The following is a 115343-nucleotide window of genomic DNA, read 5'->3' as shown; positions in this document are numbered from 1 at the left end:
TGACGGGCGTCCGCCCCGCCGACCACGAACTGGACACCGCCGAGGGGCCGGTGCCCTACGGCGAACTCGTCCTCGCCGCCGGCGCGGAACCCGTCCGGCTGCCGGGCGCGGAGGGCGTGCCCGGCGTGCATCTGCTGCGCACCCTGGACGACGCCGAGCGGCTGCGCCCGGTCCTGGCCCGGCAGCACGACATCGTGGTCGTCGGGGCCGGCTGGATCGGCGCGGAGTTCGCCACGGCGGCGCGCGAGGCGGGCTGCGCGGTGACGGTCGTGGAGGCCGCGGACCGGCCGCTCGCCGGCGCGCTGCCCGCCGAGGTGGCCGCCCCGATGGCCGGCTGGTACGCCGACCACGGGGTGACCCTGCGCACCCACGCGCGCGTGGCGCGCGTCGAGCCCGGCACGGTCGTCCTCGACGACGGCTCCCGGCTGCCGGCCGGCGCCGTCGTGGTCGGCATCGGAGCCCGGCCCGCCACCGGCTGGCTGGCCGGCTCCGGCATCGCCCTGGGCGCCCGCGGCGACGTCCTGGCCGACGACCACCTGCGCGCCTCCGCGCCGCACGTGTACGCGGTCGGCGACTGCGCCTCGTTCCCCTCCGCCAGATACGGCGAGCGGCTCCTGGTGCACCACTGGGACAACGCCCTCCAGGGCCCGCGCACGGTGGCCGCGAACATCATCGGCGAGACCCCGGCGGTCTACGACCCGGTGCCGTACTTCTGGTCCGAGCAGTTCGGCCGCTTCGTCCAGTACGTCGGCCACCACGCGTCCGCCGACACGACCCTGTGGCGCGGCGACCCGGCCGGCCTCGCCTGGTCGGTCTGCTGGCTGCGCGAGGGCCGACTGGAAGCCCTGCTGGCGGTCGGCCGCCCCCGGGACCTCGCCCAGGGGCGGCGCCTGATCGAGTCGGGCACGCCGATGGACCCCGCGCTGCTGGCCGACCCGGCCAGGCCCCTGAAGGCGGCCACGGCCTAGCGGGGACGGAGCGTCGGGACCTCGCGGGGTGACGCGAAGCACCAGGTGGCGGGGGTGTGAAGCCCCAGGTGGCGGGGGTCCGGCTTCCGACTGTCGGTGCGGGATGGCACGCTTGATCCCGTGACCGAGATTGACGCAAAGATCGATGCTCTCGTCCCTGCCTGGCTCACCCTCCCCGACATCGCAGAGATGCTCGATGTCGAGGTGACGCGTGCGCGCCAGCTGGTCAGGGACGGCCACCTCATCGCCGTACGACGTGGTGAGAACCGCGCGCTGCACGTCCCCGCCGCCTTCATCGACGGGGACAAGGTCGTCAAGGGCCTGGTCGGGACCCTGACCCTGCTGCGGGACGACGGCTTCTCCGACGCGGAGATGATCGAGTGGCTCTTCACCCCCGACCCGAGCCTGCCCGGCACCCCCGCGCAGGCTCTGAGTGAGAACCGCGGCACGGAGGTGAAGCGCCGGGCCCAGGCGCTCGCCGTCTGAACCGGCCGGCCGCACGACCCGCCCGGCGCACGGACCGCGACCGGCCACGGCCGGGCCCCGCACCCCGGCCACGGCCGGGGTGCGGGGCGTCCGCGCGCCCACGACCACGCACCGCCAACGGGGGGACCCACCCATGCCCGGCACCGCCACCGCACGCGCCCGCCTCGCCGACGCCCGCCTCTACCTCTGCACGGACGCCCGCCGGCGCCAGGGCGACCTCGCCGAGTTCCTGGACGCCGCCCTGGCCGGGGGAGTGGACATCGTGCAGCTGCGCGACAAGGGCATGGAGGCGGCCGAGGAGCTGGAGCACCTCCGGGTCCTCGCCGACGCGTGCACCCGCCACGGGAGGCTCCTCGCGGTCAACGACCGCGCGGACGTCGCGCACGCGGCCGGCGCCGACGTCCTCCATCTGGGCCAGGGCGACCTCCCGGTTCCCGCCGCCCGCGCGATCCTCGGCGACGACATCCTGATCGGCCGCTCCACGCACTCCGGCCCGGAGGCCGCCGCGGCCGCCGCCCAGGAGGGCGTGGACTACTTCTGCACCGGCCCCTGCTGGCCCACGCCCACCAAGCCCGGCCGCCCCGCGCCGGGCCTCGACCTGGTCCGCCGCACCGCGGCCCTCGGCACCGACCGCCCCTGGTTCGCCATCGGCGGTGTCGACCTCGGCAACCTCGACGAGGTGATCGAGGCGGGGGCCCGCCGGGTCGTGGTCGTGCGCGCGATCACCGAGGCCGACGACCCGGGCGCGGCGGCGGCCGGGTTCGCCGAGCGGCTCCGGCACGCCGGGTGATCGGTCCGGCTGTCCGAGGGGTGGACAACAAGTCGACAAAGCGGGCAAAATTCCGCCTTTCGGTGGGGCGATCGCCGCACCCTGGCTAACCTGCGGGTATGGCCCTCGGAACCGCATCCACCCGGACTGACCGCGCACGCACCGTGCGTGACATGCTCGCCGCCGGCAAGACGACGCTGTCGTTCGAGTTCTCGGCGCCGAAGACGCCCAAGGGTGAGCGCAACCTGTGGAGCGCGCTGCGGCGGGTCGAGGCGGTCGCCCCGGACTTCGTCTCCGTGACGTACGGCGCCGGCGGCTCCACCCGGGCGGGCACGGTCAAGGAGACCGAGCAGATCGTCGCCGACACCACCCTCACCCCGGTCGCCCACCTCACCGCGGTCAACCACTCCGTCGCCGAGCTGCGCAACATCATCGGCCAGTACGCCGACGCCGGGATCCGCAACATGCTGGCCGTGCGCGGCGACCCGCCCGGCGACCCGATGGCCGACTGGGTGGCGCATCCGCGGGGCCTGACCTACGCGGCCGAACTCGTCCGGCTCATCAAGGAGTCGGGGGACTTCTGCGTAGGCGTCGCCGCGTTCCCGGAGATGCATCCGCGCTCCGCCGACTGGGACACCGACGTGGCGCACTTCGTCGACAAGTGCCGGGCCGGCGCCGACTACGCCATCACCCAGATGTTCTTCCAGCCCGAGTCCTATCTGCGACTGCGTGACCGGGTCGCCGCGGCCGGCTGCGAGACCCCGGTCATCCCCGAGGTCATGCCGGTGACCAGCGTGCGGATGCTGGAGCGGCTCCCGCAGCTCAGCAACGCCGCCCTGCCCGCCGGGCTGGAGGAGCGGATCCTCACAGCAAAAGACGATCCGTCCGCTGTACGCTCCATTGGCATCGAATATGCCACGGAGTTCTGCGCTCGGCTGCTCGCCGAGGGAGTGCCCGGACTGCACTTCATCACGCTCAACAACTCCACGGCGACGCTTGAAATTCACGAGAACCTCGGCCTGCACCATCCCCCGCAGGCCTAGACCGGCCGCACCGGTGTGCGACACACTGCGTAACGGCCACTGGGAGAGGGGCGTACATGGGCTGGACGGTCCTCTACATCGCGTTCGGCATCGTCGCGCTGTGGCTGCTGGGTGAGGTGCTGCTGCAGTACAAGGCGCGTCTGCGCTGGCGACTGCTGGCGTTCGTGGGGTTCGTCGGCGTGGTGTTCGGCGTGCTCATCCCGTCCGTGATCGTCATCGGACTGGGCGCCGCCGCCTTCGCGGTCGGCCAGACCTACGTCACGCTGTCGTTCCGCCGCGGCTTCGCCTCGGGCTGGGCGGTCAGCCGCCCGGGCGCCGAGGCCGGCAGCAAGCGGCGCCGCGGCAAGGCCGAGCACCAGGACCCGAGCCTGGAGGTCTCCGGCCTGGAGGCCGGCGACGGCGCCTTCGGCGACCCGGACGGCACCTTCGGGCGCGCCGGCCGGAGCTACGGCTCCGACGACGAGTACGACCGCGACGACGTGTTCACCCCCGCGCGCTCAGCGGACCCCACCGCCGCCGCGACCACCTCGGTGTACGAACCGCAGCCCCTGCCCGACGACACCGGCTCCTACGGCGTGTACAGCGACGCCGCGTACGCCGCCGCGGCCGACCCGTCCCACGCGGCCACCGGCCAGTCCCAGGACCAGTACGCGGCGGCGGCCCAGGGCGCCGACCAGACGTACGCCTACGACGGTTACTCCGGCTACGACCAGCAGCAGTACGGATACGACGCGACCGGGCAGCAGCAGTACGCCGCCTACTCGGACCCGTACATCGGCACCCAGACCTACGGCGCCGGCTACGACACCTCCTACGGCGGCCAGCAGTACACCCAGCAGGGCTACGGCCAGGACCAGTACGCCGGCGGCGGCTACGGCGGCGACACACCGGCCGGCGGGGTGTGGGTGCCGCAGCAGCGCAACACCGACGACCCCTCCGGGGGTGAACTCCCGCCGGAGCAGCACTACGGCTACCAGGACAACGGGCAGAACCAGAACCAGGGGCACGGATTCGACGAGCAGTACCGCTTCTGAACCGCCCGCGCTCCTACCGCGCCCCTCCTGACCGGCGGGGGTCCGGCCGGGCCGTCCGGGGCCCGGCCTCACTGCGAGCCCCGGAAGTCCGGCCCCTCCACGATCAGACCCGCCACCAGCGCGCCCGACATGCCGGCGTGCGGCAGACCGCCGCCTGGGTGCCACCAGCCGCCGACCCGGTACAGACCCGGAAGTCGCGTGGTGTTGGCCGGGTGGAGGAAGCGGCCGCCGCCCGCGGCGAGTGCCGGCGCGCAGACGGCTCCCCCGGCGGCGCCGGTCTCCTCCGCGGTGTCGGCGGGCGTCCGGATCTCCCGCCACAGCAGCCGCTCGCGCAGCCCGGGAACGGCCGCCCCGGCCGCCTCGACGAGCAGGTCCGCGAACCGCTCCCCGGCGTCCCGCCGCGCCCACCGGCTGCCGGCCGGCACCGCGGCGGACAGGACCACGGACTCGTGCCCGGCGTCGGGCCGCAGGGCCGGGTCGTCCGGCCTGAGGACCGTCACCGTGGGCCGGGCGACGGCGTCCGGCGCGGAGCTCAGGAAGTCCAGCTCGGCGGTACGGTCGGGGGCGTGCACCACCGTGCGGTGCGCCGCGCCCGCCTCGCGCGGACCCCGCAGCGCCAGCAGCACCGTGAACCTGCCCGCCCGCGGGGCCTCCGGGTCCGACCGCAGGTCGGTGTCGTCGTCCAGCCGGTGCCCGGTCAGGGCGCGCAGGCGTACGGGGTCCACGCCGGCCACGACGTGGTCCGCCTCGCGCACCGAGCCGTCCGCGAGCTCGACCCCCGCCGCCCGGCCGTCCTTCTCCACGACGGCCGTGACCTCGGCACCGAAGTGGAACTCGACCTTCCTGGCCTCGCACCGCTCGTGCACGGCCCGCGCCAGCTCCCGCACACCGCCCCGCACGTACCAGGTGCCGAAGGCGTGCTCCATGTACGGCAGCACGGCCGCGCTCGCCGGGGTGCGGCGGGGATCGAGGCCGTGGGCCAGGGCGTGGCTCTCCAGGAGGGCGGCGAGCCGGGGATCGCGCAGCTCCCAGGCGCCGACCTCGGCGAGGGTCCCGGCCCGCCGGGTGCGCAGGCGCCTGCGGTGCGGCACCGCGGGATACGGCTCCTGGCCGGCCAGCACCCGCCAGTTCGGCCACAGGGGTTCTTCGAGCAGGGGCCGCCTGGTCCGGTCCCATGCCTCACGGGCCCGCACCAGGAAGTCGCCCCAGCGCTGCCCGGCCCCGTCGCCGAGCGCCTCGTCGAGAGCGGCGACGACACCCGCGCGTGAGGCGTTGGGAAGCGCCACCTCGGTGCCGTCGGCGAAGACGTGCCGCGCCGACGGGTCGACCTGGACCAGGTCGACGTGGTCCTCCAGGGGTTCCCTGCCGGTCTTCAGGAACAGGTCGCGGTAGACCGCGGGCAGGGGCAGCAGTCCGGGTCCCGTGTCGAAACGGAAGCCGTCGCGCTCGAAGCGCCGCACCGCACCGCCGTACGTCCCCGACCGTTCGTACACCACCACCCGGTGCCCCGCGACGGCCAGCCGGGCGGCGGCCGCCATGGCGCCCATCCCGGCGCCGATCACCACAATCCGTGCCATGGGCGCGACTTTATCCGCCGCCACGGACAGCCCGAGGAGAGGCCCGGACGCGACCCGGCGGGCGCCGCCCGGCGGAGGCCGGACCCGCATGGGTTCATCCCGGGCGGGGACCCGCCCCCACGGCGAGCCGTCTCTCCTCCCGGCGTCGGGCCCGGCGGCGCAGGAAGCGCCGGATGCGGGAGACCAGGAAGCAGAGCACCAGCAGCCCGGTGAGCAGCAGCGCACCGGCGATGACCGCGGCCGCCGTCGGATGGAACATCGCGAACGTCACGATCGCGCCGACCCCGAGATCCTCGGCCAGGCTCACGATGACGTTGGTGAACGGCTCCGGCGAGGCGTTGACCGCCATCCGCGTCCCGGCCTTGACCGTGTGACTGGCCAGCGCCGTCGAACCGCCGAGCAGACCCGCCGCCACGTCGGAGAGCGAGCCGCTGTGCCCGGCGAGCAGCGCGCCCACCCAGGCGCCGGCGGCCGGCCGGATCACGGTGTGCACGGAGTCCCACACCGAGTCGACGTACGGGATCTTGTCGGCCACGGCCTCGCACAGGAACAGGACGCCGGCCACGACCAGGACCTCGGGGCGCTGCAGGGTGGCGGGGACCTCGTCGCTCAGGCCGGTCGTGCCGAAGACGCCGAGGAGCAGCACCACCGCGTACGCGTTGATGCCGCTGGCCCAGCCGCTGGTGAAGACCAGGGGGAGTACGGACACGGAGGCGATCGTAGCCAGTCGGCGGCCGGGCGTCGTGGGGGTGAGTGCCCGGAGCTGAGTATCCGTACCTAGTACGGGAGATGAGTACGCGCGCGGATGGGGAACCACCCGCGCGGACGGGAGAGTGGAGGCACGGAGAGGGGCGCGGCTCCGGCACCGGCGACACGGGGCGCCGGAACGGAGCGGCCCCGTATCCGCTCCTTCCGCCGGCGGGTGCCGGCGGGAGCGAGGCACGGGGACCCGTCGGGGGAGCACGAGAAGGCGCCGGTTCGAGGTGGCCCGCGGGGGACGCGGCCACGGCGGACCGGCGCCTTCTCGTGCGGTGAGCCTGTTTCTAGCGGTTCCCGCTGACGCGCCCCTGCAACAGGCGGGACAGCGCCGCGTGCACGTCGTCCAGGGAGCGCTCCGGCTGGAAGGACTGCCAGTCCAGCGCGGCCACCAGGACCATGCCGACCAGCGCGGCCGCGGTCAGCGGGACGTCGATCTCGTCGCTGAACTCCCCGTTGGCCACACCGTCGCGCAGCACGTCCTCGATGGCCGCGACGACCTGGCGGCGTACCACCATCAGCGTGGACTGCCAGGCCCGGTTGGTGCGCCACAGCTCGGCCACGTACAGCTGGGTGAAGGCCGGGTAGCGGGCGATGAAGCCGAGCCCCGCGCGGATCATCGCGTCCAGCGCGTCGACCTTGCTGCCGCCGTCCCGGGCCGTCTGCTCGGCCGCCTCCTGGAGCGAGGCGGTGAGCAGGCCCACGCCGTGCCGCAGCAACTCCTCGAAGAGGACGGACTTGCTGGCGAAGTTGTAGTAGACGGTGCCCTTGGCGACGCCGGCCCGCTCGGCGATCTCGTCCACGGTGGTGGCGGAGAAGCCCTGCTCGGCGATGAGCGTGACGGCCGCCTCGTAGAGCTTCTGCCGGGTGGCCTCGCGGCGCGTACTGCCGCCCGACGCGGTGCTGCTGCGTTCCATGGCCCCGATTGTCACAGGAACATGTCCGGGCGACGGCACGGGAGCCGCTGCCGTGTTCACAGGCTCAGCTCCGGGTGCAGCCGGTCCAGGGTCCACACCTGCCGGCGGCGGGCCGACAGCGCGGTCAGCGCGAGGGCGCCCGCGGTGAAGGCCGTCAGCACGGCGCACGCCTGCCACACGGGCCCCAGACCGCCGCCCGTGATCAGCCTTCTGAGCGCCTCGACGACGTAACTCATCGGCAGGAAGGGATGGATCGCGTTGAAGAAGCCCGGGCTGGTCTGCACCGGGTAGGTGCCGCCCGCGGACGTCAGTTGCAGCATCAGCAGCGCCAGCACGAGAATCCGGCCCGCCGCCCCGAAGCGCGCGTTCAGCCACTGCACGAGCGCGGCGAAGCACGCCGTCACCAGGAACAGGAACCCGATCGTCCCCGCCGCGCGGGCCATCTCCAGGCCGATCGCCCAGTGCAGCACCGCCATCAGGGCCACCGTCTGGAGGACCCCGACCGCCACCACCGGCAGCCAGCCCGCCAGCGCGATCCGCCAGGCCGGGGCACCGGCGGAGAGGGCACGCCGGTTCATCGGCGCGATCAGCATGTACGCCACCATCGCGCCCACCCACAGGGACAGCGGGATGAAGTACGGCGCGAACCCGGTGCCGTAGTTGGGCGCCTTGTGCAGGTCGTGGGAGACGAGCTGGACCGGGTCGGCCATCACGCCGGTGCGGCGGTCGCGGTCCCTCTTGCCGTAGTCGGGGATCTTCGCCGCTCCGTCGTGCAGCCCGTCCGACAGCTTCTCGGAGCCGTCGGCGAGCTTGTACATCCCGCCGTTGAGGTCCTCGGCGCCCGTCTTGAGCTTGCCGACGCCCGCGTCGAGACCGGCCGCGCCGGTCTCGGCCGTACCGAGTCCCGAGTGCAGCGTCTTCGCGCCGGCGGCGACCTTCCCGGCACCCTCGTTCAGCTTGTTGATCCTGGCGACGGCGTCGTCGAGGTCCTCGGAGAGGTGGGGCGCGCGGTCGGCGAGAGCCTGCGCCTGCTTCTGCAGCGTGCCGAGGTTGCCGTCGAGCTTCTCCAGGTCGCCGTCCTGGTCGGCGACCAGCGCGCTGACGTCGTCGGCGACCTTCGCCACGTCGGCGGCCGCCTGCCGCGCCTTCTTCAGGTCGGCGCAGGCCGCGTCCGGCACCACGGGGTCCTCGCAGCGTGCCGCGTAGACGTCGTCCAGGGCGTCCGAGGCGGCGTGGGCACCCCTGGCGGCGGCCGGGGCGGTCTTCACCAGCGTGTCGAGGTTGTGGCGGATCGCCGCGGCCGAGTCGGCGACCAGGCGGGCCGTGTCGCCGATGGTCCGCTCGTTGTCCTTGAGGAAGGGGCCGACCTTGCCGGCCACACCGTTGACCTTGTCGGCGAGAGTCTGGGTGCCGCCGGCGACCTGCCGGGAGCCGTCCTCCAGGTCACCGGCCCCGCTGTGCAGCTTCGTCAGCCCGGTGGCCAGCCTGCCGCTGCCCTGCTTGGCGTCCGACAGCCCGTCGGCGAGGTCCTTGGAGCCCTTCTCCGCCTTCCCGATGCCCCCTTCGAGCCGGTCGGCCCCGCCGGCCGCCTTCACGGTCTGCCCGTGGATGTCGGAGAAGGAGATGAAGATCCGGTCCAGAAACGACCGTGACGTCTTGGTGGAGGCGGCCGTCCGCACCTCGCTGAACACCGTCCGGGAGATCTGGCCGACGATGTAGTTGTTCGCGTCGTTCGTCCGCACCTGGAGCGCGCCGGTCTCGGGGGAGTCACCGGAACTGGAGGCGATGCGCTGGCTGAAACCGGCCGGCATGGTCAGCGACAGGTAGTACGTGCCGCTCTCCACGCCCGCGCGCGCGTCGTCCGCGCTCACCTCGTGCCACTCGAAGGTGTCACTGTCCCGCAGACCTTTGGTGATGTCGTCGCCCGCCGTGATCCTCTTCCCGTCGGCGGTCGCCCCCTTGTCGTCGTTGACGAGAGCCACGGGGATGCGGTCGAGACGGCCGTACGGGTCCCAGAACGACCACAGGTACAGCGCGCCGTACAGCAGGGGCAGCACCAGCAGCGCGACCAGGGCGGCGCGTGGCAGCTTCCCCCGGCCGAAGCGCCTGAGCTCAAGAGCGGCCAGTTTCGGTGAGCGCATCGGCCTTCTCCTTGTCCGTTCCGGTCTCTTCGGCTTCTTCGTCGACTTCTTCTGCTGCGGTTTCCTCGGCCGCCTCGGGGGCGGTGTCGGCCCCCTCGCGGGCGGTGTCGGCCGCCTCGGGGGTCCCGGCGGCCCGGGTGGTCACCTTGACGGCGTCCTCCGGGGCCTCGGCGCACACCGCCACGACCGTCGTACCGGCCTCGGTGAGGGACCTCAACAGGGCCCACATCTGCGCCCGTTCGGCCTCCGAGAGCTTCAGGTCGGTGTCGTCGACGCCGAGCAGCCCCGGGCGGCCGATCAGCGCCAGGGCGACGGACAGACGCAGAGCCTCCAGCCGCTCCAGATCCCGTACGGCGGTACGGGAGCCCTTGGGGAGGGACTCCGGGGCGAGGCCGGCGGCCGCGAGCGCGGCGTCGACGCGCCGTGTCGCCTCGGCCCGGCGCTCGGCCCGGGGTCGCAGCAGTCCCCGCAGCGGGCCGCCGAAGCGGCGCTGGAGCAGGGCCCGTTCCGTCAGGTGCTCGCCGACGGTGAGGGCCGGATCGAGGTCGGTGACCCCCGCGACGTTGGCGACCGCGCTCACCCGGCGCAGGGCGGTCATCTGCCGGGGCAGTTTGAACTCCCCCACGACGGCCACCCCCTGAGTGGGCCTCATCCGCCCGGTGAGCGCGAGCAGCAGGCAGGTGCGGCCCGTGCCGGACGGCCCCTCGACCGCCACGAGAGAACCGGGCTCCGCGTCGACGTGGACCCCGCGGAAGGTCCAGCCGCGAGGCCCCCTGAGTCCGAAGTCGCGGGCCGTGACGCCGAGTCCGTGCGGACCGTCCACCGCTCCCACCCCCTGCACTTTTTGAACTGACTGGTCAGTGCAAAAACTAACGCGAACCTTCGATCGAAGCAAAAGGCCAGGTCAGAACGGATTGTCAGTGCCATACCTCACGATGGGCACATACGGCCACAGTGCCGTCACCCAGACGACAGGAGGTTCGTCATGGCCAACTACCACGCAGCCGCCGCCCGCCGGCGCCGCGCCACCGGCCCTGCCCCCTCACTGAGCGGCCCGGCAAGCGATGTGCACCCCGTGCTCCGTCGGACCACGGCACCGCCCGCCGCCCTCGACCTGCTCGCCCAGGCCCGCGCCGGCCTCGACGAGGCCACCGTCCTGGAAACACCCAACGAGCGCTACGCGACAGCCCACCTCGCCGCCCTGCGCACCGCCGCGGCCGTGCTCGCCGCGCGCGGGCGCCCGGAAACCACCCCCAGGCGCCGGGCGCGCATCAGGAGCGCCTGGGAAGTGCTCCCCGAGATAGCGCCCGAGCTCACCGAGTGGAGCGCGCTGTTCGCCTCCGGCGCCCGGCGCCGGGCGCGCGCCGAGGCCGGCATCCAGGGCGCCGTCGGCCGCCGGGACGCCGACGACCTGATACGCGACGTGGCGATGTTCCTCCGCCTGGTCGAACGGATGCTGGTGCTCCAGCCGGTCCTGCCCCAGCCCCGCCAGGACGCGGGCGAGCCGCAGAGCGCCGATCCCGCCGACCGCGACATGCCGGACGCGGGATGACGGCCCCCGGGCCCCGTCCCGGCAGCGGCGCGCCTGCCACCCCCGAGTGCCCGCGTGCGCGACGGGCCGCGGCGGCGACGGGGGAGGTGGAGGGGTGAGGTGAAGGGCACGTCGGTGCCGGTGGTGGGCTGTGTCGGCGGCGCGGTGTTCGCCTGGCGTGGTGCGGCGTGACACTCGCCTGGCGGGACGCTCGTCTGCGGGGCGGTGTTCGCTCCTCGCCGTGGTCAGGGGCCGTGGTCAGGGGCCGTGGCGCTCGCTGTGGTCCTTGCGCGCCACGGTGTTCAGTGGTGCGGGCGGGGTGCCGTGCGGCCGGAGTGGGCGCGCCACCGCGATGACCAGGTGCGGGGGAGGAGGCAATAGGGTGGGAGGCGCCTGAAGCCTTCCCTCCCGCTCCCCGGGCCGGGAGGCGCACCCTTCGCTCCGCCGTGCAAGAGGCGGTGCCGCGCCGAGGAGTCAACTGCCGTGTCGGACCCGATGCGCCCTCCCGTCTCCCCCCACCACCCGCAACCGGCGTCGCTGCGCTCCGACCCCTCTCGCCCCCGCGCCTCTCTGCGAACGGCCGTGGTCTGGGAGGTCCTCCAGGAGGCCCTGGACCGCCGGGTCAAGGCCGCCGGCCGGGAGTCGCTGGACGTCCTCGACACCGGGGGCGGCAGCGGCAACTTCGCCGTGCCCCTGGCCCGCCTCGGACACCGCGTGACCGTCGTCGACCCCAGCCCGAACGCGCTGTTCGCCCTGGAGCGCCGCGCCGTCGAGGCCGGGGTCGCCGAGCGGGTCCAGGGGGTTCAGGGCGACGTCCACGGCCTGTTCGACGTCGTCGAGCGCGGCGGCTACGACGCCGTGCTGTGCCACGGGGTCCTGGAGTACGTGGACGACCCGGCCGAGGGCGTCCGCAACGCCGTGGCCGCCCTGCGGTCCGGGGGCGTCCTGAGCCTGCTGGCCGCCGGGCTGGGCGGCGCCGTGCTCGCCCGGGCCCTGGCCGGCCACTTCACGGAGGCCAGGCAGGCGCTGGGCGACCCGGACGGCCGCTGGGGCACCGGTGACCCCGTGCCGCGCCGCTTCACCGCCGAGCAGCTCGCGGGACTGGTCGAGGGCGCGGGTCTCGCCGTGGGCGCGGTGCACGGCGTGCGCGTCTTCGCCGACCTCGTCCCCGGCGTGCTCGTGGACACCGAGCCCGGTGCGCTCGACGCACTGCTGAAGCTCGAGGCCGCGGCGGCGGAGCTGCCGGCCTTCCACTCGGTGGCCACGCAGCTTCACGTGCTCGGTGAGACGCGAGTGCCGGCGGAGGCGTGAGACGTCTCGCGTGCTCCCCGAGTGCCTTTGATGCGCGCGGGGCACGGCAAGGGACGCACCGCTGATCAGGGGCTCGGCTGCGCATGGAGTACGCCACAGGCCCCCCGATCGGCCGCCGTGCGCCGTATGATCGAGGGAGACCGCCCGGCATGACGGGTCGGCCGCTGGGGAATGGAATCTTCAGCGAGTCGGTGCGTCCATGTCGGATCCCGGTTGGCCAATTGGCGTAGAGGGGCGGGTTTCACGGGGGCGATTCCCTGCCTATCCTGAAGGGACCCCCCGGGTCGCCCCGGCGACTGCACGATGAGGAGGACTCCGTGCCGCTCTCGGAGCACGAGCAGCGCATGCTCGAGCAGATGGAGCGAGCGCTGTACGCCGAAGATCCCAAGTTCGCGTCGGCGCTCGAGGGAAGCGGGCTGCGTACGTACACCCGGCGTCGGGTCTACCAGGCGGTCGCGGGCTTCCTCGTGGGTATCGCGCTCCTTATGGCCGGTATGGTCGCCAAGCAGGTCTGGCTCAGCGTGGTGGGTTTCCTCGTCATGCTGGGCTGTGCGGTCCTCGCGGTGACCGGCTGGCGCAAGGCCCCCAAGCCGGGCGAACAGCCCGCCGGAGGTGCCGCGCCGGCTCAGGGCCGTCGTCAGGAACGGCAGCGGCGCTCGATGATGGACCGGATCGAACAGCGCTGGCAGCGGCGCCGCGACGAACAACAGGGCCACTAGCCCAGCCGGCTCGTCGAGCAGCCCTCGCAGATCTCCGTGAGGGGGTGCCCACCCACCGGGTGGGCACCCCCTCACGCATGCGGTCCGCTCGGCGCGGCGCCTGGCAGACGACGACGGTGCGCCCCCTGGGCGCCGTTCACGGCCGCGCGTGCGTAGCGGCTGGGGGCCGATGTTGCCGGAACGGCGCGGGGCCCCGGAGCGTCCGTGACGGGCCGGGCCGCGCTTCAGGGCGGGAGTGAAGGCCGGGTTCCAGAGCCGGCGTGACGGCCCGGAGCCCAGCAGGCGCGTTGGAGCCCGGGCGCGACGACGGCGGGCCCCGCAACGGCTGACAGCCGGGTTTCCGGCGAGGCAGCCGGAGGGTGTCACCCTGCCGCAGTGCCGCAGTGCCGCAGTGCCGCAGTGCCGCAGTGCCGCAGTGCCGCAGTGCCGCAGTGCCGCAGTGCGCCGGGGTGTCGCCGCCGACCGGCCCGGCCACCCTGCCGGGACTCAGGCCCGCCCGAGTCCCGGCGGAGTCAGTTCTGCTGGCCCGACGGTTTGCGGAAGGTGGGGCGGGCCGCCGAGGCGCGGGCCTTGGCGGCGGTCCACCCAGCCGACGCGGCCCAGACCACTCTGACGGCTGATCGGGGGGCGAGTAGCGCGCGCACCCGCGTCCGCCGGCTGGTCGTGGCCCGCAGGGCGCCGTGCACGCGGCGGACGTCGTCCGCGAGGCCCGCCGTCGGGCGGGGGCGCGGCGCGTAGAGGACCTGTTCCACCGCGTCCGCCACGCGGTGCACGGCCGCCCCGGTCACCGGGTCGAGATGCCCGAGCGTGACGATCCGGGCCGCCGCCGTGCGCGGGGTCTGCGACTCGTCCGGCGGGATGCCGAAGTCCCAGGCCGTGTCGGTGAGCTCCTGCCAGACCGTCAGGGTGTGGGGCACGACGTCCGCCTCGGTGCGGCCGTGCCCGCCCAGACGTACGGCTCTGGTGCGCAGCCGCCACAGCATCGGGGTCAGCGGCAGCAGCAGGAGGACGAGCCCGCCGAGGATCCAGGCCAGCCGCTGCGGCCACGTCGGACCGTCGCCGCCGCCGGCCGCCACCGCCTGCGCCGACTCGCTCGGGCACGCCTCCAGCTTCTTCAGCTGGGCGGAGCAGCTCTCGCTCGCCGAGGGCGCCGTGGACGGCGAGGCGGACGTCCCCGCCGAGGGCCGGGCCACGTCGGGGAGCGAGCTGCCCGAGGAGTCCGGCACGGTGTACGCAGGGACCGAGCCCCGGGTCGGGGTCGGCTCGAAGCGGGTCCAGCCGACACCCTCGAAGTACAGCTCGGGCCAGGCGTGCGCGTCCTTCAGTCCCACCGACACCGAGCGGTCGGCCTGCGGGGTGCCGGGTGCGAAGCCCACCGCCACCCGGGCCGGGATGCCGAGGGTGCGGGCCATCGCCGCCATCGCGAAGGAGAAGTGGACGCAGAAGCCCTGCTTGTCCTTCAGGAAGCGGGCGATCGCCTCGGAACCGCTGCCCGCCTGCACCTGGGTGTCGTACTCGAAGCCGCCGTTCACCGCGAAGTAGTCCTGGAGCGCGACCGCTTGCTCGTAGGGGTTCGTCGAGCCCGCCGTGACCTCGCGGGCGGTCCTCGCCACCACCGAGGGCAGGGAGTCCGGCAGCTTGGTGTAGTCGCGCTCGATGTTCGCGGGCGGCTTCGGGGCCGCGGCGAGCTGCTCCGCCGTCGGCTGCACGTCGAGGCTCTTCACCTCGTACGTGGCGCCGCGGGTGTTCTGGCCGTGGTCGCCGACCAGGGTCATGCCCACCGGCTCATAACGCCAGTTGCCCTTGATGTCCACACCGCTCGGCGGGTACGGCATCGGCAGCCAGTCCTGGGCGTACCAGTCCGCGGCGGCGACCGTGGTGTCGATCTCGGTGCGTTTGATGTCGGGGGCGAGACCGGTCGGCGTGGGGAACTCGTCGGGCACGCCGACGATGTGCCGCTTGGACGGCTTCCACGTGGTGCCGTCGAAGTCGTCGAGGGACACGATCCGCAGGTACATGCCCGAGAGGTCGGTGCTGGAGGTCTTCAGGGACAGGACCTGGCGGTCCTCGTCCACGTTGAGGCTGTCGCGCAGCGACACCAGCGGGTTCACCGCGGAGATCGTGCCGCCGCTCCCGGTGCCGTTGCCCACGCCCGCCCCGGTGCCGTCCAGGAGGCCGCCGCTCATCGCCGGCAGGGCGAGCGGCACCACGAGGGCGAGGCCCAGCGCGACGACGCCGATGCGCCGCCCGGTGCGGACCGGCGCCACGGCCGGGGCGGGCTCCCCGCCCGGAGTGCGTGGCGCCCCGCCGAAGACACGCCCCCACTGCGAGAGCCGGTCCCGGCCCTCGGCCAGGAGCATCAGCAGGTAGCCGGCGGCCGCGATCAGGAACCACACCCAGTCGCCGGAGCCCTCGGACAGCCCCGCGGCGACCGAGTAGAGCGCGAGCAGGGGCAGTCCGGCCGGGGCCGCGCTGCGGAAGGTCACCGCGAGGGCGTCCACCGCCAGCCCGATCACCAGGACGCCGCCGACGAGCATCAGCCGGATGCCGTCGGAGGACAGCGGGGCCGGGATCGCGTACCGGGCGATGTCGTCGCCGCCCTGCCGGAACAGGTCGGCGAAGTGCCGGAAGGCGTCGGGGCCGGGGATCAGCCCGGCGAGGGCCTGCTCGCGGGCGAAGCTCACCGTCAGCAGGATCAGGGTGACGAGGGCCTGGGCGGCGATCGTCAGCGGCCGGGCCAGCGGGACACGACGGGTCGCCGCGCCCACCATCGTCTGGATGCCGAGCAGGACGGCCGCCTGGAGGATCCACACGGCCGGGTCGACCAGGGGCAGCAGGGCGCACGCCGACATCAGCGTCGCCGCCCAGGCGAACAGCGCCAGTCGCGCCCGTCCGCTCATGACCACCCACCCCCCTCGTTCATCCGTCCCGCCGCGCCGATGCCCGTCCGCTCCTGCTCCGCCTGGCGCCACAGCTCGCCCAGCGATGCGCCCCGCGGTACGCGCACGGCGGTCCAGCCCGCCTCGCGCAGCATCCGCAGACGTTCCCCGCTCTCCTCCAACGGACCGGGCACGTCGGTCGGTTCCCGCACCCAGTCCTCGCTGTCCAGGAGGAAGGCGACGGCCCCTCCGCTGCGCCGGCGCATCTTCGCGACCACCGCGGCCTCCTCCTCGTCGAGGTCGCCGAAGAACGCGAGCAGCAGTCCCTCGTTGCCGCCGCGCAGCACGTCGTAGGCGCGGGAGAGGTTCGTGCCGTCCGAGTGGTCGACCACCGCGAGGGTGTCCATCATCAGTCCGGCCGCGTCCGCCGACTCCTGGCTGGTGCCGGCGAACCCGTCGGCGCCCTCGCCGGGCACGGCGGTCCCGGTGTCCGTCAGCAGCCGTACCGAGAAGCCGCGTTCGAGCATGTGGACCAGGGTGGAGGCGGCGCCGGACACGGCCCACTCGAAGGCCGAGTCGGGGCCCGCGCCGGCGAAGGCGACGCCCCGGGTGTCGAGGAGGACCGTGCAGCGGGCGCGCTGCGGCTGCTCCTCGCGGCGCACCATCAGCTCGCCGTAGCGGGCGGTGGAACGCCAGTGGACGCGGCGCAGGTCGTCGCCGTAGCGGTAGCCGCGCGGGATGACGTCGTCCTCGCCGGCCAGGGCGAGCGAGCGCTGGCGTCCGTCGCCGTACCCCTTGGCCTCGCCGCTGAGCCTCACCGGCGACAGGGGCTCCACGTGCGGGATCACCGTCAGGGTGTCGTACGTGGAGAAGGACCGGGTCAGTTCGCACATGCCGAACGGGTCGGTCAGCCGCAGCTGGAGCGGGCCCAGCGGATAGCGGCCGCGCAGGTCGGAGCGGACCCGGTAGGACACCTCGCGGCGGCCGCCCGGCTCCACCCGGTCGAGCACGAAGCGGGGGCGGGGGCCGAGGACGTAGGGCACCCGGTCCTGGAGCATCAGCAGGCCGGTGGCCAGCCGGGAGACGTTGTCCATGCGCAGGTGGACGCGGGCCTCGCTGCCCGCGGGCACGCGCGCGGGGGAGAGCCGGCGGCTGCCCGCCACCCGGTAGCGGGTGCGGTACAGCACGGCGGCGCAGACCAGGGGGAGGGCCGCCAGCAGCAGGCCCACCCGCAGCAGGTCGCTCTGTCCGAGGACGTAGGCGCAGACGGCCGCGGCGATGCCGGCGGCCAGGAACGAGCGGCCGCGGGTGGTGAGACCGGCCAGGGCCGTGCGTACGCCGCCCTTGTCGCCCCGGTCGGGCTCCGCGTGCCCGGCCCCGCCGCCGGACATCACAGCCTCCGCGGCTGCTGCCGGCCGTACGCCGGAGTGCCGCGGCCCGGTCCGAGGCCGCCCTGGTGCTGGGGCGCCGCGGGGACCGGGGTGCGCTGGAGGATCTCCTGCACGACCTGTTCCGCCGTACGCCGGTTCAGCTGGGCCTGGGCGGTCGGCAGCAGCCGGTGCGCGAGGACGGCCACGGCCAGGGCCTGCACGTCGTCCGGCAGGGCGTACTCCCGGCCGCCGAGGGCCGCGGTCGCCTTGGCCGCGCGCAGCAGGTGCAGCGTCGCGCGCGGGGAGGCGCCCAGCCTGAGGTCGGGGTGCGTGCGGGTGGCGGCCACCAGGTCCACCGCGTAGCGCCGGACGGCTTCGGCGACGTGGACACCGCGGACGGCGTCGATCAGCTTCAGGATCTCGTGCGCGTGCGCCACCGGCTGGAGGTCGTCCAGGGGGCTGGCCCCGCCGTGGATGTCGAGCATCTGCAGCTCGGCCTCCGCGCTGGGGTAGCCGATGGAGATGCGCGCCATGAAGCGGTCGCGCTGGGCCTCCGGCAGCGGGTACGTGCCCTCCATCTCGACCGGGTTCTGCGTGGCCACCACCATGAAGGGGCCGGGCAGCTCGTAGGTCTGCCCGTCGATGGTGACCTGGCGCTCCTCCATGGACTCCAGCAGCGCGGACTGGGTCTTGGGGGAGGCGCGGTTGATCTCGTCGCCGATCACGATCTGCGCGAAGATCGCTCCCGGCTTGAACTCGAAGTCCCGGCGCTGCTGGTCCCAGATGGACACCCCGGTGATGTCCGAGGGCAGCAGGTCGGGCGTGAACTGGATACGGCGCACCGAACAGTCGATGGACCGCGCCAGCGCCTTGGCCAGCATCGTCTTGCCGACGCCGGGGACATCCTCCAGCAGAAGATGTCCCTCGGCGAGGAGCACGGTCAGCGAGAGCCGTACGACCTCCGGCTTGCCCTCGATCACGCTCTCCACCGAACTGCGCACGCGTTCCACCACGGCGGTCAGATCAGTGAGGCTCGCTCGATCGTCATAGGTCGTCACCCGGCCCTCCTCGGCCCGTTCTTTCCGGGCCGACGCTGTGATGCGGACCGGCCCACCCCGAAGCACGGACACCACGCGGGGAAAAGCCCCGCGTGACGCCACACCCCGCATTCTTGCTGCCGTTACCGTTTCGTGTCACTCGACTGTGACAACTGCCCGCGTTATGTCGGGGCTTACGGCGTTTTCGGGCTCCTCACGGCGGGATCCCGGTGGGGAAGCACCGGTGGGCCGGTCCTCTCAGGCGGGGTCGATCTCGCGCAGCAGCCCTGTCTTCACGTCGAAGACGAAGCCGCGCACCTGGTCGGTGTGCAGCAGGAACGGCGAGGTGCGCACCCGCTGCATCGACTGCCGTACGTCCTGGTCGACGTCCCGGAAGGCCTCCACGGCCCAGGCGGGACGCTGACCGACCTCCATCTCCAGCTCGTGCCGGAACTCCTCGGTGAGGGATTCCAGGCCGCAGCCGGTGTGGTGGATGAGGACCACGCTACGCGTGCCGAGGGCGCGCTGGCTGATGGTGAGGGAGCGGATCACGTCGTCGGTGACGACGCCACCCGCGTTTCGGATGGTGTGACAGTCGCCGAGCTTCAGGCCGAGCGCGGCGTGCAGGTCGAGGCGGGCGTCCATGCAGGCCACCACGGCGACCTGGAGGACCGGGCGGGCGTCCATCCCGGGATCGGTGAAGACGGCGGCGTACTGACCGTTGGCCTCGACGAGACGGTCGGTCACGGTGCCGTCGGCGGATATGGCGGCTCCGGGCCCTGCGGGAACCGATGCAGAAGTCGTCATACCTATGACGGTACTGGTCACGTCCGGTCCGGGCCCGCTGTGGGAGGGGACAAAGAACATCAATGAGCCTTGTTGTGAGTTAACCCACAGGGCCGGTCGAGGTGTGCTCCAACGAGTGAATCACCCCGCTCCGCGGCTTCGCGCGCACCCGCTGCCGCGCCGCGCAGGCTGGTTGATTGACCGCGGGACACCGTGGACTAAAGTGACGCGAAGCGGGGGTCGGGTCTCCTGATCTCCCCGCTGGACTGCTGTCACCCGGAGAGCCCGGCGGTTCTCCGGAGTTCTCCCCATGTGCGCGGCGCGTACGCACGGCTCGGCCTCCTCCCGCCCCCGGTCGGCCGACGCCTCCCGGCGCCGGCAGGCCACCCTCCATGAGCGGGCGGGGACCCGGCGGTGCGTGCGGCCGCGCCGGATCTGAGAGGGCCCCTTGAGCCAGAGTCGACATGTCCCGGTGATGCTCCAGCGGTGCCTGGACCTGTTGGCACCCGCCCTGGAGCAGCCGGGAGCTGTGGTCGTCGACTGCACCCTCGGCCTGGGCGGGCACAGCGAGGCCCTGCTCACGCGGTTCCCCGAGGCACGGCTGGTCGCCCTCGACCGGGACAAGGAGGCCCTGCGCCTGTCCGGCGAGCGGCTCGCCCCCTTCGGCGAGCGGGCCACCCTGGTGCACGCCGTGTACGACGAACTGCCCGAGGTGCTGGCGCGGCTGGGCCTGCCGAAGGTGCGGGGCGTCCTCTTCGACCTCGGCGTCTCCTCCATGCAGCTCGACGAGGCCGACCGCGGCTTCGCCTACGCCCAGGACGCCCCGCTCGACATGCGCATGGACCAGACGACCGGCATCAGCGCGGCCGAGGTCCTCAACACCTACCCGCCCGGTGAACTCGTCCGCATCCTGCGCGCGTACGGCGAGGAGAAGCAGGCCAAGCGGATCGTCAGCGCGGTCGTGCGCGAGCGGGAGAAGGAGCCGTTCGACAACAGCGCGCGGCTCGTGGAGCTGATCCGCGACGCCCTGCCGCAGGCCGCCAAGCGCACCGGCGGCAACCCGGCCAAGCGCACCTTCCAGGCCCTGCGCATCGAGGTCAACGGCGAACTCTCCGTGCTGGAGCGGGCCGTCCCGGCCGCGGTGCGGGCGCTCGACGTGGGCGGGCGCATCGCCGTCCTGTCGTACCAGTCGCTGGAGGACCGGCTGGTGAAGCAGGTGCTCACGGCCGGCGCCGCCACCACCGCGCCGCCCGGGCTGCCGGTCGTGCCCGAGCGCTACCAGCCGCGGCTCAAGCTCCTCACGCGCGGTGCCGAACTTCCCACGGAGGAAGAGGTCGCCGAGAACCGGCGGGCGGCACCGGCGCGACTGCGCGGCGCCGAGCGCGTCAGGGAGGACGTCGAGTGAGGCAGCCGAAGGGGCGGGTGTGCGGGGCCGAGTCCCGGACCCAGGGGAGGGCGAGTGAGTAGGAAACCCGAGTTGAAGGGCAGGGCCGCCCGGCTCACGCGGCTCTTCCCGGCGGGGCCGGGGCAGGCCGCGCGCGCGCCCTTCGTGCTCCTGGTGGTGCTGCTGCTCGGCGGGGGTCTCATCGGCCTCCTGGTGCTGAACTCCGCGCTCAGCGAAGGCGCCTTCAGACTCGACGACCTGCAACGCGACACCAAGAGCCTCACCGACGAGGAACAGGCCCTCCAGCGGGACGTCGACGCCTACTCCGCCCCGGACGCCCTCCAGCGCCGGGCCGCCGAACTCGGCATGGTGCCAGGCGGCGACCCCGCCTTCCTGAACCCCGACGGCACCGTCCGGGGCGTCCCCAGCCCGGCACCGGCCGCCCTGCGCCAGGGCCCGGAGCAGTACCCCCTGGTCCTGGCACCCGAGGCCCTGACCACCGCACCGCCCGCCGCGGCCGCGACACCCACCGGCCCGGCCGCCGCGCCGCCCACGGCAGCCCCGGCCGGGCCCACCGCGTTCCCGCAGCAGTCAGTCCAGCCCACCACCACGATCCCCGGCAGGTGACGGAAGTGTCCGACAGGGAACCGCCGCGCCGCCGCGTGCCCGGCCCCGCACGGCCCGCCCGCCCCGCCGCCCGGCGGCAACCGGGTCCCGGAGCCCGCCCGGGCCGCCGCCCGCCGGCGCGTCGCCCCACGGCCCCCCGCGTCATCCGGCTGGGCAGCCCCCGCCCCCGGCTGCGCATGGTCAGCCTGGCGCTGACCCTCGTCCTGATCGCCTTCGTCGTACGGCTGCTCCAGGTGCAGGCCGTCGACGCGAGCACGTACGCGGCCAAGGCGGAACAGAACCGGTACGTCGGCCAGGTGCTGACCGCCGAGCGCGGCGGCATCACCGACCGCTCGGGCGTGGCGCTGGCGGCCAGCGAGGACGCCTACGACATCACGGCCGACCCGACGATGTTCACGCGCGCGCAGCTGAAGGTCGGTGACGGCCCCCAGCAGGCGGCGGCACTGCTCGCGCCGATCCTCGGCCAGGACCAGGACACGCTGGTCAGGAAGCTGGAGACGAACGGGCGCTACATCCGGCTCGCCGTCCGCCGGACCCCGCAGGTCTGGCAGCAGATCAAGGACCTGAAGAGCGCGCTGGCCACGAAGGCGGAGACCGACCCGTCCACCGTCAACGCCCTCGCCGGCGTCTTCTCGGTGCCCAGCAGCAAGCGGGTGTACCCCAACGGGGAGCTCGCGGCCGGGATACTGGGCTGGGTCAACGACGCGGGCAAGGGCGGCGGTGGCATCGAGCAGCAGCTCGACGGTGTGCTGGCCGGCAAGGACGGCAAGATCCGCTACGCCCAGTCCGGCGGCCGGCAGGTGCCCACGGCGGGCTCGACCGAGACGCCCGCCGTGCCGGGCAGCGACGTCGAGCTCACCATCGACCGGGACATCCAGTGGGCCGCCCAGAACGCCATCACCGAGCAGGTGGCGAAGTCCAGGGCGGACCGCGGCTACGTGATAGTGCAGGACACCCGGACCGGCGAGATCCTCGCGATGGCCAACTCGCCCGGCTTCGACCCGAACGACCTCTCGCGGGCCGCCCCGGCGGCGCTGGGCAACGCGGCCCTCCAGGACGCCTACGAGCCCGGTTCCACCGCCAAGATCATGTCGATGGCGGCCGTACTGCAGGAGAACGTCGCCACCCCGCTGACGCATGTCGTCGTGCCCAACCGGCTGCACCGCGGCGACCGGCTGTTCAAGGACGACATCGACCACGCGACCTGGAACCTGACCCTCAACGGGGTACTGGCCAAGTCCAGCAACATCGGCACCATCCTGGCGACCGGTCAGCTCGGCAAGACCCAGCAGCAGGCGAACCGGGTCCTGTACTCGTATCTGCGCAAGTTCGGCATCGGCAGCCCCAGCGGTCTCGGGTTCCCCGGCGAGACCGACGGCATCCTCGCCGCGCCCGACAAGTGGTCGACCTCGCAGCAGTACACGATTCCTTTCGGCCAGGGTGTGTCCCTCAACGCGATGCAGGCGGCGTCCGTCTACTCGACCATCGCCAACGGCGGCGTCCGGGTGGAACCCACGCTCGTACGCGGCACGAAGGGGCCCGACGGCCGCTTCACACCCGCTCCGAAGCCCAGGAAGACACGGGTGGTCAGCGCGAGGACGGCCAGGACCCTGGCACGGATGCTGGAGTCGGTCGTGGACGACGCGGAGGGCACCGGCACCAAGGCCCGTATCCCCGGTTACCGGGTGGCGGGAAAGACCGGTACCGCCAACCGTGTGGATCCGGCCACCGGCAAGTACCACGGCTACACCTCGTCGTTCGCCGGGTTCGCGCCCGCCGACCACCCCCGGATCACCGTCTACTGCGCGATCCAGAACGCCACTTCGGGCAGCTACTTCGGCGGCCAGATCTGCGGTCCCATCTACAAGCAGGTGATGGAGTTCGCTCTGAAGACCCTCCAGATCCCGCCCACCGGGGCCAAGCCCGCGAACCTGCCCGTCACGTTCGGCCCCTGACCGCCCTGACCGCCCTGACCGCCCTGACCGCCCTGACCGCCCTGACCGCCCTGACCGCCCTGACCGCCCTCGACCCCACCCCCCTCCGTCCCCGTCCCCGCTCCCGCTCCCGCTCCCTGACCGTCCCGCCCCTCCCTGACCGGCACCACCGTCAGCACCACGGGAAAGACCACCAGGAACCAGCTCGTGACAACGATCACCCCCGATCCCGACAACCGGATCCCGACCGCGCCCTCACTTCGCTCCGGAGCGGGTGCGCCCGGTACGCTCACCGCCGTGCCACACGCCGATCAGTCCCAAACCACCCAGAAGGGCGCACCCGTGACATATCCGGGACCGCCCAGGCCGGTTCAGGTCTCCGCCACACCCCTCGCGGAGCTCGCCGATCAACTGGGTGCCGCGCAGCCGGCCGGTCCCGGGGGCGCCGCGGAGGTCACGGGCATCACCCATGACTCGCGCGCCGTCCGCCCCGGAGACCTCTACGCCGCCCTCCCCGGCGCCCGCCTGCACGGCGCCGACTTCGTGACGCAGGCCGCCGGCCTCGGCGCGGTCGCCGTGCTCACCGACCCGACCGGCGCCGAACGCGCCGCCGCGACCGGGCTCCCGGTGCTGGTCGCCGCCGATCCCCGGGCGCGGATGGGCGAGCTGGCGGCCACGATCTACGGCCACCCCGGCCGCGATCTGCTCCAGATCGGCATCACCGGCACCTCCGGCAAGACCACCACCGCCTACCTGGTGGAGGGCGGGCTGCGGACGGTCCGGTCCACCGGACTGATCGGCACGGTCGAGACCCGCGTCGGCGACGACCGGATCAAGTCCGAGCGCACCACCCCCGAGGCCACCGACCTGCAGGCCCTGTTCGCCGTCATGCGCGAACGCGGTGTCGAGGCGGTCGCCATGGAGGTCTCCAGCCACGCCCTGGTCCTCGGCCGGGTCGACGCCTGCGTCTTCGACGTCGGCGTGTTCACCAACCTCAGCCCGGAACACATGGAGTTCCACTCCGGCATGGAGGACTACTTCCAGGCCAAGGCGCGGCTGTTCACCCCCGAACGCAGCCGGCTCGGCGTGGTCAACCTCGACGACGAGTACGGCCGCAGGCTGGTCCGGGAGGCGAGCGTCCCGGTCGTCACCTACTCCGCCGAGGGCCACCCCGACGCCGACTGGCGCGCCGAGGACGTCCGGATCGGCCCGCTGGGCTCGGAGTTCACGGTCGTCGGGCCCAAGGGCGAGCGGATCGGCGCCCGCTCGCCGCTGCCGGGCTCCTTCAACGTGGCGAACACCCTCGCCGCGATCGCCGCCCTCGCCGCCGCCGGCATCGACGCGCAGACCGCCGCCGACGGCGTCGCCGCCGTGCCGGGCGTGCCGGGCCGCCTGGAGCGGGTGGACGCCGGGCAGCCCTACCTCGCGGTCGTCGACTACGCCCACAAGACCGACGCCGTCGAGTCGGTCCTGCGCGCCCTGCGCAAGGTCACCGAGGGCAGGCTGCACGTGGTGCTCGGCTGCGGCGGCGACCGGGACACGACCAAGCGCGCCCCGATGGGTGCCGCCGTGGCCAGGCTCGCCGACACCGCCGTACTGACCTCCGACAATCCCCGCTCCGAGGACCCGCTCGCGATCCTCGCCACCATGCTCGGCGGCGCGGCCTCCGTGCCGGTGCACGAGCGCGGCGAGGTCCAGGTCTGCGAGGACCGGGCCGCCGCGATCGCCGCCGCCGTGGCCCGCGCGCGACCCGGCGACACCGTGCTCGTCGCGGGCAAGGGCCACGAGCAGGGCCAGGACATCGCCGGGGTGGTCCGACCCTTCGACGACCGCCAGGTGCTTCGCGAAGCCATCGAGCAGACCCAGGGATGAACTTGTGATCGCCCTCTCCCTCGCCGAGATCGCAGCAGTCGTCGGCGGGCAGACGCACGACATACCGGATCCTTCCGTCCGGGTCACCGGACCGGTCGTCCGGGACTCCCGGGAGGCCGGGCCCGGCAGCCTCTTCGTCGCCTTCGCCGGCGAGCGGGTGGACGGCCACGACTTCGCGAAAGCGGTCGTCGAGGCGGGCGCGGTCGCCGTACTGGCCACCCGGCCCGTGGGCGTCCCGGCGATCGTCGTCGACGACGTCCAGACGGCCATCGGAGCGCTCGCCCGCCATGTCGTACGACGGCTCGGCGCCACCCTCGTCGCCCTCACCGGCTCCGCCGGCAAGACCAGCACCAAGGACCTGATCGCCCAGGTGCTCCAGCGCCGGGCGCCCACCGTATGGACCCCGGGCTCGCTGAACAACGAGATCGGACTGCCCCTCACCGCGCTCAGCGCCACCGAGGAGACGCGGTTCCTCGTCCTGGAGATGGGCGCCCGCGGCATCGGTCACATCCGCTACCTCACCGGCCTGACCCCGCCGCGGATCGGTCTCGTCCTGAACGTCGGCAGCGCCCACATCGGCGAGTTCGGCGGACGCGAGCAGATCGCGCAGGCGAAGGGCGAACTCGTCGAAAGCCTCCCGTCGCCGGACGAGGGCGGTGTCGCGATCCTCAACGCGGACGATCCCCTCGTACGGGCCATGGCATCCCGTACGAAGGCGAAGGTGATCCTTTTCGGAGAGTCCGGCGAAGCGGACGTTCGGGCCGAGAACGTGCGACTCACGGACAGCGGACAGCCTGCCTTCAGCCTTCACACACCCTCCGGTGCAAGCGAAGTGACCATGCGCCTGTACGGTGAGCACCACGTGTCGAACGCGCTCGCCGCGGCCGCCGTCGCCCACGAACTGGGCATGTCCGCGGAAGAGATCGCCACCGCTCTCTCCGAGGCGGGCACCCTCTCCCGCTGGCGTATGGAGGTCACCGAGCGCCCGGACGGCGTGACGATCGTCAACGACGCCTACAACGCGAACCCCGAGTCCATGCGAGCCGCCCTGCGCGCGCTCGCGGCGATGGGCAGGGCCACACAGGCAGCGGGGGGCCGGACGTGGGCGGTGCTCGGCAAGATGGCCGAGCTCGGGGACGAGGCGCTCGCCGAGCACGACGCGGTCGGACGGCTCGCCGTCCGGCTCAACGTCAGCAAGCTCGTCGCGGTCGGGGGCAGGGAAGCGTCCTGGCTGCAACTGGGCGCATATAACGAGGGTTCGTGGGGTGAGGAGTCGGTGCACGTGTCCGACGCACAGGCGGCGGTCGACCTGTTGCGCAGCGAGCTGCGCCCGGGGGATGTCGTACTCGTGAAGGCGTCCCGGTCGGTCGGGCTCGAGAGCGTGGCGCAGGCGCTCGTCGAGACCGGTGCCGAGGGTGAGGTTTCCGCCCGATGATGAAGCAGATCCTGTTCGCAGGTGTCATTGGCCTCTTCCTGACCCTGGTCGGCACCCCGTTGCTGATCAAGCTGCTGGCCCGCAAGGGCTACGGTCAGTACATCCGCGACGACGGCCCGCGCACGCACGGCAGCAAGCGCGGTACGCCGACGATGGGCGGTATCGCCTTCATCTTCGCGACGGTCGTCGCGTACTTCGCGTCGAAGCTCATCACCGGCTACCCCCCGTCCTACTCCGGTCTGCTGGTGCTCGGCCTGATGGTCGGCATGGGGCTGGTCGGCTTCCTCGACGACTACATCAAGATCGTCAAGCGGCGTTCGCTGGGTCTGCGGGCCAAGGCGAAGATGGCCGGCCAGCTGATCGTCGGCATCAGCTTCGCGGTGCTCTCGCTCCAGTTCTCCGACGCCCGCGGCAACACCCCGGCCTCCACGAAGCTGTCGTTCATCACGGACTTCGGCTGGACGATCGGCCCGGTGCTGTTCGTCATCTGGGCGCTGTTCATGATCCTCGCGATGTCCAACGGCGTGAACCTGACCGACGGTCTGGACGGCCTCGCCACCGGCGCATCCGTGCTCGTCTTCGGCGCCTACACGTTCATCGGCGTCTGGCAGTTCCAGGAGTCCTGCGCCAACGGCGAGACGCTGACGAACCCCAACGCCTGCTACGAGGTGCGCGATCCGCTGGACCTCGCCGTCATCGCCTCGGCGCTGATGGGCGCCTGCCTCGGCTTCCTGTGGTGGAACACCTCGCCCGCGAAGATCTTCATGGGTGACACCGGGTCGCTCGCGCTCGGCGGTGTGCTCGCCGGCCTCGCGATCTGCTCCCGCACCGAGCTGCTGATCGCCCTGCTGGGCGGTCTGTTCGTCCTCATCACCATGTCGGTGGTCATCCAGGTCGGTTCGTTCCGGCTGACCGGCAAGCGCGTCTTCCGAATGGCGCCACTCCAGCACCACTTCGAACTCAAGGGGTGGTCCGAAGTCCTTGTCGTGGTCCGCTTCTGGATCATCCAGGGCATCTGTGTGATCGTCGGACTGGGTCTCTTCTACGCGGGATGGGCAGCAGACAAGTGACCGACTGGCAGGGGAAGCACGTCACCGTCGCCGGGCTCGGCGTCTCCGGCCTCCCGGCCGCCAGGGTCCTGCACGGACTCGGCGCCCGCGTCACCGTCGTCAACGACGGTGACGACGAGCGGGCCCGCGCCCAGGCCGCCGAACTGGAGGCCCTGGGCGTCACCGTGCGCCTCGGGGACGGCGACACCCTGCCCGACGGCACCGAACTCGTTGTCACCGCACCGGGGTGGAAGCCGGACAAGCCGCTGTTCACCGCCGCCGGGCAGGCCGGAGTCCCGGTATGGGGCGACGTCGAACTCGCCTGGCGGCTGCGCGGACCCGACGCGGCGCCCTGGCTGGCGGTCACCGGCACCAACGGCAAGACCACCACCGTCCGGATGCTCGCCGCCATCCTGGAGGCGGCGGGACTGCGCACGGCCGCCGTCGGCAACATCGGCGTCTCGCTCCTCGACGCGGTGCTCGGCGAAGAGCCCTACGACGTGCTCGCGGTGGAGCTGTCGAGCTACCAGCTCCACTGGGCGCCCTCCCTGCGCGCCCACTCCGCCGCCGTACTGAACCTGGCGCCCGACCACCTCGACTGGCACGGCTCCATGGAGGCGTACGCCGCCGACAAGGGCCGCGTGTACGAGGGCAATCGCGTCGCCTGTGTCTACAACGCGGCCGACAAGGCCACCGAGGACCTGGTCCGCGAGGCCGACGTCGAGGAGGGCTGCCGGGCCGTCGGGTTCACCCTCGGCGCCCCCGGCCCCTCCCAACTCGGCGTCGTGGACGGCATCCTGGTCGACCGCGCCTTCGTCGAGAACCGGCAGCGCAACGCCCAGGAACTCGCCGAGATCTCCGACGTGCACCCGCCGGCCCCGCACAACATCGCCAACGCCCTTGCCGCGGCGGCCCTCGCGCGCGCCTACGGGGTGCCCGCCGCCGCCGTACGGGACGGCCTGCGGGCCTTCACACCCGACGCCCACCGCATCGCGCACGTCGCCGACGTGGACGGGGTCGCCTACGTCGACGACTCCAAGGCCACCAACACCCACGCCGCGGAAGCCTCGTTGGCGGCGTACGAGTCGATCGTGTGGATCGCGGGCGGGCTGGCGAAGGGGGCGACCTTCGACGAGCTCGTCACCAGGTCGGCACAGCGGCTCCGGGGTGTGGTGCTGATCGGCGCGGACCGGGCGCTCATCCGTGAAGCCCTCGCGCGACACGCCCCGGAAGTACCCGTCGTCGACCTCGACCGGACCGACACTGGGGCGATGGCCGAGGCTGTCCAGGAGGCGCGGCGGCTCGCCGTCGCGGGCGACACGGTGCTGCTGGCGCCGGCCTGCGCGTCCATGGACATGTTCACCAACTACAACAAGCGCGGCGACGCGTTCGCGGAGGCGGTTCGCGGACTCGGCGCCTGACCCGGCCGGCCGCCTGCCGGGCGACCCTGGGGAGGACGCGTGGGACCGTCGAGGCCGACCTACAGCGGAGTTGACGATGCCCAGTAGCCGTACCGGACGTCCGCCCGTACAGCGGGCCGCCAGGCGTCCCGTCGTCGCCCGGCCCAGGCGCGAGAACCCGTTCCTGCGCCTCCACACGCGGGCGCGCAGGGCCTGGGACCGGCCGCTGACCGCGTACTACCTGATCCTCGGCGGCAGCGTCCTGATCACCGTGCTCGGGCTGGTGATGGTCTACTCGGCCTCCCAGGTCACCGCGCTGCAGATGTCGCTGCCGGGGTCCTACTTCTTCCGCAAGCAGATGCTGGCCGCCGTCATCGGCGGCGGTCTGCTGCTCGCCGCCTCCCGGATGCCGGTGAAGCTGCACCGGGCGCTGGCCTATCCGATCCTGGCCGGTGCCGTCTTCCTGATGGCCCTCGTGCAGGTGCCGGGGATAGGGCGGTCGGTCAACGGAAACCAGAACTGGATCTCCGTCGGCGGCCCCTTCCAGCTCCAGCCCAGCGAGTTCGGCAAGCTCGCCCTCGTGCTGTGGGGCGCCGACCTGCTGGCCCGCAAGCAGGAGAAGAAGCTGCTGACCCAGTGGAAACACATGCTGGTGCCGCTGGTGCCGGCCGCCTTCATGCTGCTGGGCCTGATCATGCTCGGCGGCGACATGGGTACGGCGATCATCCTCACGGCGATCCTGTTCGGCCTGCTGTGGCTGGCCGGCGCCCCGACGCGGCTGTTCGTCGGTGTGCTGGCGATCGCCGCGACCCTCGGCGTGATCCTCATCAAGACCAGCCCCAACCGTATGGCCCGGCTCGCCTGCATCGGAGCCACCGAGCCCCGGTCGGGCGCCGCCGACTGCTGGCAGGCCGTGCACGGCATCTACGCCCTGGCCTCCGGCGGACTCTTCGGCTCCGGGCTCGGCGCGAGTGTGGAGAAATGGGGCCAACTACCCGAAGCCCACACCGACTTCATCTTCGCCGTCACCGGTGAGGAACTGGGTCTGGCGGGGACGCTGTCGGTGCTCGCCCTCTTCGCGGCTCTAGGCTATGCGGGTATCCGCGTGGCCGGACGTACGGAGGACCCCTTCGTGAGGTATGCCGCGGGAGGCGTGACCACCTGGATCACCGCGCAGGCGGTGATCAACATCGGTGCGGTGCTCGGTCTGCTGCCGATCGCCGGTGTCCCGCTCCCGCTGTTCTCCTACGGAGGGTCCGCCCTGCTGCCGACCATGTTCGCCATCGGGTTGCTGATCGCCTTCGCGCGCGACGATCCCGCTGCGCGGGCGGCGCTGTCGATGCGGCAACCCCGCTTTGGTAGAAAGCGGGCTGGAGGCCCTGTGCTCGACCGGGGGCCTCGGAGATGGAACACGATGCGACGACGTGCCTCGGCGGCGCGTTCGTCCGGAGAGCGGTGAATTTCGGTGCATGTCGTACTCGCTGGTGGGGGGACCGCCGGCCACATCGAGCCCGCGCTCGCCCTCGCGGACGCCCTGCGCAGGCAGGACCCGACCGTGGGAATCACGGCCCTGGGCACAGAACGCGGCCTCGAGACCCGTCTCGTACCGGAGCGCGGTTACGACCTCGCGCTGATCCCCGCGGTGCCCCTGCCCCGCAGGCCCACCCCTGAGCTGATCACCGTGCCGGGCCGGCTGCGCGGCACGATCAAGGCGGCCGAGCAGATCCTGGAGCGCACCAAGGCCGACGTCGTCGTCGGCTTCGGCGGTTACGTGGCCCTGCCCGGCTACCTGGCCGCCAAGCGCCTCGGCGTGCCGATCGTCATCCACGAGGCCAACGCGCGCCCGGGCCTCGCCAACAAGATCGGCTCGCGGTACGCGGCCAGGGTCGCCGTGTCCACCCCGGACAGCAAGCTGCGTGACGCGCGTTACATCGGCATCCCGCTGCGCCGCTCCATCGCGACCCTCGACCGGGCCGCCGTGCGTCCGCAGGCCCGCGCCGCCTTCGGGCTCGACCCCAACCTGCCCACGCTGCTGGTCTCCGGCGGCTCGCAGGGCGCCCGCCGCCTCAACGAGGTGGTGCAGCAGGTGGCGCCGTGGCTCCAGCAGGCCGGCATCCAGATCCTGCACGCGGTCGGTCCGAAGAACGAACTGCCGCAGGTGCAGCAGATGCCGGGAATGCCCCCCTACATCCCGGTACCGTACGTGGACCGGATGGATCTCGCGTACGCGGCGGCCGACATGATGCTCTGCCGCGCGGGCGCGATGACCGTCGCCGAACTCTCCGCCGTCGGACTCCCGGCCGCCTACGTCCCGCTGCCCATCGGCAACGGCGAACAGCGGCTCAACGCCCAGCCGGTGGTCAAGGCCGGCGGCGGTCTCCTGGTCGACGACGCGGAACTGAGCCCCGAGTGGGTGCGGGAGAACGTCCTGCCCGTGCTCGCCGACCCCCACCGGCTGTACGAGATGTCCCGCGCCGCCGCCGAGTTCGGCCGCCGGGACGCCGACGACCTGCTCGTCGGCATGGTGTACGAGGCGATCGCCTCGCACCGCCGCCAGTAACGCGACGGCGAGTGCGCCGAAGGGGCGTGCCGGTGCCGGGAGGTCGAGCGCGCGGAGGCCCGCAGGGCTGAGCGCGACCGGCTCCCGGTAACCGGTTCACGCGCTCCGGAGGCGAACGAGCCCGGAAAGGGAGTACGCGTGGCCGGATCGACGACCGCCGAACGCGGTGAACGCCGGCAGAGGTCGTCCGGCCCGCCGCCCGTGCGCAGGCTGAGGCAACTCCGCCTTCGTACGATCGTCATCCTGGCGGTCGCCCTGGTGGTCGTGGGAGCCGCGACCGTCTGGGTGCTGTACGGGTCGAACTGGCTGCGCGTGGAACGTGTCTCGGTGTCGGGAACGCTCGTCCTGACGCCCGCGCAGGTGAGCGCGGCGGCCGACGTCCCGGTCGGGCAGCCGCTGGTCTCCGTCGACCCCGACGCGATCGAGGCACGGCTGCGCCGGAGGCTGCCGCGTATCGACACGGTGGAGGTGGTCCGTTCCTGGCCGCACGGAATCGGCCTGAAAGTGACCGAACGAACGCCGGTCCTCCTCATCGGAAAATCCGGGAAGTTCATCGAGGTGGACAAGAAGGGTGTCCGTTTCGCCACCGTTTCGCAGGCCCCGAAAAACGTGCCCGCACTGGAATTGTCGGTGTCCCGGACCGGCTCCCGGGCTGCGAGCCTGCGCCGCTTCGGCGAGGACAGGCTGGTGCGGGAGGCGGTGGCCGCCGCCGGCGCCCTCCCGGCCGCGGTCGCCGCGGACACCCGGACCGTCAAGGTGCGTTCCTACGACGACATCTCGCTGGAGTTGAGCGGCGGCAGGACCGTCGTGTGGGGCAGTGGCGAGAAGGGCGCCGCGAAGGCCCGTACACTCACCGCTCTCATGAAAGCGGCTCCCGGCGCACGGTACTTCGACGTCAGCGTTCCCACCGCCCCCGCGTCAGCCGGGAGTTGACGCGCATCGGCGCAGGCCAGCACCCTGGTTGGGCACCGCTATGGCTGATCACATAGGGTGAAAAGAAAAACGGGAGGTTCGGCGTGTTCGTTGAACGTGCGCCACTTGTCGACTTAGTGTCCTGTTCAGAAGACTCCGGAGAACAGACATACTGGTAACCCTAAACTTCAACGTTAGGGTTCGGGTCGGCGATACGGACCGTCCCAATCGGCATCAGTCGTCGGACCGCGGCAAGGCCGCGAAGCGGCGACACGTAACTCGAGGCGAGAGGCCTTCGACGTGGCAGCACCGCAGAACTACCTCGCAGTCATCAAAGTCATCGGTGTCGGCGGCGGTGGTGTCAATGCCATCAACCGGATGATCGAGGTCGGTCTCAAGGGCGTCGAGTTCATCGCCATCAACACCGACGCGCAGGCGCTGTTGATGAGCGACGCCGACGTCAAGCTCGACGTCGGCCGCGAACTCACCCGCGGACTCGGCGCCGGCGCCAACCCGGCCGTCGGCCGCAAGGCCGCCGAGGATCACCGCGAGGAGATCGAGGAGGTCCTCAAGGGGGCCGACATGGTCTTCGTGACGGCCGGCGAGGGCGGCGGCACCGGCACCGGCGGCGCGCCCGTCGTGGCCAACATCGCCCGCAACCTCGGCGCCCTCACCATCGGCGTGGTCACCCGCCCGTTCACCTTCGAGGGACGGCGGCGCGCGAACCAGGCCGAGGACGGCATCGCGGAGCTCCGCGAAGAGGTCGACACCCTCATCGTCATCCCCAACGACCGGCTGCTGTCCATCTCGGACCGCCAGGTCTCCGTCCTCGACGCCTTCAAGTCGGCGGACCAGGTCCTGCTGTCCGGTGTGCAGGGCATCACCGACCTCATCACCACGCCCGGCCTGATCAACCTCGACTTCGCCGACGTCAAGTCGGTCATGTCCGAGGCCGGTTCGGCGCTCATGGGCATCGGCTCGGCCCGCGGCGACGACCGCGCGGTGGCCGCGGCCGAGATGGCGATCTCCTCGCCGCTCCTGGAGGCGTCCATCGACGGCGCCCGGGGCGTGCTGCTGTCCATCTCCGGCGGCTCCGACCTCGGCCTGTTCGAGATCAACGAGGCCGCCCAGCTGGTCAGCGAGGCCGCCCACCCCGAGGCCAACATCATCTTCGGCGCGGTCATCGACGACGCCCTCGGCGACGAGGTCCGGGTCACCGTGATCGCGGCCGGCTTCGACGGCGGTCAGCCGCCGGCCCGCCGGGACACCGTCCTCGGCTCCTCCTCGGCCTCGTCCTCCGCCCGCCGCGAGGAACCCACTCCGGTACGGCAGCCGGAGGCCCGCCCGGCCTTCGGCTCGCTCGGCAGCGTCACGCCGAAGGAGGAGCCGGAGCCCGCCCCCGAGCCGGCCAACGAGATCCCGGTCGCCCCGCCGGTCCCGCCGTCGCGGACCTACTCGGACAGCGCGGCCGAGGAACTGGACGTGCCGGACTTCCTGAAGTGACCGCACAGCGCTCCGAGGTGAGCACCGCGGACGGCGCCCACTTCGCCTTCACCGACCGGTGGGGCGGAGTGAGCGCCGTTCCGTACGAGGAGCTCAACCTCGGCGGGGCGGTCGGCGACGACCCCGCCGCCGTACGCCACAACCGCGAGCTGGCCGCCAAGTCCCTCGGACTCGAAGCGGCCTCGGTGGTGTGGATGAACCAGGTGCACGGAGCGGACGTGGCCGTGGTGGACGGACCCTGGGGGTCCACCGCCGACATCCCCGCGGTGGACGCGCTCGTCACCGCCCGGCGCGGCCTCGCCCTCGCCGTCCTCACCGCCGACTGCGCACCGGTCCTGCTCGCCGACCCCGCCGCGGGAATCGCCGGAGCGGTGCACGCCGGCCGGCCCGGCATGCTCGCCGGCGTGGTCCCCGCCGCAGTGCGGGCCATGGTGGAACTCGGTGCCGAGCCGTCCCGGATCGTCGCCCGCACCGGACCCGCCGTGTGCGGCCGCTGCTACGAGGTGCCGGAGGCGATGCGCGCCGAGGTCGCGGCCGTCGAACCGGCGGCGCACGCCGAGACGAGCTGGGGCACCCCCGCCGTCGACGTGACCGCCGCGGTGCACGCCCAGCTCGACCGGCTCGGGGTGCGCGACCGGGAGCGGTCGTCGGTGTGCACGCTCGAGTCGGGCGACCACTTCTCCTACCGCCGCGACCGCACCACGGGCCGGCTCGCCGGCTATGTCTGGCTGGACTGACGGGACATGACCGACCGTAAGGAAGAACTCGCCGCGAACCTGGCGAAAGTGGAGGAGCGCATCGCCACCGCGTGCGCGGCGGCCGGGCGGGAGCGTGCGGAGGTGACCCTGATCGTGGTCACCAAGACCTATCCCGCGGGCGATGTGCGGATCCTCTCGGATCTCGGTGTCCGTCATGTCGCCGAGAACCGCGACCAGGACGCGGCACCGAAAGCGGCGGAATGCGCGGATCTGCCGCTTGTCTGGCACTTCGTCGGGCAGTTGCAGACCAACAAGGTGCGCTCCGTGCTCGGTTACGCGGATCTCGTGCAGTCCGTCGATCGTTCCCGGCTGGTGACGGCTCTGTCCAAGGAGGCCGTGCGGGTCGGGCGTGAGATCGGATGCCTCCTCCAGGTCGCGCTCGACGCCGGAGCCGGTGGCAGGGGGGAGCGCGGTGGTGTGGCGCCGGACGGCGTCGCGGAGTTGGCGGACCTGGTCGCCGGGGCCCCGGGGCTGCGACTCGACGGTCTGATGACGGTCGCCCCGCTCGCCGGGGAGTACGCGGGCCGCGAACAGGCCGCGTTCGCGCGGTTGATGGATTTGTCGACTGACCTGCGCCGAACCCATCCGGCTGCGAACATGGTGTCGGCAGGGATGAGTGCGGACCTCGAGCAGGCCGTGGCGGCCGGAGCGACACATGTGCGCGTCGGTACCTCGGTACTCGGTGTCCGCCCCAGGCTCGGGTAACGTCGCCAGGAAGTCGGACCACAGCAGAAAATATGGTCAATGCCGCCGCAGGGCGGGCGTAACGACCTCGTGGATCGCGGGCACTTGGCAGCAGTCAGCCGATCCACCACAGAGCGGAGGACTCAGAGCATGGCCGGCGCGATGCGCAAGATGGCGGTCTACCTCGGCCTCGTGGAGGACGATGGGTACGACGGCCGCGGTTTCGACCCCGACGACGACTTCGAACCCGAGCTGGACCCGGAGCCCGAGCGGGACCGCCGACGGCACGAGCCGTCACACCAGTCGCACGGCTCGCACCAGTCCCATCAGCTCGAAAGGGACGAATCGGTACGAGTAGTGCAGCCCCCGGCACCGCGGGACCCGGTGCCCCGATCCGCTTCGCTCGGCGCGGAATCCGGTCGCCCGGCGCGTATCGCGCCCGTGGCATCCATCACACAAGAACGCGCGAGCCTGGAGAAGAACGCACCGGTGATCATGCCCAAGGTCGTGTCGGAACGAGAGCCTTACCGGATCACCACACTCCACCCGCGGACCTACAACGAGGCCCGTACCATCGGGGAACACTTCCGTGAGGGCACCCCGGTGATCATGAATCTGACCGAGATGGACGACACGGACGCGAAGCGACTTGTCGACTTCGCGGCCGGTCTCGTGTTCGGTCTGCACGGCAGCATCGAGCGGGTGACGCAGAAGGTGTTCCTGTTGTCGCCTGCTAACGTCGATGTCACGGCGGAGGACAAGGCCCGTATCGCAGAGGGCGGGTTCTTCAACCAGAGCTGAGACGCACGACCGGTACAGCAGTACGGGGCAGCAGGGAAACAGGGGAGAGGGAAGCACAAGCAATGAGCGTGGTCCTGGATGTCGTCTACATCGCGCTGATGTGCTTCCTCATCGTGCTCATCTTCCGGTTGGTCATGGACTACGTCTTCCAGTTCGCCCGCTCGTGGCAACCCGGCAAGGCGATGGTGGTCGTTCTGGAGGCCACCTACACTGTCACTGATCCACCGCTCAAGCTTCTGCGGCGGTTCATTCCGCCGCTGCGTCTCGGGGGCGTGGCGCTCGACCTGTCCTTCTTCGTACTGATGATCATCGTCTACATCCTGATCTCCGTCGTGAGCCGGCTGTGAACGATACGGTCTTGCCGAATGCCGACGACTACGTTGAGGTGAAGAGATGCCGTTGACCCCCGAGGACGTGCGGAACAAGCAGTTCACGACCGTCCGCCTCCGAGAAGGCTATGACGAGGACGAGGTCGATGCCTTCCTCGATGAGGTCGAAGCCGAACTGACCCGTCTGCTCCGTGAGAACGAGGACCTGCGCGCCAAACTGGCCGCGGCGACGCGTGCTGCTGCCCAGAACCAGCAGAACATGCGCAAGCCTCCGGAGCAGCAGGACCAGCAGCACCAGCACCAGCAGCAGGGAATGCCCCAGCAGGGCATGCCCCAGCAAGGTATGCCGCAGCAGGGGATGCAGCAGGGCATGCCCCCGCAGGGCATGCGCGGTCCGGGCGCTCCCGTGCCGGCCGGCATATCGGGCCCGCCGCAGGGGATGGGCGGCCCCATGGGCGGCCCGCCCCAGCTGCCGAGCGGTGCGCCGCAGCTGCCCCCGGGCGGCCAGGGCGGCCCCCAGGGCCAGGGTCAGATGGGTCAGGGACCCATGGGTCAGGGTCAGATGGGCCAGGGTCAGATGGGTCAGGGACCCATGGGTCAGGGTCAGATGGGCCAGGGCCAGATGGGCCAGGGCCCCATGGGCCAGGGTCAGATGGGCGGACAGGCCCCCATGCAGCAGCAGATGGGTGGCCCGATGGGCGGCCCCATGGGCGGTCCTATGGGCGGCCCCGGTCAGGGCCCCGGTGGCGACAGCGCCGCTCGTGTCCTCTCGCTGGCCCAGCAGACCGCCGACCAGGCGATCGCCGAGGCCCGCTCCGAGGCCAACAAGATCGTCGGTGAGGCGCGCAGCCGTGCCGAGGGTCTCGAGCGTGACGCCCGTGCCAAGGCCGACGCCCTGGAGCGGGACGCGCAGGAGAAGCACCGCGTCGCGATGGGCTCCCTGGAGTCCGCCCGCGCCACGCTGGAGCGCAAGGTCGAGGACCTGCGCGGCTTCGAGCGCGAGTACCGCACGCGGCTGAAGTCCTACCTGGAGTCGCAGCTGCGTCAGCTGGAGACCCAGTCCGACGACTCGCTGGCTCCGCCGCGCACTCCGGCGACCGCGTCGCTGCCGCCGTCCCCGGCGCCTTCCATGGCTCCGGCCGGTGCGAGCGCCCCGTCGTACGGTGGCAACCAGGGCATGGGCGGTGGCCCGGCTCCGGCCGGGCCGTCCTACGGCGGCCAGCAGCAGATGTCGCCGGCGATGACCCAGCCCATGGCGCCGGTACGGCCTCAGGGTCCGTCGCCGATGGGTCAGGCTCCCTCGCCCATGCGCGGTTTCCTGATCGACGAGGACGACAACTGACGGCCTCTAGTACGCCTTAGGCGTCGGCAGCGTTCAGGGCGGGGCCCCGGAGAATTCCGGGGCCCCGCCCTTTTGCGTGACGTGATGTCGCTCGCAGCTCCGGGGGTGCGGCGCGCCGGTCCTCCGGTCCTCGACAGCGTGGTGGGGACTGCCGCGAGGTGGAGGCGGGTGACCGGGAGACGCCGAAGGCCCGGCCCGCGTGGTCGCGGTGCCGGGCCTTCGGCGTCTCCCGGGGTGACCTACGCCTTGCGCAGGCGGAACGTCAGGGAAAGGCCCTCGTCGGTGAACGGGGTGCCGTAGGAGTCGTCCGCCTCACCCTGGGCGAAGTCCGTGCCGAGGACCTCGTCCGCGATCAGCTCGGCGTGCTCGCTCAGGGCGGCGATGACCGCCGGGTCCGTCGAGGTCCAGCGCAGCGCGATGCGGTCGGCCACGTCGAGGCCGCTGTTCTTGCGGGCCTCCTGGATCAGCCGGATCGCGTCCCGGGCCAGGCCCGCCTGCCGGAGTTCCTCCGTGATCTCCAGGTCGAGCGCCACCGTCGCCCCCGAGTCGGAGGCGACCGACCAGCCCTCGCGCGGGGTCTCCGTGATGATGACCTCGTCGGGGGCGAGGGTGACCGTCTCGCCGTCGACCTCGACCGACGCCGTGCCCTCGCGCAGCGCCAGCGACAGCGCGGCCGCGTCCGCGTGGGCGACGGCCTTGGCCACGTCCTGGACGCGCTTGCCGAAGCGCTTGCCCAGGGCGCGGAAGTTGGCCTTCGCGGTGGTGTCGACGAGCGAGCCGCCGACCTCCGCGAGGGACGCGAGGGACTCGACGTTCAGCTCCTCCGTGATCTGCGCGTGCAGTTCACGGGCCAGGGACTCGAAGCCGGTCGCCGCCACGAGGGCGCGCCGGAGCGGCTGACGGGTCTTGACGCCCGACTCCGCGCGGGTGGCGCGGCCCAGCTCCACGAGCCGGCGCACCAGCACCATCTGCCGGGACAGTTCGGGGTCGATCGCGGACAGGTCCGCCTCCGGCCAGGACGCCAGGTGCACCGACTCCGGGGCGCCGGGGCTCACCGGGACGACCAGGTCCTGCCAGACCCGCTCGGTGATGAACGGGGTCAGCGGCGCCATCAGCTTCGTCACCGTCTCGACGACCTCGTGCAGGGTGCGCAGCGCCGCCTTGTCGCCCTGCCAGAAACGGCGGCGGGAACGGCGTACGTACCAGTTGGACAGGTCGTCGACGAACGCCGACAGCAGCTTGCCGGCGCGCTGGGTGTCGTAGGACTCCAGAGACTGCGTCACCTGGTCGGTGAGCGCGTGGAGTTCGGAGAGCAGCCAGCGGTCCAGGACGGGCCGGTCGGCGGGCGCCGGGTCCGCCTCGCTGGGCGCCCAGCCGGACGTGCGCGCGTACAGGGCCTGGAAGGCGACGGTGTTCCAGTAGGTGAGCAGGGTCTTGCGCACCACCTCCTGGATCGTGCTGTGACCCACCCGGCGGGCCGCCCAGGGCGAACCGCCGGCCGCCATGAACCAGCGGACGGCGTCGGCGCCGTGCTGGTCCATCAGCGGGATCGGCTGCAGGATGTTGCCCAGGTGCTTGGACATCTTGCGGCCGTCCTCGGCGAGGATGTGGCCCAGGCACACGACGTTCTCGTACGACGACCTGTCGAAGACCAGCGTGCCGACGGCCATCAGCGTGTAGAACCAGCCGCGGGTCTGGTCGATGGCCTCGGAGATGAACTGCGCCGGGTAGCGGGACTCGAAGAGTTCCTTGTTCTTGTACGGGTAGCCCCACTGCGCGAACGGCATGGAACCCGAGTCGTACCAGGCGTCGATGACCTCCGGCACGCGCGTGGCCGTCTCGCCGCAGCCGTCCTGCGGGCAGGCGAAGGTGACCGCGTCGATGTAGGGGCGGTGCGGGTCGAGCTGCGACTGGTCGGTGCCCGTCAGTCCGGTGAGCTCGGCGCGGGAGCCGACGACGGTGAGGTGGTCCTCCGCGCAGCGCCAGATCGGCAGCGGGGTGCCCCAGTAGCGGCTGCGGGACAGCGCCCAGTCGATGTTGTTGTTCAGCCAGTCCCCGAAGCGGCCGTGCTTGACGGTGTCAGGGAACCAGTTGGTCTTCTCGTTCTCCTGGAGGAGGCGGTCCTTGACGGCCGTGGTGCGGATGTACCAGGACGGCTGCGCGTAGTAGAGCAGCGCGGTGTGGCAGCGCCAGCAGTGCGGGTAGCTGTGCTCGTACGGGACGTGCTTGAAGAGGAGGCCGCGCTGCTGCAGGTCCGCGGTGAGTTGTTCGTCCGCCTTCTTGAAGAAGACACCGCCGACCAGCGGGACGTCCTCCTCGAAGGTGCCGTCCGGGCGGACCGGGTTGACGACCGGCAGGCCGTAGGCGCGGCACACCTTGAGGTCGTCCTCACCGAAGGCGGGGGACTGGTGGACCAGACCCGTGCCGTCCTCGGTGGTGACGTACTCGGCGTTGACCACGTAATGGGCCGGGGCCGGGAACTCCACGAGCTCGAACGGACGTTGATAGGTCCAGCGCTCCATCTCGGCGCCGGTGAAGGTCTCACCGGTGGTCTCCCAGCCCTCGCCGAGCGACTTCTCGACGAGCGGCTCGGCGACGACGAGCTTCTCCTCGCCGTTCGTCGCGACGACGTAGGTGACCCCGGGGTGCGCGGCGACGGCCGTGTTGGACACCAGCGTCCAGGGCGTCGTCGTCCATACCAGGAGCGCCGCTTCACCGGCGAGCGGACCGGAGGTGAGTGGGAAACGGACGTACACGGACGGGTCGACGACCGTCTCGTAGCCCTGCGCCAGCTCGTGGTCGGACAGGCCGGTGCCGCAGCGCGGGCACCAGGGGGCGACGCGGTGGTCCTGGGTCAGCAGGCCCTTGCCGAAGATCTCCTTGAGCGACCACCAGACGGACTCGATGTACTCGGGGTCCATGGTCCGGTAGGGGTTCTTCAGGTCCGCCCAGTAACCCATGCGGGTCGTGAGCTCCTCGAAGGCGTCGGTGTGCCGGGTCACGGACTCGCGGCACTTCGCGTTGAACTCGGCGATGCCGTACGCCTCGATGTCCTGCTTGCCGGAGAAGCCGAGCTCCTTCTCCACCGCCAGTTCCACCGGCAGGCCGTGGCAGTCCCAGCCGGCCTTGCGGGCCACGTGGTAGCCGCGCATGGTGCGGAAGCGGGGGAAGACGTCCTTGAAGACGCGTGCCTCGATGTGGTGGGCGCCGGGCATGCCGTTGGCGGTGGGCGGGCCCTCGTAGAAGACCCACTCGGGGCGGCCCTCGGACTGTTCCAGGCTCTTGGCGAAGATCTTCTGCTCGCGCCAGAAGTCGAGCACCGCGTGCTCGAGCGCGGGCAGGTCGACCTGTGCGGGCACCTGGCGGTACGTCGGCGTTGTCATCAGCGGGCTTCCTCCGGCGGACTTGCTGCCTTCCGTCCGGAGGGACGAGAGCTGTGCGTGCGCCGTCTGCGGCGCGCTCCCGCGGTACCACCCTCCTTGGCTCGCTGGTGTGCGGTGCACACCGGTGAGCCCCCTCATTGGGGTCGCGATACCGGTTCTACCGGCCGCGGCCCGGGGGCTGCGGCTTTCTTCCGGCGGCTCCGGGGTGATCTTCGCGTCGTGCACGCCCCCGGGCTTCCACCGTCCCCGGGTCGCTCTGGGCTGCGTACGCCGCTACTCGTCCCCATCCACGCTTTTCGCTCCGCCCAGTGTACGGCGCTCCCGGCGCGGCCATCGACCGGTTTGCCGGCCGCCGGGCCGGTGGCCCCGCCACGTCCCGGGCTGACCCGAATGCCGAGGTGCGGGTGTCCGGGTTCCGGTACGGCGGGCGTGGCGGATTACCCGGCGGGGAGCTGGGCACAACGGATGCAGGTTTGCCGCGCGGCTTCCGCGCGGCGGGCGAATCGGGCGGTGTGCCCCGTTGCCGCGGGACTCGAGTCGATTTATCGTCCCAGCACGATTCGCGAGCAAGATCACAATATGTGAAGGGGCCGCGGCCATGGTGGCGAAGAAGTCCGCCGTTCAGCAGTCGGCGTCCGGCAGGTCCACGAAGACCAGGGCCTCCGGTGGTGCGGCCAAGGACCTGGGCGGGAAGAAGAGCACGCAGGGGGCGCCCGCCGGGCGCGCGGGCCCTGCCCCGAGGGCGGTGGGCGCGGACGCGAAGGGGGCGACGAAGAAGGCGGTGAGCGCGAAGAGGGCCACTGCCGAGGCGGCGACCGCGAAAGCGGCCTCCACCGGGGCGCCCGGCCCGGAGGGCGGCGCCCGGAAGGCCGCCGTGCGCGAGCCCGCCGGCACGAGGAGGGCCGGCCGGGAGGCGGCCGGCGCGAAGGCCGCGGTCCCGGAGAGCGCAGTCGGGGCGGACGCGGCCGGCAGACCGCGGTCCCCGGAGGCGGAGGCGGGGTCGGAGCCGGGCAGCGGCAGAGGTACGACGGCGGCCGGCAGGGCCGGGGCGAAGCGGACGGAGTCGAAGCGGACGGAGTCGAGGCGGACGGAGCCGGGCAGGACCCGGCCGGAGAAGACGGAGCCGGGAAAGACGGCGCCGAAGAAGGCGGCCGCCCACAAGAGCACTGCCGCGAAGGGTGCCGCCGAAGCGGGCGGCCCCACCAAGAGCACCACGAAGAGTGCGGCCAAGAAGAGCAGGGCCAAGAAGGCGGGCGCGGCCGAGGCCGCGGAGCAGACGGGAGCCACGACAGTGGTTGCGAAGAAGACTCCTGGCACGGCCACGGCGGCGAAGACGGCGGTACCGAAGACGAGGGTGGCGGCCGCCGAGCCGGGCGACCTCGCGGTACGCCCGGGTGAGGACCCCTGGACCCCGGAGGAGGTGGCGGAGGCGCGCGCCGAGCTGCTGTCCGAGGAGCAGCGGCTGCGCGACGAGATCACCTCCTCCGAGCGGGCCGTCGCCGGCCTGATGCGGGACTCCGGGGACGGTGCGGGCGACGACCAGGCGGACACCGGCACGAAGAACATCACGCGCGAGCACGAGATGGCCCTGGCGGCCAACGCGCGCGAGATGCTGCTGCAGACCGGGCACGCGCTGGAACTGCTGGACGCGGGCACCTACGGCCTGTGCGAGAACTGCGGCAAACCCGTCGGCAAGGCCCGGATGCTGGCCTTCCCGCGGGCCACGCTGTGCGTCGAGTGCAAGCAGAAGCAGGAGCGCCGGTACTGAGCCGGGCCGATCGGCCGCCGTACGCCTCCTGAGCACGTGCGTCCCGGGAGGCGTGCCGTACTCTCGTCCTCAGTCAGGTACCTAGGTTGAGGGACTCACGTGGCAGAGGCGGAGCGCATCATCGGTACGCCGGACACTCCGGAGGCGGCGGCGTCCGGACCGGAGCAGGGCGAGGTCGAACGGCCCCGGGGCAGGCGCCGTATCGCCGTGCTCTTCGTGGTGGCCACCTTCGCGTACGTCCTCGACCTCGTCAGCAAGATGATGGTGGTGGCGAGGCTCGAACACCACGCGCCGATCGAGATCGCCGGGGACTGGCTGAGGTTCGAGGCGATCCGCAACGCGGGCGCGGCCTTCGGGTTCGGCGAGGCCTTCACGGTGATCTTCACGCTGATCGCGGCGGCCGTGATCGTGGTGATCGTCCGGCTGGCGCGCAAGCTGTACAGCCTGCCCTGGGCGATCGCGCTCGGCCTGCTCCTCGGCGGCGCGCTCGGCAACCTCACCGACCGGATCTTCCGTTCGCCCGGCGTCTTCGAGGGCGCGGTCGTCGACTTCATCGCGCCCAAGCACTTCGCCGTCTTCAACCTCGCCGACTCCGCGATCGTCTGCGGCGGCATCCTGATCGTGCTGCTCTCCTTCCGGGGCCTGGACCCCGACGGGACCGTGCACAAGGACTGAGCGCGCGGGCTGCCGTACGGCGGTGTCCGACCCGTCCGGCATACTCGACGGGTGAGCACCGTTCCCGATATCCGCACCCTGCCCGTGCCCGACGGCCTGGAGGGCGAGCGTGTCGACGCCGCCATCTCCCGCATGTTCGGCTTCTCCCGTACGAAGGCCGCCGAACTCGCCGCGGCGGGGAAGGTCTCGGTCGACGGCTCGGTGGTGGGCAAGTCGGAGCGGGTGCACGGCGGGGCCTGGCTCGAGGTGGAGATGCCGCAGGCGCCCGCGCCGGTGCGGGTCGTCGCGGAGCCGGTCGAGGGCATGGAGATCGTGTACGACGACGACGACGTGGTCGTGATCGTCAAGCCGGTCGGCGTGGCCGCGCACCCCAGCCCCGGCTGGAGCGGGCCCACCGTCATCGGCGGGCTCGCCGCCGCCGGGTACCGCGTCTCGACCTCGGGCGCCGCCGAGCGCCAGGGCATCGTGCACCGCCTCGACGTGGGCACCTCGGGCCTGATGACGGTCGCCAAGTCGGAGCGCGCGTACACCTCGCTCAAGCGCCAGTTCAAGGAGCGCACGGTCGACAAGCGGTACCACACGCTCGTCCAGGGCCACCCGGACCCGACCAGCGGCACCATCGACGCGCCGATCGGCCGCCACCCCCAGCACGACTACAAGTGGGCGGTCACGGCCGAGGGCAAGCCGTCGGTCACCCACTACGACCTCATCGAGGCGTTCCGTTCGGCGTCCCTGCTCGACGTGAAGCTGGAGACCGGCCGCACCCACCAGATCCGCGTCCACATGGCCGCCCACCGGCACCCGTGCGTCGGCGACCTGACCTACGGCGCCGACCCGACGCTCGCCAAGCGGCTGCACCTGACCCGCCAGTGGCTGCACGCCGTGCGGCTCGGCTTCGAGCACCCGGGGGACGGCGAGTGGGTCGAGTTCGAGAGCGGGTACCCCGCCGACCTGCAGAAGGCCCTCGACCGGGTCCGCGAGGAGACGTACGCGTGAGCCTTCCGTCGTTCTCGGTGCGCGTCGCCGAGGATCCCGCGGACCGGGAAGCGTGTTTCGCGGTGCGCAAGGAGGTCTTCGTCGCCGAACAGGGCGTCCCCGAGGACCTGGAGTACGACGCGTACGACGCCGGCGCCCTGCACGTGCTGGCGGTGCGGGAGGACGGCACGGCCCTCGGCACCGGCCGCCTCCTGCACGGGGAGGCGGCCGTGGCGAAGACCGGCGGCGACCCGGCCGTGGGGTCGCTGGGACGGCTCGCCGTGACCCGGGAGGCGCGCGGGCTGGGCGTCGGGGCCGCGCTGGTGCGGGCCGTCGAGGACGCGGCACGCGCGCTGGGCCTCACGGCGGTCGATCTGCACGCGCAGACCCACGCGCTGGGCTTCTACGAGCGGCTGGACTACGTCGCGTACGGGCCGGAGTTCCCGGACACGGGGATCCCGCACCGGGCGATGCGGCGCGTCCTGTAGCGAGGCGCCCGCAGGGGCCGGGCGGCGGGTCGCGGGGCCGGAGCGTGACGGGGACGCCACGGCGCGGAACCCGGCTCGGTCGTGGGGCCGGAGGGGCGCGGGGGCCGACCGCGCGGCGGCGTGGCAGGCTTGAAGTCCCCTGTGTGAACGTCGAGATCCCGCCGGAGCGCTGACCGTGGATCAGTTGGCCCTGTTGTTCGTGCTGTTGCTCGGGGCCGTGGTGAGCGTCCCCGTCGGAGACCGGGTCGGGCTGCCGTCGCCCGTGCTGATGACCCTCCTCGGGATCGTCCTCGCGCTGCTCGACTTCGTGCCGAACGTCGACATCCCGCCGGACCTGATCCTGCCCGCGCTGCTGCCGCCGCTGCTCTACGCGGCCGTACGGCGCACGTCGTGGCGGCAGTTCACGGCCAATCTGCGGCCGATCCTGCTGCTGGCCGTGGCGCTGGTGTTCGTGACCACCCTGTGCGTGGCCGTGGTGGCGCACGCGGTGGTGCCCGGGCTGCCGATCGCCGCCGCCGTGGCGCTCGGGGCGCTGGTCGCGCCGCCCGACCCGGTCGCGGCGACCGCCGTCGCCGGACAGCTCGGACTGCCGCGCCGGCTGGTGTCCATCCTGGAGGGCGAGGGGCTCTTCAACGACGTGACGGCCATCGTGCTGTACCACGTGGCGATCGCCGCGGCCGTCAGCGGCAGCTTCTCGCCCTGGCGGGCCGGACTCGACCTGGTGCTCTCCGGCGTGGTCGCGGTGGCGGTCGGGCTGGTGCTGGGCTGGGGCACCAACCGGCTGATGGACATCGTGGGGGACCCGACCCTGCAGATCGGCCTGACGCTGCTGGTGCCCTACGCCTCCTACGTGCTCGCGGAGGAGTTCCACGGCTCCGGGGTGCTCGCGGTGCTCACCACCGCGCTGTTCCTCGCCGAGTACGCCACCGACCCCGACGACGTGCTGACCCGGCTGGCCGGGCACACGTTCTGGGACATCGTCGACACCCTCGTCACCGGGGTCGCCTTCGGTCTCATCGGACTGGAACTGCACAACGCGATCCGGACGGCGTCCGGGCGGTGGGGCGAGATGCTCGGGTGGGCGGCGGCGATCGTGGGCGTGGTGGTGCTCGTACGGCTGATGTGGCTGCTGCCGGCGACCTGGCTGACCAAGCGGCTGCACGCGCGCCGGGACTACGACGAGGACATCCCGATGGGCTGGCGGGAGACCGTCGTCATGTGGTGGTCGGGGATGCGGGGGGTCGCCTCGGTGGCGCTGGCCCTCGCCGTCCCGCTGAGGACCGACGACGGGTCACCGTTCCCCGACCGCGACGAGATCGTGTTCATCGCGTTCGGGGTGATCATGGCGACGCTGGTGCTCCAGGGGCTGACCCTGCCGTGGCTGGTGAAGCGGCTCGGGGTGCGGGCCGACACCGAACGGGAGAAGGACTTCGAGCGGACCCTCGCCGTCCGGGCGGCGCAGGCCGCGAAGCGGCGGCTGCGGGAGATCGAGAAGGACGAGGACCTTCCCGAGGAACTGTCCGAGCAGATGGTGCGGCGGGCCTTCGACATCGGGCTGCGGATCAGCCCGGACATCGGGGAGGACGAGCGGCGCGAGGCGCACGAGCAACGGGCGCGCCGGCTCAAGCGGCTGCGGCGCATCCAGGGGGAGATGCTGAGCGCGGCACGGCACGAGGTGCTGGCGGCGCGCAGCGAACCCGGCGCCGATCCCGAGGTGGTGGACCGGGTCCTGCGCCACCTGGACGTCCGCAGCCTTCGCTGAGCGGCACCGGTCCGCTCCTGACGGCCGGAACTGTGGCCGTGGCGACCCGGCGGGCCCGGGAGGACCGCGCGGGTGCGCGGCCCTCCCGGCCTCGCGGGCTGAGGGGCTTGTGGGACTGCGGGGCTCGCGGGACTGCGGGTGCGTACGGCGTCGCCGGGGTCGGCTTGCCGGGGTCGCCGTCGGGTCGGCCCGCCACCGAGGTCAGCGGCGCGGCGGGCACCGATGTCGGCGGCGGCGCCGGGCGCGGCGGCTGAACCCGGGGTCGGGGTAGCGGAAGCGTTCAGGCTTTCCGCAGGGCTTGCGGGTTGTGGGCCGTGCGTGGCGTTTCCGTCGCCGGGCCGGTCCGCCGAGGCCGCTGCGGCGCCGGCCGGGCGCCGCCGGCGCCCGCCGGCCGACCCGGGGCACCGAAACCGTTCCGGTCCTCCGGCCCCCGGGGGAACGCCTCGCCGAGGTCGTTCAGCCGCGGCCCGCGCTCGGGGTCTCGTAGGCGCGGGGCGTGGGTACGCCGTCGTGGGCCGGGTGGCCGCCGCGGCCCGGAGGCACCGCCGCTTCCGCCGTGTTGACCCGCGGCAGGGCGTAGGGATGGTGGTCGGTCAGCCAGCGGAGCATCTGCTCGCGGACGGTGACCCGGGCCGTCCAGATGTCGTCCGAGTCCTTGGCGGTGACCAGGGCCCGCACCTGGAGGGTGTTCGGGGTGGTGTCGGTGACGTCCAGGCCGTAGGCGCGGCCGTCCCAGGCCGGGCACGCGCGCAGGATGTCGCGGAGCTTGTCCCGCATCAGGTCGATCGGGGCCGCGTGGTCGAGGTACCAGTAGACCGTGCCGGTCATCTCGGAACCGCCGCGCGACCAGTTCTCGAACGGCTTCGACGTGAAGTACGACACAGGCATCGTGATCCGGCGCTCGTCCCAGGTCCGTACGGTCAGGAACGTGAGCGTGATCTCCTCGACCGTGCCCCACTCGCCGTCCACCACGACGGTGTCGCCGATGCGCACCATGTCGCCGAAGGCGATCTGGAACCCGGCGAACATGTTGCCCAGCGTGGACTGGGCGGCGACACCGGCGACGATGCCGATGATGCCGGCCGAGGCCAGCAGCGAGGCGCCGGCCGCCCGCATCGCCGGGAACGTCAGCAGCATCGCCGCCGTGGCGACGACACCGACGATCGCGGAGACCACCCGCATGATCAGCGAGACCTGGGTGCGGACCCGCCGGACCCGGCCCACGTCGCGGTGGGCGCGGGCGTAACGGCTGTACGACGTCTCGACGATCGCGCCGGAGATCCGGATGACCAGCCAGGCGGCGGCCCCGATCAGCACCAGGGTCAGCGCACGGCCGATACCGGTCCGGTGCTGCTCCAGCAGGTTCGCCTCGTCGTAGGACCCTCTGAGCATGGCCGCGCACAGCACGAGCTGGTAGGGAATGCGGCCGCGCCGCAGCAGCTCCCACAGGGGAGTGCTCCGGTCGCGTGCGTCGGCCTTGCGCAGCAGGCGGTCGGTGGCCCAGCCGATGAGCAGCGTGAGCAGCACCGATCCGCCGACCACGATCAGGGGTCGAAGTACGTTCTCCATGCCCTCGAACGTAACCGGCCAGGGAGGGGACGAACCTGTGATCTCCGCCCGATTGTGGGTACGGGCGCGCGCCGCGGCTGTCGTACCCGGCTGGCACCATGGCCTCATGAACATCATGCTCTTTCACTCGACCCATGGCCTGCGGCCCGCGGTGCGCGCTGCGGCGGAGCGGCTGCGTGCCGCCGGGCACGAGGTGTGGACGCCGGACCTCTTCGAGGGACGCACGTTCGAGACGGTCGAGGAGGGCATGGCCTTCAACGAGGAGATCGGCAAGGACGAGCTGCTGAAGCGGTCCGTCCTGGCCGCCGCGCCCTACTCGGAACGAGGGCTCGTCTACGCCGGGTTCTCGCTCGGCGCGTCCATCGCGCAGACCCTCGCGCTCGGCGACGAGCGGGCCCGCGGGCTGCTGCTCCTGCACGGCACCTCGGACATCGCCGCCAACGCCACCGTGGACGAGCTGCCGGTGCAGCTGCACGTGGCCGAGCCGGACCCGTTCGAGACCGACGACTGGCTCACCGCCTGGTACCTGCAGATGGGCAGAGCCGGCGCCGACGTCGAGGTCTACCGGTACGCCGGGGCCGGCCACCTGTACACCGACCCCGACCTGCCGGACTACGACGCGGAGGCCGCCGAGGCCACCTGGCGGGTGGCCCTCGGCTTCCTCGACACGCTGGAGGGTCACACGGGGTCGTAGGTGCGCTCCACCTTCTGGGTGCCGCTGAGCGTGCGGTAGGAGCGCGACCAGGAGGAGGTCGCGGACGGCTTCGTGCGGTCGGACACCACGTAGTAGTCCATCTGCGCGCGGGTGGCGGTGACGTCGAGCACACCGTAGCCGTGGCGGTCGGTGTCGACCCAGTGCACATGCCGGTTGGCGGCCCGGATGACGGGCGCGGCGAGCGCGGACACCACGCCCTCGGGGACCTTCACCAGGTCGTCGAGGTTGTCGGAGGTGACCGAGGTGACGACGAACTCCGTGGCGGCCGAGTCGGACAGCGGATACGTACCGGCGTCCAGCGGCACGTCGTTGGCCCAGGCCATGTGGATGTCGCCGGTCAGGAAGACGGTGTTGCGGATCGCGTTGGCGCGCAGGTGGGCGAGCAGCTCCCGGCGGTCGTCGGTGTAGCCGTCCCACTGGTCGGTGTTGAGGGCGAGGCCCTCCTGCGGCAGGCCCAGCAGCTTGCTGAGCGGCTTCAGCAGGTCGGCGGAGAGCGAGCCGATCGCGAACGGCGAGATCATCACCGAGTTGCCGACCAGCCGCCAGGTGGTGTCGGACGCCTTCAGCCCGGTCTTGAGCCAGTCGAGCTGGGCGCGGCCGGTGATCGTACGGTCCGGGTCGTCGACCGAGCCCTTGCCGGTGGAGACCTGCTGCGAGCGGAAGGAACGCAGGTCGAGCAGCGACAGGTCGGCGAGCCTGCCGAAGCGCAGCCGCCGGTAGGTGGTGCCCGCGATGGCCGGGCGCACCGGCATCCACTCGAAGTAGGCCTGCTTGGCGGCGGCCTGACGTGCCGGCCAGGCGCCCTCGGTGCCCTCGGTGTGGTTCTCGGCGCCACCCGACCAGGTGTCGTTGGCGAACTCGTGGTCGTCCCAGATCGCGATGACCGGTGCCACGGCGTGCAGGGCCTGGAGATCGGGGTCGGTCTTGTAACGGCCGTGCCGGGTGCGGTAGTCGGCGAGGGTGAGGATCTCGTGGGCGGGCGCGTGCGGCCGTACGACGGTGCCGCGCGTGCCGTACTCGCCGGTGCCGTACTCGTAGATGTAGTCGCCGAGGTGCAGCCAGGCGTCCAGGTCGCCGCGGGCCGCGAGATGGCGGTACGAGGAGAAGTAGCCGGCCTCCCAGTTGGCGCAGGAGACCACGCCGAAGCGCAGCCCGGTGACTGCCGCGTCGGCGGCGGGCGCGGTGCGGGTGCGGGCGGCCGGGGAGACGGTGTCCCCGGCGGTGAAGCGGAACCAGTAGTCGGTGGCTGGGGCCAGGCCGCGGATGTCGGCCTTGACGGTGTGGTCGGAGGCGGCGGTCGCGGTGAGGGAGCCCTGGGCGACGACGGTGGTGAACGCCTTGTCCCTGGCGACCGTCCAGCCGACCTCCACGTCGGGGCCGAGGCCCGAGCCGGGGGTCGCCTCGGGGACGGGCGTCACCCGGGTCCACAGCAGGACGCCGTCGGGCAGCGGGTCGCCGGAGGCGACGCCGTGCAGGAAGGCGGGGGCGTCGGTGGCCGCGCGCGCGGGAAGGGCGGCGGCGAGCGGCCCGGCCAGCACCGCGGTGGCGGCCGCGGCCTTGACGACCGTACGGCGGCGCGGCGACAGCGAGTTGGCGCTCTCGGGCGCCTCGGGGGCGCTCTCGGATGATCTGTATCGACTGGTCACGACCGATCAGGTTACTGATCGGTATGCAGAAGAGCGGGCGAACTCGCAAAAGTTCGCCCGCTCTTCCCCCGCCGGTCCCTCCGGAGGTTCCCCGGGATCGGCGGTGCGGTCGGTCAGGCCTTGAGCGCCGCGTCGACCAGCGAGGTGAAGTCCGCCACCGTCATCGGCGGGTTGCCGCCGGAGGTCGAGATGACCTTGCCGTTCATGACGAAGCTCGGGGTGCCCGTCACGCCGTCCTTGTTGGTGTCGAACGTCTTGGACATCGCCAGCGCCCAGGCGTCGTACTTGCCGCTGGTGACGGCGTTCTGGAACGCCTTGTTGTTCTTCAGCGCGGTGACCGTGTCCGCGACCTTGATGAGGTAGTCGTCGCTCTTGAACTTGTCGTCCGTCTCCTCGGGGTGGTACTTCGCCGAGTAGAGGGCGGTCTTGTACTGGAGGAACGCCTCGGGGCTCACGTTCAGCGCGGCGCCCAGGGCGCTCATCGCGTTCTTCGAGCCCTCGCCGCGCGAACCGATCTGGCCCTTGCCGAGCGAGTCGCCGTCGAGGAAGGTGCCGCCGATGTACTGGATCTTGAACTTGCCGTCGTCGATGTCCTTCTGCACCGTCGAGCCGACGGTCTGCTCGAACTGGGCGCAGACCGGGCAGCGCGGGTCCTCGTACACCTTGAGGGTCTTCTTCGCGGTGCTCTTGCCGATGACCACCGTGGTGCCGTCGGCGCCGGTGGTGTTGGCCGGGGCGACGACCTTGTCGTCCTTCTGGGACTCCCAGTAGCTGGGCTTGTTGGCCTGGACGACGGCGTAACCTATGCCGCCGGCCAGCGCCAGGACGCCGACGACCGAACAGGCGACGAGGACCTGCCGCTTGACCTTGGAGCGCTTGGCCTGACGCTCGCGTTCCAGCCGCAGCCGCTCACGGGCCGCCGACTTCGACGCCTGGCTGTTCCGCTTGCTCATCTTGGTGATCTCCATGGGGGACACGCACACCTCGTGTGCGGGGATACGTATGGGGGGACTACAGGTGCTCAGGTGCTTTCAGAGAAAGGCGACCGAGCACGGTGGCCCACGGCGTCCCAGGGAGTGGACGAGGATCCGGTCACGGACGGCGGTCGTACGACGGCCGGGAAGCACGGGCCGGCGTACCGCGGGAGCCACCCGGACCGTCACGGCGGCGACCGCGAGCAGCAGCGGCCGGACGGTGGTCGCGGCCATCGCGCGCAGCACCTGGGCCAGCGCCCGCTCGCCGCGGCGCAGCCAGGCGGCGGCGAGCAGCCCCACGCACAGGTGCGCGCCCAGCAGCAGCCAGGCGGTGGCCGGGTCGGCGTGCGCCAGCACGCCCGCGAGCCGGTCGGTGTCGGTGCCGGTCACCCGGGCCAGCGGGCCGCCCACACCGGTGCCGCCGCCGCACAGCAGGTCGAAGCCGACGGAGCGCAGCGGTCCGGCGACCGGACCGCCCGCGCGGCCGTAGCAGACGTGCTGGCCGGTGGTGAAGACCGTGTCGGCGGCCAGCTCCAGCGGGATCAGCAGGGCGGCGATCCGCCCGAAGCCGCGCTCGCGGCCGGCGAGGGCGTACGAGACGGCGAACACGGTGGCGGCGATCGCCGCCACCGTGTTCAGCGGGAGCGGGGTCCGGGACAGCAGCACGTGCGACGCGGTGCTGAGGGTCACGACGCAGGCCGTGAACACCGCCGCGCGTACGGCTCTGAGGTGGGTCCCGGATATGTCCATAGCGGAGGAGAGTGTGTCACGAGCGGCTGTAGGAGACCCCTAAAGGGTCCCTGTGAGCGGCCTGCCCGTCACAGACCCGGAATCCGTCCGTTGCGGAAGAGGTCCACGAACACCTGGTGGTCGGCGCGGGCTCGGGCGCCGTAGCCGTGCGCGAAGTCCACCAGGAGGGCCGCCAGACCCTCCTCGTCGGCGGCGAGCGCCGCGTCGATGGCCCGCTCGGTGGAGAAGGGCACCAGCGACTCGCCCGACTGGTCGTCCGCCGCCGCGTGCATGGTGGCGGTGGCCCGGCCGAGGTCGGCGACGACCGCCGCGATCTCCTCCGGGTCGTCGATGTCGCCCCAGTCGAGGTCCACCGCGTACGGCGAGACCTCGGCGACGAGCTGGCCGGTGCCGCCCAGCTCGGTCCAGCCCAGCCACGGGTCGGCGTGCGCCTGCAGGGCGCGCTGCGAGATCACCGTGCGGTGGCCCTCGTGCTGGAAGTAGTCGCGGATCGCCGGGTCGGTGATGTGACGGGAGACGGCCGGGGTCTGGGCCTGCTTGATGTAGATCACCACGTCGTTCTCCAGGGCGTCGCTGTTGCCCTCCAGGAGGATGTTGTACGACGGCAGGCCGGCCGAGCCGATGCCGATGCCGCGGCGGCCGACGACGTCCTTGACGCGGTAGGAGTCCGGGCGGGTCAGCGAGGACTCCGGCAGGGTCTCCAGATAGCCGTCGAAGGCGGCCAGCACCTTGTAGCGGGTGGCCGCGTCCAGCTCGACGGAGCCGCCGCCCGGCGCGAAGCGGCGCTCGAAGTCGCGGATCTCGGTCATCGAGTCGAGCAGCCCGAAGCGGGTCAGCGAGCGGGCGTCACGCAGCGCGTCCAGCAGCGCGCCCTGCGCGGTGTCCAGGGTGAAGGGCGGGACCTCGTCGCTCTTGGCGCCGGTGGCCAGGGCGTGGATCCGCTCGCGGTACGCGCCCGCGTACACCTCGACCAGCTCGGTGATCTGGTCGTCGCCGAGCGCCTTCGCGTACCCGATGAGGGCGATCGAGGCGGAGAACCGCTTGAGGTCCCAGGTGAAGGGGCCGACGTAGGCCTCGTCGAAGTCGTTGACGTTGAAGATCAGCCGGCCGTTGGCGTCCATGTACGTGCCGAAGTTCTCCGCGTGCAGGTCACCGTGGATCCACACGCGCGAGGTGCGCTCGTCGAGGAACGGGCCGCCGCGCTTCTCGGCGTCGAGATCGTGGTAGAACAGCGCCGCCGTACCCCGGTAGAACGCGAACGCGGAGGCCGCCATCTTCCGGAACTTCACCCGGAACGCGGCCGGGTCGGCGGCCAGGAGCTCGCCGAAGGCGGTGTCGAAGACGGCGAGGATCTCCTCGCCGCGGTGCTCGTCGTTGAGCTGCGGGACCGACATCGCGGGGTGCCTCCTGGTGCATGACATGTACGACAGCGTTTCTGTCGTCTCCAACGGACGAAGGGACGCGGGAGTGCCCGTTTCCCTCCGGTGAAGGTACGCGGGGAAGCCCGCCGCGTGTCAGTGTCCGGGCATAGACTTCGACGCTGTCCACCAGACTGTCCGCACCCCGTGGGGCAGCAGTCGCCGTATGTCCCCTAGGAGGCCTCAGCCGTGTCAAAGCCGCCGTTCACGCACCTGCACGTCCACACCCAGTACTCGCTGCTGGACGGTGCCGCGCGGCTGAAGGACATGTTCGACGCGTGCAACGAGATGGGCATGACCCACATCGCCATGTCGGACCACGGCAACCTGCACGGGGCGTACGACTTCTTCCACACCGCGAAGAAGGCCGGCGTCACCCCGATCATCGGCATCGAGGCGTACGTGGCGCCCGAGTCCCGGCGCAACAAGCGCAAGATCCAGTGGGGCCAGCCGCACCAGAAGCGCGACGACGTCTCCGGTTCCGGCGGTTACACCCACAAGACGATCTGGGCGGCGAACCGCACGGGCCTGCACAACCTCTTCAAGCTCTCCTCCGACGCGTACGCCGAGGGCTGGCTGCAGAAGTGGCCCCGGATGGACAAGGAGACCATCTCCCAGTGGTCCGAGGGGCTCATCGCCTCCACCGGCTGCCCCTCCGGCGAGCTCCAGACCCGGCTGCGCCTCGGCCAGGAGAAGGAGGCACTCCAGGCGGCCTCGGACTACCAGGACATCTTCGGCAAGGACCGCTACTTCCTGGAGCTGATGGACCACGGCATCGAGATCGAGCGCCGGGTCCGTGACGGCCTCCTCGACATCGGCAAGAAGCTCGGCATCCCCCCGCTGGTCACCAACGACTCGCACTACACGTACGCGCACGAGGCGACCGCCCACGACGCCCTGCTGTGCATCCAGACCGGCAAGAACCTCTCCGACCCGGACCGCTTCCGGTTCGACGGCACCGGCTACTACCTGAAGTCCACGGACGAGATGTACGCCGTCGACTCCTCGGACGCCTGGCAGGAGGGCTGCGCCAACACCCTCCTGGTGGCCGAGCAGATCGACACCTCGGGCATGTTCGAGGCCAAGAACCTGATGCCGAAGTTCGACATCCCCGAGGGCTTCACCGAGATCACCTGGTTCCAGGAGGAGGTGCGCCGCGGCATGGAGCGCCGCTTCCCCGGCGGCGTCCCCGACGACCGCCAGAAGCAGGCCGAGTACGAGATGGACGTCATCATCCAGATGGGGTTCCCGGGCTACTTCCTGGTGGTCGCCGACTTCATCATGTGGGCCAAGAAGCAGGGCATCGCGGTCGGCCCGGGCCGTGGCTCCGCGGCCGGCTCGATCGTCGCGTACGCCATGGGCATCACCGACCTCGACCCGATCCCGCACGGTCTGATCTTCGAGCGGTTCCTCAACCCCGAGCGCGTCTCCATGCCCGACGTCGACATCGACTTCGACGAGCGCAGGCGCGTCGAGGTGATCCGGTACGTGACCGAGAAGTACGGCGCCGACAAGGTCGCCATGATCGGCACCTACGGCAAGATCAAGGCGAAGAACGCCATCAAGGACTCCGCGCGCGTGCTGGGCTACCCGTACGCGATGGGCGACCGCCTCACCAAGGCGATGCCCGCCGACGTCCTGGGCAAGGGCATCGACCTCAACGGCATCACCGACCCCTCGCACCCGCGCTACAGCGAGGCGGGCGAGATCCGCGCGATGTACGAGAACGAACCGGACGTGAAGAAGGTCATCGACACCGCCAAGGGCGTCGAGGGCCTGGTCCGGCAGATGGGTGTGCACGCGGCCGGCGTGATCATGTCCAGCGAGCCCATCGTCGACCACGCCCCGATCTGGGTGCGGCACACCGACGGCGTGACCATCACGCAGTGGGACTACCCGCAGTGCGAGTCGCTCGGCCTGCTGAAGATGGACTTCCTCGGCCTGCGCAACCTCACGATCATGGACGACGCCGTCAAGATGGTGAAGTCCAACAAGGGCGTCGACCTGGACCTGCTGAGCCTCCCGCTCGACGATCCGACGACCTTCGACCTGCTCCAGCGCGGCGACACCCTCGGCGTCTTCCAGTTCGACGGCGGCCCGATGCGTTCGCTGCTGCGGCTGATGAAGCCCGACAACTTCGAGGACATCTCCGCCGTCTCGGCGCTGTACCGGCCCGGCCCGATGGGCATGGACTCGCACACCAACTACGCCCTGCGCAAGAACAAGCTGCAGGAGATCACGCCGATCCACAAGGAGCTCGAAGAGCCCCTCGAAGAGGTCCTGGCGGTCACCTACGGCCTGATCGTGTACCAGGAGCAGGTGCAGAAGGCCGCCCAGATCATCGCCGGCTACTCGCTCGGCGAGGCCGACATCCTGCGCCGCGTGATGGGCAAGAAGAAGCCCGACGAACTGGCCAAGAACTTCACCATCTTCCAGGCCGGCGCCCAGAAGAACGGCTACAGCGACGAGGCGATCAAGGCCCTGTGGGACGTCCTGGTCCCGTTCGCCGGCTACGCCTTCAACAAGGCGCACTCCGCCGCGTACGGCCTGGTCTCGTACTGGACCGCCTATCTGAAGGCGAACTACCCGGCCGAGTACATGGCCGCGCTGCTCACCTCGGTCAAGGACGACAAGGACAAGTCCGCGATCTACCTCAACGAGTGCCGGCGCATGGGCATCAAGGTGCTCCCGCCGAACGTCAACGAGTCCGAGTCGAACTTCGCCGCGCAGGGCGACGACGTGATCCTCTTCGGCCTCTCCGCCGTCCGCAACGTCGGCACCAACGTCGTCGAGTCGATCATCAGGTCCCGCAAGGCCAAGGGGAAGTACGCCTCCTTCCCCGACTACCTCGACAAGGTCGAGGCGGTGGTCTGCAACAAGCGGACCACGGAGTCGCTGATCAAGGCGGGCGCCTTCGACTCGATGGGGCACACCCGCAAGGGCCTCACCGCGCAGTACGAGCCGATGATCGACAACGTGGTCGCGGTCAAGCGCAAGGAGGCCGAGGGGCAGTTCGACCTCTTCGGCGGGATGGGCGAGGAGGAGACCAGCGAGCCCGGGTTCGGCCTCGACGTCGAGTTCACCACCGACGAGTGGGAGAAGACGTATCTGCTCGCCCAGGAGCGGGAGATGCTCGGTCTCTACGTCTCCGACCACCCGCTCTTCGGCCTGGAGCACGTGCTGTCCGACAAGGCCGACGCGGGCATCGCCCAGCTCACCGGCGGCGAGCACGCGGACGGCGCCGTGGTCACCATCGGCGGCATCATCTCGGGCCTCCAGCGCAAGATGACCAAGCAGGGCAACGCCTGGGCGATCGCCACGGTCGAGGACCTCGCGGGTTCCATCGAGTGCATGTTCTTCCCCGCGACCTACCAGCTCGTGTCGACGCAACTCGTCGAGGACGCCGTCGTGTTCGTCAAGGGCCGCCTCGACAAGCGCGAGGACGTGCCGCGGCTGGTCGCGATGGAGCTCCAGGTCCCCGACCTGTCGAACGCGGGCACCAACGCGCCCGTCATCCTCACCATCCCGGCCACCCGGGTCACCCCGCCGATGGTCAGCCGCCTCGGCGAGATCCTCACCCACCACCGGGGCGAGAGCGAGGTGCGGATCAAGCTCCAGGGACCGACCAAAACGACCGTGCTGCGCCTTGACCGGCACCGGGTGAAGCCGGACCCGGCCCTCTTCGGCGACCTGAAGGTCCTGCTCGGTCCGTCCTGTCTGGCGGGCTGAGGCGGCCGGCCCGGCGGGCGGAAGGTCCGACACGCGTGAGGGGCGCATCCGGAACCGGGTGCGCCCCTCGGTGTGCCCGGGCTTCAACGCCCGTGATGTGCTTGTCAGTTGTGGCCGAAGCGCTTCTCCCGGCCCTTGCGGGCCATGTCGCCGGGGGTCACCTGCGGGGCGCGGTGCTCGGTGTGCGTGTTCAGTGAGGGCTGCTGGACCTCCTGCTGACCACGCGCGGACTGCGGCTGTTTGCGTTCGCGGTTCTTGTTCTTGGCCATGGGGATCTGCCTCCTGTCGGGGGTCTGGGTGCCAGGACCGCGACCAGATTCACATAGGCTGACAAGGAACGCATTTCGGATAATTACCCTGTGTGACACGGAAGGTCGGGGAACGATTCCCCGAAACGCCACGCCGAAGATCGAGTTCGAACCGTTAACCCCCGCGCTGTCGGGCAGACTCGAAACAAGCCCGAAGCAAACCTCCCGGAAAGAGGGTGGATCGCGTGGACCGCTGCATCGTCCTGGTGGACGCCGGGTATCTGCTGGGGGCCGCCGCCAGTCTCCTCGCCGGGGAGCCCTCCCGCTCCCGGATCACCGTCGACCACCCCGCCCTGATCCAGGGACTGCGCGAACGCGCCGAATCCGACACCGAACGGCCCCTGCTGCGCATCTACTGGTTCGACGGCGCCCCCGACCGCGTCCCCCAGCCCGAGCACCGCAGGCTGCGGGTGATGCCCCGGGTCACCGTCCGGCTCGGCGCGCTGACCCGCAGCGACGGCCGCTGGGCGCAGAAGGGAGTGGACGCCGCGATGCACGCCGAGCTGACCGAGCTGGCACGCAACCGGGCCTGCTCCGACATCGTTCTGGTGACCGGCGACGGGGACCTGCTGCCGGGCATGATGGCCGCCAAGGAACACGGCGTCGCCGTACACCTGTGGGCCGTGCAGGCGGCCGACGGGGACTACAACCAGTCCGAGGACCTGGTCGCCGAGGCCGACGAGCGGCGCGTCCTGGACCGGGTGTGGATCACCAGGGCCGTACGGGCCAAGGAACTCGGCGGGGTCTGCGCGCCGTCGCCCGTGCCGCGGCCCGAGATCGCCGCGATCCTGTCCGCGCCGCTGCCCGAGTCCGGGCTCGCCCCGGCGTCCGAGCGGCAGGCCGAGGAGGTCGAGCACCCGAGCGGCGGCACCGCCTCCGAGAACGGCGCGCAGGAGCGCCTCCCCGCGGCCAAGGGCGTCCCCACCCCGAAGGACCTGGCCGCGCTGCGCGCCCCCGGCGCCCCGTCCGCGCAGCCGCAGCCCGCCTCGGCCACCCTGCGCTGGTCCTCCGACAAGGGCTGGGTCGACCGCCCCGGCGCCGCCGACCCCGCCGAGGTCGCCTCCATGCCGACGCTCGCCCAGCTCACCACCGCCGAGCAGCGCTGGGCGGACCGCGAGGAGGACATCACCACCGTCGGCGGCGACCCCTTCGAGGTGGGGCAGGTCTTCGCCCGGCGCTGGATGGAGCGGCTGGGCGACCACAGCCAGCTGCAGAAACTCTCCGGGATGTACCCGCGGGTCCCGCACCGGATCGACGGCGAGCTGCTGCGCTACGCGGCCCGGTTCGGCCTGCTCGCGCACAAGGACGACCAGATCGACGAGCACGACCGGTACGCGATCCGGGCCGGCTTCTGGCGCCAGATCGACATGCCCACGACCGCGGAGCACGCCCCCGTCGGAGAGTGACATCCTTGCCGCCGGATCAACCCTCATGGACCGACCCGGGAGCGGGCGGGTGCGCGCGACCCCGTAGGCTCGGTGCTTGTGAGTACGCGCGCGGCACAGGCACTTCGGCACGGCGGCGATGTCGTGTGCGCCGTACGCGGACTGACCAAGACCTATCCGGCGGTGCGCGGCCGGCGCGGCACCCCCGCGACACCCGAGGTGCGGGCCACCGACGACGTACGCCTGGACATCCGCCGCGGTGAGATCTTCGGGCTGCTCGGGCCGAACGGCGCCGGCAAGTCCACTCTCGTACGGCAGCTGACCGGGCTCATGCGGCCCGACCGGGGCAGCGTCGAGATCCTCGGGCACGACATCGTGCGCCATCCGGAGCGCGCCGCCCGCATCCTCGCCTACCTCGGGCAGGAGTCCACCGCCCTGGACGAGCTGACGGTGTCGTTGGCGGCGGAGACGACCGGACGGCTGCGCGGCCTGGACGCGCGCACGGCACGGGCCGGGCGGGACGCCGTCCTCGACGAACTGGGTCTCACACCGATCGCGGGGCGGCCGCTGAACAAGCTGTCCGGCGGGCAGCGGCGCCTCGCGTGCCTGGCCGCCGCGCTCGTGGGGGAGCGGCCGCTGCTCGTCCTCGACGAGCCGACCACCGGCATGGATCCGGTGGCCCGGCGGGCGGTGTGGTCGGCTGTCGACCGGCGCCGGGCCGAGCACGGGACGACGGTGCTGCTGGTCACACACAACGTCATCGAGGCCGAGACCGTCCTGGACCGGGTCGCCGTCCTCGACCACGGGAGGGTCATCGCCTGCGACACACCCTCCGGGCTCAAGGAGCAGGTCGCCGGAGAGGTGCGGGTCGACCTGGTGTGGCGCGAGAGCGCCCCGCTGCACGTCCCCGAGGTCGCCGCGCTGCACGAGCGGGCCGTGGAGTCCGGCCGCCGCTGGACGCTCCGGCTCGCCCCGGAGGAGGCCCGCGCGGCCGTCGCCACCGTCACCGGCGGGGCCGCCTTCGCCGCGCTGGACGACTTCACGCTGGCCACGCCGAGCCTGGAGGACGTCTACCTGGCGCTCGGCGGGAACCCGCACGGGCTGGTGAAGGCATGAGCACGGGGGCCGTCGAATCCGTATGGGACAGGGCGAGCGCCAACGCGATGAGGAGCAGCGCGACGTGAGTGTCGTACCCGCTGAGGTTCTGCCGGGCGGTGCCCTGGCTGTGGAGGGGACCGCCGGACGCGCCGCGGCCGAGCTCGGGCCGCGCGCCCGGTTCTGGCCGTCGCTGGCGGCCGTGTACCGGGCGCAGCTGTCCCGCGCGCGCGTGGCGCGCATCCCGCTGCTGTTCGTGGCGACCTTCCAGTCGGTCGGGATCATGGTCCTGATGCGCGGGGTCGTGGACGGCGGCGGCGAGGCCGAGTCGGTGGTCGCGGGAGCGTCGGTCCTCGTCGTGGCCTTCGTCGCGCTGAACCTGCTCGCGCAGTACTTCGGCCAGCTGCGGGCCAACGGCGGGCTCGACCACTACGCGACGCTGCCGGTGCCGCCGGCCGCCGTCGTGCTGGGCGCGGCGGGCGCGTACGCGTCCTTCACCGTGCCGGGGACCGTGGTCACGGCGGTGTTCGGCTGCCTGCTGTTCGGCCTGCCGCTGACGCACCTGTGGGTGCTCCTGGCGGTGATCCCGCTGGCGGGCGCCGCCCTGTCCGGCCTCGGCGCCGCGCTCGGGCTGCTGGCCCCGCGCCCGGAACTGGCGACTCTGCTCGGCCAGCTGGGCATGTCGGCGGCGCTGCTGCTCGGGGTGCTGCCGGCCGACCGGATGCCGGAGGCGGTGCGGCTGGCCCGGGACCTGCTGCCCTCCACCTACGGCGTGGAGGCGTTCGCGCGGACCTTCGGGCCGCACCCGGACTGGGCCTTCGTCCTGGGTGACCTCACCGTGTGCGCGGGCGTCGGCGTGGTCTCGCTGGCCGTCGCCACCTGGGCCTACCGCCGTGCGGCCGTCCGGTGACGCGCCGCACAGCCGGGCCTGGCACGATGTCAGGGTGACCGCACCGTTGACTCCGCCTCCGCCACCGCACGAACACTCCCCGCACCAGGCGTGGCAGCCGCCGGGCGCCGGGCACACGGCATCCGCGCCCCGGGACGCCTGGACCGGCGGGTACCACGACGACGGGCCCGGGATGAGGACCGAACTGATCGAGGCCGCCGTGGTCACGCTCGTGGTGGCGGTCACCGGGGCGCTGCTCGGCGTCCTGTGGGGGTGGCTGGCCCCCCAGGTGCCGCTGGTCGGCGAGATCGTGGACAAGACCTGGAACGTCTACATCAAGGACACCGAGGGCGAACAGGCGATCGGCGTCGACGGAACGTTCATTCTGCTCGGGCTGGCGTTCGGCGCGGTGAGCGCGGTCGCCGTGTTCCTCCTCCGGCGGCGCGGCGGTGTGCCGTTGGTGGTGGCCCTCGCGGCCGGGGGCCTGCTGGGGTCGGCGCTGGCCTGGAAGGTCGGCGTGTGGCTGGGCCCCGAGCACGACGTCATCGCCCACGCGAAGGCGGTGGGTCAGGGCGTGACGTTCTCGGCGCCGCTGAAGCTGGGGGCCAGGGGTGCCCTGCTGGCGTGGCCGCTGGCGGCGCTGCTGGTGCATCTCGGGCTGACGGCCCTGTTCGCCCCCCGTGACCCGGAGCAGCCGGGCCCCTACCACCCGGGTCCCGACCTGAAGGACCCGTACGGGGCACCGCCGGCGTGAGCGCGTGGACGGGCCGGAGTCACCGGCCGGCACGGGCCCGGCTTCGGGGCCCGGCGCTTCCGGGCCCGGCTTCGGGCCCCGGCGCTTCCGGGTCGGGCGCCTTCGCGCTGGGCCCGGTCGGCTGGAACTGAGGGCCAGGCTCGGCGGGGAGTTGACGTCGGGCGAGGCGGGGTCTTGGGGTCGGGCCGGGTCGGCGCGCACTGAGGGCCAGGCGCGCTGAAGACTTGGGATCGGGCCCGGCAAGGATGTGGGGCCGGGTCAGGTCGGCACATCTGGGGCCGGCCCAGGTCGGCACCTGGGATCGGGCCCGCTGGGGCACCTGGGGTCGGGCCCGGCCGGCACCTCGGGCCGGACCCGGTGGCCGTCCCCGGTCAGGCCCGCCCGATGGGTGCCACCACCGCCCGGGTCAGGTCGGCCAGGTCGCCGGGGGCCAGTTCGACCTCCAGGCCGCGGCGGCCCGCCGACACGCAGATCGTGGGGTGCGCGGACGCCGAGTCGTCCAGGACGGTGGGGAGCTTCTTGCGCTGCCCCAGGGGGGAGATCCCGCCGCGGACGTATCCCGTGGTGCGTTCCGCGAGCGCCGGGTCGGCCATCGCGGCGCGCTTGCCGCCGACCGCCGCCGCCAGCGCCTTGAGGTCCAGTGAGCCCGCGACCGGGACCACGGCCACCGTCAGCGCTCCGTCGACGTCGGCGACCAGTGTCTTGAAGACCCGCTCCGGAGCCACTCCCATCGCCTCGGCCGCCTCCTCGCCGTACGACGGATGGGCGGGGTCGTGCTCGTAGGCGTGGACCGTGTACGGCACGGCGGCCGCCGTGAGTGCCACCGTGGCGGGCGTGCCGCCCGACTGCTGCTTCTTCGCCTTCTTCGCCATCCCGGTCCGTTCCCCAGAGGTGAGATACCCGCCGGTCGCGGCGTCCGCGGCCGGCGGGTGTGTCAGTTGAGACTCGTCGGGCCCCGCGTCAGCTCCGACGCGGGCAACGACGGCAGACTACGGATGATCGCCGTCTCGGCGCGAAGGAGTTTCAGCTCGTCGCGCAGCCGGGACGCGGTGTCGGGGGCCTGGAGCAGGCGCTGCTTGGTCGGGACGTCCAGCATCATCGCGGCGGCCACCAGGTAGGACACCACCGAGGGATCGTCGGGCAGGTCCGCGCCCGTGGCGAGCGACCGCTCCCGCGCCCCGGCCAGCCGCTTCTGGTACTGGCGGAAGGAGCGCAGCACCCCCTCCGCCAGGGCGCCGGCCTCGTCCCCGGGGTCCTCCGGCAGTTCCTCCAGCTCGGCCGTCAGGAACGGGCCCGACGCGTCGACCGACACCAGCCGCACCCGGGTCGTCCCGGTGGCCAGCACCTCGAAGGTGCCGTCGGCCCGCTCGCGGACGGTGGCGGCGTCCGCGACGCAGCCGATCGCCGAGAACGCCCGGACCGGGTCCGTGCCGAAGCCGGCCGCGGGTCCGCGTTCCGGCACCGCCGTGGGGTCCGGGAGGCCGGGGCCGCTGCGTGCCACCTCGTGGCCGTCGCGGATCGCCACGACGGCGAACCGGCGCGGTTCGTCCTCGGGGGTCTTGATCAGTTCGCGCATCATGGCGCGGTAGCGCTCCTCGAAGATGTTCAGAGGAAGCACGAGCCCCGGGAACAGAACCGAGTTCAGGGGGAAGAGCGGGAGCCGGACGGTGGTCACGGCGCCAAAGCCTAGTGGTCGCCGGAGCGGGTGCGTCCGCCGCGCCCACTCCGTGGATGGTGGGGCGGCCGTGCGGACGGTGCCGTACGCAGGTCGTCGCGCGTTTTCAGGAACAGGCCGAGCGGGTCGTCCGAGAGCCGGTGCCACGGGAAGGACGTGGCGTACGGGCCGATCAGGCGCAGCTGGTCGAGGGCGTCCTGCCGGCGGTCGAGCCGGGTGAGGACGTACAGCAGTTCGTTGCGGATCTCGGCCGGCCAGGGGTCGGCCGCGGGAAGCAGGAAGGACAACTCGATCGCCCGGTCGGCGGCCGCGTCCAGCCGCTCGCGCGGCACCCGGAGGTCCGGGGCGTCGGTCAGGCAGGCGAGGGCCGCGCGGTTGGGCAGGGCCTGGACGAGCGAGTCGGCCGAGGCGTCCTGCGCGGCCAGGTCGGCGAAGTCGAGGCACTCGTGGTGGGCGTCGCGCCAGCCCGCGGCCAGGTACCGCAGGGCGGCCACATGGCAGCCGTGGTGGTGCGGGGCGCGCCGGACGGCCGCCGCCCACAGTTCCTCGAAGTAGGTGTGCCCGGCCCCCGAGCCGCGCGCGTGGTCCAGGGCGATCCGCCACGGCACCGGGTCGCGGACGTCGGCGTGCGCGGCGGCCGTGATCAGGGGGCTCACCTCGCGCAGCAGCTCGGCGCGGGCCGGGGACCGCCAGGCGCGGTCCACCGCGAGCTGGGCGGCGACGAGGAGGGCGGCCGGGTCGTCCGGGGCGCTGGCGCGCCAGGTCCGCAGCCATTCGGCGCGGGAGGCGGCGAAGGCGGCCAGCCGCCGCACGTAGCGGTCGCGGTGTTCCCACTCGGCGCTCTCGCGGGTGGCGGCGAGCAGGGCGGCCGCGGGGGTGTGCTCGCCGCGCGCGGCCGCCACGAGGGCGGGGCCGAGGCGGTCGTCCGGCGCGTCGAGCAGGACCTCGTCGTCGCCGGTGAGCCCGGTGAGCCCGGTGGCGAGGTGCGGTGGGGTCCGGTGCATCCGGCCGGCGCGGATGAACGGGGGCAGCAGAGCCATGGTGTCGACCATTGAAAGTCCGCAGGTCAGGTATGCGCCAGCCGCTGAGGGCAACGTGTGGAAAGTTGTACGGGGGCCGGTCAAGGGAAGGTAAAAGATGATGATTGTTCAACTAAAACGGGTCGACCGGTCGACCAGCGGCCCCGGAACGGGGCGGGATCAGTTCCGGCGCAGCAGCCGTGTCGCCCCCGCCGCCACCGTCGTCGCCAGGATCCAGCCCAGCAGGATCAGCGCGGCGGCCAGCCACTGCCAGCCGCCGCGCAGCTGCCAGGCGTCCGCCTGGCCGAAGTCGATGACCGGCAGCAGCAGATCGAGGGCGAACAGGGCCGGATTCCACACCGGGTGGGCGCCGCCGGAGGACGGGGGAGCACCCGCGTGGGCGAAGGCGAGCGAACCCGCCGCCCACAGCACCGCCATCCACACGGCGGCCCGGCCCGGCCGGTAGCCGTAGGCGACCGTCCAGTCCTGCGCGTACCCCCAGAGCTTGGCGGCCGGCGGCAGGCTCTCGCGGCGGCGCCGCTGCTTGGCGAGGAGCACCTCGCGGGCGTCCTCGTCCTCGCCGCCGGCCCGCAGCACGGAGGCCAGCCGTTCGTACGGCTCGGGGTTGTACTCGGCGGTCGCCGCCGCCACCCAGTCCAGCCGCCGGGTCAGCGGGAACGGGCCCTGCGGCACGAGGTTCTCGTAGACGAAGCCGCCCATGTGCAGGTTGCCGGGGCCCGGCCAGGCGCTCGCCCGGTCCACCAGGTTGACGATCCGCGCGCCCGACAGGACGACCTTGCCGCGCTGCGGCCGCTCCCCGAGGAAGCGCAGCTCGGGCACCTGGACCCGGAGCAGGGACAGCTCCTGGTCGTCGGTGAGGTCGAACCGGGCCCGTTCCAGGTCGAGCGCGTCCCCGATCCGCCCGTCGTCCAGCCGCACCCCGCCCCGGCACTCGAACCGCTGGATGCGCGTCCCGCGCGCGGGGGTCGCCCCGCTCAGCATCGAGGCGCCGACGCCCGCCGGGGTCAGGTACAGGGTGCGCCCGACGGTCAGCTGCGGGGCGTTCAGGGCGAGCCGGCCGTACGCCTCGGACAGCTGGGCGCCGCGCAGACTGAGCGACACGCCGACCTTGGCGCCGCGCAGGCTCACCTCTCCGTCCGACTCCAGAAGTTCGGCCTGGAGGTCCTGGCCCACCGTCATGCCGTCGGCGGCGATCGAGCGGCCGCTGCGGTCCCGGTGGACGACCGCCTGGTTCATCAGCAGGTCCGTGCCGATGTGCGCGTCGGTGAGGCGTACGCCGTGCCGGAAGCGGCAGCGCGGCAGGTGCAGGTCGCCCTCGGTGCGGACGCGGGCGGCCTCCAGGCGCGGGACCGCGCAGTTCACCAGCCGGGCGGTCGTGAAGTGGGCCTCGGGCACCAGCACGTCCCGCTCGAAGCGGCAGCCGCGCAGCTCGACGTACGGCACCACCGCGCCGCCGGCGAGGTCGAGCACGCCGCTGATCTGCACACCGGCCAGCTTCAGCGAGGCCACCCGGCCGGCCAGCGCGGGCGGGCCGTCGAGCAGCAGCCAGCAGACGATACGGGCCCGCACGGTCCGCTCCGGGCCCCACGGGCGGCCGCCGTGCGGGTCGTCGACGACGACGTCCCCGCTGCTCAGGTCGTACAGGCTGCCGTTGCGGAAGGCCTGCCACATGCCGGCCTCGGCGGCGGTCAGCTCGTCCGGCAGGTCCCCGTCCCGGACGCCGGCCCCCTCGTTCACCGCTCTCCCCGCTCCCTGTCGGCCCCTCGGTCCCGCCCGCCCGTGCCCGCCCGTGCGGTGACGCCCGGAACACTAGAGGCGAAGGGGATCTTCCGGGTTCCGCCGGGTTCTGTATCAGCCATTGATACACGCGGACGACGCCCGAGCCCGGTCTGAGAGAATTGACCACGTGATCTCCCGAATCGATCTGCGCGGCGACGCCCTTCCCGAGGGACCCGCCCTGCGCGACCTGCTGCCCCGAGCCGACTTCGACGTCGCCGCCGCCCTGGAGAAGGTGCGTCCGATCTGCGAGGCCGTGCATCATCGGGGTGACGCGGCACTGATCGACTTCGCGGAGAAGTTCGACGGGGTCAGGCTGGAGCGGGTACGGGTTCCCGCGGAGGCCCTCACCCGCGCGCTGGAGGAACTCGACCCCGCCGTGCGCGCGGCCCTGGAGGAGTCCATCCGCCGCGCCCGCCTGGTCCACCGCGAGCAGCGCCGCACCGGCCACACCACGCAGGTGGTGCCCGGCGGCTCGGTGACCGAGAAGTGGGTGCCCGTCGACCGGGTCGGGCTGTACGCGCCGGGCGGCCGGTCGGTCTACCCGTCCTCCGTGATCATGAACGTCGTACCGGCACAGGAGGCCGGCGTCGAGTCGATCGCGCTCGCCTCCCCGGCGCAGGCCGCGTTCGACGGCCTGCCGCACCCGACGATCCTCGCCGCGTGCGCGCTGCTCGGCGTCGACGAGGTGTACGCGGCGGGCGGCGCGACCGCCGTCGCGATGTTCGCCCACGGCACCGAGTCCTGCCCGCCCGCCACCATGGTCACCGGCCCCGGCAACATCTGGGTCGCCGCCGCCAAGCGCTACTTCACCGGCCGGATCGGCATCGACGCCGAGGCCGGCCCGACCGAGATCGCGATCCTCGCCGACGACAGCGCGGACCCGGTGCACGTCGCGGCCGACCTGATCAGCCAGGCCGAGCACGACCCGCTGGCGGCCGCGGTGCTCGTCACCGACTCCGTCGCGCTGGCGGACGCGGTCGCGAAGGAACTGGAGCCGCAGGTCGCCGCCACCCGGCACGTCGAGGACCGGATCGTGCCCGCGCTGAGCGGCCGGCAGTCCGCGATCGTCCTGGTCGACGGCGTCGAGGAGGGGCTGCGGGTGGTCGACGCGTACGGCGCGGAGCACCTGGAGATCCAGACGGCCGACGCGGCCGCCGTGGCCGACCGCGTCCGGAACGCCGGCGCGATCTTCATCGGCCCCTGGGCGCCGGTCTCGCTCGGCGACTACGCGGCGGGCTCCAACCACGTCCTGCCCACCGGCGGCTGCGCCTGCCACTCCTCGGGCCTGTCCGTCCAGTCCTTCCTGCGCGGCATCCACATCGTGGACTACACGCGTGAGGCGCTGGCCGAGGTCGCCCACCACGTGGTGACGCTGGCGGAGGCGGAGGACCTGCCCGCCCACGGGGCCGCGATCAAGGCACGGTTCGGGTGGAAGGTACCGGCGAGCAAGTGAACCTCGGAATCGACGATCTCCCCGTACGGGACGAACTGCGCGGCAAGACCCCTTACGGCGCGCCTCAGTTGGACGTCCCCGTACGGCTGAACACCAACGAGAACCCGTACCCGCTGCCCGAGGCGCTGGTCGAGCGGATCACCGAGCGGGTGCGCGAGGCGGCCCGCACCCTCAACCGCTACCCCGACCGGGACGCGGTGGAACTGCGCACCCGGCTCGCCGAGTACCTGACCACGACGTCCGGTCACCCGCTCGGCCTCGCCAACCTCTGGGCCGCCAACGGCTCCAACGAGGTCATCCAGCAGCTGCTGCAGACCTTCGGCGGACCCGGCCGTACGGCGATCGGCTTCGAGCCGTCGTACTCGATGCACGCTCTCATCGCGCGCGGCACGGGAACCGGCTGGCTCTCCGGCCCGCGCCACGAGGACTTCAGCATCGACCTCGCGGCGGCCGAGCGGGCCGTCGCCGAACACCGGCCCGACGTCGTGTTCGTCACGACCCCCAACAACCCCACCGGCACCGCGGTCCCACCCGAAACGGTCCGCGCGCTGTACGAGGCCGCGCAGGCCGCCAAGCCGTCGATGGTCGTGGTGGACGAGGCCTACATCGAGTTCAGCCGCGGCGACTCCCTGCTGCCGCTGCTCGAAGGACGGCCGAATCTCGTCGTCTCCCGCACGATGTCGAAGGCGTTCGGTGCGGCCGGGCTGCGCCTCGGCTATCTCGCCGCGCACCCCGCGGTGGTGGACGCCGTCCAGCTCGTACGGCTGCCGTACCACCTCTCGGCGGTCACCCAGGCGACCGCCCTGGCCGCCCTGGAGCACACCGACACGCTCCTCGGGTACGTCGAACAGCTGAAGTCCGAGCGGGACCGGCTGGTCGGCGAACTGCTGGCGCTCGGCTACGAGGTGACCCCCTCCGACGCCAACTTCGTGCAGTTCGGGCGGTTCGACGACGCCCACGAGGTCTGGCAGCGCATCCTCGACCGGGGCGTCCTGGTCCGGGACAACGGCGTGCCGGGCCGGCTGCGCGTCACCGCCGGGACCCCGGCCGAGAACGACGCGTTTCTCGACGCGGTCCGTGAACTGAAGAAGGAGCAGAGCGCATGACTCGCGAAGGGCGCGTCGGCAGGATCGAGCGCACCACCAAGGAGACCTCGGTCGTCGTCGAGATAGACCTCGACGGCACCGGGCAGGTCGATGTGGCGACCGGCGTCGGCTTCTACGACCACATGCTCGACCAGCTCGGCCGGCACGGCCTGTTCGACCTGACCGTGAAGACCGAGGGCGACCTGCACATCGACTCGCACCACACCATCGAGGACACCGCCCTCGCACTGGGCGCCGCCTTCAGGCAGGCGCTCGGCGACAAGGTCGGCATCTACCGGTTCGGCAACTGCACGGTCCCGCTGGACGAGTCGCTCGCCCAGGTCACCGTCGACCTGTCCGGCCGGCCCTACCTCGTGCACACCGAGCCCGAGCAGATGGCGCCGATGATCGGCGAGTACGACACCACGATGACCCGCCACATCCTGGAGTCCTTCGTCGCCCAGGCGCAGATCGCGCTGCACGTGCACGTGCCCTACGGGCGCAACGCGCACCACATCGTGGAGTGCCAGTTCAAGGCCCTCGCACGGGCGCTGCGTTACGCCTCCGAGCGCGACCCGCGCGCGGCCGGCATCCTCCCCTCCACGAAGGGCGCGCTGTGACCGGCCTGTCGACCCTGCTGATCGTCGTCGGCCTCTTCCTGGCCGGCGGCATCTACTCCTTCGTCAAGCAGCAGATGCCCAGGAGCCTCATCGTGCTGCTGTCGATCGGCGCCGCGATGTGCCTCGTCGCCGGCGTCATGAGGCTGGAGGTGTGGAATTGAGCGCGGCCAAGAAGGTCGTCGTCTTCGACTACGGCTTCGGCAACGTCCGCTCCGCCGAGCGTGCCCTCGCCCGCACGGGCGCCGAGGTCGAGATAACGCGTGACTACGACCGGGCCATGAACGCGGACGGCCTGCTCGTGCCGGGCGTCGGTGCCTTCGCGGCCTGCATGCGGGGCCTCAAGGAAGCCCGCGGGGACTGGATCATCGACCGCCGGCTGTCGGGCGGGCGCCCGGTCATGGGCATCTGCGTCGGCATGCAGATCCTCTTCGCGCGCGGCATCGAGCACGGCGTCGAGACCGAGGGCCTCGACGAGTGGCCCGGCGCGGTCGAGCCGCTGCAGGCCGACATCGTGCCCCACATGGGCTGGAACACCGTGGAGGCACCGGCCGGCTCCGAGCTGTTCGCCGGGCTGGACGCGGACGCCCGCTTCTACTTCGTGCACTCCTACGCCGTGCACGACTGGAGCCTGGAGACCACGAACCCGGCGATGCGCGCCCCGTGGGTCACCTGGTCGACGCACGGCAAGCCCTTCGTGGCCGCGGTGGAGAACGGCGCCCTGTGGGCCACCCAGTTCCACCCCGAGAAGTCCGGCGACGCCGGAGCCCAGCTCCTCACCAACTGGATCGGAACACTGTGAGCAAGCTCGAACTGCTTCCGGCCGTCGACGTCCGCGACGGCCAGGCCGTCCGCCTCGTGCACGGCGAGTCCGGCACCGAGACCTCGTACGGTTCCCCGCTGGAGGCCGCCCTCGCCTGGCAGCGGGCCGGCGCCGAGTGGCTGCACCTGGTCGACCTGGACGCGGCGTTCGGCACCGGCGACAACCGGGCGCTGATCGCCGAGGTGGCCAGGGCGATGGACATCAGGGTGGAGCTGTCCGGCGGCATCCGTGACGACGACACGCTGGCGGCCGCCCTGGCCACCGGCTGTACCCGGGTCAATCTCGGCACGGCCGCCCTGGAGACCCCGGAGTGGGTCGCCGAGGTCATCGCCCGGCACGGCGACAGGATCGCGGTCGGTCTCGACGTACGCGGCACGACGTTGCGCGGCCGCGGCTGGACCCGCGACGGCGGCGACCTCTACGAGACGCTGGCACGCCTCGACTCCGAGGGCTGCGCCCGCTACGTGGTGACGGACATCGCCAAGGACGGCACGCTCCAGGGCCCCAACCTGGAGCTGCTGAGGAACGTGTGCGCGGCCACCGACCGTCCGGTCGTGGCGTCCGGCGGCATCTCCTCGCTGGACGACCTGCGGGCCGTCGCCGAACTGGTGCCGCTCGGCGTCGAGGGCTCGATCGTCGGAAAGGCTCTGTACGCGAAGGCGTTCACCCTGGAAGAGGCCCTGGAGGCGGTGGCCGAGTGAGCGAGGTGCGACGCGTGGCGACCGGTGCGCCCTGGGAGGACGCCTTCGGCTACTCCCGGGCGGTCGAGCTGCCCAACGGACTGGTGCTGGTCTCCGGCTGCACGTCGATCGTGGACGGCGAGATCGCCGGCGGCGGCCCCTACGAGCAGACGGTCAACGCCTTCAAGGTCGCGTTCGCGGCGCTGGAGCGGCTGGACCTGGGCCGGGAGGACATCGTGCGTACGCGCATGTACATCACCCACGCCCGGGACGTGGAGGACGTGGGGCGCGCGCACAAGGAGCTGTTCGACGCCGTCCGGCCCGCCGCCACGATGCTCATCGTGTCCGGTTTCGTCGACCCCAGCCTGGTCGTCGAGGTCGAGGTGGAGGCGTTCCGGGGGGGATCGGCATGACCCTGGCCGTACGCGTGATCCCCTGCCTGGACGTGGACAACGGCCGGGTCGTCAAGGGCGTCAACTTCCAGAACCTGCGCGACGCCGGAGACCCGGTCGAGATGGCCAAGGTCTACGACGCCGAGGGCGCCGACGAGCTGACGTTCCTGGACATCACCGCCTCGTCGGGCAACCGCGAGACCACCTACGACGTGGTGCGCCGCACGGCCGAGCAGGTGTTCATCCCGCTGACGGTCGGCGGCGGCGTCCGCACGGCCGAGGACGTGGACAGGCTGCTGCGGGCCGGCGCGGACAAGGTGGGCGTCAACACGGCGGCCATCGCCCGCCCCGAGCTCATCCGCGAGATCGCGGAGCGCTTCGGCAGGCAGGTGCTGGTCCTGTCCGTGGACGCCCGGCGCACGGAGTCCGGCTCCTTCGAGGTGACCACGCACGGCGGACGCAGGGGCACCGGCATCGACGCCGTCGAGTGGGCGCACCGGGCCGCCGAGCTGGGCGCGGGCGAGATCCTGCTCAACTCGATGGACGCCGACGGCACGAAGGACGGCTACGACCTGGAGATGATCGCGGCCGTGCGCAAGCACGTGAGTGTGCCCGTGATCGCCTCCGGGGGCGCCGGCCGGCTGGCCGACTTCGCGCCGGCCGTCGCGGCGGGCGCGGACGCGGTGCTCGCCGCCTCCGTGTTCCACTTCGGCGACCTGCGGATCGGCGAGGTCAAGGACGCCCTGCGGAAGGCGGGCCGGCCCGTCCGCTGAGGTCCGCTTCCGGTCCCTGAGCCCCGGCCACGCGGCCGGGGCTCTTTCTGCGGGCTGGGGGGCGGGTCGTCACCCTGTGCGCGAAGGACCTGCGCCGCGCAGAACTGCCGCACTGACCGATGCCCGTGCTGACCGGTCCCGGCCTGGGTGCGTCCCGGCCTGGACCGGTGCCCACCCGGGCCGGTGCCCACCCGGGCCCGGGTCCGCGTCCGCTCACGCCCTCGGCTGCGTCAGCTGGATCAGGTTGCCCACCTTGATCACGACCGTCACGGTCCTCTCGGACGCCGGGTCAGATACCGAGCTGCTTGGCCTCGTGCAGCCTCGTGATGGCGTCCTTCTCGCCGTCCAGCTCGACGTCGGCCGCGCTCTGCCGGCCGTGCACGAACAGCAGCAGCTCCGAGGGCTCGCCGGTGACCGTCACCACCGGCGTGCCCCGGTGGGCGACCGCCGTCTCGCCGTTCGGGCGCCGCAGCACCAGACCCGTCGGGACACCGCGGCCCATCAGCCGCGCGGTGCGCTCCAGGCGGGACCACAGGGCGTCCTGGAAGACCGGGTCCAGTTCGCGCGGCGCCCAGTCGGGGCGGGCCCGCCGGACGTCCTCGGTGTGGACGTAGAACTCGACCGTGTTCGACAGCTCGTCGACCTGCTTGAGGGAGAACGGCGAGAAACGCGGCGGGCCCGTACGGATCAGCTGGATCAGCTCCCCGTACGGCTTCTCCGCGAACTCCGCCATCACCCGTTCGAGGCGGGCGGCGAGCGGCTTGATGAGGATGCCGCCGGCGGCGTCGGGCCGGCGTTCGCGCACCACCACGTGCGCGGCGAGGTCGCGGGTGAGCCAGCCCTCGCAGAGGGTCGGGGCCTCCGGGCCCTCGGCCTCCAACAGGTCGGCGAGCAGAAGTCGTTCACGCTTGGCGAAAGTCGACATGACAGCCAGCGTACGACCGCGTCCGCGCCACGCCCACCCGTCGCGCGGACGACGCGCCGCGCGGGGGCGTCGCGGGGCCACTTCCAACCGGTGGACGGTTCCGCGGGAGTGTCGGTGGCGCGCGGCACAATGGCACCCATGACCAGCACGCCCAAACCCAGCAGCCTCCACCCCGAGATCGCCGCGCGCCTCAGGCGCAGCGCCGACGGGCTCGTCCCCGCCATCGCCCAGCAGTACGACACCGGTGAGGTGCTCATGCTCGGCTGGATGGACGACGAGGCGCTGCACCGCACCCTGACGACCGGCCGCTGCACCTACTGGTCGCGCAGCCGTCAGGAGTACTGGGTGAAGGGCGACACCTCCGGCCACGTCCAGCACGTCAAGTCCGTCGCGCTGGACTGCGACGCCGACACCGTGCTCGTGCGCGTCGACCAGGTGGGCGCCGCCTGCCACACCGGGGACCGGACCTGCTTCGACGCCGACGTGCTGCTCAAGGACGCCGGTTCCGGCGCACCGGCCGCGGATCAGTAGGGTCAGCCGCCATGGATCTCGACACGTTCCGCAAGCTGGCCGGCGACCGACGGGTCGTCCCCGTCACCCGCAAGCTCCTCGCCGACGGCGACACCCCGGTCGGGCTGTACCGCAAGCTCGCCGCCGAGCGCCCCGGCACCTTCCTGCTGGAGTCCGCGGAGAACGGCCGTACCTGGTCCCGCTACTCCTTCGTGGGCGTCCGCTCGGCGGCCACCCTCACCGCACGCGACGGCCAGGCGCACTGGCTCGGCACCCCGCCCGTCGGCGTCCCGGTCGACGGTGACCCGCTCGCCGCCCTGCGCGCCACCATCGAGACCCTGCACACCCCCCACCAGGAGGGCCTGCCGCCGTTCACCGGCGGCATGGTCGGCTACCTCGGCTACGACATCGTGCGCCGCCTGGAGAAGATCGGCCCCGGCGAACGCGACGACCTGCGGCTCCCCGAGCTGACCATGCTGCTGACCAGCGACCTCGCCGTCATGGACCACTGGGAGGGCTCGGTCCTGCTGATCGCCAACGCGATCAACCACAACGACCTCGACACGGGCGTGGACGAGGCGTACGCCGACGCGGTGGCCCGGCTCGACGCCATGGAGGCGGACCTGTCCCGCCCGGTCACCCAGCCGCCCGCCGTACTCCCGCCCTCCGAACTGCCTCCGTACACGGCCCTGTGGGGCGGTGCCGACTTCCAGGCGGCCGTCGAGGACGTCAAGGAGCGCATCCGCGCGGGGGAGGCGTTCCAGGTCGTACCGTCGCAGCGCTTCGAGACGCCGTGCACGGCGAGCGCGCTGGACGTCTACCGCGTCCTCAGGGCGACCAACCCCTCGCCGTACATGTACCTGTTCCGCTTCGAGGGCTTCGACGTCGTCGGCTCGTCGCCGGAGGCCCTGGTCAAGGTCGAGGACGGACGGGCGATGGTCCACCCCATCGCCGGCACCCGGCACCGCGGGGCGACCCCGCAGGAGGACCAGGCCCTGGCCGACGAACTGCTCGCCGACCCCAAGGAGCGCGCCGAGCACCTGATGCTCGTCGACCTCGGCCGCAACGACCTCGGACGGGTCTGCGAGCCCGGCTCGGTCGAGGTCGTCGACTTCATGTCCGTCGAGCGGTACTCCCACGTCATGCACATCGTGTCGACGGTGACGGGCCGGGTCGCGCACGGCCGTACCGCCTTCGACGTGCTCACCGCCTGCTTCCCGGCGGGCACCCTGTCCGGCGCCCCCAAGCCCCGCGCGATGCAGATCATCGACGAACTGGAGCCGTCCCGGCGGGGGTTGTACGGCGGCTGCGTCGGCTATCTCGACTTCGCGGGCGACTCCGACACCGCCATCGCCATCCGCACCGCCCTGCTCCGGGACGGCACCGCCTACGTCCAGGCGGGCGCCGGCATCGTCGCCGACTCCGACCCGGTCGCCGAGGACACCGAGTGCCGCAACAAGGCGGCCGCGGTGCTCCGCGCGGTCCACACGGCCAACCGGCTGGGCGGGTAGAGCGTCCACCGTTCGAACAGTGGGGCGCTTATCACGTGAACCCCGGGTGCCGGTTCGCCCGGGGTTCAGGCGATAGTGGACTCGTGACTGCCGTACCGCACCCTCGTTCCGAAGCCGCGCCCGCCCAGGCCGGCCGCCGAAGTCTCGCCGTCGCCCTGCTGAGCGGAGCGCTCGGCGCGGCCGTGGCGCTGCTGGCCACCCGCCAGCAGTGGGCGCGGGGCACCGCCACGGTGGCCGGCGGTGACTTTCCGCTGACCGCCAGCGGCAGCGACGTCTCGGGCGTTCCCGCGGCCCTCGCCATAGTGGGCCTCGCCGCGCTCGTCGCCGTCTTCGCCGTCCGCAGGGCGGGCCGTTTCCTGGTCGCCGGTCTGCTCGCGCTCTCCGGCGCGGGCATCGTCGCCGCGGCCCTGCTCGGCGTCTCCGACAGCAGCGCCCTGGACGACAAGGCCGCGAAGGCGTCCGGGGACACCTCGGCCACCGTCGACGCGCTCACCCACACCGCCTGGCCCTACGTCGCGGTCGTCGGCGGCGTGCTGATCCTGCTCGCCGGGCTGCTCGCGCTGCGCTACGGCCGGCTGTGGCCCGCGATGTCGGGCCGCTACGAGCGCTCCGGCGCGCCCCGGCCGCGGCGCCGGGCGCCCGCCGTGCATCCCGACCGGCCCGAGGACATGTGGAAGGCGCTCGACCGCGGCGAGGACCCCACCGGCGCCTAGGCGTCCCGGGCGGTTCCCGCCGCCGGCGTCCCCCGGCGGGGCGCCTCGGACACGGCCCGGGGGACGCCGCCGTGGCGGAGTCGCCGTAGCGGAGTCCCGTACCCCCCGGACACCGCCCCCCGCCCGGGTGCGGGACAATGAGCACGAGCGTCCGGCTCAGACACGTACACAGCAACGAGGAGCAAGTCATGGCGGGCAGCAGCCACGGTCACACCCCGGCCGCCTGGACCGGTGTCATCATCGCCTTCATCGGCTTCTGCGTCGCGGGCGCCTTCATGGTGATGGCGTCCCCGGCGGGTTTCTGGGCGGGCATGGCGATCGTGGTCCTCGGCGGTGTCGTCGGCGGCATCATGCGCGCGATGGGCATGGGCATGCCGAAGGAGACCCACCCGGTGCACCAGGGCGCCGGCCAGCGTGAGCCCGCGGGCGCCGAGGGCTGAGAAGCCGTAGCGGCAGGTGTCAGGGGCGGTCCGGCAGGCGTGCCGGGCCGCCCTTTCACGCGCGCGGGCGGACCAGGTGCGAGTCGACACCGCCAGCCGTCCCTTCACGCGCGCGGTCCGGCAGGCGTGCCGGGCCGCCCTTCACGCGCGCGGGCGGGTCCGGTGCAGGCCGGCGCCGCCAGCCGCCCCCGCTGCCGCCCCTTCACGCGCGCGGGGCGGTCCGGCGGGGCACAATGCCAGCGTGAACGCCGACAGCGAGAGCGTGGGCGCCGACGGCCGGACCGCGCCGCCGTCCGGCGCGCGGAGTGCCGTCCCGGGCGGGACGACGGCCGGCGTCCGGGCCGTGGCGGAACGGCTGGCCGTGCCCGCGGGCATCCTCGCGGCCGTCGCCGGGGCCTTCGCCTACGTGGGGACCGTGGACCCCAACCAGCCCGGCCACTACCCGGCCTGCCCCCTGCTGCGCTTCACCGGGATCTACTGCCCCGGCTGCGGCGGCCTGCGCGGTGCTCACGCCCTGGTGCACGGCGACCTCGCGGGGGCCCTCACGGACAACGCCCTGGCCGTCGCGGGCTACGCCGTCTTCGCGGTGGTGTGGACCGTCTGGGTGGTCCGCTCGCTGCGCGGCCGGCCGCCGCGGATCGAACTCGGCCCCGTGCACCTGTGGAGCCTCGGCGCGTTGCTGCTGGTCTTCACCGTTGTCCGGAACCTGCCGTTCGGCGGCCGGCTGCACCCTTGATCAACTCACGAACGTCCAGGTGGTGGGACCGGCGTCAACCGGATGTGAGGGCTTCGCCTTCCTGCGGATACCATCGCAAGTGACCATCGGGTTTCGTCATCGGTTCGATTCGACGAGGTGGCCGGTGGCCGGAAGGCAACCGCTTTAACAGTCAACCGTCTGGAAGGGGGCCTCTCGCGTGAGTGTGCTCGACGAGATCATCGACGGCGTCCGTGCCGACCTCGCGGAACGGCAGGCGCGCGTCAGCCTCGACGAGCTCAAGGAGCGCGCGGCGAAGGCTCCCGCGGCCAAGGACGGGGTCGCCGCGCTGCGCGGCGAGGGCGTCAAGGTCATCTGCGAGGTCAAGCGTTCCAGCCCGTCCAAGGGTGCGCTGGCCGCCATCGCCGACCCCGCCCGGCTCGCCGCGGACTACGAGGCCGGCGGCGCGGCCGTCATCTCCGTGCTCACCGAGCAGCGCCGCTTCGGCGGCTCGCTGGCGGACCTGGAGGCGGTCCGCGCACGCGTGGACATTCCCGTGCTGCGCAAGGACTTCATCGTCACCTCGTACCAGCTGTGGGAGGCCCGGGCCTACGGCGCCGACCTCGCGCTGCTCATCGTCGCCGCCCTCGACCAGCCCGCGCTGGAGAGCCTGATCGAGCGCGCCGAGTCCATCGGGCTCACGCCGATCGTCGAGGTCCACGACGAGGACGAGGTCGACCGCGCGATGGACGCCGGCGCCAAGATCATCGGTGTCAACGCGCGTAACCTCAAGACCCTCGAGGTCGACCGCACGACGTTCGAGCGGCTGGCCCCCGAGATCCCCGCCCACCTCGTCAAGATCGCCGAGTCCGGGGTCCGCGGGCCGCACGACCTCATCGCCTACGCCAACGCCGGCGCCGACGCCGTCCTGGTCGGCGAGTCCCTCGTCACCGGCCGCGACCCCAAGTCCGCGGTCGCCGACCTGGTGGCGGCGGGCGAACACCCCGCACTGCGGCACGGCCGGGGCTGACCGGTGCCCCTCGCCGGCCGGGCCCTCCTCGCCGACCGTCCGGGCTCCGGCCCGGGCGGCGCGGCAGGGTGCCCGCGGCCGGCCGCCGGCCGGGACTCGGACGGCGACACGAGCGGCGGCACGCCGGTAGAGTCGCCCGCGATGTTCTCGATCACCATGACGACCAGGGACCCCTATGCCCGTCTCGCCCGCGGCTGCCGTCCGCGCGGCTGCCGGGCACCCGCGCGGCGGGTGCACGGGCGACGCGTGCGGTACGTCATCGGTGACGAGCCGGGCCAGGTCAACGGCATGCGATGGCGTTCCCCGGGGGGCGCGGGGAACCACGCGACCGACAGTCCCGGCCGGCCCGTCGCCGGCTGAGCACCCCCGCCCCCACGGCGACTGTTCTTCCACACACTCACCGTGAGGTTTCCGCATGCCCAGCGAGTTCTTCCTTCCCGACCCCGAGGGCCGGGTGCCCAGCGCCGAGGGCTACTTCGGCGCGTTCGGCGGCAAGTTCATCCCGGAGGCGCTCGTCGCCGCCGTGGACGAGGTCGCCGTCGAGTACGACAAGGCCAAGTCGGACCCCGAGTTCGCCCGCGAGCTCGACGACCTGCTCGTCCACTACACCGGCCGCCCCAGCAGCCTCACCGAGGTGCCGAGGTTCGCCGAACACGCCGGTGGCGCCCGGGTGTTCCTCAAGCGCGAGGACCTCAACCACACCGGCTCCCACAAGATCAACAACGTGCTCGGCCAGGCCCTCCTCACCCGGCGGATGGGCAAGACGCGCGTCATCGCGGAGACCGGCGCCGGCCAGCACGGCGTCGCCACCGCCACCGCCTGCGCCCTGTTCGGCCTCGAGTGCACCATCTACATGGGCGAGATCGACACGCGGCGCCAGGCGCTCAACGTGGCCCGGATGCGCATGCTCGGCGCCGAGGTCGTCGCCGTGAAGTCCGGCAGCCGCACCCTCAAGGACGCGATCAACGAGGCGTTCCGCGACTGGGTCGCCAACGTCGACCGCACCCACTACCTCTTCGGCACGGTGGCCGGACCGCACCCGTTCCCGGCCATGGTGCGCGACTTCCACCGCGTCATCGGCGTCGAGGCGCGCCGCCAGCTGCTGGAGCGCGCCGGCCGGCTGCCCGACGCCGCCGTCGCCTGCGTCGGCGGCGGCTCCAACGCCATCGGCCTCTTCCACGCGTTCATCCCGGACTCCGGCGTACGCCTGATCGGCTGCGAGCCCGCCGGACACGGGGTCGAGACCGGCGAGCACGCGGCCACCCTGACCGCGGGCGAGCCCGGCATCCTGCACGGCTCCCGTTCCTACGTCCTGCAGGACGACGAGGGCCAGATCACCGAGCCGTACTCCATCTCGGCCGGCCTGGACTACCCCGGCATCGGACCCGAGCACTCCTACCTCAAGGACACCGGCCGCGCCGAGTACCGCGCGGTCACCGACGACGCGGCCATGCAGGCCCTGCGCCTGCTGTCGCGCACCGAGGGCATCATCCCGGCCATCGAGAGCGCCCACGCGCTGGCCGGCGCCCTCGAAGTCGGCAGGGAGCTGGGCGGGGACGGGCTGATCGTGGTCAACCTGTCCGGCCGCGGCGACAAGGACATGGACACCGCCGCCCGCTACTTCGGGCTGTACGACACCGACGCCGAGGTCGCCGCCGACGCGGACGGCGACATCGCCGAGATCGAGGGAGACGCCAAGTGAGCGGGAACATCCGGCTGCTGAGCGACACCCTCGCCGCCGCCAGGGCGGAGGAACGCTCCGCCCTCATCGCCTACCTCCCGGCCGGCTTCCCGACCGTGGACGGCGGCATCGAGGCGATCAAGGCCGTCTTCGACGGCGGCGCCGACGTCGTCGAGGTGGGGCTGCCGCACAGCGACCCCGTCCTGGACGGCCCGGTCATCCAGACCGCCGACGACATCGCCCTGCGCGGCGGGGTCAGGATCGCCGACGTGCTGCGCACGGTCCGCGAGGCGTTCGACGCCACCGGCAAGCCGGTGCTCGTGATGACGTACTGGAACCCGGTCGACCGCTACGGCGTCGAGCGGTTCACCGCCGAACTGGCCGAGGCGGGCGGGGCCGGCTGCATCCTGCCCGACCTGCCCGTCCAGGAGTCGGCGCTGTGGCGGGAACACGCCGACAAGCACGGGCTCGCCACGGTCTTCGTGGTCGCGCCCAGCAGCAAGGACGAGCGGCTCGCCCGGATCACCGCGGCGGGCAGCGGCTTCGTGTACGCCGCCTCGCTGATGGGCGTCACCGGCACCCGCGCGTCGGTCGGCGCGCAGGCCCAGGACCTGGTGGAGCGCACCCGGGCCACGAACCCCGCGCTGCCGGTCTGCGTCGGACTCGGCGTGTCCGACGCGGCGCAGGCCGCCGAGGTCGCCGGCTTCGCCGACGGCGTGATCGTCGGCTCGGCCTTCGTGAAGCGGATGCTGGACGCCCCGGACCACGCGGCGGGGATCGAGGCGGTCCGCGCCCTCGCCGGCGACCTCGCGAAGGGCGTCCGCGGCCAGGTCTGACGGCGGGCGGAAACAGGCAGGAGAACAGGGCGCCCACGGGTGGCCGTCGCCCGGCATCGCGGGACGACGGCGGGCGGTCACTCGAACGGGTGGACCTGGGGCCGGGGAGGCGCGCTGCGCCTCCCCGGTTCGTTCTGCGGGGTGTGAGCGAGAAGAACCGTGAGGGAAAGCGCACCGCCCGTGAGCGGCTGGCGGTCGAGCGTGAGAAGCAGAAGTCCGCGCAGAAACGGCGGCGCGGACTGATCATCGGCGTGAGCGTCGTCGCAGTCCTCGGACTGGCGGCGGTGATCGGCGTGATCGCCGCCAACTCCGGCAAGGACGACGGCAGTGACTCGGCGGGCCCCGCCGTGGCACCGTCGGGGGCCAAGGGCAAGGACGCCCTCGCGATCCCGGTCGGCAAGGAGAGCGCCAGGTCGACGCTGACCGTCTGGGAGGACTTCCGCTGCCCGGCCTGCCAGGCATTCGAGACCGCGTACCGCCCGGTGATCCACGAACTGACGGACGCCGGACAGCTGAAGGTCGAGTACCACCTGGCGACCCTCATCGACGGCAACATGGGCGGCACCGGCTCCCGCAACGCGGCCAACGCCGCGGCCTGCGCACAGGACGCCGGGAAGTTCCCCGCCTTCCACGACGTGCTGTACGAGAACCAGCCGAAGGAGACCGACGACGCCTTCGCGCACAACAGCAAGCTCCTCGACCTCGCGGGCAAGGTCGACGGCCTGCTCACGCCGGTGTTCCGCCGCTGCGTGGCGGGCGGCACGCACAACAGCTGGGTGGCCAAGTCCCACCAGGCCTTCCAGGCGGGCGGGTTCAGCGGCACCCCGACGGTCCTGCTCGACGGCAGGAACATCTACCAGGACCGGACCATGACCCCGGCGAAGCTGAAGCAGCAGGTGCAGGAGGCCGCCAAGGGGTGAGCGGTTCCACCGTTCCCCCGTTATGGACCCGTAGCCGGGTGGCTTGCCGTGTGCCCCGCCCGGCAGGGTAGCGTCGACCCTGCCATGGACCTTTCCTTCATTCCCAGCCCTTCGCGCGGGGTGCTGTATCTCGGCCCCATTCCGCTGCGCGGCTACGCGTTCTGCATCATCATCGGTGTCTTCGTCGCGGTCTGGCTCGGCAACAAGCGCTGGATCGCCCGCGGCGGACGGGCCGGCACGGTGGCCGACATCGCTGTCTGGGCCGTGCCCTTCGGCCTCGTCGGCGGCCGGCTCTACCACGTGATCACGGACTACGAGCTGTACTTCAGCGCGGGCCGCGACTGGGTGGACGCCTTCAAGGTGTGGGAGGGCGGTCTCGGCATCTGGGGCGCGATCGCGCTCGGTGGACTCGGCGCCTGGATCGGCTGCCGGCGCCGGGGCATCCCGCTGCCCGCGTGGGCCGACGCCCTCGCCCCCGGTATCGCCCTCGCGCAGGCCATCGGCCGCTGGGGCAACTGGTTCAACCAGGAGCTGTACGGGAAGCCCACCGATCTGCCGTGGGCGCTGAAGATCACCTCCTCGACGGACGGCCGGGTGCCGGGCACCTACCACCCGACGTTCCTGTACGAGTCCCTGTGGTGCGTGGGTGTCGCGCTGCTCGTCATCTGGGCCGACCGCCGCTTCAGGCTGGGCCACGGGCGGGCGTTCGCGCTGTACGTCGCCGCCTACTGCGTGGGCCGCGCGTGGATCGAGTACCTGCGCGTCGACGACGCCCACCACATCCTCGGCCTGCGGCTCAACGACTGGACCGCGCTGATCGTGTTCGTCCTCGCGGTGACGTACATCGTGCTGTCCGCGAAGAAGCGCCCGGGCCGCGAAGTCGTCGTGGAGCCGGGTGCTCCTGACGGCGACACGGAGCCCGGAGCGGAGGCCGGGGACGAGGCGGAGGCCGAGGACGAGGACAAGGACGAGGACCGGGACCAGGTCAGGGGCGCGACGAAGGACACGGCCAAGGACACGGCCGAGTCCGGCGCCGATCCCGCCTCCGGTGCCCGGTCCCGGTCCAAGGCCCCGGACCGGCGGAAGGACCCGCTGCCGGGCACCGACGCGGAGGCACCCGCGGAGGAAGCGGAGCACACCGGCGAAGAGGCCAGGGACGAGGCCGGGTCGGCGAAGAAGAGCTGACGGCACGTTCACACCGATGGGGGCGCCCGGGAGAGGAATCCCGGGCGCCCCCATCGGTGTGAACACCCTCCGGCAGCCGCGGCGACGTCCGCGGCCTCAGCGTCTGCGGGCCAGGGACAGTGTCCGCCGGGCCGCGGCGACCACCGCCGCGTCGACGAAGCGCCCGTCCGGCAGCGCATGGGCGCCCTGGTCGCGCGTCGCGGCCTTCACGATCGACTCCGCCTGCTCGATCTCCCGCTCCGTGGGCAGGTAGGACCGCTCGATGACGGGGAGCTGGCACGGGTGGATGGCGGCCCGGCCGAGGAAGCCCAGGGCGCGGCCGTGCGCGCAGGACGCGGCGAGGCCCGCCAGGTCACGGATGTCGGGATGGACCGACTGGGACGGCGGGGCCAGACCGGCCGCCCTGGCCGCCACGACGATCCGGGAACGGGCCCAGTCGAGTCCCGTCTCCTCCCGTACGCCCAGGTCGGCCCGCAGGTCGGCCTCGCCGAGCGCGATGCCCCGCAGAGCAGGGTGGGCGGAGGCGATCGCGTAGGCGTGTTCGACGCCCAGGGCCGATTCGACGAGGGCGTACAGCGGGGGTGTCCCGTCGGCGGCACCGGCGGTGGCGCGCGCGACGCGGAGGATCTGCCCGGCTGTCGTCACCTTCGGCAGGCGAAGCCCGGACACCCCCGGGAGGCCGGCCATCGCCGTCAGGTCGCCGGCCCCCAGCGGACCGTCCAGCGCGTTCACCCGCACGTGGACCGGGACGGGCTGCGGCTGGGCGAGGAGTTCGGCGGTGGCCGCGCGCGCGTACTCCTTCCGGTCGGGGGCGACGGCGTCCTCCAGGTCGATGACGACGACGTCCGCGCCGGCGCCGAGCGCCTTGACGGCCAGGGCCGGCCGGTCGCCCGGTGCGTACAGCCAGGTCAGGGCAGCGGGGGTCATGTGGCTCCCGGTGCGCGGAGGGGGGCCGGCCCGGCGGGTGTGGCCGGGTGCTGCCGGGGCCGTGCCGTCGGGTGTGCGGTGACGCCGGCCGGGTGCTCGCGTGGGGTGTTCGGTGGCGGGGGCGGGCCGGGCGGAGTCGTGGACGTGTCGGTGGGGGTCGTAGCGCGGGGCCGGGTGCACGGGGTGGGTTGTGGGGCGGCGGGTGTCGTCGGGTGCGCGGTGTCGGCCCGCGGGGGGCCGGTGAGCGGGTGCCGGGTCACAGCGCTCCCTCGGTGCGCAGGGCGGCCAGGTCGGAGGCGGTCAGGCCGAGTTCGGTCAGGACCGCGTCGGTGTCCGCGCCGTGCGGGCGGCCCGCCCAGCGGATCGCGCCCGGTGTCGCGGAGAGCCGGAAGAGGACGTTCTGCATGCGCAGCGGGCCCAGTTCGGGGTCTTCGACGGTGGTGACGGTGTCGAGGGCCTGGTACTGAGGGTCCGTCATGACCTCCCGCACGTCCTGGATCGGGGCCACCGCGGCCTCCGCCTTCTCGAAGGCCGAGAGGACCTCCTCCCGGGTGCGCCGGGCGATCCAGGTGCCGACCGCCTCGTCCAGGATGTCGCTGTGGGCGGCCCGTTCGGCGCCCGTCCCGAACCAGGGTGCGTCGACCAGCTCGGGGCGGCCCACCAGGTGCATCACGCGTTCCGCCACCGACTGGGCGGACGTGGACACCGCCACCCAGCCGCCGTCGGCGGTCCGGTAGGTGTTGCGCGGGGCGTTGTTCTGGGAGCGGTTGCCGGTGCGGGGCTGGACGTGGCCGAGCTGGTCGTACCAGGTGGGCTGCGGGCCGAGGACGGTCAGGATCGGCTCGATGATCGCCATGTCGACGACCTGGCCCTCACCGGTGTGTTCACGGGCGGTGAGGGCCGTCATGACGGCGTAGGCCGTGGTGATGCCCGCGATGGAGTCGGCCAGGCCGAACGGCGGGAGGGTCGGGGGCGCGTCCGGTTCCCCGGTGATCGCGGCGAAGCCGCTCATCGCCTCCGCCAGGGTGCCGAACCCGGGGCGGTGCGCGTACGGGCCGAACTGGCCGAAGCCGGTGACCCGGGCGAGGACCAGGCGCGGGTTGACGGCGGAGAGCTCCGGCCAGCCCAGGTCCCATTTCTCCAGCGTGCCCGGCCGGAAGTTCTCGACGATCACGTCGGCCGTCGCCGCCAGCCGCAGCAGGGTCGCCCGGCCGCCCCGGGTCGACAGGTCGAGGGTGATGGTGCGCTTGTTGCGGCCCAGCAGTTTCCACCACAGACCCACCCCGTCCTTCGAGGGGCCGTGGCCGCGGGAGGGGTCCGGCTGCCTGGGGTGCTCGACCTTGATGACCTCGGCGCCGAAGTCGCCGAGCAGGGTGGCGCAGAGCGGGCCGGCGAAGAGGGTGGCGAGGTCGAGGACGCGGAGGCCGGTCAGCGGCGGCCGGCCGGGGGGTCGGCGGGTCACGCGGGGCACCGCGCGGCGACCAGGTGCGGGTGCGTGCTGCCGGGCACGGCGGTGTGCGTCATGGGCGGGGTGCCTCCAGCGGGACGAGGGCGTGGGTGAGGTGGGCCAGCGTGTCGAAGCCGACGCCGTCGAAGTCGCCGACGCTGGTCGACAGGCGGTTCTTGAGGGGCGCCGTCCACCGGTCGGGCAGGGCGGAGGGGGCGCCGGCGAGGAGACCGGCGACGCTTCCGGCGGTGGCGCCGTTGGAGTCGGTGTCCCAGCCGCCGGACACGGCACGGCAGACGGAGCCGGTGAAGTCACCGTCCGCGTGGGTGAGGGCGGCGGCGATGAGCGCGGTGTTGGGGACGGCGTGGACCCAGTGGTGGGTGGCCGCGTAGGTGGCGTGCAGCGCGTCGACCACGGCGTCGAAGTCCTCGTGGGCCGCGGCGGTCCGGACGGCGTGGCGGACGGCCCGGGCGAGCCGGGAGGCGGGCGGTACGACGGTCAGGCCGGTGCGCAGGCACGCGTGGACGTCGTTCGTTCCGGTGGTGGCGGCGGCGATCACGGCCGCCGTGAACATCGCCGCGTGCACACCGCTGCCGGTGTGCGTGAGAGTGGCGTCCCGGTGGGCCTGTTCCGCGGCGGCAGCCGGGTCGCCGGGGTTGGTCCAGCCGTGGATGTCGGCGCGGATCAGGGCGCCGATCCATTCCCGGAACGGGTTGCGGTGGCGGGCCGTGTGCGGCGGCTCCAGGCCGCACAGCAGGTTGCGGTAGGCGACACGTTCGGCGGTGAACGTGCGGCCGGCGGGGAGTTGACCGAGCCAGACCTCCGCCACGTCCTCGGTGCGGAAGTCCCGGCCGTGGCGTTGCAGCAGGAGCAGGTTCACCAGCGGGTAGTTGAGGTCGTCGTCCTCCGGCATGCCGTCGATGTTCTCGGCGAGGGAGGTGGACGCGGAACGGCGGTTCCACGGGTACTCGCCGAGCAGCCGGGGTGGCACCCCGCGGGCCGTGAAGTACGTGTTCAGGGGCCAGTTGCCGGTGGCCGCGGCGAGTCGGCGGATGCCCTCCAGGGGGAGCTTCTCGACGGGTTTGCCCAGCAGGCAGCCGACCGCGCGGCCCAGCCAGGCGGCCTCCAGGCGCGGCGCGGTGGGAGAGGCGGGCGGCCCGGCGGGCGGTGCCGGCCAGTCGGGGCACAGGGCCCTGATCGCCGGCAGGTCCGTCGGCTCACCGTCCGTCGACCCGCTGGGCAGGTCGCCCAGTTCGTCGAGCAGGTCCTCCGCGAGCAGCCGCAGGTACCGGGACACCGGGTGCGGTGACGCGCCCGCCCGCAGCGGGGCCTCGCCGCCGCCGCCGGCCGCCCGCCAGCGCGCCGCGACCGCCGAGTGTTCACGGCCGTCCAGTGCCGCCTGCCGCAGCTCGTGGCCCAGCAGGTCCTCCGGCTGTACCCAGGTCAGTCGGAGCATCGCGTGCCTCCCGTCGCGGGGTCCGCCGGCCGCGGGCCGCCGAGTGCGGTGAACGCCGCCTCGTGGGCGCGGCGGCGGCTCGTGTCACGGGTGAAGACCTCGCGGGTCACCTCGGTGAGTGTCCTGGCCGGCTGCCACAGGTCCAGCCGGCTGGCGTCCGCGACCGTCGTGGCCCACTCCTTCGGGACCGGTGAGCCCAGGGCGCCCGCGAGCGCGCCCGCCATCGTGGCGATCGAGTCGCAGTCGCGGCCGTAGTTGACCGCGCCCAGCACCGCGTGCCGGTAGTCGCCGCGCGCGACCAGCAACATGCCGAGCGCCACCGGGAGTTCCTCGATGGTGTGCAGGCGGGAGGGGCGGCGGGCGGCCAGGGAGGGCGCGCGGTAGTCGGGGCCCACCGTGTCGTAGGGGGCCACCGCCTGCCGCAGCGGCGCGAGCGCCGACTCGAAGTCCGTGTACCGGCCTGCCACTTCGCAGACCTTCTCGACCGCCGTCCGGGTGCCGTCCTTCGCCAGTGACAGACACGCGGTCACCACCGCGTCGGGGGTGGCGCCGGGCGCGCTCGCCGCGGCCACCGCCGCCGCGAACACGGCCGCCGCCTCACGGCCGTACGAGGACTGGTGCGCGCCGGCGACGTCCAGTGCCTCGGCGTACGCGCCCGCCGGATGGGCCGCGTTGACCAGGCCGACCGGCGCCATGTACATCGCCGCACCGCAGTTGACGATGTTGCCGACGCCGGCCTCGCGGGGGTCGGCGTGCCCGTAGTGGAGCCGGGCCACCAGCCACTTCTCCGCCAGGAAGATCCGGTGCAGCGGGAGCGCCTCCGACTCCAGCTCGGGGATCCAGCGGGGTGTGGTCATCAGGTCCGGGACCAGGTGGTCGGCGATCGCGTACGCGTCCAGGTGGTCGCGGACCCGGGCGTACACCCGTACCAGCGCGTGCGTCATCAGGGTGTCGTCGGTGACGTGGCCGTCGCCCTTGTGGTACGGCGCGACGGGCCGCGCGGTGCGCCAGGCGTCGCCGTTCCAGGGGCCGACCACGCCGTGCACACGACCGCCGTGCCGTTCCAGGATCTGCTCGGGGGAGTAGCCCTCGACGGGACCGCCCAGCGCGTCGCCGACGGCGGCTCCGACGAGCGCTCCGGTGATCCGCTCCTCCAGGCTGTCCGCCCGGGTTTCTTCGCTTTTGAGCGTCATGGCCGGAATCATCCTCCTGGTGTGGCCGGTTGTGTGGCTTCCAGGAGTCCGGCGAGTTCCACCAGGTCCGTTCCGGTGAGCCGGGGGAGTGCGCAGCCCGAGAGGGTGCGGCAGGTGTCCCGCCAGGACGCGGGGATCGACTCGCCGCCGCCGAGCGCGCCGGTCAGGGCGCCCGCCAGCGCCGGGGCGGAGTCCGCGACCCGGGACAGACAGGCGGCCGCGGGGACCGCCTCCGCGATCCGGCCGCCGGCCGCGACGGCCAGGGCCAGGGCGACCGGGACCGTCTCGGCGGCGGCGATTCCGTAGCTGTAGACGTGGTCGACGATGGTGTGTTCCAGCAGGGGGACCGCGGCGAAGGCGCTGTCCGCGTCGAGCGCCAGCTTCAGGGCCTCGCGGGCGTTGCGCCCGATCTCCGTCCCCTCGGGCAGCTCGGTGAGGGCCGCCGCCACGCACTCCTCCACCTGTGCCCCGGCGAGGGCGCGGGCGAGTGCGGCGGCCATCGCACGCGCGCCGTGCACCCCGTCGCCGTCCTGGGTGTAGCGGGCGTCGAACTCGGCCAGTTCGGCGGCGAGTCGGGGGTCGCCCGGGTGCGCGACGGCGAGCACGCAGGCCCGTACGCAGGCCGCGTCGTCGAAGTAGTGCGGGTTGTCGTGGCCGGTGGCGGGCGGGCGCAGGCCGGTGGCGAGGTTGCCGAGACCGGCGCGGACCGAGATGCGGGCGCGCATCGGCAGCACCGCCGACTCGATCTCGGGGGCGCGTTCGGCCGCCGCGGCCACCTCGCTGGCCAGGGCGTTCCAGGTCAGGTCGATCGCGGCGCGGGTCCTGCGCTCGCGGCTCAGGTCTCCGAGGACGCAGTCGTTGCCGGCCAGCAGCAGGGCCTCGGCGGAGAACACCGCCCACTCGGCGTCGTCGGAGGGACCGAGGCGCAGTGGTTCGGGCGGCTGGTTCAGCGCGATGGGCACGGGCAGCGTGGTCGTCGCGTTCTGCTCCGCGAAGGTGTCCAGTTCCCGGGTGAGGCGGCGGGTCCACTCGGGCATCCGCGCGGCCCGGTGCCGTGCGGCGGGCCAGCCGGCCGCGTCGCCCGCCGCGAGCCCCAGCAGGAGCCCCTCGACGCGGCGCGTCACGGCTGCGCCTCGGCGTCGTCCGCGGTCAGTACATAGGCGGCCGGGTCGGGCGGCGGCCACGCGTCCCGCCGTACGAGTTCCTCCCGCCGTACGCGTTCCTCGTGCCGTTCGGGACGCTCACGCCGTACGGCGTCGGGGGTGGTCGTGTTCGCGCCCCACTTGGCGCTCTCGTCGGGCGTGAGGAGTTCGGCGACGTCCAGGATGTGGTGGCCGGTCATGGAGGGCAGGCAGCTGCCGCGGGTCGGGCCGATGGCGGCGGCCCAGTCCGCGGGGATCGCCGAGAAGCCCTGCGTCGCGCCGGCCAGGGCGCCCGCCACCGCCGCCGTGGTGTCGGCGTCGCGGCCCATGTTCACCGCGCTCAGGACGGCCTCCCGGAAGTCGCCGTCGGCGGCGGCGTACGCGCCGAAGGCGAGGGCGACGGCCTCGGGGGCCAGGTCGGTCCAGGGGTAGCCGCCGATGACGACGGCGGAGCGGACCGCGCGTTCGCCGAGGTGGGCGACCGCCACGGCCCGGCGCAGTGAGCGGGCCGTCCACGAGTCGTCGGGGACGACCGCGAGGGCCGAGGCCACGACCGCCACGGTCGGGGCGCCCGCCATGGCCGCCGCGACACCCGCGGCGACCGCCTGTCCGCCGTAGATGCCCTCGCCCTCGTGGCTCACCGAGCCGTCGATGGCCACCAGCCGGGCCGCCTCGGCGGGGCGGCCGGCCGCGAACACGCCGAAGGGCGCGGCCCGCATGGCCAGGCCGTCGCTCCAGGCGTGCCGGTGCTGGGCGGAGATGGGGGCGGCGAGGCCGCGGCGCAGGTTCTCCAGCGTGCCGCGCTCGCTGAAACCCGCCCCCCGGAAGCGGCCCTCGTCGCGGTCGGCGATCCACTCGTGCCAGGCCGCCTCGACGTGGGCCGTGGTCAGCGCGGAGCCGTGCCGGGCCAGCAGGAGTCCGGAGAAGATCGCGTACTCGGTGTCGTCGGTGCCCGCGGGGTGCTCGGCGACGTACCCGGTGATACGGCCCCAGCGGGCGCGGATCTCGGAGGGCTTCAGGTTCTCCGCCGGTGCTCCGAGGGCGTCTCCGACGGCGAGTCCCAGCAGCGCGCCGCGGGCCCGCTCGCGGAGGCCGGCGGCGTTCCCGGGGGGCCCGAGTGGGGAACCGGAGGGAATGCAGGCGATCGATGCCATACGCGGCGTCTCCTCTCAAGGGCGCCTGTGCAGGCGTCTCAAGGGTGTGGACCCCCTTGCGGAACTGTCCCCGGTGCCGTGTTCGCCGCAGCCTCGCGCGCCCCGGTTCACCCGGTCGACATCTGTGCGCGCTCTACATCGGATGAGCGCCAGGTGGTAAAGCCGCAGGTTAGCCGAGCCTTTCCTTGCTGGCGGGAAGGAATGACGGGGCGTAGGTTGTGTGTTGTAAAAAAGTAGAACTCGTCCAAACTTAGCTTTGCCTAAGCTTTCCTGGGGGACCGGATGGCCATCATCGAGACCGAAGCCGCGCTGCACGAGGCGCACCGCGACAACCACACCCACCGCGACGTGACCGGCGGCTGGCTGCGCCCCGCCGTCTTCGGCGCGATGGACGGCCTGGTCTCCAACCTCGCCCTGATGACCGGTGTCGCGGGCGGTTCGGTCGGTCACCAGACCCTGGTCATCACCGGGCTCGCCGGCCTGGCCGCCGGCGCCTTCTCGATGGCCGCCGGCGAGTACACCTCCGTGGCCTCCCAGCGTGAACTGGTCGAGGCCGAACTGGACGTGGAGCGGCGGGAGCTGAAGAGGCACCCCCAGGACGAGGAGGCCGAACTCGCCGCCCTCTACCAGGCGCGTGGCGTGGAGCCCGCGCTCGCCCGCGAAGTGGCCCGGCAGCTGTCGCAGGACCCGGAGCAGGCCCTGGAGATCCACGCCCGCGAGGAGCTCGGCATCGACCCGGGCGACCTGCCCTCGCCGCTGGTCGCGGCCGTGTCCTCCTTCGGCGCCTTCGCGCTGGGCGCGCTGCTCCCGGTGCTGCCGTACCTGCTGGGCGCGACCGCGCTGTGGCCCGCGGTGCTGCTGGCGCTGTTCGGGCTCTTCGCCTGCGGCGCCGTGGTAGCCAGGGTGACCGCGCGCAGCTGGTGGTTCAGCGGGCTGCGGCAGCTCGCCCTCGGCGGTGCGGCGGCCGGTGTGACGTACGCCCTCGGCGGTCTGTTCGGAACCGCCGTAGGATAGCGCGGCCAGGAATTATGCGGAGGGCCGCATAAGTAGCCGTTACTCGCGGGTTTCGAACGGTTAACCACCGGGCATGAGCCGTAAGCACTGTGGGCAATGAGGCCTGCCGCGCATCCGCGGGACGGGCGACGACGTCCTTCCTGCCCGCGGTCCGAAGGACATCGATCTGTCCCTGTCGGTCCCCATAGCTTCCACCGCCGGGCGTGGTACCCCCGCCACGCACCCGCGGTGTCCGCATGTTGGAACGGAGTATCCGGTTCCCGAGAACCGCTCCATCATGTAACCTGCACGAAATTTTGCACTCACGCAGAGGGCCAACGTCGTCCCTCGGCACATGCATATGCCAGAGACGACGACGGGAGAGCCGATGCGTACGCCGCGCCAGCCGTCCCAGCACTCCGGGAATGGCCAGAAGTGGTCCTTCATGGATGCTCGCCCTGCTGCGCAGGGTATGTACGACCCCCGCAACGAGCACGACGCCTGCGGCGTCGGCTTCGTGGCCACCCTCACCGGCGAGGCGAGCCACGCGCTGGTCGAGCAGGCGCTCACGGTGCTGCGCAACCTGGAGCACCGCGGTGCCACCGGTTCCGAGCCCGACTCGGGTGACGGCGCCGGGATCCTCTCCCAGGTGCCCGACGCCTTCTTCCGCGAGGTGGCCGAATTCGAGCTGCCCGCGGCCGGCGCCTACGCCGTCGGCATCGCCTTCCTTCCCCAGGACGGCGCCGACGCGCCCGTCTCACGCATCGAGACGATCGCCGCTGACGAGGGCCTCACCGTGCTCGGCTGGCGCGAGGTCCCGACCGCGCCCGGACTGCTCGGCGCCACCGCCCGCTCGACGATGCCCGCCTTCCGCCAGATCTTCGTCGCCGACGCGGCCGCGACGCCCGCCACGGGCATCGCCCTCGACCGCAAGGCGTTCGTGCTGCGCAAGCGCGCCGAGCGCGAGGCCGGGGTCTACTTCCCGTCGCTGTCCGCGCGGACCATCGTCTACAAGGGCATGCTGACCACCGGCCAGCTCGAACCCTTCTTCCCGGACCTGTCCGACCGCCGCTTCGCCTCCGCCATCGCCCTCGTCCACTCGCGTTTCTCGACGAACACCTTCCCGTCCTGGCCGCTCGCACACCCGTACCGTTTCGTCGCGCACAACGGCGAGATCAACACGGTCAAGGGCAACCGCAACTGGATGGCGGCCCGCGAGTCCCAGATCGTGTCCGACCTGTTCGGCGACCAGGAGAAGATCGAGCGGATCTTCCCGATCTGTACGCCCGACGCCTCCGACTCGGCGTCCTTCGACGAGGTGCTCGAACTCCTGCACCTGGGCGGCCGTTCGCTGCCGCACTCCGTGCTGATGATGATCCCGGAGGCGTGGGAGAACCACGCGTCCATGGAGTCGGCCCGCCGCGCCTTCTACCAGTTCCACTCCACGATGATGGAACCCTGGGACGGCCCGGCCTGCGTCACCTTCACCGACGGCACCCAGGTCGGTGCCGTGCTCGACCGCAACGGCCTGCGCCCTGGCCGCTACTGGGTCACCGACGAGGGCCTGGTCGTCCTCGGCTCCGAGGTCGGCGTCCTCGACATCGACCCCGCGAAGGTCGTCCGCAAGGGCCGGCTGCAGCCCGGCCGGATGTTCCTCGTCGACACCGCCGAGCACCGCATCATCGAGGACGACGAGATCAAGGCCGGCCTCGCCGACGACAAGCCCTACGCGGAGTGGCTGGAGGCCGGCGAGATCGAGCTCTCCGACCTGCCCGAGCGTGAGCACATCGTCCACACCCACGCCTCGGTCACCCGCCGCCAGCAGACCTTCGGCTACACCGAGGAAGAGCTGCGCGTCCTCGTCGCGCCGATGGCCAAGACCGCCGCGGAGCCGATCGGCTCGATGGGCACGGACTCGCCCATCGCCGCGCTGTCCGAGCGCCCCCGGCTGCTCTTCGACTACTTCACCCAGCTGTTCGCGCAGGTCACCAACCCGCCGCTGGACGCCATCCGCGAGGAACTCGTCACCTCGCTGCGCTCCTCGCTCGGCCCGCAGGGCAACCTGCTCGACCCGACCGCCGCGTCCTGCCGCAGCGTCGTCCTGCCGTTCCCCGTCATCGACAACGACGAGCTCGCCAAGCTCATCCACGTCAACGCCGACGGCGACATGCCGGGCTTCAAGGCGGCGACCCTCTCGGGCCTCTACCGCGTCTCGGGCGGCGGCGACGCCCTCGCCGCCCGCATCGACGAGATCTGCGCGGAGGCCGACGCCGCCATCGACAACGGCGCCCGGCTGATCGTCCTGTCGGACCGCCACTCCGACGCCGAGCACGCGCCGATCCCCTCCCTGCTGCTCACCGCGGCCGTCCACCACCACCTCATCCGCACCAAGCAGCGCACCCAGGTGGGCCTGCTGGTCGAGGCCGGGGACGTGCGCGAGGTCCACCACGTGGCCCTGCTGATCGGCTTCGGCGCCGCCGCGGTCAACCCGTACCTGGCGATGGAGTCGGTGGAGGACCTGGTCCGCGCCGGCACCTTCCTGCCCGGGATCGAGCCCGAACAGGCCATCCGCAACCTGATCTACGCCCTCGGCAAGGGCGTCCTGAAGGTCATGTCCAAGATGGGCATCTCGACGGTCGCCTCCTACCGCGGCGCCCAGGTCTTCGAGGCGGTCGGCCTGGACGACGCGTTCGTCACCCGCTACTTCAGCGGCACGGCCACCAAGATCGGCGGCGTCGGCATCGACGTCATCGCCAAGGAGGTCGCCGCCCGCCACGCGAAGGCGTACCCGGCCAGCGGCATCGCGCCCGCGCACCGCGCCCTCGACATAGGCGGCGAGTACCAGTGGCGCCGCGAGGGCGAGCCGCACCTGTTCGACCCGGAGACGGTCTTCCGCCTCCAGCACTCGACCCGCGCCAACCGCTACGACATCTTCAAGAAGTACACGGACCGGGTGAACGAGCAGTCCGAGCGACTGATGACGCTGCGCGGCCTGTTCGGCTTCAAGTCCGGCGTCGACGGCCGTCAGCCGATCTCCCTGGACGAGGTCGAGCCGGTCAGCGAGATCGTCAAGCGCTTCTCCACCGGCGCCATGTCGTACGGCTCCATCTCCAAGGAGGCGCACGAGACCCTCGCCATCGCCATGAACCAGCTGGGCGGCAAGTCCAACACCGGTGAGGGCGGCGAGGACCCGGACCGCCTGTACGACCCGGCGCGCCGCTCCAGCATCAAGCAGGTCGCCTCCGGCCGCTTCGGTGTGACCTCCGAGTACCTGGTCAACGCGGACGACATCCAGATCAAGATGGCCCAGGGCGCCAAGCCCGGCGAGGGCGGCCAGCTGCCCGGCCACAAGGTCTACCCGTGGGTCGCCAGGACCCGGCACAGCACCCCCGGTGTCGGTCTGATCTCCCCGCCGCCGCACCACGACATCTACTCCATCGAGGATCTCGCCCAGCTGATCCACGACCTCAAGAACGCGAACCCGCAGGCGCGCATCCACGTCAAGCTGGTCTCCGAGGTCGGTGTCGGCACGGTCGCCGCAGGTGTCTCCAAGGCGCACGCGGACGTCGTCCTCATCTCCGGCCACGACGGCGGCACGGGCGCCTCCCCGCTCACCTCGCTGAAGCACGCGGGCGGCCCCTGGGAGCTCGGTCTCGCCGAGACCCAGCAGACCCTGCTGCTCAACGGCCTGCGCGACCGGATCGTCGTCCAGACCGACGGCCAGCTCAAGACCGGCCGGGACGTCGTCATCGCCGCGCTGCTCGGCGCCGAGGAGTTCGGTTTCGCGACCGCGCCGCTCGTCGTCTCCGGCTGCGTCATGATGCGCGTCTGCCACCTGGACACCTGCCCGGTCGGCATCGCCACCCAGAACCCGGTGCTGCGCGAGAGGTTCGCCGGCAAGGCCGAGTACATCGTGAACTTCTTCCGGTTCATCGCCGAAGAGGTCCGCGAGATCCTCGCCGAGCTGGGCTTCCGCACCATCGAGGAGGCCGTCGGCCACGCCGAGGCCCTCGACGTGACCCGCGCCGTCAACCACTGGAAGGCGCAGGGCCTGAACCTGGCCCCCCTCTTCCACGTGCCCGAGCTGCCCGAGGGCGCGGCCCTGCACCGGGTCGTCTCGCAGGACCACGGCCTGGAGAAGGCGCTCGACAACGAGCTGATCAAGCTCGCCGCCGACGCCCTCGCCGCGGACTCGCAGGCCGACGCCCAGCCGGTGCGCGCCCAGGTCGCCATCCGCAACATCAACCGCACGGTCGGCACCATGCTCGGCCACGAGGTGACGAAGAAGTTCGGCGGTGCGGGCCTGCCCGACGACACCATCGACATCACCTTCACCGGCAGCGCGGGACAGTCCTTCGGCGCCTTCCTGCCGCGCGGTGTCACCCTGCGCCTGGAGGGCGACGCCAACGACTACGTGGGCAAGGGCCTTTCCGGCGGGCGGGTGATCGTCCGCCCCGACCGGGCCGCCGACCACCTCGCCGAGTACTCGACGATCGCCGGCAACACCATCGCCTACGGCGCCACCGGCGGCGAGCTGTTCCTGCGCGGCCGTAGCGGCGAGCGCTTCTGCGTCCGCAACTCCGGCGCGACGGTCGTCTCCGAGGGCGTGGGCGACCACGGCTGCGAGTACATGACCGGCGGTCACGCGGTCGTCCTCGGCGAGACGGGCCGCAACTTCGCGGCCGGCATGTCCGGTGGCGTCGCCTACGTCATCGACCTGAACCGCGACCACGTCAACGTCGGCAACGCCGACGCCGTCGAGGAGCTGGACGACACCGACAAGCGGTGGCTGCACGACGTGGTGCGCCGGCACGCCGAGGAGACCGGCTCGACGGTCGCCGGGAAGCTGCTCGCCGAGTGGACCGTGTCCGTGGAGCGCTTCAGCAAGATCATCCCCCGCACGTACAAGGCAGTGCTCGCCGCCAAGGACGCCGCCGAGCGAGCCGGTCTCTCCGAGACCGAGATCACCGAGAAGATGATGGAGGCGGCGACCAATGGCTGATCCCAAGGGCTTTCTCAACCACGGGCGCGAGGTCGCCAGGTCCCGCCCGGTGGACGTGCGCCTCAAGGACTGGAACGAGGTCTACGTCCCCGGCTCCCTGCTGCCGATCATCAGCAAGCAGGCCAGCCGCTGCATGGACTGCGGCATCCCGTTCTGTCACAACGGCTGTCCGCTCGGGAACCTGATCCCCGAGTGGAACGACTACGCCTACCGCGAGGACTGGGCGGCCGCCTCCGAGCGCCTGCACGCCACGAACAACTTCCCGGAGTTCACCGGCCGGCTGTGCCCCGCTCCCTGCGAGTCGGCGTGTGTGCTCGGCATCAACCAGCCGCCGGTCACCATCAAGAACGTCGAGGTCTCGATCATCGACAAGGCGTGGGAGACCGGTGACGTCGCCGCGCAGGCCCCCGAGCGCCTGTCCGGCAAGACCGTCGCCGTGATCGGCTCGGGCCCGGCGGGTCTCGCCGCCGCCCAGCAGCTCACGCGGGCCGGTCACACCGTCGCCGTCTACGAGCGCGCGGACCGCATCGGCGGGCTCCTCCGGTACGGCATCCCCGAGTTCAAGATGGAGAAGCGGCACATCAACCGCCGTATCGAGCAGATGCGCGCGGAGGGCACCCGTTTCCGCACGGGCATCGAGATCGGCCGTGACCTCAAGGCGACCGACCTGAAGAAGCGGTACGACGCGATCGTCATCGCCGCCGGCGCGACGACCGCCCGTGACCTCCCGGTCCCCGGCCGCGAACTCAAGGGCATCCACCAGGCCATGGAGTACCTGCCGCTGGCCAACAAGGTGCAGGAGGGTGACTTCGTGGCGCCCCCGATCTCGGCCGCGGGCAAGCACGTCGTGGTCATCGGCGGCGGCGACACCGGCGCCGACTGCGTGGGCACCGCCCACCGTCAGGGCGCCCTCTCCGTCACGCAGCTGGAGATCATGCCCCGCCCGGGCGAGGAGCGGAACCCGGTCGCCCAGCCCTGGCCGACCTTCCCGATGCTCTACAAGGTGACCAGCGCGCACGAGGAGGGTGGCGAGCGGGTGTACTCCGTCTCGACCACCCACTTCGAGGGCGACGAGGACGGCAACGTCCAGTGGCTGCACCTCAGCGAGGTCGAGTTCGTCGAGGGCAGGCTGACCCCGAAGCCGGGCACGGAGCGCAAGATCCCCGCCCAGCTGGTCACCCTGGCCATGGGCTTCACCGGCACCGACCGCGACAACGGCCTGGTGGACCAGTTCGGCCTGGAGCTCGACGAGCGCGGCAACATCGCGCGCGACGCCGACTTCCAGACCAGCGTGCCGGGCGTGTACGTCGCCGGTGACGCCGGCCGCGGCCAGTCGCTCATCGTGTGGGCGATCGCCGAGGGCCGCTCGGCGGCGCGCGGCGTGGACCGTTTCCTGACCGGTGCCAGCGAACTGCCGGCCCCCATCCGTCCGACGGACCGTTCACTGATGGTCTGACGGTTTCCGGGGCACCCGCCTCGGTGGACGTCCCGTACAAAGGCGTACGGAACACAGACGGCGCTCGCCCCTGTCCCCGACCGGACAACGGGGCGGGCGCCGCCGCACGTTCACCTTCCCCGCGCCGCCCGCAGACCCTCGAACCGTACGGCCGCGTCCTCGCCGTGGGCCCCACCCGGCCCGCCGTGTACGGCCGTTCGGCGTCGTCGAAGGTCACCAGCGGCTCGCCGCCCACCCGCACGGCGAGCCGCGCGCCGCGCTGGACTCCTTCACCGGCCGGCGCTGGTGGGCCGGAGTCTGCCGGTGGACGGGGGACGACCGGCCGCTCAGCCGTTCAGGGCCGTCACCTTCCCGGCCGCCAGGACCGCCAGCAGCACCAGCACCCCCACGCACACGCCCGCGTGCACCAGGGAGCGCCAGCGGCCGCGGGGCGCGTACGCGTACGCCAGCGACACCGTCCCGCCCGCCAGCAGGCCGCCGAGGTGGCCCTGCCAGGAGGTGAGGCCGGCGGAGATCAGCAGCCACAGCAGCAGGCTCGCCATGAAACGGTTGACCGCGCTCAGGTCGGCGCCGAGCCGGCGGGCCATCACGTAGTACGCGGCACCCAGGCCGAAGATCGCACCGGACGCGCCGATCGTGGGCGTCTGCGGCGCGAGCAGCAGCACCAGGACCGAGCCGCCCAGCGCCGACAGCAGGTACAGGGCGAGGAAACGGACGCGGCCGAGCTGGGCCTCCACCACCCGGCCCAGGTTCCACAGCGACACCATGTTCATCACGATGTGCAGGATTCCGAAGGTCCCCCCGGTGGGCGGCAGATGCAGGAACGCGCCCGTCAGCAGCCGGTACCACTCCCCGTCCACGACCCCCTCGGCACGGAAGTCCGCCGGGTAGGACGGCTGCCACACGTAGTGACCGCCGTCCGGGCCGGTGAGCCCGGCGCCCAGCATCCCGAACCGGTCCACGATCGCCGGCCGCACCAACTCGCCCACGTACGCGAGCACGTTGAGGCCGATCAGCACGTACGTCACCAGGGGCGCCGCCGTGATCCGGCCGCCGAACGCCGTCCGCGGCGGGCGCACCGACCGCGCCCCCTCCTTCACGCACTCCACGCACTGGTGGCCCACGGCCGCCTCGCGCATGCAGTCCGGGCAGATGTACCGGTCGCAGCGGACGCAGCGGACGTGGGACTCCACCCCGCGGTGGCGGTAGCAGGTGGTGACGGTTGCTTCGGACTCGGCTTCGGACTCCACGGACGGCTCCTCACGGGGCGGGACGGATGATGAGCCGGTGGGGACGGCGGCGAACAAAATAGCGAACCCTGAGGCCGCGGCCGGGAAGCAGGGCCGGGGTGACGTAATCTCGGCGGCAGTTCCGGAGACCCAGGGGGAGTCCGCATGGCCGCGATCAGCCTCAGCACGGTGGAGGAGACCGCGCCCGCGCTGGTCAGCCTGTACAAGAGTGCCGGTGTCTCGCTCGTGAAGCACGGCCTGGACGGGCAGCGGGCGGCCGTCTACCTCGTCGTCGACCACTCCGGTTCCATGAAGCCGTACTACCGGGACGGCAGCGTCCAGACGCTCGCCGACCGGGTCCTCGGACTGTCCGCCCACCTCGACGACGACGGAAGGGTCCCGGCCGTGTTCTTCTCCACGGACGTCGACGCCGTGACCGAGATCGCGCTCGCCGACCACCGGGGCCGCGTCGAACGGATCGTGGCCGGCCTCGGGCACATGGGCAGGACCAGCTACCACCTGGCGATGGACGCCGTCATCGACCACTACCTCGACAGCGGGTCGAGCGACCCCGCCCTGGTCGTCTTCCAGACCGACGGCGGCCCCGTCAACAAGCTCGCCGCGGAGCGCTACCTCTGCAAGGCGGCGAAACTGCCGATGTTCTGGCAGTTCATCGGCTTCGGCGACCCCGACAGCAAACAGTTCGACTTCCTGCGCAGGCTCGACGACCTGGCCGTACCGGACCGGCGGGTCGTCGACAACGCCGGGTTCTTCCACGCCGGCGCCGACCCGCGAGAGCTGTCCGACGCCGAGTTGTACGACCGTCTGGTGGGCGAGTTCCCGAAGTGGCTGGTGGCCGCGCGGGCGCAGGGCATCCTACGACCGTCCTGAACCGGCCCGCCGGTCCGGCACCGGGACCCGCCGGCGAGGTCAGCGGCGGCGGCCCGCGTCGCCGAGGACGACCGCCCGGCAGGTGCGCGGATCACCCCACGCGGTGCGCAGGGCACGGGCCTTGCCCAGCCAGAGCGAGAGGTCGTACTCCGCGGTGTAGCCGATCGCGCCGTGCAGCTGCAGGGCCGTACGCGCGGTGGTGTACGCCGCCTCGCAGGCGGTGAGGTGGGCGGCGGCCACGTCGGCGGGGGTCATCGTCACGGCGGCGCCGAAGACCAGGGGGCGGGCGAACTCCAGCGCGGTCTTCGCGTCGGCGAGCTGGTGCTTGACGGCCTGGAACGAGCCGACGGGGACACCGAACTGGGTGCGCTGCCCGACGTAGGCGACCGTCCTGTCGAGCAGCGCGAGACCGACCCCGAGTGCCTGGGCGGCGGTGGCGAGGCGGGCCCAGCCCCGGGCGCGGGCGCCGGCCGCGCCGACCCGCGGGCCGGACGCGAGGAGTTCGCCCCCGGGCGGCAGGACGAACAGCCTGCGGGCCGGGTCGAGCGAGGGGCACGGGTCGCCGGGCGGACCGGCCAGCCGCAGCTCGGCCCGCCCGCCCGTCCCGCCCGTCCCGCCCGTCCCGGCGGGCCGGGCCCGGCCCGCCGGCTCCGACAGCGACAGCCGTACGTCCGCCGCGTCCGCGTCCAGCGCGTACGGCCCCGCCGCCAGGGTCGCCGCCGACGCGCCCGAGGCCAGTGCGGGCAGCAGACGCCCGGCCGGGCCGGGGTCGTCCAGCCCCGACAGCAGCGCCGCCGCCGCGACGGTCTCCACCAGCGGCCCCGGCACCGCGTGCCGGCCCAGCTCCACGAAGGCGACGGCGAGTTCGACGGGCCGGGGGCCCAGCCCCTCGTACGCCTCCGGCACCGCCAGCGCGAACACCCCCGCCGCGGCCAGCCGGGACCACAGCGCGCGCCCGCCCGCCCGCTCCCCGCGGCTCCAGTCCCGGACGACCTGCGGGGTGTCGGCCGCCGTCAGCATCGCGTCCAGCGAGCCGGCGAACGCCCGCTGCTCGGGGTCGAGGAGGAAACGCATCACCGGCGTCCCTTCGGCAGACCGAGCAGGCGTTCGGCGATGATGTCGCGCTGGATCTCGTTCGTGCCCGCGTAGATGGGGCCGGCGAGGGCGAAGACATAGCCCTCCGCCCATTCGGTGCCCGCCCACTCCGCCTGCTCGCCCAGCAGATCCAGGGCCGTCTCGTGCAGCGCGATGTCGTACTCGGACCAGAACACCTTGTTCAGGCTGGACTCCGGGCCGAGTGACTCACCCTCCAGGAAGCGGGAGGCGGACGCGTAGGTGAAGAGCTGGTGGGCGCGGGCGCCGACCAGCGCGTCGGCGACCCTCTCACGCGCCCACTCCGGACAGCCCGCGGTCCGCCACAGCCGGTGCAGCCGCTCCGCCGCGGCCAGGAAACGGCCGGGGGAGCGCAGGGTGAGCCCGCGTTCGTTGCCCGCCGTCGACATCGCCACGCGCCAGCCCTGCCCCGGCTCGCCGATGACGTCCTCGTCCGGCACGAACACCTCCTCCAGGGTCAGTTCGGCGAAGGCGGGCTTCCCGTCGAGGCGGGCGACGGGCCGCACCGTCACGCCGGGCGCGCGCAGATCGAACATCAGGTACGTCAGGCCCTGATGCGGCCGCGCCGCGACCGGATCGGAGCGGAACAGGCCGAACGCGCGGTCGGCGAACGCGGCCCGCGACGACCACGTCTTGCGCCCGCTCAGCAGCCAGCCCCCGGCCGCGCGGACGGCCCTGGACCGCAGCGCGGCCAGGTCCGACCCCGCCTCCGGCTCCGACCACGCCTGCGCCCAGACCACCTCGCCGCGGCCCATCGGCGGCAGCACCCGGGCCCGCTGCTCCTCGGTGCCGTGCTCGAACAGGGTCGGCGCGAGCAGACTGATCCCGTTCTGCCCGACGCGACCCGGCGCGCCCGCCGCGTAGTACTCCTCCTCGAAGACCAGCCAGCGCAGCAGTCCAGCGTCACGCCCGCCGTAGGCCGCCGGCCAGGACACCACCGACCAGCGGTCCGCGGCCAGTTCGGCCTCCCACGCACGGTGCGCGGCGAAGCCCTCACCGGTCTCCAGGGAGGGCAGCGGACCGGCCGGCACATGCGCGGTGAGCCAGGCGCGGGCCTCGGACCGGAAGGCCTCGTCGGCCGGGGAGTGCGTGAGGTCCACGGGAACCGTCCTTCGCGCTCGTCCTTCCCTAACAACTGTTTGGTAGGTTAGCTTGAGCGTATGACAGACGTCGAGAGTCCGGCGTACGTACCCGGGCACGGACTGCTCAGCGGGCGCACCGCGGTCATCACCGCGGCGGCCGGCGCCGGGATCGGCGGAGCGACCGCCCGCCGGTTCCTCGAAGAGGGCGCACGCGTCGTGCTCGGCGACGCCCACGCGCGAAGGCTGAAGGAACACGCGGCCGAGCTGGCCGGGGAGTTCGGCGCCGACGCCGTCGACGCGGTGCCCTGCGACGTCACCGACGAGACACAGGTGTCCGCCCTGTTCGCGACCGCGGTGCGCGCGCACGGCCGGCTCGACATCGTCGTCAACAACGCGGGGCTCGGCGGGACCGCCGCCCTCGTCGACATGACCGACGAGCAGTGGTCGAAGGTCCTCGACGTCACACTGAACGGCACGTTCCGGTGCACGCGCGCGGCGCTGCGGCTGCTCAGGGAGGCCGGGACCGGCGGAGTGATCGTCAACAACGCCTCGGTCGCCGGCTGGCGCGCCCAGGCCGGCCAGGCCCACTACGCCGCCGCGAAGGCCGGGGTGATGGCGCTGACCCGGTGCGCGGCCACCGAGGCGGCGGAGTACGGCGTGCGGGTCAACGCCGTCTCACCCAGCCTCGCGATGCACCCGCACCTGGCGAAGGTGACCACCCCGGAACTGCTGGCCGAGCTGACCGGCCGCGAGGCCTTCGGCCGCCCCGCCGAACCGTGGGAAGTGGCCAACGTGATCGTCTTCCTGGCCTCCGGCTACTCCTCCTACATGACGGGCGAGGTCGTCTCCGTCAGCTCCCAGCATCCCTAGGACCACAATGGGCCCGTGCCTCCTACCAAGAAGAAGCCCCAGGTGACCGCCGCGCCCGCGCGCCGCCGCGAACTCCTCGACACCGCAGCCGAGGTCTTCGCCGAGCAGGGCTACAACGCCACCACCGTCCGCAAGATCGCGGACCAGGCGGGCATGCTCGCGGGCAGCCTCTACTACCACTTCGACTCCAAGGAGTCAATGCTGGAGGAGATCCTGCGGACCTTCCTCGACGAGCTCTGGGACGGCTACGACACCGTCCTGGACGCCCGGTCGGGGCCCCGCGAGACGCTGGAAGCGCTGGTCACGGAGTCGTTCCGGGAGATCGACCGGCACCGGGCCGCCGTCGCGATCTACCAGAAGGAGTCCAAGCACCTCGTGGCGCAGGAGCGGTTCGCGTTCCTCGCCGAGTCCCAGCGCCGGTTCGAGAAGGCGTGGCTGTCCACGCTGGAGCGCGGGGTCGCCGCCCGGGTCTTCCGCGCCGACCTCGACGTCCGGCTCACCTACCGGTTCGTCCGCGACACGGTGTGGGTCGCCGCGTCCTGGTACCGGCCCGGCGGACAGCACAGCCCCGAGGAGATCGCCCGGCAGTACCTGTCGATGGTGCTGGACGGGATCGCCGTACGTGCATAGCCCTTATCTGTGAGGGAGTTGACATGGCCGAGGCCTACATCGTCGAAGCGGTCCGTACGCCCGTCGGGCGGCGCGGGGGAGGACTGGGCGGGGTCCACCCGGCCGACCTGGGCGCGCACGTGCTCAGGGAACTGGTCACCCGGGCGGGCGTGGACCCGGCCGCCGTGGAGGACGTCGTGTTCGGCTGCCTGGACGCCGTGGGCCCGCAGGCCGGCGACATCGCCCGCACCTGCTGGCTCGCCGCCGGACTGCCCGAGGAGGTACCGGGCGTGACCGTCGACCGGCAGTGCGGCTCCTCGCAGCAGGCCGTGCACTTCGCCGCCCAGGGCGTGCTGTCGGGGACGCAGGACCTGGTGGTCGCGGGCGGTGTGCAGAACATGTCGCAGATCCCCATCGCCTATGCGACCCGGCAGGCCGCCGAGCCCCTCGGGTTCACCCAGGGCCCCTTCGCCGGCAGCGAGGGCTGGCGGGCACGGTACGGGGACCGGCCGGTGAACCAGTTCGCCGGGGCCGAGATGATCGCCGCGAAGTGGGGGATCAGCCGGCCCGACCAGGAGGAGTTCGCCCTGCGCTCGCACCGGCGGGCCCTGCGGGCCATCGACGAGGGCCGCTTCGAGCGCGAGACGGTGGCCCTCGGACCGGTCGCCGTCGACGAGGGCCCCCGCCGGGACACCTCCCTGGAGAAGATGGCCGGCCTCAAACCCGTCCTCGACGGCGGCACCGTCACCGCGGCCTGCTCCTCGCAGGTCTCCGACGGGGCCGCGGCCATGCTGCTCGCCTCGGAGCGGGCCGTGCGCGAGCACGGGCTGAGGCCCCGGGCGCGCGTCCACCATCTCTCCGTGCGCGGCGAGGACCCCATCCGCATGCTGACCGCGCCGATCCCGGCCACCGCGCACGCCCTGAAGAAGGCGGGCATGACCATCGACGACATCGACCTCGTAGAGATCAACGAGGCGTTCGCGCCGGTCGTCCTGGCCTGGCTGAAGGAGACCGGCGCCGACCCGGACCGGGTGAACGTCAACGGCGGCGCGATCGCCCTCGGCCACCCCCTGGGAGCCACCGGCGTAAAGCTGATGACGACCCTGCTCCACGAACTGGAACGCACCGGTGGGCGCTTCGGCCTCCAGACGATGTGCGAGGGCGGCGGCCAGGCCAACGTGACGATCATCGAACGACTCTGAGGTCGGCGGACGGGCGGCGGGCCCGGCATCCCGGCGCCCGGCCGGGCCCGGCAGCCCGCCGTACGACCGGACAACCGGCAGCCCGCCGTACGACCGGACCGGGTGCGCGGCGGCACAGGCGGTACCGGCCGCTGTGCCCCGGGCTTCTCGGCCGTTCGCGGTCAGGCGTGCGTCGACGCGCCGCCCTCCGTCAGCGCGCCGACGATGTCCCGGGCCTCCGCCATGTGCCGCCTTCCGTCATTGCGCCGACGATGTCCCGGGCCTCCGCCATGTGCCGCCCTCCGTCAGCGCGCCGACGATGTCCCCGGCCTCCGCCATCACCCGCGCCACGAGGTCCGCGCAGGACGGGAGGTCCTCGATCAGTCCCGCGACCTGTCCCGCCGCCATCACCCCCAGGTCCGTGCGCCCTTCCACCATGGACGCCCGCAGCAGCATCGGGGTGTTCGCGGCGAGCAGGACCTGGCTCCACGACAGGTCCTTGCCGTGTCTCAGGGCGCGTCCGTCCTGGATCATCCGGCGCCAGGTCGTATCCGACAGCCTGCGGTAGCCCGCCGCCCGGCGCAGGGCCTGGAACAGGGCCCGGGCGCGCCCGGAGCGCTCCAGGGCGTCGACCAGTTCCGTCCGCAGCATGCGGTGCGGCAGACCGTCGACGGCGGTGGTGACGGTGACGTCCCTGACCGTCGCGGCCAGGTAGCGCGCCTTCACCGCGTCGGGGACGGTGGAGTCGGAGGTGAGCAGGAACCGCGTCCCCATGGCGACACCCGCCGCCCCGTACGCCAGGGCCGCCACCAGCCCCCGTCCGTCGAAGAAGCCGCCCGCCGCGACGACCGGTATCCGGACCGCGTCGACCACCTGGGGCAGCAGGACCGTCGTCGCGACCTCACCTGTGTGCCCGCCGCCCTCGCCGCCCTGCACGATCACCGCGTCCGCGCCCCAGGCGGCGACCTTCTCGGCATGCCGGCGGGCACCGACCGACGGGATGACGACGACTCCGGCCTCCTTCAGCTCGGTGATCAGCTCGGGGGTCGGCGCCAGGGCGAAGGACGCCACCCGCACGCCCTCCTCGATGATGATGCGCACCCGGTCCCCGGCGTCCGCCGCGTCCGCCCGCAGGTTCACCCCGAACGGCTCCCTCGTCCGGGACCTGACCTCGCGGACCGCCTCGCGCAGCCGGTCCGGCGTCATCGTCGCGGAGGCCAGGATGCCGAGCGCTCCCGCGTCGGCCGTCGCCGAGACCAGGCGCGGGCCCGCCACCCATCCCATCCCGGTCTGCACGAGCGGATGCCGGACCCCGGTCAGCCGGGTGAGCGCGGTCTCCATCAGGCCCCCGCCACCGGGTCCGGGACCTCCCGGCTCCGGGCGCCGCCGGGGTCCAGGACCTCGCGGATCAGCCGCAGTTCGGCCTCGGTTGGCTCGCGCGTGTACGGCACCTCCCCCTCGTCGGCCAGCTCGAAGCCGGTGGCCTCCCGCACCTGCTCCGGCGTGACCCCAGGGTGCAGCGAGGCCGGCCGCATCGAGTGGTCGGGGGTGGCGAAGTCGAAGACGCCGAGGTCGGAGACGACGCGCGCGAGGTGGTGGTGACGGGCGCCGCCGGCATGGTCGTACCCCACTCCGCACACCATGTCGACCCGCTCGACGAAGACCCGCCGGGAGTGCTTCGGCACCCAGTAACTCGTCGGATGGTTCAGCGTGTTGAGGGTGGCGCCGCGCACCCCGAGCAGCTGCCGGGTGGGCCTGTTCCAGTCGCCGACGCAGGAGATGTTCTGGTTGCCGTACCGGTCGATCTGGCTGGCGCCCATCATCACGTGCCGCCGGCCGCCGGCCGCCAGGGTCAGGTGCCGCCGGTAGGGCAGCCAGCCCTCGACGGTGCCGTCCGGGCCGACCAGCAGCGCCTCGCCGTCGGTGAGCAGCAGGTCCGGCGCGAAGGTGAGCCGGGCGAGCCGCGCGCCGAGGGAGGGGATCAGGCCCATGGGGCTCGCCAGGATCTCGCCCGCGCCGCGCCATGCCTCGGCGCAGGCGATCACGCAGTACTCGGCGCGGGTGGCCGCCGGGACGACGGACGCGCGGACCGTTTCGCTCATGACCGCTCCTCGTGCCAGGTCCGGACGGCATTCCGGTAGTCCTGCTCGTCCCCGCCGAGGAACCGGCCGGAGAACTCCGCCCAGGGGGTGCGGGCGTAGTGCTTCTGGAAGGCCTCGTCCCGCGCGTGGTCGGGCGCGCAGGACGTGAAGTGCGCGCCGCCCGGCGCCTCCACCACACCCGTGACGTCGAGCCGGCTGATCAGCAGGCTCTGCGGCGGCGCCTCCTTGGTCAGCTCGGCCGTGTCCACGATCCGCTCGCAGGAGACGTACGCCGTCTCGGCCGCCTGGCAGAACAGGTCGTCGAAGTACGGGTCGGGGCCCAGATACTGGCCGTTGCCCTGCCGGTCCGCGCGGTTGACGTGCACCAGGGCCGCGTCGAGCCGCAGGGCGGGCACCGCCACGAACGTCTCCCCGTCCTCGTAGGGCGAGGTCACCGTGCGCAGGCCGGGGTTGACCCGCATGACGTCCGAACCGAGGCCGGCCCGGACGGGGAGGAACGGCAGCCGGTTCGCGGCGGCCTTCAGTCCCCACAGGAACATCGCCTCGTCGATCTCCATGAGCTCGAAGGCCCCCCGCTCGCGGGCCGCGCGGTAGTGCGGTTCGAGGGGGATCGAGTCCAGCGTGACGAAGGCGGCGACCAGCTTCCCGATCCGCCCGGCGGCGGCCAGCCCGCCGACGTCCGGACCGCCGTACGACACGAGCGTGAGATCTCTGATCCCCGACCTGAGCAGTGCTCTGACCAGGGCCATCGGTTTGCGGCGCGAGCCCCAGCCGCCGATGCCGAGGGTCATGCCGCTGTCCAGACGGGAGACGACCTCCTCGACGGTCATCGTCTTGTCACTCACCACTACCCACCCTCCTGTCCCGACTGCCCTGTCACTCCTGCCGCCCCCGCTGTTCCGGACTGCCCGAATCCGGCGCGGATCCGGTCGGCCACCCCGCTGACGCCCGCCTCGAAGGTGAAGCCCTGCTCGAAGCGGTAACTGCGGCGCACGTCCACGGGATCGATGCCGTTGATGGCGGCCTTCGCCAGCCGGATCAACTCCCCGTCCTTCGCGGCGATCTCCCGCGCCGGCTCCAGCGCCGCCGCGCGCAGCCCGGCCCGCGGCACCACCCGCCACACCGAGCCGTGCGCCTGCAGTTCGGCGGCCGTCACCGTGCGCGCGGTGTAGTACAGGGCGCGCATCAGGTGCTGGGGGACCAGGCGGGCCAGATGGGTGGCCGCGCCCAGCGCCCCCCGGTCCAGCTCGGGCAGCCCGAAGGTGGCGTCCTCGCTCGCCACGATCACGTCAGCGTTGCCCACCAGACCGATGCCGCCGCCCAGGCAGAAGCCCTGCACCGCCGCCACCACGGGCACCTCGCACTCGTACACCGCGGCGAAGGCCTCGAAGCAGCCCCGGTTCGCGCCGACCAGCGCGCCCTGCCCCTGCGCCTGTATCTCCTTGATGTCCACGCCCGCGTTGAAACCCCGGCCCTCGGCGGTCAGCACCACGCAGCGGACGCCGGGATCGCGGCCGGCCGCGCGCACGGCGTCGGCCAGCGCGAACCAGCCCCGCACCGGCAGCGCGTTCACCGGTGGGAAGTCGACCGTGACGACGGAAATCCCCTTTTCCGGGGACGAGGTGGAGACACCCATCGGCGCATCAGCTACCTTCCACTCAACTGCCTTTCCACCAAACATTTGTTAGGTGTGCCGGATTCGAAGCTAGCAGTCGCCGCAACCGAGCGGGAGGCCCTGTGGAAAACTCCGACGCCCCACCGCCCGACGCCCCACCGCCCGGCGGCCCCGACACCCCACCGCCGGCCCGCAGGACCGTCCTGGTCACCGGCGGCACCCGGGGGGTCGGCGCAGGTATCGCCAGGGCCTTCGCCGAGGCCGGCGCCGACGTCGTCACCTGCGCCCGCCGCCCACCCGAAGCCCCCGTCCCCGGCACCCGGTTCATCCCCGCCGACCTGCGCGACCCGGCGGCCGTACGCGCCCTCCTCGGCGCCCTGCCCCGCCTCGACGTCCTCGTCAACAACGCCGGCGGCGCCCCCTACCGGCGCCTGACCGACACGGACGCCGAACGGCACGCCCGGGTCGTCGAGCTGAACCTCCTCACCCCGCTGACCGTCTCCCTCGCCGCCTACGAACACCTCAGACGCGCCCGCGGCGCCGTCGTCATGATCGGCAGCGTCAGCGGCAGCCGCCCCTCACCCGGCTCGGCGGCCTACGGGGCGGCCAAGGCCGGCCTGGAGCACCTGGCGCGCTCCATGGCCGTCGAATGGGCGCCGGAGATCCGCGTCAACACCCTGGTCGTCGGCATGGTCCGCACCGAACTGGCGCACCTGCACTACGGCGGCGAGGACGGCATCGAGGCCGTCTCCCGCACCGTCCCGCTGGGCCGCCTCGCCGCACCCGCCGACGTCGGCGCCGCCGCGGTGTTCCTCGCCTCCGACGCCGCCGCCTACATCACCGGGTCGAGCCTGCTCGTGCACGGCGGCGGCGAACGCCCCGCCTTCCTGGACGCCGCCACCGTCAACAACAACCAGTGAAGGAGAAGCCCGATGAGCGGACTGTGTGAGGGCCGGGTCGTCGTCGTCACCGGCGCGGGCCGCGGCCTCGGCCGGGCCCACGCCCTCGCCTTCGCCGCCGAGGGAGCCCGCGTCGTCGTCAACGACCTCGGAGTCGGCCTCGACGGCACCCCGGACCCCGACAGCCCCGCCGGCCGGGTCGCCGAAGAGATCCGCGCGGCCGGCGGCGAGGCGGTGACCCACGCCGGCGACATCGCCACCGACACCGGGGCCGCGTCCCTGGTGGCGACCGCCCTCCAGGCGTACGGCCGGCTCGACACCCTCGTCAACAACGCGGGCTTCCTGCGCGACCGGATGCTCGTCAACCTCGGCGAGGACGACTGGGACGCCGTCGTACGCGTCCACCTCAAGGGCCACTTCCTGCCCCTGAAGCACGCCGCCGCGCACTGGCGGGCCGAGACCAGGGCGGGCCGCACCCCGACCGCCCGGATCGTCAACACCAGCAGCGGAGCCGGCCTGCTCGGCTCGGTCGGACAGGGCAACTACAGCGCGGCGAAGGCCGGGATCGTCGCCCTGACCCTGGTCGCGGCGACCGAACTGGGCCGCTACGGCGTCCACGTCAACGCGATCGCCCCCGCCGCCCGGACCCGGATGACGGAACGCGCGTTCGCCGACACCATGACCGCACCGGCCACCGGCTTCGACGCGATGGCCCCGCAGAACGTCTCACCCCTGGTCGTCTGGCTCGGCTCGGCCGCCAGCACGGGCGTCACCGGCCGCGTCTTCGAGACGGAGGGCGGCCGCATCACCGTCATGGAGGGCTGGCGCCCCGGCCCGACCGCCGACAGACAATCCCGCTGGACCCCCGCCGAAGCAGGCGAGGCCACCCTGAAGCTGCTGTCCCAGGCACAGACACCCCACCCCGTCTACGGAGGGTGACCGCCCGGACCGTCCGGCGTTCGAGGACAAGGCCCGCCCAGGGCCGAAACGGGAGTTCGGGGGCAGCAGCCCCGACAAGCCGCACCCCCGTGACCGACCCGTTCACGTGTCACACTCCAGCACCGTCCGGCACAACCCGCACCGCGCCCGCACCCGCCCCCGCACCGGCACCCTGATCCGCTGCCGGCAGGTGGGGCAGGGAAACGAGACACGCAGCCGCCCGCCGTCGTCGGGACTGAAGGAGTAGGGCGCCCCGGCGGGCGGCTCCTGCGCGTGGCGGCGATCGCGCGCGTAGCGGCGCCGGCCCGCCCAGCCGGCCGCGGTCAACGGCGGCTGCCGCTCGTCCTGACGGGCCCGCTCCATGCCCTTGCCGTACGCCGTGTACGCCTGCGGACTGGTGAACCACACCGACGGATCCTCACCGAAGACCAGCGACCGCTTGGCGAGGACGTAACCGAACTCCTCCGGCGTCAGATAGCCCAGCTTCTGCGACGAGACCGCGTCCTCCCGGTACGCGTCGAGCAGCAGCCAGCCCGCCCCCAGATACGTCGTCGCGGTGTCCGTGAGGATCTCGTTGTCCCGGGTGCCGGGAAAGGACAGGTCCAGCCGGTGCAGGTACACGTGCATCACCTCGTGCGCCAGAGCCGCCCCGATGTCCCGGCGGTGGGTACGGAAGCGGTCGTTCAGCTCGACGAAGTACTCCGGCCCCGCCGCGAGTTCGACGTTCGCCGCGTACCGCATGTCACGGAAACCGACGATCATCCGCGCGTCCGGCAACCGGTAGTGGCGCACCAGCTCACGCGCCACCCGCTGCACCCCCGGATACAGGTCGTCGGTGTCGCAGAACGCCACGTCGGCGGGCGCCACACTGCTCGCGAACGTCTGGACCGTGTCGTAGGAAAGACGTCTGTACAGCGCCGTGATGGCGGCCCGCACCGTCTCCAGATGCGGGAACCCGTGCTCGACCGGTCCGTCGCCCGCCACGCCCGCACCCCCAAGACGCCGTGAACCCCCTTTCCACTGTACGAGGACACGGCCGGATCGTCCCGGCCCGCAACCCCGCGCAGCACCCCGGCGGCGAGGCGCCACACGGCACGGCACGTAGGGTGGTCGCCCATGACCACCAGCAACACCGCGAACGGCGACGTCGACCCCACGGTCGGCGAGGAACTCGCCCGGCTCCGCGACAGCATCGACAACATCGACGCGGCCGTCGTCCACATGCTCGCCGAGCGGTTCAAGTGCACCCAGCAGGTCGGCCACCTCAAGGCCCGCCACCAGCTGCCACCCGCCGACCCGGGCCGCGAGGCCCGCCAGATCGCCCGCCTGCGCGCCCTCGCCGAGAGCGCCAAACTCGACCCGGCGTTCGCCGAGAAGTTCCTCAACTTCATCATCGCCGAGGTCATCCACCACCACGAGCGCATCGCCGAGGACACCGGCAACGGCACCGCGCCCCTGGCGAACTGACCTCACCTGACGCCCCCGGGACGTGACAGGCGGGCCCCCGCGGAGCATATTGCCCTGTGCACTCCTTGTCCGCCGGCGGACACGCCCCGCCGGCTCCTCGGACCCACGCTTGCTGTCCACGGGGAAAGGACGTCGGGCCATGCCACCGGATGCCAGCATCCTCATCGTCGACGACCACCAGGACACGCTGTACGCCCTGGAGAGCGCCCTCGCCCCGCTGGGCTACCGGCTGGGCCGCGCCACCAGCGGAGACGAGGCACTCAAGCAGGTACTGCGCGGCCACGTCGGCCTCCTCCTGCTCGACGTGCGGCTGCCCGGCGTCAGCGGCCTCGACGTCGTCCGCTACCTGCGGCGCCTCGAACAGACCCAGCACATCCCCGTCATCCTGCTCACCGGCTTCGGCGCCGACCACAAACTGACCTCCACCGCCTTCGGCCTCGGCGTCGCCGACCTCGTCATGAAACCCGTCGACCCCTGGGCCCTGCGCACCAAGGTCCGCTACCTCTTCGACGCCCACCAGCGCCACCTCGCCCTGGAGACGGAGGTCCGCGAACTGCGCGCCCTCGTCAAGGACCACGCCGAGGCACCCCAACACCCCGTACGCCCCGCCCTGTCCCACCCCGACGCCCGCCTCCCGCCGCAGCGCGCCTGAGCCCCGCCCCCGCCGGAGACGAAACCCCCCCCAGGGGGCGCACACCGGGGAACCCGTACAAGGCGGACATAGGCCGTGAAACGATCCGCCCCTGTGCGCCGACACCACCATCAGGCAGCATGTCCTGCATGTCCGTACTGACGCGCGACGAAGCGCAGAGCCGTGCCCGGCTCCTCGATGTCCACCGCTACACGATCGACCTCGACCTGACCACCGGCGACGAGACCTTCGACTCCCGCACGGTCATCCGGTTCAGCGTCCGCGGGGACCACGACGCCACGGACACCTTCGTCGAGCTCAAGCCCGCCCAGCTGCGCTCCGTCACCCTCGACGGACACCCCCTCGACCCCGACACCCTGGACGAGAACCGGCTGACCCTGAAGAACCTCACCCCCGGCGAGCACGAACTGCGCGTCGACGCGGCCATGCGCTACTCCCGCACCGGCGAGGGCATGCACCGCTTCACCGACCCCTCCGACGGCGAGACCTACGTCTACACCCAACTGTTCATGAACGACGTGCAGCGGGTCTTCGCCGCGTTCGACCAGCCCGACCTCAAGGCCGTCTTCGAGCTGTCCGTACGGGCCCCCGAAAGCTGGAGCGTCCTCGCCAACGGCATCACCGAACACCTCGGCGAGGGCCGCTGGCAGGCCGCCGCCACCCCACTGATCTCCACCTACCTCGTCGCCGTCGCCGCCGGCCCCTGGCACTCCATCCGCACCGAACACCGCGACCTGCCGTTCGGCATCCACTGCCGCCGCTCCCTCGCCCCCCACCTCGACGCGGACGCCGACGAACTCCTCGAGATCACCAGGCAGTGCTACGACCGCTACCACGAGAAGTTCGAGGAGCCCTACCCCTTCGACTCCTACGACCAGGCGTTCGTCCCCGAGTTCAACGCCGGCGCCATGGAGAACCCGGGCCTGGTCACCTTCCGCGACGACTTCGTCTACCGCTCCGCCGTCACCGACACCGAGCGGCAGACCCGCGCCATGGTCATCGCCCACGAGATGGCCCACATGTGGTTCGGCGACCTCGTCACCCTCCAGTGGTGGGACGACATCTGGCTCAACGAGTCCTTCGCCGAGTACATGGGCTACCAGACCCTCACCGAAGCCACCCGCTTCACCGACACCTGGACCGACTTCGGCGTCGTCCGCAAGCCCTGGGGCTACGACGCCGACCAGCGGCCCTCCACCCACCCCGTCGCCCCGGAGAACGTCGACGACACCGCCTCCGCCCTCCTCAACTTCGACGGCATCTCCTATGCCAAGGGCGCCTCCGCCCTGCGCCAACTCGTCGCCTGGCTCGGCGAGAAGGACTTCCTGGCCGGCATCAACACCCACTTCGCCCGCCACAGGTTCGCCAACGCCACCCTCGCCGACTTCATCGACTCCCTCGCCGGCGCCACCGAACGCGACGTCCACGCCTGGGCCGACGCCTGGCTGCGCACCACCGGCGTCGACACCCTCACCCCGCGCGTCGCCCCCGCCGCCGACGGCACCTGCACCCTCACCGTCGACCACACCGGCAGCCGCCCCCACCGCGTCACCGCCGGCCTCTACGACCTCGACGTCGCCGACGAGGGCCGCAACCTCGTCCTGCGTGAACGCCTCGACCTCGACATCCCGCAGACCGCCGCCCAGCCCATCGGCAAACGCCCGGCCCTGCTCCTCCTCAACGACGGCGACCTCACCTACGCCAAGGTCCGCTTCGACTCCGCCTCCTTCGACACGGTCCGCGACGCCCTCTCCGGCCTGCCCGAACCCCTCACCCGCGCCGTCGTCTGGAACGCCCTCAGAGACGCGGTCCGCGACAGCGGCGCCACCTCCCCGGAGCCCTCACTCACCGCCGCCACCTACCTGGAGGCCGCCCGCACCCACCTGCCGCGCGAGACGGACCTCGCCCTCGTACAGGGCGTCCTCGCCTTCGCCACCACCCACGTCGCCGACCGCTACCTCGCCCCCGAGCAGCGCCCGGCCGCCCTCGCCACCCTCACCACCCTGTGCCGCGACCTCATCCGCCGCACCGAGGACGGCGACAACCCCGGCCTGCGCCTCATCGCCGTACGCCACTTCATCGACGTCGCCGCCCACCCCGACACCATCGCCGCCTGGCTCGCCGACGGCACCGTGCCCGGCGGCCCCGAACTCGACCCCGAGCTGCGCTGGCGCGTCCTCGCCCGCCTCGCCGTCCTCGGCGCCACCGACGAGGCCGCCATCACCGCCGAACTGGACCGCGACCCGAGCGCCACCGGCCAGGAGGGCGCCGCCCGCTGCCGGGCCGCACTGCCCGACCCCGAAGCCAAACGCCGCGCGTGGGAGGCCATGTTCGTCCACGACGACCTGTCCAACTACCTGTTCACAGCCACCGCCCAGGGCTTCTGGCAGCCCGAACAGGCCGACCTCGTGGGTGAGTACGTACAGCGCTACTACGAGGACGCGGTCGCCGTCGCCGCCCGCCGCGGCCCCGCCATCGCCGACGCCGCCGGCCGGTGGGCCTTCCCCGCCCACGCCGTCGACGCCGACACCCTGCGCCTGGGCGAACAGTGCCTGCGCGACGCCGGCCCCATCCCGGCCCTGCGCCGCAAACTCGTCGACCAACTCGACGACCTGGCACGGGCGTTGCGGGTACGCGAGGCGTAGGCGCAGGCGCGGGGCCAGGCCCGGGGGAGCGGTCCGCTACGGTCCGGTCCGCTCCCGGTGACGATGCGGGCGCCGATCGACGCCCGCCGGAGACGGACGCGGTCCCCGCCGCCTGCCCGGCCCGGTCCCGGCCTGCCCGGCCCGGTCCACTCCGGCCGGGCCGCGGCTCACCCGGTTCGGTCCCGGCCGGCCCGCCCGGCCGGGGCCGACGCCGCACGCGCCGCGCCCGGCCGGGGCCGACGCCGCACGCGCCGCGCCCGGCCGGGGCCGACGCCGCACGCGCCGCGCCCGGCCGGGGCCGACGCCGCACGCGCCGCGCC

101 protein-coding genes (1 of these 101 cut by a window edge) are annotated in these 115343 nt (G+C 72.6%); 66 read left to right on the top strand and 35 right to left on the bottom strand.

Annotation, left to right across the window (positions count from 1 at the left end; translation table 11 throughout):
* From AC07AZ_RS20110 to AC07AZ_RS20090, 5 genes are all read left to right on the top strand, one after another.
* Positions 1–968, top strand: partial view of an NAD(P)/FAD-dependent oxidoreductase gene (locus AC07AZ_RS20110; RefSeq protein ID WP_478849519.1) — the 3' portion only. Its footprint begins 259 nt before the window's first position; 968 of the gene's 1227 nt are visible here — the last part of the coding sequence; the start codon falls outside the window, past its left edge; the stop codon is at positions 966–968.
* Between the two features lie 120 nt (positions 969–1088).
* Positions 1089–1454, top strand: coding sequence for an Rv2175c family DNA-binding protein (locus AC07AZ_RS20105; RefSeq protein ID WP_478849517.1), 366 nt, complete (start codon positions 1089–1091; stop codon positions 1452–1454).
* Between the two features lie 133 nt (positions 1455–1587).
* Positions 1588–2244, top strand: coding sequence for a thiamine phosphate synthase (gene thiE / locus AC07AZ_RS20100; RefSeq protein ID WP_478849515.1), 657 nt, complete (start codon positions 1588–1590; stop codon positions 2242–2244).
* 98 nt (positions 2245–2342) lie between these two features.
* Positions 2343–3266: a methylenetetrahydrofolate reductase [NAD(P)H] gene (gene metF, locus AC07AZ_RS20095; RefSeq protein WP_478849513.1), complete on the top strand. Its 924-nt coding sequence runs from the start codon at positions 2343–2345 to the stop codon at positions 3264–3266.
* Between the two features lie 56 nt (positions 3267–3322).
* A complete protein-coding gene (locus tag AC07AZ_RS20090; RefSeq protein WP_478849511.1) occupies positions 3323–4300 on the top strand; it encodes an SCO2102 family sporulation regulator in 978 nt (325 codons plus the stop codon).
* A gap of 68 nt (positions 4301–4368) precedes the next feature.
* Here the strand turns inward: AC07AZ_RS20090 and AC07AZ_RS20085 are convergent, their stop codons facing one another.
* From AC07AZ_RS20085 to AC07AZ_RS20065, 5 genes are all read right to left on the bottom strand, one after another.
* Entirely contained in the window at positions 4369–5877 is a 1509-nt protein-coding gene (locus AC07AZ_RS20085; protein WP_478849509.1) for a phytoene desaturase family protein, read from the bottom strand.
* 94 nt (positions 5878–5971) lie between these two features.
* Positions 5972–6586: a DUF4126 domain-containing protein gene (locus AC07AZ_RS20080; protein ID WP_478849507.1), complete on the bottom strand. Its 615-nt coding sequence runs from the start codon at positions 6584–6586 to the stop codon at positions 5972–5974.
* A 334-nt stretch (positions 6587–6920) separates the two neighbouring features.
* Positions 6921–7550, bottom strand: coding sequence for a TetR/AcrR family transcriptional regulator (locus AC07AZ_RS20075; protein ID WP_478849505.1), 630 nt, complete (start codon positions 7548–7550; stop codon positions 6921–6923).
* A gap of 56 nt (positions 7551–7606) precedes the next feature.
* A complete protein-coding gene (locus tag AC07AZ_RS20070) occupies positions 7607–9691 on the bottom strand; it encodes a YhgE/Pip family protein (protein ID WP_478849503.1) in 2085 nt (694 codons plus the stop codon).
* The gene (locus AC07AZ_RS20065; protein ID WP_478849501.1) at positions 9663–10514 is read right to left on the bottom strand and encodes an ATP-binding cassette domain-containing protein; all 852 of its coding nucleotides are present in this window, start codon (positions 10512–10514) and stop codon (positions 9663–9665) included. Before AC07AZ_RS20065 ends, AC07AZ_RS20070 begins: the two co-directional genes overlap by 29 nt.
* Before the next feature lie 162 nt (positions 10515–10676).
* On the opposite strand from AC07AZ_RS20065, the gene AC07AZ_RS20060 reads away from it, so the two are divergent.
* The 3 genes from AC07AZ_RS20060 to AC07AZ_RS20050 all read left to right on the top strand — a co-directional run bounded on the left by AC07AZ_RS20060 (position 10677) and on the right by AC07AZ_RS20050 (position 13252).
* A complete protein-coding gene (locus tag AC07AZ_RS20060) occupies positions 10677–11243 on the top strand; it encodes an SAV_6107 family HEPN domain-containing protein (protein WP_478849499.1) in 567 nt (188 codons plus the stop codon).
* A gap of 462 nt (positions 11244–11705) precedes the next feature.
* Positions 11706–12533, top strand: a complete 828-nt coding sequence (locus AC07AZ_RS20055; protein ID WP_478849497.1) for a methyltransferase — start codon at positions 11706–11708, stop codon at positions 12531–12533.
* Positions 12534–12850: 317 nt separating this feature from the next.
* Positions 12851–13252 (top strand): DUF3040 domain-containing protein, encoded by a 402-nt coding sequence (locus tag AC07AZ_RS20050; RefSeq protein ID WP_478849495.1) that lies wholly within the window; start codon positions 12851–12853, stop codon positions 13250–13252.
* Positions 13253–13764: 512 nt separating this feature from the next.
* Here AC07AZ_RS20050 and AC07AZ_RS20045 read toward each other — a convergent pair.
* The 4 genes from AC07AZ_RS20045 to AC07AZ_RS20030 form a co-directional block, all read right to left on the bottom strand.
* Complete coding sequence (locus tag AC07AZ_RS20045; protein WP_478849493.1) at positions 13765–16152, bottom strand: transglutaminase TgpA family protein; 2388 nt, start codon at positions 16150–16152, stop codon at positions 13765–13767.
* Positions 16149–17522, bottom strand: a complete 1374-nt coding sequence (locus AC07AZ_RS20040; RefSeq protein WP_478849491.1) for a DUF58 domain-containing protein — start codon at positions 17520–17522, stop codon at positions 16149–16151. Before AC07AZ_RS20040 ends, AC07AZ_RS20045 begins: the two co-directional genes overlap by 4 nt.
* On the bottom strand, positions 17522–18559 hold the full coding sequence (locus AC07AZ_RS20035) for an AAA family ATPase (RefSeq protein ID WP_478849489.1): 1038 nt from the start codon (positions 18557–18559) through the stop codon (positions 17522–17524). Before AC07AZ_RS20035 ends, AC07AZ_RS20040 begins: the two co-directional genes overlap by 1 nt.
* A gap of 237 nt (positions 18560–18796) precedes the next feature.
* Positions 18797–19345 (bottom strand): beta-class carbonic anhydrase, encoded by a 549-nt coding sequence (locus AC07AZ_RS20030; RefSeq protein WP_478849487.1) that lies wholly within the window; start codon positions 19343–19345, stop codon positions 18797–18799.
* 427 nt (positions 19346–19772) lie between these two features.
* Here AC07AZ_RS20030 and rsmH point away from each other — a divergent pair, with 427 nt between their 5' ends.
* The 16 genes from rsmH (at position 19773) to AC07AZ_RS19950 (ending at position 37914) form a co-directional block, all read left to right on the top strand.
* Positions 19773–20729 (top strand): 16S rRNA (cytosine(1402)-N(4))-methyltransferase RsmH, encoded by a 957-nt coding sequence (rsmH, locus tag AC07AZ_RS20025; protein ID WP_478849485.1) that lies wholly within the window; start codon positions 19773–19775, stop codon positions 20727–20729.
* Between the two features lie 54 nt (positions 20730–20783).
* The gene (gene ftsL / locus AC07AZ_RS20020) at positions 20784–21335 is read left to right on the top strand and encodes a cell division protein FtsL (RefSeq protein ID WP_478849482.1); all 552 of its coding nucleotides are present in this window, start codon (positions 20784–20786) and stop codon (positions 21333–21335) included.
* Between the two features lie 5 nt (positions 21336–21340).
* Positions 21341–23290, top strand: coding sequence for a peptidoglycan D,D-transpeptidase FtsI family protein (locus tag AC07AZ_RS20015; RefSeq protein ID WP_478849480.1), 1950 nt, complete (start codon positions 21341–21343; stop codon positions 23288–23290).
* Positions 23291–23611: 321 nt separating this feature from the next.
* The gene (locus tag AC07AZ_RS20010; protein ID WP_478849562.1) at positions 23612–25141 is read left to right on the top strand and encodes a UDP-N-acetylmuramoyl-L-alanyl-D-glutamate--2,6-diaminopimelate ligase; all 1530 of its coding nucleotides are present in this window, start codon (positions 23612–23614) and stop codon (positions 25139–25141) included.
* Between the two features lie 4 nt (positions 25142–25145).
* Positions 25146–26576, top strand: coding sequence for a UDP-N-acetylmuramoyl-tripeptide--D-alanyl-D-alanine ligase (locus AC07AZ_RS20005; protein ID WP_478849478.1), 1431 nt, complete (start codon positions 25146–25148; stop codon positions 26574–26576).
* Positions 26573–27646, top strand: coding sequence for a phospho-N-acetylmuramoyl-pentapeptide-transferase (gene mraY, locus AC07AZ_RS20000; RefSeq protein ID WP_356045745.1), 1074 nt, complete (start codon positions 26573–26575; stop codon positions 27644–27646). The genes AC07AZ_RS20005 and mraY overlap by 4 nt, the downstream gene beginning before the upstream one ends.
* A complete protein-coding gene (gene murD / locus AC07AZ_RS19995) occupies positions 27628–29046 on the top strand; it encodes a UDP-N-acetylmuramoyl-L-alanine--D-glutamate ligase (RefSeq protein WP_478849475.1) in 1419 nt (472 codons plus the stop codon). Before mraY ends, murD begins: the two co-directional genes overlap by 19 nt.
* Before the next feature lie 76 nt (positions 29047–29122).
* Positions 29123–30484, top strand: a complete 1362-nt coding sequence (ftsW, locus tag AC07AZ_RS19990; RefSeq protein ID WP_478849473.1) for a putative lipid II flippase FtsW — start codon at positions 29123–29125, stop codon at positions 30482–30484.
* A gap of 6 nt (positions 30485–30490) precedes the next feature.
* Entirely contained in the window at positions 30491–31585 is a 1095-nt protein-coding gene (murG, locus tag AC07AZ_RS19985; protein WP_478849471.1) for an undecaprenyldiphospho-muramoylpentapeptide beta-N-acetylglucosaminyltransferase, read from the top strand.
* Between the two features lie 138 nt (positions 31586–31723).
* A complete protein-coding gene (locus AC07AZ_RS19980) occupies positions 31724–32518 on the top strand; it encodes a cell division protein FtsQ/DivIB (protein ID WP_478849469.1) in 795 nt (264 codons plus the stop codon).
* A gap of 279 nt (positions 32519–32797) precedes the next feature.
* Positions 32798–34000 carry a cell division protein FtsZ gene (ftsZ, locus tag AC07AZ_RS19975; RefSeq protein ID WP_478849467.1) on the top strand — a complete coding sequence of 401 codons (1203 nt, stop codon included), beginning with the start codon at positions 32798–32800 and terminating at the stop codon, positions 33998–34000.
* Entirely contained in the window at positions 33997–34737 is a 741-nt protein-coding gene (pgeF, locus tag AC07AZ_RS19970) for a peptidoglycan editing factor PgeF (RefSeq protein ID WP_478849465.1), read from the top strand. The genes ftsZ and pgeF overlap by 4 nt, the downstream gene beginning before the upstream one ends.
* A gap of 6 nt (positions 34738–34743) precedes the next feature.
* Entirely contained in the window at positions 34744–35463 is a 720-nt protein-coding gene (locus AC07AZ_RS19965) for a YggS family pyridoxal phosphate-dependent enzyme (RefSeq protein WP_478849463.1), read from the top strand.
* Positions 35464–35592: 129 nt separating this feature from the next.
* Entirely contained in the window at positions 35593–36243 is a 651-nt protein-coding gene (locus AC07AZ_RS19960; protein ID WP_356045807.1) for a cell division protein SepF, read from the top strand.
* A gap of 62 nt (positions 36244–36305) precedes the next feature.
* Positions 36306–36590: a YggT family protein gene (locus AC07AZ_RS19955; protein WP_033318070.1), complete on the top strand. Its 285-nt coding sequence runs from the start codon at positions 36306–36308 to the stop codon at positions 36588–36590.
* 46 nt (positions 36591–36636) lie between these two features.
* Positions 36637–37914, top strand: a complete 1278-nt coding sequence (locus tag AC07AZ_RS19950; RefSeq protein WP_478849458.1) for a DivIVA domain-containing protein — start codon at positions 36637–36639, stop codon at positions 37912–37914.
* Positions 37915–38153: 239 nt separating this feature from the next.
* On the opposite strand, the gene ileS is transcribed toward AC07AZ_RS19950, so the two are convergent.
* On the bottom strand, positions 38154–41297 hold the full coding sequence (gene ileS, locus AC07AZ_RS19945) for an isoleucine--tRNA ligase (RefSeq protein WP_478849456.1): 3144 nt from the start codon (positions 41295–41297) through the stop codon (positions 38154–38156).
* Positions 41298–41895: 598 nt separating this feature from the next.
* Here ileS and AC07AZ_RS19940 point away from each other — a divergent pair.
* The 5 genes from AC07AZ_RS19940 (at position 41896) to AC07AZ_RS19920 (ending at position 46965) form a co-directional block, all read left to right on the top strand.
* Positions 41896–43065, top strand: a complete 1170-nt coding sequence (locus AC07AZ_RS19940) for a TraR/DksA family transcriptional regulator (RefSeq protein ID WP_478849454.1) — start codon at positions 41896–41898, stop codon at positions 43063–43065.
* 99 nt (positions 43066–43164) lie between these two features.
* Positions 43165–43740: a signal peptidase II gene (lspA, locus tag AC07AZ_RS19935; RefSeq protein WP_478849451.1), complete on the top strand. Its 576-nt coding sequence runs from the start codon at positions 43165–43167 to the stop codon at positions 43738–43740.
* 51 nt (positions 43741–43791) lie between these two features.
* Positions 43792–44736 carry an RluA family pseudouridine synthase gene (locus AC07AZ_RS19930; RefSeq protein ID WP_478849449.1) on the top strand — a complete coding sequence of 315 codons (945 nt, stop codon included), beginning with the start codon at positions 43792–43794 and terminating at the stop codon, positions 44734–44736.
* Positions 44733–45203, top strand: a complete 471-nt coding sequence (locus AC07AZ_RS19925; RefSeq protein ID WP_478849447.1) for a GNAT family N-acetyltransferase — start codon at positions 44733–44735, stop codon at positions 45201–45203. The genes AC07AZ_RS19930 and AC07AZ_RS19925 overlap by 4 nt, the downstream gene beginning before the upstream one ends.
* A gap of 175 nt (positions 45204–45378) precedes the next feature.
* Positions 45379–46965: a Na+/H+ antiporter gene (locus AC07AZ_RS19920; RefSeq protein ID WP_478849445.1), complete on the top strand. Its 1587-nt coding sequence runs from the start codon at positions 45379–45381 to the stop codon at positions 46963–46965.
* Positions 46966–47421: 456 nt separating this feature from the next.
* On the opposite strand, the gene AC07AZ_RS19915 is transcribed toward AC07AZ_RS19920, so the two are convergent.
* On the bottom strand, positions 47422–48534 hold the full coding sequence (locus AC07AZ_RS19915) for a mechanosensitive ion channel family protein (protein ID WP_478849443.1): 1113 nt from the start codon (positions 48532–48534) through the stop codon (positions 47422–47424).
* Between the two features lie 106 nt (positions 48535–48640).
* Here AC07AZ_RS19915 and AC07AZ_RS19910 point away from each other — a divergent pair, with 106 nt between their 5' ends.
* Positions 48641–49228 carry a dienelactone hydrolase family protein gene (locus AC07AZ_RS19910; protein WP_478849441.1) on the top strand — a complete coding sequence of 196 codons (588 nt, stop codon included), beginning with the start codon at positions 48641–48643 and terminating at the stop codon, positions 49226–49228.
* Here the strand turns inward: AC07AZ_RS19910 and AC07AZ_RS19905 are convergent.
* From AC07AZ_RS19905 to AC07AZ_RS19890, 4 genes are all read right to left on the bottom strand, one after another.
* Positions 49213–50895: an alkaline phosphatase D family protein gene (locus AC07AZ_RS19905; protein ID WP_478849439.1), complete on the bottom strand. Its 1683-nt coding sequence runs from the start codon at positions 50893–50895 to the stop codon at positions 49213–49215. The two genes, AC07AZ_RS19910 and AC07AZ_RS19905, sit on opposite strands and share 16 nt — an antisense overlap.
* Positions 50896–51008: 113 nt before the next feature.
* The gene (locus AC07AZ_RS19900; protein WP_478849560.1) at positions 51009–51848 is read right to left on the bottom strand and encodes a DsbA family protein; all 840 of its coding nucleotides are present in this window, start codon (positions 51846–51848) and stop codon (positions 51009–51011) included.
* Positions 51849–51926: 78 nt separating this feature from the next.
* Positions 51927–52619 carry a hypothetical protein gene (locus tag AC07AZ_RS19895; protein ID WP_478849437.1) on the bottom strand — a complete coding sequence of 231 codons (693 nt, stop codon included), beginning with the start codon at positions 52617–52619 and terminating at the stop codon, positions 51927–51929.
* 68 nt (positions 52620–52687) lie between these two features.
* Entirely contained in the window at positions 52688–54013 is a 1326-nt protein-coding gene (locus AC07AZ_RS19890) for a DUF2252 domain-containing protein (protein WP_478849434.1), read from the bottom strand.
* 213 nt (positions 54014–54226) lie between these two features.
* Here AC07AZ_RS19890 and dnaE point away from each other — a divergent pair, with 213 nt between their 5' ends.
* Positions 54227–57766 (top strand): DNA polymerase III subunit alpha, encoded by a 3540-nt coding sequence (dnaE, locus tag AC07AZ_RS19885; RefSeq protein WP_478849432.1) that lies wholly within the window; start codon positions 54227–54229, stop codon positions 57764–57766.
* Positions 57767–57870: 104 nt separating this feature from the next.
* Here the strand turns inward: dnaE and AC07AZ_RS19880 are convergent, their stop codons facing one another.
* Positions 57871–58035 (bottom strand): hypothetical protein, encoded by a 165-nt coding sequence (locus AC07AZ_RS19880; protein WP_478849430.1) that lies wholly within the window; start codon positions 58033–58035, stop codon positions 57871–57873.
* 224 nt (positions 58036–58259) lie between these two features.
* On the opposite strand from AC07AZ_RS19880, the gene AC07AZ_RS19875 reads away from it, so the two are divergent.
* The 4 genes from AC07AZ_RS19875 (at position 58260) to AC07AZ_RS19860 (ending at position 62197) form a co-directional block, all read left to right on the top strand.
* A complete protein-coding gene (locus AC07AZ_RS19875) occupies positions 58260–59480 on the top strand; it encodes an NYN domain-containing protein (RefSeq protein WP_478849428.1) in 1221 nt (406 codons plus the stop codon).
* Positions 59481–59603: 123 nt separating this feature from the next.
* Positions 59604–60575 carry an ABC transporter ATP-binding protein gene (locus AC07AZ_RS19870; protein ID WP_478849558.1) on the top strand — a complete coding sequence of 324 codons (972 nt, stop codon included), beginning with the start codon at positions 59604–59606 and terminating at the stop codon, positions 60573–60575.
* 64 nt (positions 60576–60639) lie between these two features.
* A complete protein-coding gene (locus tag AC07AZ_RS19865; protein ID WP_478849426.1) occupies positions 60640–61464 on the top strand; it encodes an ABC transporter permease in 825 nt (274 codons plus the stop codon).
* A 34-nt stretch (positions 61465–61498) separates the two neighbouring features.
* On the top strand, positions 61499–62197 hold the full coding sequence (locus AC07AZ_RS19860) for an AAA family ATPase (RefSeq protein WP_478849424.1): 699 nt from the start codon (positions 61499–61501) through the stop codon (positions 62195–62197).
* A gap of 371 nt (positions 62198–62568) precedes the next feature.
* On the opposite strand, the gene ybaK is transcribed toward AC07AZ_RS19860, so the two are convergent.
* From ybaK to AC07AZ_RS19840, 4 genes are all read right to left on the bottom strand, one after another.
* Positions 62569–63069, bottom strand: a complete 501-nt coding sequence (ybaK, locus tag AC07AZ_RS19855) for a Cys-tRNA(Pro) deacylase (RefSeq protein WP_478849422.1) — start codon at positions 63067–63069, stop codon at positions 62569–62571.
* Positions 63070–63131: 62 nt separating this feature from the next.
* Positions 63132–63872, bottom strand: coding sequence for an LON peptidase substrate-binding domain-containing protein (locus AC07AZ_RS19850; protein ID WP_478849420.1), 741 nt, complete (start codon positions 63870–63872; stop codon positions 63132–63134).
* Positions 63873–63883: 11 nt separating this feature from the next.
* The gene (locus tag AC07AZ_RS19845; protein ID WP_478849418.1) at positions 63884–64924 is read right to left on the bottom strand and encodes a hypothetical protein; all 1041 of its coding nucleotides are present in this window, start codon (positions 64922–64924) and stop codon (positions 63884–63886) included.
* Between the two features lie 147 nt (positions 64925–65071).
* Positions 65072–66649 (bottom strand): oxidoreductase, encoded by a 1578-nt coding sequence (locus AC07AZ_RS19840; RefSeq protein WP_478849416.1) that lies wholly within the window; start codon positions 66647–66649, stop codon positions 65072–65074.
* A gap of 169 nt (positions 66650–66818) precedes the next feature.
* Between AC07AZ_RS19840 and hisD the strand changes: the two genes are divergently transcribed.
* From hisD to hisF, 8 genes are read left to right on the top strand one after another with little or no spacing between them, the layout of a single operon-like run.
* Positions 66819–68144, top strand: coding sequence for a histidinol dehydrogenase (hisD, locus tag AC07AZ_RS19835; protein WP_478849414.1), 1326 nt, complete (start codon positions 66819–66821; stop codon positions 68142–68144).
* Complete coding sequence (locus tag AC07AZ_RS19830; RefSeq protein ID WP_478849412.1) at positions 68141–69250, top strand: histidinol-phosphate transaminase; 1110 nt, start codon at positions 68141–68143, stop codon at positions 69248–69250. The genes hisD and AC07AZ_RS19830 overlap by 4 nt, the downstream gene beginning before the upstream one ends.
* Positions 69247–69849: an imidazoleglycerol-phosphate dehydratase HisB gene (gene hisB, locus AC07AZ_RS19825; protein WP_478849410.1), complete on the top strand. Its 603-nt coding sequence runs from the start codon at positions 69247–69249 to the stop codon at positions 69847–69849. Before AC07AZ_RS19830 ends, hisB begins: the two co-directional genes overlap by 4 nt.
* Positions 69846–70010 carry a hypothetical protein gene (locus AC07AZ_RS19820; RefSeq protein ID WP_356041642.1) on the top strand — a complete coding sequence of 55 codons (165 nt, stop codon included), beginning with the start codon at positions 69846–69848 and terminating at the stop codon, positions 70008–70010. The genes hisB and AC07AZ_RS19820 overlap by 4 nt, the downstream gene beginning before the upstream one ends.
* Positions 70001–70648, top strand: a complete 648-nt coding sequence (hisH, locus tag AC07AZ_RS19815) for an imidazole glycerol phosphate synthase subunit HisH (RefSeq protein ID WP_478849408.1) — start codon at positions 70001–70003, stop codon at positions 70646–70648. Before AC07AZ_RS19820 ends, hisH begins: the two co-directional genes overlap by 10 nt.
* Positions 70645–71370 (top strand): bifunctional 1-(5-phosphoribosyl)-5-((5-phosphoribosylamino)methylideneamino)imidazole-4-carboxamide isomerase/phosphoribosylanthranilate isomerase PriA, encoded by a 726-nt coding sequence (priA, locus tag AC07AZ_RS19810; RefSeq protein WP_478849406.1) that lies wholly within the window; start codon positions 70645–70647, stop codon positions 71368–71370. Before hisH ends, priA begins: the two co-directional genes overlap by 4 nt.
* On the top strand, positions 71367–71762 hold the full coding sequence (locus AC07AZ_RS19805; RefSeq protein WP_478849404.1) for a RidA family protein: 396 nt from the start codon (positions 71367–71369) through the stop codon (positions 71760–71762). The genes priA and AC07AZ_RS19805 overlap by 4 nt, the downstream gene beginning before the upstream one ends.
* Positions 71759–72514, top strand: coding sequence for an imidazole glycerol phosphate synthase subunit HisF (gene hisF, locus AC07AZ_RS19800; protein ID WP_478849402.1), 756 nt, complete (start codon positions 71759–71761; stop codon positions 72512–72514). The genes AC07AZ_RS19805 and hisF overlap by 4 nt, the downstream gene beginning before the upstream one ends.
* A gap of 289 nt (positions 72515–72803) precedes the next feature.
* On the opposite strand, the gene AC07AZ_RS19795 is transcribed toward hisF, so the two are convergent.
* Entirely contained in the window at positions 72804–73439 is a 636-nt protein-coding gene (locus AC07AZ_RS19795) for a TIGR03085 family metal-binding protein (protein WP_478849400.1), read from the bottom strand.
* A 138-nt stretch (positions 73440–73577) separates the two neighbouring features.
* Here AC07AZ_RS19795 and hisI point away from each other — a divergent pair, with 138 nt between their 5' ends.
* The 11 genes from hisI to lgt all read left to right on the top strand — a co-directional run bounded on the left by hisI (position 73578) and on the right by lgt (position 82959).
* On the top strand, positions 73578–73970 hold the full coding sequence (gene hisI / locus AC07AZ_RS19790; protein WP_478849398.1) for a phosphoribosyl-AMP cyclohydrolase: 393 nt from the start codon (positions 73578–73580) through the stop codon (positions 73968–73970).
* An 11-nt stretch (positions 73971–73981) separates the two neighbouring features.
* Positions 73982–75460, top strand: a complete 1479-nt coding sequence (locus AC07AZ_RS19785; protein WP_478849396.1) for an anthranilate synthase component I — start codon at positions 73982–73984, stop codon at positions 75458–75460.
* 83 nt (positions 75461–75543) lie between these two features.
* Entirely contained in the window at positions 75544–76173 is a 630-nt protein-coding gene (locus AC07AZ_RS19780) for a TIGR02234 family membrane protein (protein ID WP_478849394.1), read from the top strand.
* A gap of 188 nt (positions 76174–76361) precedes the next feature.
* A complete protein-coding gene (locus AC07AZ_RS19775; protein WP_356041622.1) occupies positions 76362–76613 on the top strand; it encodes an HGxxPAAW family protein in 252 nt (83 codons plus the stop codon).
* Positions 76614–76956: 343 nt separating this feature from the next.
* The gene (locus AC07AZ_RS19770) at positions 76957–77349 is read left to right on the top strand and encodes a DUF2752 domain-containing protein (RefSeq protein ID WP_478849555.1); all 393 of its coding nucleotides are present in this window, start codon (positions 76957–76959) and stop codon (positions 77347–77349) included.
* 178 nt (positions 77350–77527) lie between these two features.
* On the top strand, positions 77528–78337 hold the full coding sequence (gene trpC, locus AC07AZ_RS19765) for an indole-3-glycerol phosphate synthase TrpC (RefSeq protein ID WP_478849392.1): 810 nt from the start codon (positions 77528–77530) through the stop codon (positions 78335–78337).
* Positions 78338–78478: 141 nt separating this feature from the next.
* Positions 78479–78697, top strand: coding sequence for a tryptophan biosynthesis modulator TrpM (gene trpM, locus AC07AZ_RS19760; protein WP_478849391.1), 219 nt, complete (start codon positions 78479–78481; stop codon positions 78695–78697).
* 55 nt (positions 78698–78752) lie between these two features.
* Complete coding sequence (trpB, locus tag AC07AZ_RS19755; protein ID WP_478849389.1) at positions 78753–80039, top strand: tryptophan synthase subunit beta; 1287 nt, start codon at positions 78753–78755, stop codon at positions 80037–80039.
* Positions 80036–80854 carry a tryptophan synthase subunit alpha gene (gene trpA / locus AC07AZ_RS19750; protein ID WP_478849387.1) on the top strand — a complete coding sequence of 273 codons (819 nt, stop codon included), beginning with the start codon at positions 80036–80038 and terminating at the stop codon, positions 80852–80854. Before trpB ends, trpA begins: the two co-directional genes overlap by 4 nt.
* A gap of 143 nt (positions 80855–80997) precedes the next feature.
* The gene (locus AC07AZ_RS19745) at positions 80998–81774 is read left to right on the top strand and encodes a DsbA family protein (protein WP_478849385.1); all 777 of its coding nucleotides are present in this window, start codon (positions 80998–81000) and stop codon (positions 81772–81774) included.
* Between the two features lie 84 nt (positions 81775–81858).
* The gene (gene lgt, locus AC07AZ_RS19740) at positions 81859–82959 is read left to right on the top strand and encodes a prolipoprotein diacylglyceryl transferase (RefSeq protein WP_478849383.1); all 1101 of its coding nucleotides are present in this window, start codon (positions 81859–81861) and stop codon (positions 82957–82959) included.
* Between the two features lie 96 nt (positions 82960–83055).
* On the opposite strand, the gene AC07AZ_RS19735 is transcribed toward lgt, so the two are convergent.
* From AC07AZ_RS19735 to AC07AZ_RS19710, 6 genes are all read right to left on the bottom strand, one after another.
* Positions 83056–83886 (bottom strand): HpcH/HpaI aldolase/citrate lyase family protein, encoded by an 831-nt coding sequence (locus tag AC07AZ_RS19735; RefSeq protein ID WP_478849381.1) that lies wholly within the window; start codon positions 83884–83886, stop codon positions 83056–83058.
* 256 nt (positions 83887–84142) lie between these two features.
* On the bottom strand, positions 84143–85357 hold the full coding sequence (locus AC07AZ_RS19730; RefSeq protein WP_478849379.1) for a CaiB/BaiF CoA transferase family protein: 1215 nt from the start codon (positions 85355–85357) through the stop codon (positions 84143–84145).
* Positions 85358–85406: 49 nt separating this feature from the next.
* Complete coding sequence (locus AC07AZ_RS19725) at positions 85407–86789, bottom strand: ADP-ribosylglycohydrolase family protein (RefSeq protein WP_478849377.1); 1383 nt, start codon at positions 86787–86789, stop codon at positions 85407–85409.
* Positions 86777–87982, bottom strand: a complete 1206-nt coding sequence (locus AC07AZ_RS19720; protein WP_478849375.1) for an ADP-ribosylglycohydrolase family protein — start codon at positions 87980–87982, stop codon at positions 86777–86779. The genes AC07AZ_RS19725 and AC07AZ_RS19720 overlap by 13 nt, the downstream gene beginning before the upstream one ends.
* Positions 87983–87990: 8 nt before the next feature.
* The gene (locus AC07AZ_RS19715) at positions 87991–89106 is read right to left on the bottom strand and encodes an ADP-ribosylglycohydrolase family protein (protein WP_478849373.1); all 1116 of its coding nucleotides are present in this window, start codon (positions 89104–89106) and stop codon (positions 87991–87993) included.
* Entirely contained in the window at positions 89103–90278 is a 1176-nt protein-coding gene (locus AC07AZ_RS19710) for an ADP-ribosylglycohydrolase family protein (protein ID WP_478849371.1), read from the bottom strand. The genes AC07AZ_RS19715 and AC07AZ_RS19710 overlap by 4 nt, the downstream gene beginning before the upstream one ends.
* Before the next feature lie 282 nt (positions 90279–90560).
* Here AC07AZ_RS19710 and AC07AZ_RS19705 point away from each other — a divergent pair, with 282 nt between their 5' ends.
* The 3 genes from AC07AZ_RS19705 to AC07AZ_RS19695 all read left to right on the top strand — a co-directional run bounded on the left by AC07AZ_RS19705 (position 90561) and on the right by AC07AZ_RS19695 (position 97729).
* Positions 90561–91292: a VIT1/CCC1 transporter family protein gene (locus AC07AZ_RS19705; protein ID WP_478849369.1), complete on the top strand. Its 732-nt coding sequence runs from the start codon at positions 90561–90563 to the stop codon at positions 91290–91292.
* 367 nt (positions 91293–91659) lie between these two features.
* Complete coding sequence (gltB, locus tag AC07AZ_RS19700) at positions 91660–96273, top strand: glutamate synthase large subunit (RefSeq protein WP_478849367.1); 4614 nt, start codon at positions 91660–91662, stop codon at positions 96271–96273.
* Entirely contained in the window at positions 96266–97729 is a 1464-nt protein-coding gene (locus AC07AZ_RS19695) for a glutamate synthase subunit beta (protein ID WP_478849365.1), read from the top strand. The genes gltB and AC07AZ_RS19695 overlap by 8 nt, the downstream gene beginning before the upstream one ends.
* Before the next feature lie 326 nt (positions 97730–98055).
* Here the strand turns inward: AC07AZ_RS19695 and AC07AZ_RS19690 are convergent, their stop codons facing one another.
* Complete coding sequence (locus AC07AZ_RS19690; RefSeq protein ID WP_478849363.1) at positions 98056–98979, bottom strand: rhomboid family intramembrane serine protease; 924 nt, start codon at positions 98977–98979, stop codon at positions 98056–98058.
* A gap of 144 nt (positions 98980–99123) precedes the next feature.
* Here AC07AZ_RS19690 and AC07AZ_RS19685 point away from each other — a divergent pair, with 144 nt between their 5' ends.
* Positions 99124–99849 carry a vWA domain-containing protein gene (locus AC07AZ_RS19685; protein WP_478849361.1) on the top strand — a complete coding sequence of 242 codons (726 nt, stop codon included), beginning with the start codon at positions 99124–99126 and terminating at the stop codon, positions 99847–99849.
* 39 nt (positions 99850–99888) lie between these two features.
* Here the strand turns inward: AC07AZ_RS19685 and AC07AZ_RS19680 are convergent, their stop codons facing one another.
* Positions 99889–100923 carry an acyl-CoA dehydrogenase family protein gene (locus AC07AZ_RS19680; protein WP_478849359.1) on the bottom strand — a complete coding sequence of 345 codons (1035 nt, stop codon included), beginning with the start codon at positions 100921–100923 and terminating at the stop codon, positions 99889–99891.
* Positions 100923–102062 carry an acyl-CoA dehydrogenase family protein gene (locus tag AC07AZ_RS19675; RefSeq protein WP_478849356.1) on the bottom strand — a complete coding sequence of 380 codons (1140 nt, stop codon included), beginning with the start codon at positions 102060–102062 and terminating at the stop codon, positions 100923–100925. The genes AC07AZ_RS19680 and AC07AZ_RS19675 overlap by 1 nt, the downstream gene beginning before the upstream one ends.
* Positions 102063–102122: 60 nt before the next feature.
* Between AC07AZ_RS19675 and AC07AZ_RS19670 the strand changes: the two genes are divergently transcribed.
* The 3 genes from AC07AZ_RS19670 to AC07AZ_RS19660 are packed head-to-tail and all read left to right on the top strand — an operon-like array spanning position 102123 to position 104725.
* Entirely contained in the window at positions 102123–102914 is a 792-nt protein-coding gene (locus tag AC07AZ_RS19670; RefSeq protein ID WP_478849354.1) for an SDR family oxidoreductase, read from the top strand.
* Between the two features lie 15 nt (positions 102915–102929).
* Positions 102930–103544 (top strand): TetR/AcrR family transcriptional regulator, encoded by a 615-nt coding sequence (locus tag AC07AZ_RS19665; protein ID WP_478849352.1) that lies wholly within the window; start codon positions 102930–102932, stop codon positions 103542–103544.
* A gap of 23 nt (positions 103545–103567) precedes the next feature.
* A complete protein-coding gene (locus tag AC07AZ_RS19660; RefSeq protein ID WP_478849350.1) occupies positions 103568–104725 on the top strand; it encodes an acetyl-CoA C-acetyltransferase in 1158 nt (385 codons plus the stop codon).
* A gap of 237 nt (positions 104726–104962) precedes the next feature.
* Here AC07AZ_RS19660 and AC07AZ_RS19655 read toward each other — a convergent pair whose 3' ends face one another.
* From AC07AZ_RS19655 to AC07AZ_RS19640, 4 genes are read right to left on the bottom strand one after another with little or no spacing between them, the layout of a single operon-like run.
* Positions 104963–106045, bottom strand: coding sequence for an NAD(P)H-dependent flavin oxidoreductase (locus tag AC07AZ_RS19655; protein WP_478849348.1), 1083 nt, complete (start codon positions 106043–106045; stop codon positions 104963–104965).
* Positions 106045–106806 carry a CoA-transferase subunit beta gene (locus AC07AZ_RS19650; protein WP_478849346.1) on the bottom strand — a complete coding sequence of 254 codons (762 nt, stop codon included), beginning with the start codon at positions 106804–106806 and terminating at the stop codon, positions 106045–106047. The genes AC07AZ_RS19655 and AC07AZ_RS19650 overlap by 1 nt, the downstream gene beginning before the upstream one ends.
* Positions 106803–107651: a CoA transferase subunit A gene (locus tag AC07AZ_RS19645; protein WP_478849344.1), complete on the bottom strand. Its 849-nt coding sequence runs from the start codon at positions 107649–107651 to the stop codon at positions 106803–106805. The genes AC07AZ_RS19650 and AC07AZ_RS19645 overlap by 4 nt, the downstream gene beginning before the upstream one ends.
* A gap of 2 nt (positions 107652–107653) precedes the next feature.
* Positions 107654–108442, bottom strand: a complete 789-nt coding sequence (locus AC07AZ_RS19640) for an enoyl-CoA hydratase family protein (RefSeq protein ID WP_478849342.1) — start codon at positions 108440–108442, stop codon at positions 107654–107656.
* Between the two features lie 182 nt (positions 108443–108624).
* Between AC07AZ_RS19640 and AC07AZ_RS19635 the strand changes: the two genes are divergently transcribed.
* Together AC07AZ_RS19635 and AC07AZ_RS19630 are read left to right on the top strand one after the other, a co-directional pair.
* A complete protein-coding gene (locus AC07AZ_RS19635) occupies positions 108625–109341 on the top strand; it encodes an SDR family oxidoreductase (protein WP_478849552.1) in 717 nt (238 codons plus the stop codon).
* Between the two features lie 12 nt (positions 109342–109353).
* Positions 109354–110259, top strand: a complete 906-nt coding sequence (locus tag AC07AZ_RS19630) for an SDR family oxidoreductase (protein ID WP_478849340.1) — start codon at positions 109354–109356, stop codon at positions 110257–110259.
* 102 nt (positions 110260–110361) lie between these two features.
* On the opposite strand, the gene AC07AZ_RS19625 is transcribed toward AC07AZ_RS19630, so the two are convergent.
* Positions 110362–111243, bottom strand: coding sequence for a hypothetical protein (locus tag AC07AZ_RS19625; RefSeq protein WP_478849338.1), 882 nt, complete (start codon positions 111241–111243; stop codon positions 110362–110364).
* 132 nt (positions 111244–111375) lie between these two features.
* Between AC07AZ_RS19625 and AC07AZ_RS19620 the strand changes: the two genes are divergently transcribed.
* The 3 genes from AC07AZ_RS19620 to pepN all read left to right on the top strand — a co-directional run bounded on the left by AC07AZ_RS19620 (position 111376) and on the right by pepN (position 115023).
* Complete coding sequence (locus AC07AZ_RS19620) at positions 111376–111726, top strand: chorismate mutase (RefSeq protein WP_478849336.1); 351 nt, start codon at positions 111376–111378, stop codon at positions 111724–111726.
* Between the two features lie 139 nt (positions 111727–111865).
* A complete protein-coding gene (locus tag AC07AZ_RS19615) occupies positions 111866–112378 on the top strand; it encodes a response regulator (RefSeq protein ID WP_478849334.1) in 513 nt (170 codons plus the stop codon).
* A gap of 119 nt (positions 112379–112497) precedes the next feature.
* Positions 112498–115023 carry an aminopeptidase N gene (gene pepN, locus AC07AZ_RS19610; protein ID WP_478849332.1) on the top strand — a complete coding sequence of 842 codons (2526 nt, stop codon included), beginning with the start codon at positions 112498–112500 and terminating at the stop codon, positions 115021–115023.
* Positions 115024–115343 lie beyond the last annotated feature (320 nt).

Source organism: Streptomyces sp. NPDC043878 (assembly GCF_056435735.1).
Note: the sequence above shows the minus strand (reverse complement) of the source record. Positions and strands in the feature narration are given on the sequence as shown.

What these genes read in the sequence shown, in the direction of transcription:
- AC07AZ_RS19720 (WP_478849375.1), bottom strand. Translation starts at nt 87,982, where the DNA reads ATGACGCTCAAAAGCGAAGAAACCCGGGCGGACAGCCTGGAGGAGCGG.
- AC07AZ_RS20060 (WP_478849499.1), top strand. Translation starts at nt 10,677, where the DNA reads ATGGCCAACTACCACGCAGCCGCCGCCCGCCGGCGCCGCGCCACCGGC.
- AC07AZ_RS19960 (WP_356045807.1), top strand. Translation starts at nt 35,593, where the DNA reads ATGGCCGGCGCGATGCGCAAGATGGCGGTCTACCTCGGCCTCGTGGAG.
- ftsW (WP_478849473.1), top strand. Translation starts at nt 29,123, where the DNA reads ATGCCCAGTAGCCGTACCGGACGTCCGCCCGTACAGCGGGCCGCCAGG.
- AC07AZ_RS19650 (WP_478849346.1), bottom strand. Translation starts at nt 106,806, where the DNA reads ATGAGCGAAACGGTCCGCGCGTCCGTCGTCCCGGCGGCCACCCGCGCC.
- mraY (WP_356045745.1), top strand. Translation starts at nt 26,573, where the DNA reads ATGATGAAGCAGATCCTGTTCGCAGGTGTCATTGGCCTCTTCCTGACC.
- AC07AZ_RS19895 (WP_478849437.1), bottom strand. Translation starts at nt 52,619, where the DNA reads ATGGACATATCCGGGACCCACCTCAGAGCCGTACGCGCGGCGGTGTTC.
- gltB (WP_478849367.1), top strand. Translation starts at nt 91,660, where the DNA reads ATGCGTACGCCGCGCCAGCCGTCCCAGCACTCCGGGAATGGCCAGAAG.
- AC07AZ_RS20085 (WP_478849509.1), bottom strand. Translation starts at nt 5,877, where the DNA reads ATGGCACGGATTGTGGTGATCGGCGCCGGGATGGGCGCCATGGCGGCC.
- AC07AZ_RS19890 (WP_478849434.1), bottom strand. Translation starts at nt 54,013, where the DNA reads ATGTCGGTCCCGCAGCTCAACGACGAGCACCGCGGCGAGGAGATCCTC.
- AC07AZ_RS19670 (WP_478849354.1), top strand. Translation starts at nt 102,123, where the DNA reads ATGACAGACGTCGAGAGTCCGGCGTACGTACCCGGGCACGGACTGCTC.
- ileS (WP_478849456.1), bottom strand. Translation starts at nt 41,297, where the DNA reads ATGACAACGCCGACGTACCGCCAGGTGCCCGCACAGGTCGACCTGCCC.
- AC07AZ_RS19775 (WP_356041622.1), top strand. Translation starts at nt 76,362, where the DNA reads ATGGCGGGCAGCAGCCACGGTCACACCCCGGCCGCCTGGACCGGTGTC.
- AC07AZ_RS19710 (WP_478849371.1), bottom strand. Translation starts at nt 90,278, where the DNA reads ATGGCATCGATCGCCTGCATTCCCTCCGGTTCCCCACTCGGGCCCCCC.
- AC07AZ_RS19910 (WP_478849441.1), top strand. Translation starts at nt 48,641, where the DNA reads ATGAACATCATGCTCTTTCACTCGACCCATGGCCTGCGGCCCGCGGTG.
- AC07AZ_RS19705 (WP_478849369.1), top strand. Translation starts at nt 90,561, where the DNA reads ATGGCCATCATCGAGACCGAAGCCGCGCTGCACGAGGCGCACCGCGAC.
- AC07AZ_RS19640 (WP_478849342.1), bottom strand. Translation starts at nt 108,442, where the DNA reads ATGGGTGTCTCCACCTCGTCCCCGGAAAAGGGGATTTCCGTCGTCACG.
- AC07AZ_RS20070 (WP_478849503.1), bottom strand. Translation starts at nt 9,691, where the DNA reads ATGCGCTCACCGAAACTGGCCGCTCTTGAGCTCAGGCGCTTCGGCCGG.
- metF (WP_478849513.1), top strand. Translation starts at nt 2,343, where the DNA reads ATGGCCCTCGGAACCGCATCCACCCGGACTGACCGCGCACGCACCGTG.
- AC07AZ_RS19955 (WP_033318070.1), top strand. Translation starts at nt 36,306, where the DNA reads ATGAGCGTGGTCCTGGATGTCGTCTACATCGCGCTGATGTGCTTCCTC.
- AC07AZ_RS20075 (WP_478849505.1), bottom strand. Translation starts at nt 7,550, where the DNA reads ATGGAACGCAGCAGCACCGCGTCGGGCGGCAGTACGCGCCGCGAGGCC.
- trpB (WP_478849389.1), top strand. Translation starts at nt 78,753, where the DNA reads ATGCCCAGCGAGTTCTTCCTTCCCGACCCCGAGGGCCGGGTGCCCAGC.
- thiE (WP_478849515.1), top strand. Translation starts at nt 1,588, where the DNA reads ATGCCCGGCACCGCCACCGCACGCGCCCGCCTCGCCGACGCCCGCCTC.
- AC07AZ_RS20090 (WP_478849511.1), top strand. Translation starts at nt 3,323, where the DNA reads ATGGGCTGGACGGTCCTCTACATCGCGTTCGGCATCGTCGCGCTGTGG.
- pepN (WP_478849332.1), top strand. Translation starts at nt 112,498, where the DNA reads ATGTCCTGCATGTCCGTACTGACGCGCGACGAAGCGCAGAGCCGTGCC.
- hisB (WP_478849410.1), top strand. Translation starts at nt 69,247, where the DNA reads ATGACTCGCGAAGGGCGCGTCGGCAGGATCGAGCGCACCACCAAGGAG.
- AC07AZ_RS19620 (WP_478849336.1), top strand. Translation starts at nt 111,376, where the DNA reads ATGACCACCAGCAACACCGCGAACGGCGACGTCGACCCCACGGTCGGC.
- AC07AZ_RS19795 (WP_478849400.1), bottom strand. Translation starts at nt 73,439, where the DNA reads ATGTCGACTTTCGCCAAGCGTGAACGACTTCTGCTCGCCGACCTGTTG.
- AC07AZ_RS19680 (WP_478849359.1), bottom strand. Translation starts at nt 100,923, where the DNA reads ATGCGTTTCCTCCTCGACCCCGAGCAGCGGGCGTTCGCCGGCTCGCTG.
- AC07AZ_RS19915 (WP_478849443.1), bottom strand. Translation starts at nt 48,534, where the DNA reads ATGGAGAACGTACTTCGACCCCTGATCGTGGTCGGCGGATCGGTGCTG.
- AC07AZ_RS19725 (WP_478849377.1), bottom strand. Translation starts at nt 86,789, where the DNA reads ATGCTCCGACTGACCTGGGTACAGCCGGAGGACCTGCTGGGCCACGAG.
- AC07AZ_RS19950 (WP_478849458.1), top strand. Translation starts at nt 36,637, where the DNA reads ATGCCGTTGACCCCCGAGGACGTGCGGAACAAGCAGTTCACGACCGTC.
- ybaK (WP_478849422.1), bottom strand. Translation starts at nt 63,069, where the DNA reads ATGGCGAAGAAGGCGAAGAAGCAGCAGTCGGGCGGCACGCCCGCCACG.
- AC07AZ_RS19685 (WP_478849361.1), top strand. Translation starts at nt 99,124, where the DNA reads ATGGCCGCGATCAGCCTCAGCACGGTGGAGGAGACCGCGCCCGCGCTG.
- AC07AZ_RS20030 (WP_478849487.1), bottom strand. Translation starts at nt 19,345, where the DNA reads ATGACGACTTCTGCATCGGTTCCCGCAGGGCCCGGAGCCGCCATATCC.
- murD (WP_478849475.1), top strand. Translation starts at nt 27,628, where the DNA reads ATGGGCAGCAGACAAGTGACCGACTGGCAGGGGAAGCACGTCACCGTC.
- AC07AZ_RS19655 (WP_478849348.1), bottom strand. Translation starts at nt 106,045, where the DNA reads ATGGAGACCGCGCTCACCCGGCTGACCGGGGTCCGGCATCCGCTCGTG.
- AC07AZ_RS20040 (WP_478849491.1), bottom strand. Translation starts at nt 17,522, where the DNA reads ATGTCCGGCGGCGGGGCCGGGCACGCGGAGCCCGACCGGGGCGACAAG.
- AC07AZ_RS19630 (WP_478849340.1), top strand. Translation starts at nt 109,354, where the DNA reads ATGAGCGGACTGTGTGAGGGCCGGGTCGTCGTCGTCACCGGCGCGGGC.
- AC07AZ_RS19660 (WP_478849350.1), top strand. Translation starts at nt 103,568, where the DNA reads ATGGCCGAGGCCTACATCGTCGAAGCGGTCCGTACGCCCGTCGGGCGG.
- AC07AZ_RS20045 (WP_478849493.1), bottom strand. Translation starts at nt 16,152, where the DNA reads ATGAGCGGACGGGCGCGACTGGCGCTGTTCGCCTGGGCGGCGACGCTG.
- AC07AZ_RS19900 (WP_478849560.1), bottom strand. Translation starts at nt 51,848, where the DNA reads ATGAGCAAGCGGAACAGCCAGGCGTCGAAGTCGGCGGCCCGTGAGCGG.
- AC07AZ_RS19940 (WP_478849454.1), top strand. Translation starts at nt 41,896, where the DNA reads ATGGTGGCGAAGAAGTCCGCCGTTCAGCAGTCGGCGTCCGGCAGGTCC.
- lgt (WP_478849383.1), top strand. Translation starts at nt 81,859, where the DNA reads ATGGACCTTTCCTTCATTCCCAGCCCTTCGCGCGGGGTGCTGTATCTC.
- AC07AZ_RS19695 (WP_478849365.1), top strand. Translation starts at nt 96,266, where the DNA reads ATGGCTGATCCCAAGGGCTTTCTCAACCACGGGCGCGAGGTCGCCAGG.
- AC07AZ_RS19785 (WP_478849396.1), top strand. Translation starts at nt 73,982, where the DNA reads ATGGATCTCGACACGTTCCGCAAGCTGGCCGGCGACCGACGGGTCGTC.
- AC07AZ_RS19880 (WP_478849430.1), bottom strand. Translation starts at nt 58,035, where the DNA reads ATGGCCAAGAACAAGAACCGCGAACGCAAACAGCCGCAGTCCGCGCGT.
- AC07AZ_RS19965 (WP_478849463.1), top strand. Translation starts at nt 34,744, where the DNA reads ATGACCGACCGTAAGGAAGAACTCGCCGCGAACCTGGCGAAAGTGGAG.
- AC07AZ_RS19845 (WP_478849418.1), bottom strand. Translation starts at nt 64,924, where the DNA reads ATGGTCGACACCATGGCTCTGCTGCCCCCGTTCATCCGCGCCGGCCGG.
- AC07AZ_RS19735 (WP_478849381.1), bottom strand. Translation starts at nt 83,886, where the DNA reads ATGACCCCCGCTGCCCTGACCTGGCTGTACGCACCGGGCGACCGGCCG.
- AC07AZ_RS19615 (WP_478849334.1), top strand. Translation starts at nt 111,866, where the DNA reads ATGCCACCGGATGCCAGCATCCTCATCGTCGACGACCACCAGGACACG.
- trpM (WP_478849391.1), top strand. Translation starts at nt 78,479, where the DNA reads ATGTTCTCGATCACCATGACGACCAGGGACCCCTATGCCCGTCTCGCC.
- hisF (WP_478849402.1), top strand. Translation starts at nt 71,759, where the DNA reads ATGACCCTGGCCGTACGCGTGATCCCCTGCCTGGACGTGGACAACGGC.
- hisI (WP_478849398.1), top strand. Translation starts at nt 73,578, where the DNA reads ATGACCAGCACGCCCAAACCCAGCAGCCTCCACCCCGAGATCGCCGCG.